The organism is Chromobacterium sp. ATCC 53434 (assembly GCF_002848345.1).
Classification (GTDB): Bacteria; Pseudomonadota; Gammaproteobacteria; order Burkholderiales; family Chromobacteriaceae; genus Chromobacterium.
The window spans coordinates 3,897,670-4,009,921 of sequence record NZ_CP025429.1; the positions used below are offsets into that span (position 1 = coordinate 3,897,670).

111 protein-coding genes, 6 tRNA genes and 1 riboswitch (2 of these 118 running past the window's edge) are annotated in these 112,252 nt (G+C 65.1%); of the genes, 39 read left to right on the plus strand and 78 right to left on the minus strand.

Going from position 1 to position 112,252, the window contains the following annotated elements:
- Both CXB49_RS17140 and CXB49_RS17145 read left to right on the plus strand, forming a co-directional pair.
- Nucleotides 1–224: the final stretch of a PAS domain-containing sensor histidine kinase gene (locus CXB49_RS17140; protein ID WP_101709511.1), read on the plus strand. Its footprint begins 973 nt before the window's first position; the window shows 224 of its 1,197 coding nt (coding positions 974–1,197); its start codon lies beyond the left edge, outside the window; the stop codon is at nt 222–224.
- A 122-nt stretch (nt 225–346) separates the two neighbouring features.
- Nucleotides 347–3,028 (plus strand): TonB-dependent siderophore receptor, encoded by a 2,682-nt coding sequence (locus tag CXB49_RS17145; protein WP_199406708.1) that lies wholly within the window; start codon nt 347–349, stop codon nt 3,026–3,028.
- Nucleotides 3,029–3,151: 123 nt separating this feature from the next.
- On the opposite strand, the gene CXB49_RS17150 is transcribed toward CXB49_RS17145, so the two are convergent.
- From CXB49_RS17150 to CXB49_RS17165, 4 genes are all read right to left on the minus strand, one after another.
- A tRNA-Glu gene (locus tag CXB49_RS17150) sits at nt 3,152–3,226 on the minus strand.
- A gap of 3 nt (nt 3,227–3,229) precedes the next feature.
- A tRNA-Arg gene (locus tag CXB49_RS17155) sits at nt 3,230–3,306 on the minus strand.
- Between the two features lie 6 nt (nt 3,307–3,312).
- Nucleotides 3,313–3,406 (minus strand) — tRNA-Ser (locus tag CXB49_RS17160).
- Between the two features lie 61 nt (nt 3,407–3,467).
- Nucleotides 3,468–4,694 (minus strand): aspartate kinase, encoded by a 1,227-nt coding sequence (locus tag CXB49_RS17165; RefSeq protein WP_101709512.1) that lies wholly within the window; start codon nt 4,692–4,694, stop codon nt 3,468–3,470.
- A 188-nt stretch (nt 4,695–4,882) separates the two neighbouring features.
- Here CXB49_RS17165 and CXB49_RS17170 point away from each other — a divergent pair, with 188 nt between their 5' ends.
- The 9 genes from CXB49_RS17170 (at nt 4,883) to CXB49_RS17210 (ending at nt 14,159) form a co-directional block, all read left to right on the plus strand.
- Nucleotides 4,883–5,764 carry a hypothetical protein gene (locus CXB49_RS17170; RefSeq protein WP_101709513.1) on the plus strand — a complete coding sequence of 294 codons (882 nt, stop codon included), beginning with the start codon at nt 4,883–4,885 and terminating at the stop codon, nt 5,762–5,764.
- 18 nt (nt 5,765–5,782) lie between these two features.
- On the plus strand, nt 5,783–6,151 hold the full coding sequence (locus CXB49_RS17175) for a response regulator (protein ID WP_101709514.1): 369 nt from the start codon (nt 5,783–5,785) through the stop codon (nt 6,149–6,151).
- 27 nt (nt 6,152–6,178) lie between these two features.
- On the plus strand, nt 6,179–6,478 hold the full coding sequence (locus CXB49_RS17180; RefSeq protein ID WP_101709515.1) for a lipid asymmetry maintenance protein MlaB: 300 nt from the start codon (nt 6,179–6,181) through the stop codon (nt 6,476–6,478).
- Nucleotides 6,468–8,597 (plus strand): chemotaxis protein CheA, encoded by a 2,130-nt coding sequence (locus tag CXB49_RS17185; RefSeq protein WP_101709516.1) that lies wholly within the window; start codon nt 6,468–6,470, stop codon nt 8,595–8,597. Before CXB49_RS17180 ends, CXB49_RS17185 begins: the two co-directional genes overlap by 11 nt.
- Nucleotides 8,594–10,159, plus strand: a complete 1,566-nt coding sequence (locus tag CXB49_RS17190) for a methyl-accepting chemotaxis protein (protein WP_101709517.1) — start codon at nt 8,594–8,596, stop codon at nt 10,157–10,159. The genes CXB49_RS17185 and CXB49_RS17190 overlap by 4 nt, the downstream gene beginning before the upstream one ends.
- Nucleotides 10,160–10,176: 17 nt before the next feature.
- Nucleotides 10,177–10,722, plus strand: coding sequence for a chemotaxis protein CheW (locus tag CXB49_RS17195; RefSeq protein WP_101709518.1), 546 nt, complete (start codon nt 10,177–10,179; stop codon nt 10,720–10,722).
- 55 nt (nt 10,723–10,777) lie between these two features.
- Nucleotides 10,778–12,385, plus strand: coding sequence for a methyl-accepting chemotaxis protein (locus CXB49_RS17200; protein ID WP_199406709.1), 1,608 nt, complete (start codon nt 10,778–10,780; stop codon nt 12,383–12,385).
- Between the two features lie 86 nt (nt 12,386–12,471).
- Nucleotides 12,472–13,065 carry a chemotaxis protein CheD gene (locus tag CXB49_RS17205; protein WP_101709519.1) on the plus strand — a complete coding sequence of 198 codons (594 nt, stop codon included), beginning with the start codon at nt 12,472–12,474 and terminating at the stop codon, nt 13,063–13,065.
- On the plus strand, nt 13,062–14,159 hold the full coding sequence (locus CXB49_RS17210) for a chemotaxis response regulator protein-glutamate methylesterase (RefSeq protein ID WP_101709520.1): 1,098 nt from the start codon (nt 13,062–13,064) through the stop codon (nt 14,157–14,159). Before CXB49_RS17205 ends, CXB49_RS17210 begins: the two co-directional genes overlap by 4 nt.
- A gap of 99 nt (nt 14,160–14,258) precedes the next feature.
- Here the strand turns inward: CXB49_RS17210 and CXB49_RS17215 are convergent, their stop codons facing one another.
- On the minus strand, nt 14,259–15,245 hold the full coding sequence (locus CXB49_RS17215; protein ID WP_101709521.1) for a serine/threonine protein kinase: 987 nt from the start codon (nt 15,243–15,245) through the stop codon (nt 14,259–14,261).
- Between the two features lie 191 nt (nt 15,246–15,436).
- On the opposite strand from CXB49_RS17215, the gene CXB49_RS17220 reads away from it, so the two are divergent.
- Complete coding sequence (locus tag CXB49_RS17220; RefSeq protein WP_101710755.1) at nt 15,437–16,372, plus strand: cation diffusion facilitator family transporter; 936 nt, start codon at nt 15,437–15,439, stop codon at nt 16,370–16,372.
- An 84-nt stretch (nt 16,373–16,456) separates the two neighbouring features.
- The gene (locus CXB49_RS17225; protein ID WP_158300929.1) at nt 16,457–16,720 is read left to right on the plus strand and encodes a hypothetical protein; all 264 of its coding nucleotides are present in this window, start codon (nt 16,457–16,459) and stop codon (nt 16,718–16,720) included.
- Nucleotides 16,721–16,786: 66 nt separating this feature from the next.
- Here the strand turns inward: CXB49_RS17225 and CXB49_RS17230 are convergent, their stop codons facing one another.
- The 7 genes from CXB49_RS17230 to CXB49_RS23715 form a co-directional block, all read right to left on the minus strand.
- A complete protein-coding gene (locus tag CXB49_RS17230) occupies nt 16,787–17,059 on the minus strand; it encodes a hypothetical protein (RefSeq protein ID WP_101709523.1) in 273 nt (90 codons plus the stop codon).
- Nucleotides 17,060–17,166: 107 nt separating this feature from the next.
- Nucleotides 17,167–18,543: a DEAD/DEAH box helicase gene (locus tag CXB49_RS17235; protein ID WP_101709524.1), complete on the minus strand. Its 1,377-nt coding sequence runs from the start codon at nt 18,541–18,543 to the stop codon at nt 17,167–17,169.
- A 113-nt stretch (nt 18,544–18,656) separates the two neighbouring features.
- The gene (locus CXB49_RS17240) at nt 18,657–19,577 is read right to left on the minus strand and encodes a CobD/CbiB family protein (protein ID WP_101709525.1); all 921 of its coding nucleotides are present in this window, start codon (nt 19,575–19,577) and stop codon (nt 18,657–18,659) included.
- A gap of 125 nt (nt 19,578–19,702) precedes the next feature.
- Nucleotides 19,703–20,167, minus strand: a complete 465-nt coding sequence (locus CXB49_RS17245) for a flagella synthesis protein FlgN (RefSeq protein ID WP_101709526.1) — start codon at nt 20,165–20,167, stop codon at nt 19,703–19,705.
- Between the two features lie 25 nt (nt 20,168–20,192).
- Nucleotides 20,193–20,492, minus strand: a complete 300-nt coding sequence (gene flgM / locus CXB49_RS17250; RefSeq protein WP_101709527.1) for a flagellar biosynthesis anti-sigma factor FlgM — start codon at nt 20,490–20,492, stop codon at nt 20,193–20,195.
- 89 nt (nt 20,493–20,581) lie between these two features.
- Nucleotides 20,582–20,977 (minus strand): flagellar basal body P-ring formation chaperone FlgA, encoded by a 396-nt coding sequence (gene flgA / locus CXB49_RS23710; RefSeq protein WP_158300930.1) that lies wholly within the window; start codon nt 20,975–20,977, stop codon nt 20,582–20,584.
- Nucleotides 20,974–21,264, minus strand: coding sequence for a hypothetical protein (locus CXB49_RS23715; protein WP_158300931.1), 291 nt, complete (start codon nt 21,262–21,264; stop codon nt 20,974–20,976). Before CXB49_RS23715 ends, flgA begins: the two co-directional genes overlap by 4 nt.
- A 142-nt stretch (nt 21,265–21,406) precedes the next feature.
- On the opposite strand from CXB49_RS23715, the gene CXB49_RS17260 reads away from it, so the two are divergent.
- A complete protein-coding gene (locus tag CXB49_RS17260; RefSeq protein ID WP_101709529.1) occupies nt 21,407–23,518 on the plus strand; it encodes an autotransporter outer membrane beta-barrel domain-containing protein in 2,112 nt (703 codons plus the stop codon).
- A 69-nt stretch (nt 23,519–23,587) separates the two neighbouring features.
- Here CXB49_RS17260 and thrC read toward each other — a convergent pair whose 3' ends face one another.
- The 4 genes from thrC to CXB49_RS17280 form a co-directional block, all read right to left on the minus strand.
- On the minus strand, nt 23,588–24,997 hold the full coding sequence (gene thrC / locus CXB49_RS17265; protein ID WP_101709530.1) for a threonine synthase: 1,410 nt from the start codon (nt 24,995–24,997) through the stop codon (nt 23,588–23,590).
- Entirely contained in the window at nt 24,997–25,329 is a 333-nt protein-coding gene (locus CXB49_RS17270) for a hypothetical protein (RefSeq protein ID WP_158300932.1), read from the minus strand. The genes thrC and CXB49_RS17270 overlap by 1 nt, the downstream gene beginning before the upstream one ends.
- Nucleotides 25,322–26,632: a homoserine dehydrogenase gene (locus tag CXB49_RS17275; protein ID WP_101709532.1), complete on the minus strand. Its 1,311-nt coding sequence runs from the start codon at nt 26,630–26,632 to the stop codon at nt 25,322–25,324. Before CXB49_RS17275 ends, CXB49_RS17270 begins: the two co-directional genes overlap by 8 nt.
- A 154-nt stretch (nt 26,633–26,786) precedes the next feature.
- Nucleotides 26,787–28,019, minus strand: a complete 1,233-nt coding sequence (locus tag CXB49_RS17280; protein ID WP_101709533.1) for a pyridoxal phosphate-dependent aminotransferase — start codon at nt 28,017–28,019, stop codon at nt 26,787–26,789.
- Nucleotides 28,020–28,258: 239 nt separating this feature from the next.
- On the opposite strand from CXB49_RS17280, the gene CXB49_RS17285 reads away from it, so the two are divergent.
- Entirely contained in the window at nt 28,259–28,627 is a 369-nt protein-coding gene (locus CXB49_RS17285) for an Mth938-like domain-containing protein (RefSeq protein ID WP_101709534.1), read from the plus strand.
- Here the strand turns inward: CXB49_RS17285 and CXB49_RS23970 are convergent.
- The 9 genes from CXB49_RS23970 to queA all read right to left on the minus strand — a co-directional run bounded on the left by CXB49_RS23970 (nt 28,624) and on the right by queA (nt 36,233).
- Nucleotides 28,624–29,460 carry an MFS transporter gene (locus tag CXB49_RS23970; RefSeq protein WP_199406710.1) on the minus strand — a complete coding sequence of 279 codons (837 nt, stop codon included), beginning with the start codon at nt 29,458–29,460 and terminating at the stop codon, nt 28,624–28,626. The genes CXB49_RS17285 and CXB49_RS23970 overlap by 4 nt on opposite strands.
- A complete protein-coding gene (locus CXB49_RS24305) occupies nt 29,442–29,939 on the minus strand; it encodes an MFS transporter (protein ID WP_199406711.1) in 498 nt (165 codons plus the stop codon). The genes CXB49_RS23970 and CXB49_RS24305 overlap by 19 nt, the downstream gene beginning before the upstream one ends.
- 193 nt (nt 29,940–30,132) lie before the next feature.
- Nucleotides 30,133–31,449 (minus strand): NAD(P)/FAD-dependent oxidoreductase, encoded by a 1,317-nt coding sequence (locus CXB49_RS17295; protein ID WP_101709535.1) that lies wholly within the window; start codon nt 31,447–31,449, stop codon nt 30,133–30,135.
- A gap of 214 nt (nt 31,450–31,663) precedes the next feature.
- Nucleotides 31,664–33,190, minus strand: a complete 1,527-nt coding sequence (ubiB, locus tag CXB49_RS17300) for a ubiquinone biosynthesis regulatory protein kinase UbiB (RefSeq protein ID WP_101709536.1) — start codon at nt 33,188–33,190, stop codon at nt 31,664–31,666.
- A gap of 7 nt (nt 33,191–33,197) precedes the next feature.
- Complete coding sequence (locus CXB49_RS17305) at nt 33,198–33,782, minus strand: SCP2 domain-containing protein (protein WP_101709537.1); 585 nt, start codon at nt 33,780–33,782, stop codon at nt 33,198–33,200.
- 19 nt (nt 33,783–33,801) lie between these two features.
- A complete protein-coding gene (ubiE, locus tag CXB49_RS17310; protein WP_101709538.1) occupies nt 33,802–34,536 on the minus strand; it encodes a bifunctional demethylmenaquinone methyltransferase/2-methoxy-6-polyprenyl-1,4-benzoquinol methylase UbiE in 735 nt (244 codons plus the stop codon).
- A gap of 2 nt (nt 34,537–34,538) precedes the next feature.
- Nucleotides 34,539–34,910 carry a gamma-butyrobetaine hydroxylase-like domain-containing protein gene (locus CXB49_RS17315; protein ID WP_101709539.1) on the minus strand — a complete coding sequence of 124 codons (372 nt, stop codon included), beginning with the start codon at nt 34,908–34,910 and terminating at the stop codon, nt 34,539–34,541.
- Nucleotides 34,911–34,968: 58 nt separating this feature from the next.
- On the minus strand, nt 34,969–35,205 hold the full coding sequence (locus CXB49_RS23720; protein ID WP_158300933.1) for a hypothetical protein: 237 nt from the start codon (nt 35,203–35,205) through the stop codon (nt 34,969–34,971).
- A gap of 5 nt (nt 35,206–35,210) precedes the next feature.
- On the minus strand, nt 35,211–36,233 hold the full coding sequence (queA, locus tag CXB49_RS17320; protein ID WP_101709540.1) for a tRNA preQ1(34) S-adenosylmethionine ribosyltransferase-isomerase QueA: 1,023 nt from the start codon (nt 36,231–36,233) through the stop codon (nt 35,211–35,213).
- Nucleotides 36,234–36,505: 272 nt separating this feature from the next.
- Between queA and aroQ the strand changes: the two genes are divergently transcribed.
- The 5 genes from aroQ (at nt 36,506) to CXB49_RS17345 (ending at nt 40,911) form a co-directional block, all read left to right on the plus strand.
- Entirely contained in the window at nt 36,506–36,976 is a 471-nt protein-coding gene (aroQ, locus tag CXB49_RS17325) for a type II 3-dehydroquinate dehydratase (RefSeq protein ID WP_199406712.1), read from the plus strand.
- A 40-nt stretch (nt 36,977–37,016) separates the two neighbouring features.
- Nucleotides 37,017–37,472, plus strand: coding sequence for an acetyl-CoA carboxylase biotin carboxyl carrier protein (gene accB / locus CXB49_RS17330; RefSeq protein ID WP_101709542.1), 456 nt, complete (start codon nt 37,017–37,019; stop codon nt 37,470–37,472).
- A gap of 129 nt (nt 37,473–37,601) precedes the next feature.
- On the plus strand, nt 37,602–38,957 hold the full coding sequence (gene accC, locus CXB49_RS17335) for an acetyl-CoA carboxylase biotin carboxylase subunit (RefSeq protein WP_101709543.1): 1,356 nt from the start codon (nt 37,602–37,604) through the stop codon (nt 38,955–38,957).
- Nucleotides 38,957–39,853: a 50S ribosomal protein L11 methyltransferase gene (gene prmA / locus CXB49_RS17340; protein WP_101709544.1), complete on the plus strand. Its 897-nt coding sequence runs from the start codon at nt 38,957–38,959 to the stop codon at nt 39,851–39,853. The genes accC and prmA overlap by 1 nt, the downstream gene beginning before the upstream one ends.
- Nucleotides 39,850–40,911, plus strand: coding sequence for a DUF3426 domain-containing protein (locus CXB49_RS17345; protein WP_101709545.1), 1,062 nt, complete (start codon nt 39,850–39,852; stop codon nt 40,909–40,911). The genes prmA and CXB49_RS17345 overlap by 4 nt, the downstream gene beginning before the upstream one ends.
- A 49-nt stretch (nt 40,912–40,960) precedes the next feature.
- On the opposite strand, the gene CXB49_RS17350 is transcribed toward CXB49_RS17345, so the two are convergent.
- Together CXB49_RS17350 and CXB49_RS17355 are read right to left on the minus strand one after the other, a co-directional pair.
- Nucleotides 40,961–41,293, minus strand: a complete 333-nt coding sequence (locus CXB49_RS17350) for a hypothetical protein (RefSeq protein ID WP_101709546.1) — start codon at nt 41,291–41,293, stop codon at nt 40,961–40,963.
- Nucleotides 41,294–41,328: 35 nt separating this feature from the next.
- Nucleotides 41,329–42,216, minus strand: a complete 888-nt coding sequence (locus CXB49_RS17355) for a LysR family transcriptional regulator (protein WP_101709547.1) — start codon at nt 42,214–42,216, stop codon at nt 41,329–41,331.
- Between the two features lie 101 nt (nt 42,217–42,317).
- On the opposite strand from CXB49_RS17355, the gene CXB49_RS24155 reads away from it, so the two are divergent.
- From CXB49_RS24155 to ptsG, 3 genes are all read left to right on the plus strand, one after another.
- Nucleotides 42,318–42,914 carry a DoxX family protein gene (locus tag CXB49_RS24155; RefSeq protein WP_233492847.1) on the plus strand — a complete coding sequence of 199 codons (597 nt, stop codon included), beginning with the start codon at nt 42,318–42,320 and terminating at the stop codon, nt 42,912–42,914.
- Nucleotides 42,915–43,169: 255 nt separating this feature from the next.
- Nucleotides 43,170–45,683 (plus strand): phosphoenolpyruvate--protein phosphotransferase, encoded by a 2,514-nt coding sequence (gene ptsP, locus CXB49_RS17365; protein ID WP_101709548.1) that lies wholly within the window; start codon nt 43,170–43,172, stop codon nt 45,681–45,683.
- 103 nt (nt 45,684–45,786) lie between these two features.
- Entirely contained in the window at nt 45,787–47,520 is a 1,734-nt protein-coding gene (ptsG, locus tag CXB49_RS17370) for a PTS glucose transporter subunit IIBC (RefSeq protein ID WP_101709549.1), read from the plus strand.
- A gap of 129 nt (nt 47,521–47,649) precedes the next feature.
- Here the strand turns inward: ptsG and CXB49_RS17375 are convergent, their stop codons facing one another.
- Nucleotides 47,650–48,450 (minus strand): Cof-type HAD-IIB family hydrolase, encoded by an 801-nt coding sequence (locus tag CXB49_RS17375; protein WP_101709550.1) that lies wholly within the window; start codon nt 48,448–48,450, stop codon nt 47,650–47,652.
- 196 nt (nt 48,451–48,646) lie between these two features.
- On the opposite strand from CXB49_RS17375, the gene CXB49_RS17380 reads away from it, so the two are divergent.
- The 3 genes from CXB49_RS17380 to CXB49_RS17390 all read left to right on the plus strand — a co-directional run bounded on the left by CXB49_RS17380 (nt 48,647) and on the right by CXB49_RS17390 (nt 51,868).
- A complete protein-coding gene (locus tag CXB49_RS17380; RefSeq protein WP_101709551.1) occupies nt 48,647–49,042 on the plus strand; it encodes a CesT family type III secretion system chaperone in 396 nt (131 codons plus the stop codon).
- A 75-nt stretch (nt 49,043–49,117) separates the two neighbouring features.
- Nucleotides 49,118–50,479 (plus strand): protein-tyrosine phosphatase family protein, encoded by a 1,362-nt coding sequence (locus CXB49_RS17385; RefSeq protein ID WP_158300934.1) that lies wholly within the window; start codon nt 49,118–49,120, stop codon nt 50,477–50,479.
- Between the two features lie 165 nt (nt 50,480–50,644).
- Nucleotides 50,645–51,868: an MFS transporter gene (locus CXB49_RS17390; protein ID WP_101709553.1), complete on the plus strand. Its 1,224-nt coding sequence runs from the start codon at nt 50,645–50,647 to the stop codon at nt 51,866–51,868.
- 55 nt (nt 51,869–51,923) lie between these two features.
- Here CXB49_RS17390 and CXB49_RS17395 read toward each other — a convergent pair.
- From CXB49_RS17395 to hppD, 6 genes are all read right to left on the minus strand, one after another.
- Nucleotides 51,924–51,999 (minus strand) — tRNA-Phe (locus CXB49_RS17395).
- 6 nt (nt 52,000–52,005) lie between these two features.
- A tRNA-Phe gene (locus CXB49_RS17400) sits at nt 52,006–52,081 on the minus strand.
- A gap of 156 nt (nt 52,082–52,237) precedes the next feature.
- Nucleotides 52,238–52,882, minus strand: coding sequence for a maleylacetoacetate isomerase (gene maiA / locus CXB49_RS17405; protein WP_101709554.1), 645 nt, complete (start codon nt 52,880–52,882; stop codon nt 52,238–52,240).
- Complete coding sequence (locus CXB49_RS17410; protein WP_101709555.1) at nt 52,875–53,852, minus strand: fumarylacetoacetate hydrolase family protein; 978 nt, start codon at nt 53,850–53,852, stop codon at nt 52,875–52,877. Before CXB49_RS17410 ends, maiA begins: the two co-directional genes overlap by 8 nt.
- Before the next feature lie 177 nt (nt 53,853–54,029).
- Nucleotides 54,030–55,163: a homogentisate 1,2-dioxygenase gene (locus tag CXB49_RS17415; RefSeq protein ID WP_101709556.1), complete on the minus strand. Its 1,134-nt coding sequence runs from the start codon at nt 55,161–55,163 to the stop codon at nt 54,030–54,032.
- Nucleotides 55,164–55,283: 120 nt separating this feature from the next.
- The gene (hppD, locus tag CXB49_RS17420) at nt 55,284–56,360 is read right to left on the minus strand and encodes a 4-hydroxyphenylpyruvate dioxygenase (RefSeq protein ID WP_101709557.1); all 1,077 of its coding nucleotides are present in this window, start codon (nt 56,358–56,360) and stop codon (nt 55,284–55,286) included.
- A gap of 425 nt (nt 56,361–56,785) precedes the next feature.
- On the opposite strand from hppD, the gene CXB49_RS17425 reads away from it, so the two are divergent.
- Nucleotides 56,786–57,271: an Lrp/AsnC family transcriptional regulator gene (locus CXB49_RS17425; protein ID WP_101709558.1), complete on the plus strand. Its 486-nt coding sequence runs from the start codon at nt 56,786–56,788 to the stop codon at nt 57,269–57,271.
- 70 nt (nt 57,272–57,341) lie between these two features.
- On the opposite strand, the gene CXB49_RS17430 is transcribed toward CXB49_RS17425, so the two are convergent.
- From CXB49_RS17430 to metK, 5 genes are all read right to left on the minus strand, one after another.
- A complete protein-coding gene (locus CXB49_RS17430; protein WP_101709559.1) occupies nt 57,342–57,899 on the minus strand; it encodes a TIGR00645 family protein in 558 nt (185 codons plus the stop codon).
- A 51-nt stretch (nt 57,900–57,950) separates the two neighbouring features.
- Nucleotides 57,951–58,787, minus strand: coding sequence for a methylenetetrahydrofolate reductase [NAD(P)H] (metF, locus tag CXB49_RS17435; RefSeq protein ID WP_101709560.1), 837 nt, complete (start codon nt 58,785–58,787; stop codon nt 57,951–57,953).
- Nucleotides 58,784–59,035, minus strand: coding sequence for a hypothetical protein (locus CXB49_RS17440; protein ID WP_101709561.1), 252 nt, complete (start codon nt 59,033–59,035; stop codon nt 58,784–58,786). Before CXB49_RS17440 ends, metF begins: the two co-directional genes overlap by 4 nt.
- Nucleotides 59,036–59,104: 69 nt before the next feature.
- Nucleotides 59,105–60,505, minus strand: coding sequence for an adenosylhomocysteinase (ahcY, locus tag CXB49_RS17445; protein ID WP_101709562.1), 1,401 nt, complete (start codon nt 60,503–60,505; stop codon nt 59,105–59,107).
- A 75-nt stretch (nt 60,506–60,580) separates the two neighbouring features.
- Nucleotides 60,581–60,680, minus strand: a riboswitch (S-adenosyl-L-homocysteine riboswitch).
- 122 nt (nt 60,681–60,802) lie between these two features.
- A complete protein-coding gene (gene metK, locus CXB49_RS17450; RefSeq protein ID WP_101709563.1) occupies nt 60,803–61,972 on the minus strand; it encodes a methionine adenosyltransferase in 1,170 nt (389 codons plus the stop codon).
- A gap of 79 nt (nt 61,973–62,051) precedes the next feature.
- Between metK and CXB49_RS17455 the strand changes: the two genes are divergently transcribed.
- From CXB49_RS17455 to CXB49_RS17475, 5 genes are all read left to right on the plus strand, one after another.
- Nucleotides 62,052–62,945, plus strand: coding sequence for a lysophospholipid acyltransferase family protein (locus CXB49_RS17455; RefSeq protein WP_101709564.1), 894 nt, complete (start codon nt 62,052–62,054; stop codon nt 62,943–62,945).
- Nucleotides 62,942–63,808 (plus strand): lipid A biosynthesis lauroyl acyltransferase, encoded by an 867-nt coding sequence (locus CXB49_RS17460; protein ID WP_101709565.1) that lies wholly within the window; start codon nt 62,942–62,944, stop codon nt 63,806–63,808. Before CXB49_RS17455 ends, CXB49_RS17460 begins: the two co-directional genes overlap by 4 nt.
- A 153-nt stretch (nt 63,809–63,961) precedes the next feature.
- Entirely contained in the window at nt 63,962–64,639 is a 678-nt protein-coding gene (locus CXB49_RS17465) for a CsgG/HfaB family protein (protein ID WP_101709566.1), read from the plus strand.
- Nucleotides 64,640–64,666: 27 nt separating this feature from the next.
- Complete coding sequence (locus CXB49_RS17470) at nt 64,667–65,044, plus strand: DUF4810 domain-containing protein (protein WP_101709567.1); 378 nt, start codon at nt 64,667–64,669, stop codon at nt 65,042–65,044.
- Nucleotide 65,045: 1 nt separating this feature from the next.
- Entirely contained in the window at nt 65,046–65,705 is a 660-nt protein-coding gene (locus tag CXB49_RS17475) for a DUF799 domain-containing protein (protein ID WP_101709568.1), read from the plus strand.
- A gap of 61 nt (nt 65,706–65,766) precedes the next feature.
- Here the strand turns inward: CXB49_RS17475 and CXB49_RS17480 are convergent, their stop codons facing one another.
- The 19 genes from CXB49_RS17480 to tpiA all read right to left on the minus strand — a co-directional run bounded on the left by CXB49_RS17480 (nt 65,767) and on the right by tpiA (nt 82,704).
- Nucleotides 65,767–66,495: a ribonuclease I gene (locus CXB49_RS17480; protein ID WP_158300935.1), complete on the minus strand. Its 729-nt coding sequence runs from the start codon at nt 66,493–66,495 to the stop codon at nt 65,767–65,769.
- A gap of 149 nt (nt 66,496–66,644) precedes the next feature.
- On the minus strand, nt 66,645–66,941 hold the full coding sequence (locus tag CXB49_RS17485) for a DUF2818 family protein (protein ID WP_101710756.1): 297 nt from the start codon (nt 66,939–66,941) through the stop codon (nt 66,645–66,647).
- Nucleotides 66,942–66,951: 10 nt separating this feature from the next.
- A complete protein-coding gene (nuoN, locus tag CXB49_RS17490; RefSeq protein ID WP_101709570.1) occupies nt 66,952–68,406 on the minus strand; it encodes an NADH-quinone oxidoreductase subunit NuoN in 1,455 nt (484 codons plus the stop codon).
- Nucleotides 68,407–68,427: 21 nt separating this feature from the next.
- A complete protein-coding gene (locus CXB49_RS17495) occupies nt 68,428–69,921 on the minus strand; it encodes an NADH-quinone oxidoreductase subunit M (RefSeq protein WP_101709571.1) in 1,494 nt (497 codons plus the stop codon).
- Between the two features lie 40 nt (nt 69,922–69,961).
- A complete protein-coding gene (gene nuoL, locus CXB49_RS17500; RefSeq protein WP_101709572.1) occupies nt 69,962–71,998 on the minus strand; it encodes an NADH-quinone oxidoreductase subunit L in 2,037 nt (678 codons plus the stop codon).
- A 33-nt stretch (nt 71,999–72,031) separates the two neighbouring features.
- Nucleotides 72,032–72,337, minus strand: coding sequence for an NADH-quinone oxidoreductase subunit NuoK (gene nuoK, locus CXB49_RS17505; RefSeq protein ID WP_011134506.1), 306 nt, complete (start codon nt 72,335–72,337; stop codon nt 72,032–72,034).
- A gap of 28 nt (nt 72,338–72,365) precedes the next feature.
- Entirely contained in the window at nt 72,366–73,010 is a 645-nt protein-coding gene (locus CXB49_RS17510; protein WP_101709573.1) for an NADH-quinone oxidoreductase subunit J, read from the minus strand.
- A gap of 9 nt (nt 73,011–73,019) precedes the next feature.
- A complete protein-coding gene (gene nuoI / locus CXB49_RS17515) occupies nt 73,020–73,508 on the minus strand; it encodes an NADH-quinone oxidoreductase subunit NuoI (protein ID WP_101709574.1) in 489 nt (162 codons plus the stop codon).
- A 20-nt stretch (nt 73,509–73,528) separates the two neighbouring features.
- Nucleotides 73,529–74,575, minus strand: a complete 1,047-nt coding sequence (nuoH, locus tag CXB49_RS17520) for an NADH-quinone oxidoreductase subunit NuoH (protein ID WP_101709575.1) — start codon at nt 74,573–74,575, stop codon at nt 73,529–73,531.
- Nucleotides 74,576–74,578: 3 nt separating this feature from the next.
- The gene (gene nuoG, locus CXB49_RS17525) at nt 74,579–76,936 is read right to left on the minus strand and encodes an NADH-quinone oxidoreductase subunit NuoG (protein ID WP_101709576.1); all 2,358 of its coding nucleotides are present in this window, start codon (nt 76,934–76,936) and stop codon (nt 74,579–74,581) included.
- 3 nt (nt 76,937–76,939) lie between these two features.
- Entirely contained in the window at nt 76,940–78,232 is a 1,293-nt protein-coding gene (gene nuoF / locus CXB49_RS17530) for an NADH-quinone oxidoreductase subunit NuoF (protein WP_101709577.1), read from the minus strand.
- The gene (nuoE, locus tag CXB49_RS17535; protein WP_101709578.1) at nt 78,232–78,732 is read right to left on the minus strand and encodes an NADH-quinone oxidoreductase subunit NuoE; all 501 of its coding nucleotides are present in this window, start codon (nt 78,730–78,732) and stop codon (nt 78,232–78,234) included. The genes nuoF and nuoE overlap by 1 nt, the downstream gene beginning before the upstream one ends.
- A complete protein-coding gene (locus CXB49_RS17540) occupies nt 78,732–79,985 on the minus strand; it encodes an NADH-quinone oxidoreductase subunit D (RefSeq protein ID WP_101709579.1) in 1,254 nt (417 codons plus the stop codon). Before CXB49_RS17540 ends, nuoE begins: the two co-directional genes overlap by 1 nt.
- Nucleotides 79,978–80,574: an NADH-quinone oxidoreductase subunit C gene (locus CXB49_RS17545; protein ID WP_101709580.1), complete on the minus strand. Its 597-nt coding sequence runs from the start codon at nt 80,572–80,574 to the stop codon at nt 79,978–79,980. Before CXB49_RS17545 ends, CXB49_RS17540 begins: the two co-directional genes overlap by 8 nt.
- An 11-nt stretch (nt 80,575–80,585) precedes the next feature.
- On the minus strand, nt 80,586–81,062 hold the full coding sequence (locus CXB49_RS17550) for an NADH-quinone oxidoreductase subunit B family protein (RefSeq protein ID WP_019103471.1): 477 nt from the start codon (nt 81,060–81,062) through the stop codon (nt 80,586–80,588).
- A complete protein-coding gene (locus CXB49_RS17555) occupies nt 81,053–81,409 on the minus strand; it encodes an NADH-quinone oxidoreductase subunit A (RefSeq protein ID WP_011134496.1) in 357 nt (118 codons plus the stop codon). The genes CXB49_RS17550 and CXB49_RS17555 overlap by 10 nt, the downstream gene beginning before the upstream one ends.
- 91 nt (nt 81,410–81,500) lie before the next feature.
- Nucleotides 81,501–81,585: transfer RNA gene (locus CXB49_RS17560), tRNA-Leu, on the minus strand.
- 20 nt (nt 81,586–81,605) lie between these two features.
- Nucleotides 81,606–81,956, minus strand: coding sequence for a preprotein translocase subunit SecG (gene secG, locus CXB49_RS17565; RefSeq protein WP_101709581.1), 351 nt, complete (start codon nt 81,954–81,956; stop codon nt 81,606–81,608).
- 1 nt (nt 81,957) lies between these two features.
- Nucleotides 81,958–82,704, minus strand: coding sequence for a triose-phosphate isomerase (tpiA, locus tag CXB49_RS17570; protein ID WP_101709582.1), 747 nt, complete (start codon nt 82,702–82,704; stop codon nt 81,958–81,960).
- 176 nt (nt 82,705–82,880) lie between these two features.
- On the opposite strand from tpiA, the gene pstS reads away from it, so the two are divergent.
- From pstS to CXB49_RS17595, 5 genes are all read left to right on the plus strand, one after another.
- Complete coding sequence (gene pstS / locus CXB49_RS17575) at nt 82,881–83,918, plus strand: phosphate ABC transporter substrate-binding protein PstS (protein ID WP_101709583.1); 1,038 nt, start codon at nt 82,881–82,883, stop codon at nt 83,916–83,918.
- Nucleotides 83,919–83,998: 80 nt separating this feature from the next.
- Complete coding sequence (pstC, locus tag CXB49_RS17580) at nt 83,999–84,961, plus strand: phosphate ABC transporter permease subunit PstC (protein WP_101709584.1); 963 nt, start codon at nt 83,999–84,001, stop codon at nt 84,959–84,961.
- A gap of 34 nt (nt 84,962–84,995) precedes the next feature.
- The gene (pstA, locus tag CXB49_RS17585; protein WP_199406896.1) at nt 84,996–85,886 is read left to right on the plus strand and encodes a phosphate ABC transporter permease PstA; all 891 of its coding nucleotides are present in this window, start codon (nt 84,996–84,998) and stop codon (nt 85,884–85,886) included.
- Between the two features lie 3 nt (nt 85,887–85,889).
- Nucleotides 85,890–86,663: a phosphate ABC transporter ATP-binding protein PstB gene (gene pstB / locus CXB49_RS17590; protein ID WP_199406713.1), complete on the plus strand. Its 774-nt coding sequence runs from the start codon at nt 85,890–85,892 to the stop codon at nt 86,661–86,663.
- A 226-nt stretch (nt 86,664–86,889) separates the two neighbouring features.
- Nucleotides 86,890–88,344, plus strand: a complete 1,455-nt coding sequence (locus tag CXB49_RS17595) for an inorganic phosphate transporter (RefSeq protein WP_101709585.1) — start codon at nt 86,890–86,892, stop codon at nt 88,342–88,344.
- Between the two features lie 196 nt (nt 88,345–88,540).
- Here CXB49_RS17595 and recG read toward each other — a convergent pair whose 3' ends face one another.
- The 10 genes from recG to CXB49_RS17645 all read right to left on the minus strand — a co-directional run bounded on the left by recG (nt 88,541) and on the right by CXB49_RS17645 (nt 97,815).
- Nucleotides 88,541–90,589 carry an ATP-dependent DNA helicase RecG gene (gene recG / locus CXB49_RS17600; RefSeq protein ID WP_101709586.1) on the minus strand — a complete coding sequence of 683 codons (2,049 nt, stop codon included), beginning with the start codon at nt 90,587–90,589 and terminating at the stop codon, nt 88,541–88,543.
- An 89-nt stretch (nt 90,590–90,678) separates the two neighbouring features.
- Nucleotides 90,679–91,110: a DUF2147 domain-containing protein gene (locus CXB49_RS17605; protein ID WP_101709587.1), complete on the minus strand. Its 432-nt coding sequence runs from the start codon at nt 91,108–91,110 to the stop codon at nt 90,679–90,681.
- A gap of 111 nt (nt 91,111–91,221) precedes the next feature.
- Nucleotides 91,222–92,058 carry a PhzF family phenazine biosynthesis protein gene (locus tag CXB49_RS17610; RefSeq protein ID WP_101709588.1) on the minus strand — a complete coding sequence of 279 codons (837 nt, stop codon included), beginning with the start codon at nt 92,056–92,058 and terminating at the stop codon, nt 91,222–91,224.
- A complete protein-coding gene (locus CXB49_RS17615; RefSeq protein WP_158300936.1) occupies nt 92,058–92,519 on the minus strand; it encodes a DUF4124 domain-containing protein in 462 nt (153 codons plus the stop codon). The genes CXB49_RS17610 and CXB49_RS17615 overlap by 1 nt, the downstream gene beginning before the upstream one ends.
- 129 nt (nt 92,520–92,648) lie before the next feature.
- A complete protein-coding gene (locus CXB49_RS17620; RefSeq protein WP_101709590.1) occupies nt 92,649–93,029 on the minus strand; it encodes a RidA family protein in 381 nt (126 codons plus the stop codon).
- A complete protein-coding gene (hemW, locus tag CXB49_RS17625) occupies nt 93,029–94,219 on the minus strand; it encodes a radical SAM family heme chaperone HemW (protein WP_101709591.1) in 1,191 nt (396 codons plus the stop codon). Before hemW ends, CXB49_RS17620 begins: the two co-directional genes overlap by 1 nt.
- Nucleotides 94,216–94,809 carry an RdgB/HAM1 family non-canonical purine NTP pyrophosphatase gene (rdgB, locus tag CXB49_RS17630; RefSeq protein WP_101709592.1) on the minus strand — a complete coding sequence of 198 codons (594 nt, stop codon included), beginning with the start codon at nt 94,807–94,809 and terminating at the stop codon, nt 94,216–94,218. The genes hemW and rdgB overlap by 4 nt, the downstream gene beginning before the upstream one ends.
- Before the next feature lie 68 nt (nt 94,810–94,877).
- Nucleotides 94,878–95,951 carry a PotD/PotF family extracellular solute-binding protein gene (locus tag CXB49_RS17635; RefSeq protein ID WP_101709593.1) on the minus strand — a complete coding sequence of 358 codons (1,074 nt, stop codon included), beginning with the start codon at nt 95,949–95,951 and terminating at the stop codon, nt 94,878–94,880.
- Between the two features lie 103 nt (nt 95,952–96,054).
- Nucleotides 96,055–97,053 (minus strand): tRNA dihydrouridine(20/20a) synthase DusA, encoded by a 999-nt coding sequence (dusA, locus tag CXB49_RS17640; RefSeq protein ID WP_101709594.1) that lies wholly within the window; start codon nt 97,051–97,053, stop codon nt 96,055–96,057.
- Nucleotides 97,054–97,203: 150 nt separating this feature from the next.
- Nucleotides 97,204–97,815 carry a M15 family metallopeptidase gene (locus CXB49_RS17645; RefSeq protein ID WP_101709595.1) on the minus strand — a complete coding sequence of 204 codons (612 nt, stop codon included), beginning with the start codon at nt 97,813–97,815 and terminating at the stop codon, nt 97,204–97,206.
- A 142-nt stretch (nt 97,816–97,957) separates the two neighbouring features.
- On the opposite strand from CXB49_RS17645, the gene CXB49_RS17650 reads away from it, so the two are divergent.
- Nucleotides 97,958–99,544: an ABC transporter substrate-binding protein gene (locus CXB49_RS17650; RefSeq protein ID WP_101709596.1), complete on the plus strand. Its 1,587-nt coding sequence runs from the start codon at nt 97,958–97,960 to the stop codon at nt 99,542–99,544.
- Nucleotides 99,532–100,515 carry a succinylglutamate desuccinylase/aspartoacylase family protein gene (locus tag CXB49_RS17655; RefSeq protein WP_233492848.1) on the plus strand — a complete coding sequence of 328 codons (984 nt, stop codon included), beginning with the start codon at nt 99,532–99,534 and terminating at the stop codon, nt 100,513–100,515. Before CXB49_RS17650 ends, CXB49_RS17655 begins: the two co-directional genes overlap by 13 nt.
- Before the next feature lie 71 nt (nt 100,516–100,586).
- On the opposite strand, the gene tssA is transcribed toward CXB49_RS17655, so the two are convergent.
- The 10 genes from tssA to CXB49_RS17700 all read right to left on the minus strand — a co-directional run.
- A complete protein-coding gene (gene tssA, locus CXB49_RS17660; protein ID WP_101709598.1) occupies nt 100,587–101,672 on the minus strand; it encodes a type VI secretion system protein TssA in 1,086 nt (361 codons plus the stop codon).
- A 9-nt stretch (nt 101,673–101,681) separates the two neighbouring features.
- Nucleotides 101,682–101,945, minus strand: coding sequence for a PAAR domain-containing protein (locus CXB49_RS17665; protein WP_101709599.1), 264 nt, complete (start codon nt 101,943–101,945; stop codon nt 101,682–101,684).
- Nucleotides 101,942–103,375 (minus strand): hypothetical protein, encoded by a 1,434-nt coding sequence (locus CXB49_RS17670; protein ID WP_101710759.1) that lies wholly within the window; start codon nt 103,373–103,375, stop codon nt 101,942–101,944. Before CXB49_RS17670 ends, CXB49_RS17665 begins: the two co-directional genes overlap by 4 nt.
- A gap of 10 nt (nt 103,376–103,385) precedes the next feature.
- A complete protein-coding gene (gene tssH, locus CXB49_RS17675) occupies nt 103,386–106,022 on the minus strand; it encodes a type VI secretion system ATPase TssH (RefSeq protein ID WP_101709600.1) in 2,637 nt (878 codons plus the stop codon).
- A gap of 32 nt (nt 106,023–106,054) precedes the next feature.
- Nucleotides 106,055–106,762 (minus strand): hypothetical protein, encoded by a 708-nt coding sequence (locus CXB49_RS17680; RefSeq protein ID WP_199406714.1) that lies wholly within the window; start codon nt 106,760–106,762, stop codon nt 106,055–106,057.
- Nucleotides 106,763–106,774: 12 nt separating this feature from the next.
- Nucleotides 106,775–107,851 carry a type VI secretion system baseplate subunit TssG gene (gene tssG, locus CXB49_RS17685; RefSeq protein WP_101710760.1) on the minus strand — a complete coding sequence of 359 codons (1,077 nt, stop codon included), beginning with the start codon at nt 107,849–107,851 and terminating at the stop codon, nt 106,775–106,777.
- Nucleotides 107,848–109,707, minus strand: a complete 1,860-nt coding sequence (gene tssF / locus CXB49_RS17690; protein ID WP_101709601.1) for a type VI secretion system baseplate subunit TssF — start codon at nt 109,705–109,707, stop codon at nt 107,848–107,850. The genes tssG and tssF overlap by 4 nt, the downstream gene beginning before the upstream one ends.
- A gap of 144 nt (nt 109,708–109,851) precedes the next feature.
- Nucleotides 109,852–110,274, minus strand: coding sequence for a hypothetical protein (locus CXB49_RS23725; RefSeq protein ID WP_158300937.1), 423 nt, complete (start codon nt 110,272–110,274; stop codon nt 109,852–109,854).
- Nucleotides 110,275–110,305: 31 nt separating this feature from the next.
- Nucleotides 110,306–111,577 carry a hypothetical protein gene (locus CXB49_RS17695; RefSeq protein ID WP_158300938.1) on the minus strand — a complete coding sequence of 424 codons (1,272 nt, stop codon included), beginning with the start codon at nt 111,575–111,577 and terminating at the stop codon, nt 110,306–110,308.
- Nucleotides 111,578–111,621: 44 nt separating this feature from the next.
- On the minus strand, nt 111,622–112,252 hold the final stretch of the coding sequence (locus CXB49_RS17700; protein ID WP_101709603.1) for a type VI secretion system Vgr family protein. It continues 2,156 nt past the right edge of the window; only the last 631 of its 2,787 coding nucleotides appear in the window; its start codon lies beyond the right edge, outside the window; it ends in the stop codon at nt 111,622–111,624.

Below are 112,252 nucleotides of genomic sequence, written 5' to 3' on the forward strand. Positions count from 1 at the left end.
CCAGTCCCGGCCGCGGCGGCCGCTTGCGGCTGGAAGTGTGCGACAACGGCCCCGGCGTGGCCGAAGACCGCATCGAGCAGATCTTCACCCCGTTCTACTCCACCAAGGCCAAGGGGCGCGGCATCGGCCTGGCGCTGGTGCGACAGCTGGTCAACGGCAACGGCGGCACCGTGCGCTACGCTCGCAATCTGGGCGGCGGCGCGCGGCTGATCCTGACATTCTGAACTAACGCATATATTCCTAAGGCATTAGTTTTGCAAAAAATAATTGCAACCGAAAAATGACATGATGATAAATTTTATTTTCCGAAATTGCCCGAGGACCAGCTTTGGCCTGGTTACATTCCGTGAAAATAAAATCAACATTTCATCTGACTGTCATTGCGGCCGCCCTGCTGGCGGCCGGCCAGGCTCGCGCCGATGACGCCGCGCCGACCGACTCGCTGGAGCGCGTCACCGTCACCGGCTCGCGCATCGCGCGCTCGGCCAAGGAAGGTCCGACCAGCGTCACCGTGATCAGCGGCAGCGACATCGAGAAACAGGGTTACACCAATGTCTTCGACGCGCTGAACAATCTGACGCAGAACACCGGCTTCACCCAGGGAGCGGACTACGGCAACACCTTCACGCCGGCCGCCAACGCCATCAGTCTGCGGGGCCTGGGCCCCAACCACACGCTGACGCTGATCAACGGCCGCCGCGTCGCCGACTACCCGACCGCCTACGAGGGCGAAGTCAACTTCGTCAACCTGGCCAACATCCCGGCGGCGCTGATAGACCGAATCGAAATCCTCAACGGCGGCGCCTCGGCCATCTACGGTTCCGACGCCATCGCCGGCGTGGTCAACATCATCCTGAAAAAGAAGACCGACGCCGTCAACGTCAACCTGAAGGTAGGCGGCGCCCAGCACCACGGCGGCGAAAACGCCCGCCTGCAATTGAGCGGCGGCAAGAGCTGGGACCAGCTCAGCCTGGTGTACGGCCTGGAGCTGAGCCAGCGCAACGCGATCTGGGCCGGCCAGCGCGATTTCATGTCGACCTCCACCGCGCAGGGCGAGGCGCCGTCGCTGATACTGGGCCGCCGCGTCGCCGGCGGCAACTATCTGGACTCCGGCAGCGCCTGCGGCAATCTCGCCGGCCTGTTCGCCGGCAACGTCGGCACCGTAGGCAACGGCCAGTCCGGCTATTGCGCCAGCAACCGGCTGAAGCCGACCTACTGGACGCTGCAGACCGCCAACCAAAGCCAGAGCGGCTTCCTCAGCCTCAGCTACCTGATCAACTCGCATGCCGAACTGTTCAGCGACGCGATGCTGGCCTTCAACCACACCGAGAACAATACCCGCGGTCCCAGCTGGACCTCGGCCGCCGGCCAGGGCGGCTACTTCCTGAACCAGAACAGCGGCAACTACGAAATCTGGAGCAAACGCTTCGCGCCGGAGGAGCTCGGCGGCGCCGACAACTACAACCGCAAATGGGACGACGTGGCCGCCAACCTGACGCTGGGCGTGCGCGGCGACCTCTCCGGCAGCTGGAACTACGAACTGGCCTACAACGCCTCGGTCTACACCAGCCAGAGCACCAGCCCGATGCTGCTCGCCGGCGTCGACAGCTATTTCCTTGGCCCGCAGCTGGGCACCGACAGCAAGGGCGTGCCGATCTACGCGCCCGGCACCGGCCGCTTCTACCAGCCGCTGACCGCCGCGCAATCGGCCAGCCTGATCGGCAACAGCGTCGGCCAGAACAAATCCTGGCTGCAGGCGCTGAGCCTCAGCGCCAGCGGCGAGCTGTTCCAACTGCCGGCCGGACCGGCCAAATTGGCCGGCGTCGCCGAATGGGGCAGCCAGGGCTTCAGCAACGAGCCCGACGCCAGACTGAACCAGGGCGTGTTCTTCAACGCCTCGCCGGCGGTCAAGGCCGCCGGCACCCGCGCGCGCTCGGCGCTCGGCGGCGAGCTGCTGCTGCCGCTGGCCAAGCCGCTGAACCTGACGCTGTCCGGCCGCTACGACCGCTACCAGACCGACGACAGCAGCGAGGGCAAGTTCACCTACGGCGCCGGCCTGGAATACCGCCCCATCGGCAGCCTGCTGCTGCGCGGCAACTACGCGACCAGCTTCCGGGCGCCGGACATGAGCTATCTGTTCCAGACCCAGACCCGCGGCTATTACGCCTCCAGCACCGACTACTGGCGCTGCGCCCAGGCCGGCCAGCCGCTGGCCAGCTGCCAGTACGCCGGCGTGTCGCCCGGTTCCAACTACATCAGCAACGGCAACCCGGACCTGAAGCCGGAAAACGGCAAGTCCTACGGCCTGGGCTTCGTCTGGTCGCCGAGCCGCGACGCCGACATCTCGCTGGACTACTGGAACATCACGATAGACAACCTGGTCACCACCCTCAGCGCCGACCAACTGCTGCGCAACGAGGCGCTGTGCCGCGGCGGCCTGCTGGACATCCATTCCTCGCAGTGCCAGGACGCGCTGAACCGCATCGTGCGCAATCCGGCCAACGCGCTGGTCGATCCGGGCGCGATCAACACCATCATCGTCAACCCGATCAACGCCGCCAGCGAGCGCACCAGCGGCATAGACCTCAGCGGCAAATACAATCTGCGCACCGCGAACTACGGCGACTTCCTGTTCAAGGCCACCTACACCAAGGTGCTGACGCATAGCTATCAGCAGTTCGCCAGCGATCCGGCGCAGAACGAGCTGACCGATATGTCGAACACCGACTGGCCGGACAAGCTGGATTTCAGCACCACCTGGAATATCGGCAACTGGACGTCGACGTTGCTGCTGACCCGCTACGGCAAGATCCCCAACGGCGCCGGCAACGGCTATCTGACGCCCAGCGTGCTGGCCAATCTGAGCGTGGGCTACCAGTTCGACAAGAAGACCTCGGTCAGCCTGATCATCAACAATCTGCAGGACTTCGTGAAACGGGACGACAGCGGCGGCTGGCCGTATTATCCGGTCGGCAATTACTCGCCTTACGGCCGCCAGGGCTGGGTGGAAATCAACCATCGCTTCTGACGGGCAAGACGACGGGACGCCGCGGCGTCCCGTTTTTTTACGCCGCCGGCGGCAAATGGAAAATACCGGAACGATGAACGCGAAAAAGCCCAGCATTTTCATGCTGGGCTTTTTCTTGAATCCTGGCGTCCCCACGGGGAATCGAACCCCGGCTACCGCCGTGAAAGGGCGGTGTTCTAACCGCTAAACTATAGGGACAGCTGGCGCACCCGGAGCGATTCGAACGCCCGACCCTCTGGTTCGTAGCCAGATACTCTATCCAACTGAGCTACGGGTGCGTTATCTGGCGGAGAAAGAGGGATTCGAACCCTCGATACAGGTTTAAGCCCGTATGCTTCCTTAGCAGGGAAGTGCCTTCGACCACTCGGCCATTTCTCCGTTCAGAGAGCGCCATATTAATTAGCGGCACCCCCTGTGTCAAGGGTAAATCCCAAATTATTTACGCGGCCTGGTCCAATCCGAAAACCTTATGCAATACGCGAACCGCCAGTTCCAGGTATTTCTCGTCCAGCAACACCGACACCTTGATTTCCGAGGTGGAGATCATCTGGATATTGATGCCCTCTTCCGCCAGCGTGCGGAACATCGTCGAGGCGATGCCGCAATGCGAGCGCATGCCGACGCCGACGATGGAAATCTTCGCCACCTTGTCGTCGGCGTCGATCTTGGCGGCGCCGATATGGGTCTGCACTTCGCGCAAGATGGACAGCGCGCGCTGGAACTCGCCGCGCGGCACGGTGAACGAGAAGTCGGTCGCGCCGTTCTCGCCGACATTCTGGATGATCATGTCCACTTCGATGTTGGCATCGGCGATCGGACCCAGAATCTGGTAGGCGATGCCCGGCTTGTCCGGCACGCCCTTCACATTGATGCGGGCCTCGTTGCGATCGAACGCGATGCCTGCCACTACCGCCTTTTCCATGCTTTCATCTTCCTCAAACGTAATCAGGGTGCCCTCGCCTTCGTCCTCGAAGCTGGAGAGCACGCGCAAGCGCACCTTGTACTTGCCGGCGAACTCCACCGAGCGGATCTGCAATACCTTGGAACCGAGCGACGCCATCTCGATCATCTCTTCGAAGGTGACCGTCTTCAGCCGGCGCGCCTCCGGCACCACGCGCGGATCGGTGGTGTAGACGCCGTCGACGTCGGTGTAGATCTGGCATTCGTCGGCCTTCAGCGCGGCGGCCAGCGCCACCGCCGATGTATCCGAACCGCCGCGGCCCAGCGTGGTGATGCTGCCGTCCTCGTCGACGCCCTGGAAGCCGGCGACGATGACGACGCGGCCTTCCTTCAGGTCGCCCCGCATCACCTGTTCGTCTATCGACTGGATGCGCGCCTTGGTGTGGGCATGGTCGGTCACCACCTTGACCTGCCAGCCGCAATAGCTCTTGGCCGGCACGCCGATTTCCTTCAAGGCCATCGCCAACAGGCCGATGGTGACTTGCTCGCCGGTGGACACCACCACGTCCAGCTCGCGCGGGTCCGGGTAATCCTGGATGTCCTTGGCCAGGGCGATCAGGCGGTTGGTCTCGCCGCTCATCGCGGATACCACCACCACCACATCGTGTCCCTGAGCCTTCCACTTGGCAACGCGACGGGCCACATTCTTGATGCGCTCGGTTGTCCCGACCGAGGTGCCGCCGTACTTCTGTACGATGAGTGCCATACGTGCTTCTTAATTGAAAAAAGGTTGAAATGTCGAACTTCGATTCTGACCACAGAATGTCGAGAATTGCAAGACGGAATTGAGCCGCCGGCGAGCCGCCAAAGCGCGATACGACAAGTGACAGGCTGTTTGCATCCCCTCAGCGCAACGGCTACAAACAGTAGGAAGACTAGCCTCGGAACCCGTGCATGACCGCCCCTGTTCAACCCTGGCGCTGGATACGGCTGGAAATCGGCCTGATCGTCAACGGGGGAATCCAATATGCCCTGTTCATCGATCATCCACTGTTCTGGCCGGCGCTCGGCCTGACCACGCTGCTGATCCTGTTGCTGCTGCTGTGGCCGTCGGTCCGTCCCGCCTCGCCCGCTCCGCCGCCTCGGGAAAACGACAACCCGTCCGGCTATTGGCGCGAGGTGTCCGGCCACGTCTACGCGCTGCTGCCGCTGTGGGCCGGCCACATCTCGCTGGGACGGGAACAGATAGACGACGCCGCCGCCCAGCTCACCACGCGCTTCGACGGCATGCTGCGCCAGTTGAACCAGCTGGCGGCGACAGCCTCCCCGTCCGCGCCGCAGGACGCCCCGCCCGACGACGGGCCGCTTGACTTGCTGCAGCGGCTGCCGCAGCTGGTCGAGGCCGGGCGACAACTCGAGACGCTGGCGCAATCGTCCGCCGCCGCCCAGGCGCAGGACGGCCCTATCGCCGAGCAGGCCGGCAGCCTGAGGCGGCAACTGGAGGCGCTGGAACTCGACGTCCGGGCCGCGACGCCGCTGCGCCTGGACGCCTCCGCCAGCGCCAAGCTGCAGGCCGCCATCGAGGACATCCTGACCCAGCTGCAATTCCAGGACCGGGTCAGCCAGATACTGTCGCATGTCCAGAACGATATCTGGCAACTGGAAACCACACTGCACGAGGCCTTGCACAGCGATGGAGAACTGCCGGCGCCGCCGGACACCGAGGTCTGGCTCGCCGCGCTGAAAAGCAGCTACACCACCCATGAACAGCGCGCGCTCCACAACCGGGAACATAACGACAAGACGCCCGGATCGAGCGACATCACCTTTTTCTGAAATACGGGGACGCGCCAGATGGCCAAGACCATATTGATAGTCGACGACTCCACCACCTTGCGACAGGTGGTGAAGATGACGCTGGCCGGCGCCGGCTACGATGTGCTGGAGGCCGGCAATGGCAAGGAAGCGCTGGACATCCTGGACGGCCGCAAGATCCATCTGATCATCTCCGACGTCAACATGCCCCAGCTGGACGGCATCGGCCTGCTGAAAAGCATCAAGCAGCTGCCGCACTACAAATTCACCCCGGTCATCATGCTGACCACCGAATCGGCCGAGGACAAGAAGCAGGAAGGCAAGGAGGCCGGCGCCAAGGCCTGGGTGATCAAGCCCTTCCAGCCTCCGGTGCTGCTGACCGCCGTGTCCAAGCTGATTCTGCCCTGAGCGGCGCGACCGACGAAGGAGCCGATCATGCCGCTTGCCATTGCCTCCGGATGCGAACAAACCATCTATCAGGCGGCGCAATGGCGCGCCGAACTGGAACAGGCGCTGCGCGCCGACGGTGACGGCGACATCGAACTCGACCTGTCGACCGTGGAAGAGTTCGACTGCGCCGGCGCCCAGGTGCTGCTGTGGCTGCTGCGCGAGGGCGAACGCCGCGGACAGAAGGTGACGCTGTGCGCGCCCAGCCGATGCGTCCGCGACTTCGTCCGCCTGATGGGCCTGAACGAGCTGGCGCCGCCGGCCGAGGGTGACGGCGATGGATCTTGAACAGGCCAGGCAGACCTTTCTGGAGGAGGCCCGCGAACTGCTGGCCGAAATGGAGGGCATCCTGCTCGACATCGAGCCGGCTCAAGCCAGCGGCGAGCAGCTGAACGCGCTGTTCCGCACCATGCACACCATCAAGGGTTCGGCCGGTCTGTTCGGGCTGGACCCCATCGTCGGTTTCACCCATCAGGTGGAAAACCTGCTGGACCAGTTGCGCGACGGCCAGCTGGCGCTGGACGACGAGCTGGTCGGCCTGCTGTTGCGCTGCCACGACCAGGTCAAGCTGATGATGCAGGCGCTGGCCGCCAAGGAGCCGCTGGAAACGCTGCTCGACGAAGCGCTGCTGGCGGCGCTGCTGGGCTATCTGGCGCTGCCGCAGGCGATGCAGCCGGCCGCCGAACCCGCGACGGAGCCGTCAGAGGAAGGCGAGGCGCGGCACTGGCTGCTGTCGCTGCGCTTCAGCCCGGACGCGCTGCGCAACGGCCTGGACCCGTCGTCCTTCATCCGCTATCTGGCCACGCTGGGCACGGTGGAACGGATTGAGGCCATCTGCTGCCGGCTGCCGGCCGGCGACGCCTTCGATCCCGAGAGCAACTACCTGCGGTTCGAGGCGCTGTACTACGGCGACACCAGCGAGCGGGCCTTGCACGAGGTGTTCGAGTTCGCCCGCGAAGACAGCATGATAGGCATCTGGCCGCTGGCCGCCGCCGCCCCTCATCTGGGCGAGGCCTGCATCGACACCGAGCCGGACGAGGCCGAGGCGGTGCGGCAGGCCTGGGCGCGCTTCGGCGCTTTCGCCCCCGCCCCCGCGCCGGCCGAAGAGACGGAGCCGGAGACGGAAGCGCCTCTGGCGTCCGCGGACGCCAGGGCGCCGACAACAGCCCCGGCGGCGGAAAGCCGCGGCGGCAAGACGGCCGAAAGCAAATTCCTGAAAGTCGAGGCCGGCAAGCTGGACAGCCTGATAGACCTGATAGGCGAATTGGTGATCGCCGGCGCCGCCGCCAATCTGGTCGCGCGCCGCTCGCAGCAGACGCCGCTGGTCGAGGCGACGCTGACCATCGCCAACTTGATCGAGCAGATACGCGCCGGCACGCTGTCGATGCGCATGGTGCAGATAGGCGAGATCTTCCAGCGCTTCCCCCGCGTGGTGCGCGACGTATCGCGCGAATTGGGCAAGGACATCCAGCTGCACATCGTCGGCGCCGAGACCGAGTTGGACAAATCGATGGTGGAGAAGCTGGGCGATCCGCTGATGCACATCGTGCGCAACGCCATCGACCACGGCATCGAGACGCCGCCGGTCCGCCAGCAAAGCGGCAAGCCGGCGTCGGGCAATCTGTGGCTGAACGCCTATCACGAATCCGGCAGCGTGGTGATCGAGGTCGCCGACGACGGCGGCGGCCTGAAGCGAGAACGCATCCTGGCCAAGGCGCGCGAGCGCGGCCTGATCGGCCCCGACGACGAGCCGCCGGACAATGTGGTGTACCAGCAGATCTTCGAAGCCGGCTTTTCCACCGCAGAGCAGGTGACCAATCTGTCCGGACGCGGCGTAGGCATGGATGTGGTCAAGCGCAGCATAGAACAGCTGCACGGCATGATAGACATAGACAGCGAGGCTGGCCGCGGCACCAGCTTCCGCATCCGCCTGCCGCTGACGCTGGCCATCATCGACGGCTTCCTGGTCGAGGTCGGCTGCTCCACCTTCGTGCTGCCGCTGGAGGCCGTGGTGGAATGCATAGAGCTGCCGACCGGCCTGCCGGAGAACGGCGTGCACGACTGCATCAACCTGCGCGGCGAACTGCTGCCGCTGCTGCACCTGTCGCGCTTCTTCGAGCAGGAACCGGCCGCCGTGGCGCGACGCAATGTGGTGGTGGCGCAGTACGGCGAACGCAAGGCCGGCCTGGTCGTCGACGCGCTGGGCGGCGAATTCCAGACCGTGATCAAACCCTTGGGCGCGCTGTTCAACACACTGAAGGCGATCAGCGGCTCCACCATACTCGGCACCGGCGAAGTGGCGCTGATCCTGGACGTGCCGTCGCTGATCCGTCACGCCTGCCGCAAGGAGGCCGAACGCTTCGTTCTGCCGCCCCCCGCCCCGCAAACACAAGGAAGCGCACCATGACCGCCATATCGGGCATGCGCCTCGCCACCCGGCAGGCCCTGGGCTACGGCGCCATCGTCCTCCTGCTGCTCTTGTCCATCGCGGTGGCGATGCTGGGCTTCGGCGAAGTCAACGCGGCCATCCACGACATCACCCGCGTCAACAACGTCGAGGCGCGGCTGGCGCACCAGATGATGGAACAGAACCAGCAGATCCGCGTCGACATCCGCAACGGCCTGTTGGCGCAAACACAGGACGAGATCGCGCGCGCCGGGCAGGCGCTGCAAGACTCGCTGCGCCGCTACGCCGCCACCGAACAGCAACTGGCGCAGATGTTCCAGCGCGAGCCGTCCACCACCGCGCGCGAGCGCGAGCTGATCGCCGCCATTCAGACCGCCAGCCGGGAAGTCCACCAGGAATACCAGCAGGCGCTGGAGCTGGCGATGCGGCAACAGGGGCCGCAGGCCCGCGCCCAGTTCACCATCGGCAAGGGCGCCCGCCTGAACGACACCATAGGCGTGCTGACCGACGTCGAAGACAAGCTGAACGACGACCTGGCCCTCAGAAGCGAGGCCATCTACGCCGCCAGCGTGCAGCGGATGCTGATCCTGGCGGCCGTCGCCGTCGCCGCCAGCCTGCTGATCGCCGCCGCGATCCAGCGCAATCTGCTGCGCACGCTGGGCGGCGAGCCGCAGCAGGTGGCCGACATGATGCGCGAGGTTTCGCGCGGCAACCTGCAATGCGCCATTCCGCTGCGGCAGGACGACCAGCACAGCCTGGCGGCGTCCATCGTGCAGACGATACAGACCCTTGGCGCCATCATCGGCGAGGTGAAGACCGGCTCGGAAAGCCTGTCCGTCGCCGCCCAGCACATCCACTCCACCTCGCAGTTGCTGGCGCAATCGTCCAGCGAGCAGGCCGCGGGACTGGAGCAGACCTCGGCCTCGGTGGAACAGATGTCGACATCGATCAACCAGACCAACGACAACGCCCGGATCACCGAGGGCATCGCCGAGAAAGCCTCCAGCGAGGCCGCCGCCGGCGGCGAGGCGGTGCAACAGACGATACGGGCGATGCGCCAGATCGCCGACAAGATAGGCATCATCGACGACATCGCCTACCAGACCAATCTCCTGGCGCTGAACGCGGCGATAGAAGCGGCCCGCGCCGGCGAGCACGGCAAGGGCTTCGCCGTGGTCGCCGCCGAGGTGCGCAAACTGGCCGAGCGCAGCCAGGTGGCCGCGCAGGAGATCAGCGGCCTGGCGCGCGGCAGCGTGGCGCTGGTCGACGGCGCCGGCAGCCTGCTGGAGGAGATCGTCCGCTCCAGCAGCCGCACCTCGGACCTGGTGCAGGAAATCGCCGCCGCCGCCAGCGAGCAATCGGCCGGCGTCGGCCAGATCAGCCTGGCGGTGCAGCAGCTGAACCACAGCACCCAGCAGAACGCCAGCGCCAGCGAGGAGCTGGCCGCCACCGCGGAACAGATGAACCGCCAGGCGGAGAATCTGCACGACCTGATCAGCTTTTTCCACCTGGGCGCGCTGCATGCCGGCGGCGCCGCGGCCCGCGGCGGCATGCCGCACTGAAGCGGGAAAGGAATCACATGGCCGCACTGAACATCCTGCGCCGCAGCGACAGCTACTCCGCCCAGCAGGAGAGCGCCGAAATCCGGCAATTCCTGACCTTCCAGCTGGCCGGCGAGACGTTCGCCATCGGCATTCTGCGGATACGCGAAATCCTGGAATACGTCCGGCCCACCGTGGTGCCGCTGATGCCGGACTTCATCCGCGGCGTGATGAACCTGCGCGGCGCGGTGGTGCCGGTGATAGACCTGTCGCTGCGCTTCGCCCGCGAGCCTACCGCCCTCAACCGCCGCACCTGCATCGTCATCATCGAGATGGAGCACGAGGAACAGTGCCAGCTGATCGGCGTGCTGGTGGACGCGGTGCACGAGGTGCTGGCGATTCCGGACGACGAGATCGAGCCGCCGCCGCAGTTCGGCAGCCGGATCCGCGTCGACTTCATCCAGGGCATGGCCAAGGTCGACAGCCGCTTCGTGGTGCTGCTGGACGTGGACAAGGTGCTGTCGCTGAGCGAAATGTCGCTGCTGTCCGAACTGAGCCGCCAAGAAGAGGCCGAGGAGGAATGATGGCGCGTCCGCAGCCCCTCCGGCGCTCGCCCGCCGCCCGCCATGGGGGAAACGCATGAGAAAACTGACCGTGCGCCAGCAATTCAAGCTGCTGGCCGCCTGCGCCATCGTCAGCCTGTCGCTGCTGGCCGTCACCGCCTGGCAGGGCTTGCGCACCGTGATGATCAACGGCGATCTCTACCACCAGGTGGTGATAGGCAAGGACTTCATCAACGACCTCGATCCGCCGACCCAGGCGCTGGAGGCGGCCTTCCTGCTGGTCAACCAGTTGCGCAACACGCCGGATCCGTCGATACGCCAGCGCCAGCTCGATCAACTGCAGGCGCTGCGCGCCGAGTTCTACAACGGCCAGAAGAAATGGACCGACAGCGCACTGCCGGCCGAAATCCGCACGGTGCTGACCCAGCAGGTGAGGTCGACCGCGGACGCCTTCTTCCAGGAGGTCGACAGCCATTTCCTGCCGGCGCTGGACGCCCACGACCAGCTGGCGATCAATCTGTCCTTCGACCGGCTGGCCACGCAGTACGAACAGAACCGCCAGGCCATCCAGCCGCTGATCGCCCGCACCGGAGAGTTGCAGCGGCAGACGGAGGCCGCCGCCGACCGCAGCACCCGCCGCACCTTCGCCACCCTCGCCGGCGTCAGCGCGGCGGCGCTGCTGCTGCTGGTGGCCTCGCTGATCCTGATCTACCGCCAGCTGATCCGCCGCCTGGGCGGCGAACCGCACCAAGTGGTGCGCGCCACCCGCGAAGTGGCCGCCGGCAAGCTGGACATCGAGTTGCCGCCGGCGCCGGACGGCAGCCTCAGCGAATCGATGCGGCAGATGTGCCAGCAGTTGCGCGCCATCATCGCCGAAGTGAAGAACAGCTCCGACGGCGTCGCCAGCGCCGCGCTGCAGATCAGCTCCACCGCGATGGCGCTGTCGCAGAGCGCCAGCGCCTCCGCCGCCGGACTGCAGCAAAGCTCGGCCTCGATCGAGCAGGTGTCGGCCTCGCTGAATCAGACCTGCGACAATTCCCGCGCCACCGAGGCGATCGCCGAAAAAGCCTCCGGCGAGGCCACCGAGGGCGGACAGGCGGTGCAGCAGACGGTGCAGGCGATGCGCCAGATCGCCGACAAGATCGGCATCATCGACGATATCGCCTATCAGACCAATCTCTTGGCGCTGAACGCCGCGATCGAGGCCGCCCGCGCCGGCAAGCACGGCGCCGGCTTCGCCGTGGTCGCCGCCGAGGTGCGCAAGCTGGCCGAGCGCAGCCAGGTCGCGGCGCAGGAAATCGGCGAGCTGGCCGGCCGCAGCGTCAGCGTCGCCGAGCAGGCCGGCCGGCTGCTGAAGGAAATCGTGCGCTCCAGCGGCCGCACCGCCGACCTGGTGCAGGAGATCGCCGCCGCCACCCGCGAACAGGCCGGCGGCATCGGCCAGATCAACCACGCCATCCAGCACCTGAACCACGCGACCCAGCAGAACGCGGCGGCCAGCGAACAACTGGCATCCACCGCCGAGGAGATGACGCTGCAATCGGAACGGCTGCAACAGGCGATGGGCTTCTTCCAACTGGGCGGCACCGCGCCGACGCCGGCCGTCGAACCGTTGCCGCCGCGACCGCAGGAAGCGCCACCGACGCCGGAACAGGACGCCTATCAGGACCTGTTCCGCTTCTGAAACCGCCGCGGACAGGCCGTTGTACTAGATTGAAACCATGGACGCCGCGGCAGACCGCCCGGCGCCGCACAAGAAAGCGAAACATCATGGCCCCGAATCCGCCGGCCTCGCCGGCGGCCCCCTCGACGCCCGACAAGCGGATCGGCAATCCCGCGCCGGCCGAGCCGAACGGCGAAGCGGTCTTCCTCCACCCCGGAGACTGGCACTTCGGCGGCGGCGACACCCGCATCCGCACGCTGCTCGGCTCCTGCGTGTCCATCATCCTGTGGCACCCGCAGGAGCGTGTCGGCGGCATGTGCCACTACCTGCTGGCGCAACGCACCGGCCGCCGCGGCGAAACCCTGTCCGGCCGATACGGCGACGAAGCGATGCTGCTGCTGCTGCGCGAAATCCTGGCCTGCGGCCTGCCACTGCAGGAATTCCACACCCGGCTGATCGGCGGCGCCTCGATGCTGCTCAGCCGGGAGCGCAAGCTCAGCCACGATGTGCCGTCGCGCAACATCAGCATGGCGCGCGCGATGGTCAAGCAGCTCGGGCTGCGACTGCAGGCCGAGGACCTGGGCGGCAACTGTCCGCGGCTGGTGCTGTTCGACGTCGCCAGCGGCCACGTCTGGATCAAACAATCACAAGAGGCCGAACTGGAAATGACGCCTCCACCTAACGCAAGGATCCGCAAATGAGCATCAAGGTCATGATCGTCGACGATTCCGCGGTGGTGCGCCAAGTATTGACCGCCGTCTTCAACGAGGCCAACGGCATCGAGGTGCTGGACGTCGCCAACGACCCGTATATGGCGATGGACAAGATGAAACTGAGGTGGCCGGACGTGCTGGTGCTGGACGTCGAAATGCCGAAGATGGATGGCATCACCTTTCTGAAGCAGCTGATGGCCACCCGGCCGACGCCGGTGGTGATCTGCTCGTCGCTGACGCAGAAGGGCACCGACATCAGCATGCAGGCGATGGCGGCCGGCGCGGTCGAGGTGATCGCCAAGCCGGTGGCCGGGGTCAAGGGCTTTCTCGAGGACAGCGCCAACCATCTGGTGATGGCGGTGCGCAGCGCCGCCGCCGCGCGGATGAGCCGGGTGCGGGTGATGCCGTCCGCCTCGGCCTCGCCGGCCGGCCACACGCCCGGCGCCAACCCGCTGGAGACCCGGCCCAAGCTGTCGGCTGACGCCATCCTGTCGGCGCCGACCGGCGGCAATGTGTTCGCCACTACCGAGCGCATCATCGCCATCGGCACCTCGACCGGCGGCACCCAGGCGCTGGAGGCGGTGCTGACCGAGCTGCCGCGCACCTGCCCCGGCCTGGCCATCGTCCAGCACATGCCGGAGAAATTCACCCGCTCGTTCGCCGAGCGCCTGAACAGCCTGTCGCAGATCGAGGTGAAGGAGGCCAGCAACGGCGACCGCATCCTGCCCGGCCGCGCGCTGATCGCTCCCGGCGGCAAGCACATGATGGTCAAGCGCAGCGGCGCCTACTATCAAGTGGAAGTGGTGGACGGCCCGCTGGTCAGCCGGCACAAGCCGTCGGTGGACGTGCTGTTCCGCTCGGCCGCCAAATTCGCCGGCAAGAACGCGCTGGGCATCATCATGACCGGCATGGGCGACGACGGCGCCAAGGGACTGAAGGAAATGCACGACTGCGGCGCGCGCACCATCGCCCAGGACGAGGAAAGCTGCGTGGTGTTCGGCATGCCCAAGGAAGCGATCAAGCTCGGCGCCGCCGACGAGGTGATGGCGCTGGAGATGATCGCCAAGGCGATCTGCCGCTGAACGCGCCGGGCCGGCCCAGACCGGCTCGCGGCGCCTCAGAGCCTGTCTACGCTGTCTTCGCGGCCGCGAGACGCTCGCCGCAAGATTGCAAACCCGCGCTCAGCACGACCACAGCGGCGCTTCGTCCATCAGCGCGATCTGCTCGCGCAGCGACAGGATCTGCTCCTCCCAGTAGCGCTGCCCGCCGAACCACGGGAAGGCCGCCGGAAAGGCCGGATCGTGCCAGCGCCGGGCCAGCCAGGCGCTGTAATGCAGCAGGCGCAGCGTACGCAACGCCTCCAGCAGATTCAGCTCGCGCTGATCGAATTCGCAGAAATCCTCGTAGCCGGCCAGCACCTCGGCCAGCTGGCGCGACTGATCGGCCCGATCGCCGGACAGCAGCATCCACAAGTCCTGCACCGCCGGTCCGGTCCGGCTGTCGTCGAAGTCGACGAAATGCGGGCCGGCGTCGGTCCACAGCAGATTGCCGACGTGGCAGTCGCCGTGCAGCCGCAGCGTGCCCACCGCCCCGGCCCGCTCGAAGCAGCGCGCCACGCCGGTCAGCGCCTGCTCGGCCACGCCGCGGTACACCGCGACGAGCTCCGGCGGAAGCCGGTTCCCGGCCAAGATGAAATCCACCGGCTCGCGGCCGAAGCTGTCGATGTCCAGCGACGGGCGGTGGCGGTAGGACTCGGTGCGGCCCAGCGCGTGGATGCGGCCCAGGAAGCGGCCCACCCATTGCAGCGTCTCGTCGCGGTCCAATTCCGGCACCCGGCCGCCGCGGCGTTCGAACAGCGCGAAGCGGAAACCGGCGTGGCCGTGCAGCGTGCGCCCTTCGAAGACCTGCGGCGGCACCGCTGGAATTTCGCGCTCGGCCAGCTGCAAGGAAAACGCGTGCTCCTCGAGAATGGCCTCGTCGCTCCAGCGCTCAGGGCGATAGAACTTGGCCACCAGCGGCGCGCCGTCGTCCATGCCTATCTGGTAGACGCGGTTTTCGTAGCTGTTCAGCGCCAGCAGGCTGCCGCTGGCGCGCAGGCCCAGGCTTTCGACGGCGTCGAGTATGGTGTCCGGCGTCAGGCCGGCGAACGGGGGCGATGTGTTGTCCATCGTCGGATTATACCGGCAAGCGGCGCCATCCCGCGCGCGAAGCCGAGGCCCGTTTGCCGGCGGCGCCTGCGAGCAACGCCCCAGTGCGGCTCATTATCGTTTTCATTATCATTTAAAATTGCAATCGATTTTAAATGACCAATAAAAAAAACAATGCAATAATTAGGCTACCCACCAGCAGGATGCCGACCATGAATCACCCTTTTTCCGCCCGCGACGGCCTGGACAGCGCCGAGCGCCGCCAAGCCGCGCGCAGCAGCACCCTGGTCAGCGTCGCCGTCAACCTGCTGCTGTCGACGCTGCAGATCATAGCCGGCGCCTGGTCCCATTCGTCGGCGCTGATCGCCGACGGCGTCCATTCGCTGTCCGATCTGGTCGCCGACTTCGTCGTCTTGCTGGCCGGCCGCCATAGCGGCAAGGGGCCGGACAGCGACCATCAATACGGCCATCAGCGCTACGAGAACGGCGCCTCGCTGGCGCTGGGCCTGCTGCTGCTGGCGGTCGGCGCCGGCATGCTGTATTCGGCCGCGGCCAAGTTCCTGCACCCGGAACAGATCCCGGCCGTCCACTCGCTGGCGCTGTGGATCGCCGCGCTGGCGCTGCTCGCCAAGGAAACGCTGTTTCGCTACATGCTGGCGGTGGCGCGACGGGTGCGCTCCAGCCTGCTGGTGGCCAACGCCTGGCACGCCCGCTCCGACGCGGCCTCGTCGCTGGTGGTCGCCGCCGGCGTGGCGGGCAATCTGCTCGGCTATCCGATACTGGACCCGGTGGCGGCTCTGGTCGTGGGCTTGCTGGTCGGCAAGATGGGCTTGCGCTTCGCCTGGGACGCGCTGCACGATCTGATGGACCGCGCCGCCGACGAGAACGACGTCGCCGCGATCCGCGACACCCTGCTGTCGACGCCCGGCATCGCCGGCATCCATGATCTGCGCACCCGCAAGATGGGCGATCAGATCCTGGTCGACGTGCACCTGGAGGTGGACGGCCGCATCAATGTCTACCAGGCGCACGCGATCACCGAGGACGCGCAGCGGCGCGTGCTGCAGCGCCATCCAGTGCTGGACGTGATGACCCATATCGACCCGGCCGGCCTGCCCCACCATGGCGGCATGCCTGCCGCGCACTGAGTTTTTTGTAAAACGCAACTTTTGCGTGCAACTTTTCACGCACCGTCGTAGTCTATACATACTATGACGATACCATTTCGATCCGTGCCGCGCTGGTTGCGGCACGCGCTGTTGCTGCTACCGCTGCTCTGGCAATTTGAAACCTACGCCGTCAGCCGTGCGCCCGCCGCGCCCAATCCGGAACCGACCACCATCAGCACCTGGACCGAGCATCTGCCGGACGATACGCCGTTCCTGCTGGTGCAAGAGGTGCGCGACCGTTTCCGCCACGCCGACGCCAAACGCGACGCCGGCACGCCGGTGCGCGACATCGCCGCGATGCCGCTGCGCCCCGACAGCGCGACCTGACTCCGGGCTTGATCAAGAAAAACGCCGGCCGCGAAATGCGTCCGGCGTTTTTTTATTCCATGCAAATTACAACGGCGCCGGTGGACGATTGCCCGGATTGCAGAACGGGCAGCCTGGATTGCCGCAATGAATGGCGCTGCCATGCACCAGCGCGCGCAACTGGGCCAGCCGCTCGGCCTCGCCTACGCCGCTCTGCGGATTCCGCCCCAGCTCGGCGCTGCCGTGGGCGTACAACATCGCGCGTCCCGCCGAATCCGGCAGCGGCGCCGCCTGGCAGCCCGCAGCCAACAGCGCGCCGCCTGCGCCGCACGCATAAATCCATTTCCGGTATTTCGCCATCGCGTCTCCTCTATCGCCCACCGGCGTCTTCCCGTCAGCATACCGCCTCCCGGCCGCCGACACCGGCAAAACAAAACCCCGCCGAGGCGGGGTTTTGTTAACAAGCTTTAACGGATGATCTCGACCTTGTAGCGCGGCGGCAACAGCAGCGCCGGCACCTCGCGCTTCTCCTTGCGGTTGCGCCGCCCCGGCCGAGCCTGCTTCAGGCCTTCGCCCTTGCCGGCGCTCAACACCGGCGCCTGCGCCTGCTGCGCGGGCTGCCGCTGGAATTCGCGCTGAGGCTGAGGTTCGCGCTGGGGCTGAGGCTCGCGCTGCGACTGCGACTTCGGCCGCGGCAGCCAGGACGGCCAGAAGCCGTCGACGCTCTGCGGCGTCAGCGTCTGCTTGGTCAGCTTCTCGATCGCCTCGTGCTGGCGGGTTTCCTCCGGGCTCATCAGAGAAATCGCCACGCCCTTGGCGCCGGCGCGGCCGGTGCGGCCGATCCGGTGGACATAGTCCTCCGGCGCGTTGGGCATCTCGAAATTCACGACATACGGCAGCTCGGAAATGTCCAGGCCACGCGCGGCGACATCGGTGGCCACCAAGACGCGCAGCTGGCCTTCCTTGAACGCCGCCAGCGTCTCCAGCCGGGTGCCCTGGGTCTTGTCGCCGTGGATGGCCTCGGCGTCCAGACCGTCGCGCTTCAAATCGCGCGCCAGCTGGTCGGCGCTGATCTTGGTCTTGCAGAACACGATGACCTGGCTCATTTCCCGCGAGCGGATCAGATGCGCCAGCAACTGGCGCTTCTTGAACGCGTCGACCTGGAACACCAGCTGTTCCACCTGCTCGTTGGTGGCATTCTGACGCGCCACCTCGACGGTCTGCGGCGTACGCATGAAGTCCGACGCCAGGCGCTTGATCTCCGGCGCGAAGGTCGCGGAGAACAGCAGCGTCTGGCGTTCCTTCGGCAGCATGCTCATGATCTTGCGGATATCCTGGATGAAGCCCATGTCCAGCATGCGGTCGGCTTCGTCCAGCACCAGCACTTCCACCTTGTTGAATTGCACGGCCTTCTGCTGGATATGATCCAGCAGTCGGCCCGGCGTCGCGATCAGGATCTCGACGCCGCGGCGCAGTTCCTGGGTCTGCGGATCCATATTGACGCCGCCGTAGACGGTGGTGGCGCGCAGCGGCAGATACTTGGTGTAGCTTTGCACGTTGACGCCGATCTGGTCGGCCAGCTCGCGCGTCGGCGACAAGACCAGCGCGCGGACAGGGTGCATCGCCGGCGATACGCTGGTATTGGCGAATTTCTTCAGTCGCTCCAGAATCGGCAGCATGAAGGCGGCGGTCTTGCCGGTGCCGGTTTGCGCGGCGGCCAGCAGGTCGCGGCCCGACAACACCAACGGAATCGCCTTCTCCTGGATCGGCGTCGGCTGGCTGTAGCCCTGCTCTTCGATGGCGCGCAGGATCTCCGGCGACAAGCCGAGTTCGGAAAACAACATGTAACACTCCTGCAATACGTAAGGGCACGTTGCAGTGTGCAACGCGCCCCGATGTTCATTGATAAACCGGCGGCGGATAAAGCAAATGCCGCCCGAAAGGCGGCAACACACCGTCAGCCCATATGGCTGGCCACGCTGATCAGCAACGTCACCGCCAGCCACAACAGGGCGGAACGCCAGACCAATCCGACCGCGCTTTTCAGAAAGCTGGGATCGGCCTCGTCGCCCAGCCCCAGCTCCGGCCGGTATTTCACCGAATAGTCCTGTCTGAGCGGATCGCCCAGTTTCACGCCCAGCGCGCCGGCGGCCGAGGCGAGCAGGATGCCGTTGGCGTAATTGCCCCAGGTCCTGGCCTGGGAACGCCAACAATAGATCGCATCCTCGAAATCGCCCATGATCGCGAAGGCGGCGGCGGTCAGCCTCACCGGAATCCAGTCCAGCCAGGCCGCGGCCCGCGCCGCGAAGCGCCCGAACGGATCCTCGTCCACGTCGCGGCTGCCCCATTTCTGATTCAGCATAGAACACAAGCGGTACAGCAGCGCGCCGGACGGCCCCGGCAACACCACGAACCAGAACATGGTGCCGAACACGTGGCGATAGCTGTCCAGGATGCCCTGTTCTATCGCCAGCCGGGAAATTTCCTCCACCGACAATTCCGCGGTCGCCTGTCCGGTCCAGTTGGCCAGCGCCACCCGCGCATCCAGCTCCCGCCCCTCGGCCAGCGCCTGCGAGATATCTGAGAATGCGCCGGAAAAATGGCGGAAGCCCATGGTCAGGTACAGCATCAGCACATTGAAGGCCAGCGCCAGCAGCGGACTCACCGCTTTCAGCGAATAGAACAGCAGCAGGCTCAAGGCCACCGCCGGCAGGATGGCAACCAGCCAGGCCAAAACGCCATGGCGTTCGGCGCCGGCGTTCAGATTACGCTCGAGATGGTTGGCATAACGGGTAAACAACAACCACACCCGGTTGCGATTGCCGAGCGGTCTCAGCTGCTCCAGGGCCAGGGCGAGAATCAGGGAGATCAGAGTCATGGGTTCTGGATGTGATTTTCACGGGACCGCTGGGGAAGATACCATAAAGGCCAGCGTACGCCCACCCGCAGGCGGCGCAAATGCGAAGGGCGCCGTTCAGGCGCCCCGTTTCGATCACCGCGGACTCAGGCCGAACCAAGCAGACGGCGCCCGGTGACCGCTTCGCGCTGATTGCCGCCGCGGTCGTAGCCCAGCGTGGCGGCGGCGGCGGCGCGCAACACGCCCAGCGACTCCTCGACCTTGGCCAGCTTGTCGTTGACAAAGCTACCGTTCAGCTGATTGATGCTCTGCGCGCGGTTGACCGCGTCTTCCAGATCGGTCCAGGCCTCGCAGGCCGACGGCTTGTCGGCCAGCCAGATGTACAGCGTGTCGCGATCCAGCACGCCCAGCGACGCCATCAGGTTGCCGCGCGCCGCCGACTGCCGCGCCAGTTCGTCCAGCACCTGGCTCTTGCTGTCGGACAGCGACTCCAGCTTGCGTTCCTCGCCGTTGATCAACAGCTTCTGTTCTTCTTCCAGAAACGCAACCAGCCGGGACACGAGTTCGGCCTCGTCCCGGCAGAAATTCACAAACTCATCGATGACTGACATGTTCCCGCTTCTTCCATGCCGCCCGTCAGCCGTTCAACAGCTCCTGGGCCGAAGAGATCAGGCCGTCGGCGATCTTGTCGGCGTTGATGCTGAAGCTGCCGTTGGCGATCGCGGACTTGATCGACTCCACCTTGGCGGCGTCGAACGACGGTTGCTGCGTGCTGGGATCGTTGCCGATCGCGCTCAGACGGCTGGCGACCGAATTGATCTGCACATTGTCGCTGCTGCTGCCGGCGCTGCTGGCGGAACTTGACGGCGCACGAGCGGCAGTCTTGCCCTGCGTGCCGTAGGTGCCGGACAGCTTGCCCGAATTGTCGATTTTCATGGCCAGGCCTTCCCGTAGCTAAACTCAACTGATCCTATTATCGACCGAAAAAACAATCTCTTGAACTCTTTTTTCACAGCCGCCGCGCGCTAGAAAACCACGGCCACGCTGCCGTCGGCCTGCACCATGCCTCGCACTACCCTGCCGGTGCTCAGCCGCACGCTGATCTGGTCGCCCTGGGCGGCGTTGCCCAGCGCCGTGCCTTCGGCCTCGGCGCTGAAGCCGTCGCCCTGCGCCATCACCTTGACCTGCTGGTTGCTGCGCACCAGATAAGGCGCGCGCACCATGAAGTTGCGCAGCCAGGCCCCGGTCGGCGCGCCGGTCCGCATCACCTGGCCGATCGCCTGGCTGGCGTCGGTCAACACATTGCCGGCCAGCGCCGGATTGCTGATGTCGACCAGCCTGACGTCGTCGGCGGTGATCTGCTCTCCGGGCGCCATCGCCCGGTTCAGCGCCACGCCGACGCGCTTTTCGTTGATCTTCACCGGACCGGAATCCGCAACGCCCAGCCCAGGTCGGGGCAGGACACGGCCACCGCGGTGGCGCCGGTGGTCACGCCGGGCGTCGCCCAGTCGGCCTTCGGCTTGTCGCAGGCAGGCACTACCAGCCGCCGATCCAGCTGTCCCAGCGTCCAGGTCGCGGCGCGCAGGGCCAATTCGTGTTTCAGGAACTGATCCGCCAGCTTCTCCAGCAGGCCCAGGTTCTGATTGCCGGCCGCCCAGGCCGGCGCCGCCAGCATCAGGCAACAACAGCACAACAGTATTCTTCGCATGCCGTATTTTAGCCGAAGCCGCGGCGATGGCGCGATGCCGATTGACAACACTCCCCGACCTCTCGAATAATCGTTTGAATAGAGCTTAGACTCTTGACACTAAATACAACATCAACATACTCGTTTGTCGAGGAGGAACTCGATGCGCAGCCGCCTGACCGTTATCGCCCTGGCCACCGCACTAACCATGCCCGCCGTAGCCAACGCTTACAGCAATTTCTATTTCTTCGGGGACAGCCTGTCCGACATCGGCGCCTTTGGGGGCCAAGGCGGCCTGCCTGTCGGCGCTCACTGGACTTATCAGAACAAGCCCAACTGGACATCCGTCCTGACGGGACACTACGGCCAGAGCTCCGTCGCCAACAATCCGAGCAATCCGCAGAACACCAGCAGCACGGGCAACAACTATGCCCAGGGCGGCGCCGTTGCGCAGAGCTATCAATCGATTACCCAGTTCCCGGGCACAACCGGCGCGAGCGGCTCCGTCGAGCAGTTCGGCCCGGACGGTCAGACCGCCATTCTGGAACTGCCGACCCAGGTGCAGAACTACCTCGCCTCCACCGGAGGCAAGGCCAATCCCAATGCCGTGTATTCGGTATGGATAGGCGGCAACGACTTGTCGGCAGCGGCAGGCACGCTGAGTTCGGACACGACGGGCACGACCGCGACCAAGCTGTTGGCCACCTCCGCGGCCACGGCCAGCCAATTGATCGGCGCCTTGCAAGGCGCCGGCGCGAAAACCATCATCGTCCCGAACGTCCCCAATCTCGCGTCGGCCCCTGCCGCGCTGTACCAGACCGTGCAAGGCGTGGCCACCGCGGTCGGCCAGGGCGCGGGCCTCAGCGGCGCGAACCTGGCAGCCTATGTCAACAATGCGGTAGGCGCCGCCTGGACGGCTGTCAGCAGCGGCAACGCAACGCAGGCCAACCAGGCAACCGTCATTGCCCAAGCATTGGCGGCCGCCAACACCGCGATGGGCGCGCCGGACTCCGTCACGACCCTGACCGCGCGCTACAACACCACGCTGGCCGCCTTGCAGCAACTGACCAGCGGCTATAACAGCCTGGTCGACCTCAGCCTGCAGACCAGCGGACAACAGCATGGCGTTGTGCGCGCGAACATTGCCCAGCTGATGACGGAAATCAGCGCCAATCCGGGCAAGTACGGTTTCACCAACACGATTGGCTCGATCTGCGCTGCCGACGCCATCACCTGCTCGCAGTCGGCCTACAACCAGAACTACGTATTCACCGACGGCCTGCACCCGACGCCCGCCGCGCATCAGATCATAGGCGACTACATCTATGGCCTGCTGCAGGCGCCGTACTTCGCCGGCGCCATCCCGGAAGCGTCGTTGAGCAACGCCCGCCAGCTGGGCGGCGCGCTCGACGCCCGCTATCAGGCGATACGCTCGCAGCAACGCGCGGTCGGCACCGTCAGCGCCTTCGTCGACGGCGCCTTCAGCAGCGACAAGGTCGGCTACGACAACGGCCTGAGCGCCAAGCCCAAGGGCCAGCTGTACACGCTGGGCATAGACTACCAGGCCACCCCCGCGCTGAGCGTCGGCATCGCGATGTCGCGCCAGCAGGGCAAGACCGATATCGACAGCGGCGGCTCGGCCGGCAGCATCAACGACCGCAGCACGCTGATGAGCGGCCTGGTCAGCTACAACCAGGACAAGTTCTGGGTGGACGGCGACCTGCATATCGGCTCCGGCGATCTGGACCTGAGCCGCAATGTGACGCTGGGTTCGGCCTCGATCACCGAAAGCGGCAAGACCCACGCCACCCAGTACGGCGTGCGCGTCGGCGGCGGCTACCGCCTGCAGTACCGCGGCCTCACCACCGGTCCGGTGGCCGGCCTGGAATACAACTACGCCAACATCAACGGCTACAACGAGCAGAACGGCGACAGCAGCAGCATGTGGTACAACGGCCAGCACATCAGCTCGCTGATCGGCCGCGTCGGCTGGCAGCTGGACGCCACCATCGGCAAGTTCAGCCCGTACGCCAAGGTCAGCCTCGCCCACGAGTTCAAGCAGGACGACCGCAGCGTGACTTCCGGCCTGACGTCCAGCATAGGCGACTGGACCACCAATCTCGGCAAGCCGGGCAGCAACTGGATGGAATGGACCGCCGGCGTCAGCGCCAACTTCAGCAAGAGCGTCACCGCCTTCGGCCAGCTGACCGCCACCAGCGGCAGAAACGGCGGCAACCAGGCCGGCGGCAATATCGGCGTCGCGGTCTCGTTCTGAGTCCCGCCCGCCGCAAAAGAAACAGGCTCCGCATGGAGCCTGTTTTTTTATTGCCGTCGCCGGTCGGGATCAGCCCAGGGCCTGCTCGATCAGCGCCTTCACCGCGCCGGCGTCGGCCGGCAGCGTCACCACCCGCTGCGGCAGCGACTCCAGATGCTCGAAACCGGCCGGGCGCGGCGGATCGCGGTCCAGCGCCTCGCGTATGGTCTCGGCGAACTTGGCCGGCAGCGCCGTTTCCAGGCAGACGACGTTCTCGCCGTCGCGGCGCAACTGGCGCGCCACCTTGATGCCGTCGGCGGTATGGGTATCGACGATTACGCCGTCCTCGGCGTCCACCCGCCGTATCGTCGCGATGCGGTCGGCGTGGTCGCTGCTGCCGGAGACGAAGCCGAAGGCCTCGCGCACCCGACCCATCGTTTCCGCATCCAGCTGGAAGCCGCCGCCGGCGTCCACCTCGGTCCACAAGCGCTTGACCTCGGCGCCGTCGCGGCCGACCAGATCGAACACGAAGCGCTCGAAGTTGGACGCCTTGGAGATGTCCATCGACGGGCTGGACGTGACATAGGTGCGATCGCTGCCGCGCGGCGCGTAGCGGCCGGTGCGGAAGAACTCGTCCAGCACGTCGTTCTCGTTGGTGGCGACGATCAGGCGGTCCACCGGCAGGCCCATGCTGCGCGCCACGTGGCCGGCGCAGACATTGCCGAAGTTGCCGGACGGCACGCAGAAGCTGACCTTCTCGTCGTTGCTCTCGGTCGCGCGGAAATAGCCGTTGAAGTAGTACACCACCTGGGCGACGACGCGTGCCCAGTTGATCGAGTTGACGGTGCCTATCTTGTGGCGCGCCTTGAAGGCGTGGTCGTTCTGCACCGCCTTGACGATGTCCTGGCAGTCGTCGAACATGCCGTCGATGGCGATATTGTGGATGTTCTCGTCCTGCAGACTGTACATCTGCGCGCGCTGGAAGGCGCTCATCTTGCCGTCCGGGCTCAGCATGAACACATTGATGCCGCGCTTGCCGCGCATCGCGTACTCGGCGGCGGAGCCGGTGTCGCCGGAAGTGGCGCCGACGATGTTCAGCGTCTCGCCGCGCGTGTCCAGCACATGCTCGAACAACTGGCCGAGGAACTGCATCGCCATGTCCTTGAACGCCAGCGTCGGGCCGTTGGACAGCTCCAGCACGGCCAGGCCGTCATGCAGGCGCTTGACCGGCGTGATGGCCTCGCTGCCGAAGGTTTCCGGACGGTAGGCCCGCTCGACGATGCCCTTCAAGTCGTCCGCCGGGATGTCGTCGGCGAACAGGCGGATGATCTCGAAGGCCAGCTCGGCGTAGCCCAGCTGCCGCCAGGCGTCCAGCGTGGCGCGGTCGATCCGGGGATAGCGCTCCGGCAGCAGCAGGCCGCCGTCCGGCGCCAGGCCCATCAGCACGGTGTCGCAGAACGGCAGCGGCGCCATGCCGCCGCGGGTACTGATGTATCGCATCAACGTTGTTCCAGGTATTGGCCGCAGGCGGCGGAGGCTTCCTTCAGCCTCTGCTTGCCGCGCGGATCGTCTTTCTTGATCTGGCCGGTGACCACGCCCATCACCTCTTCCTCGGTGAAGGTGCCGGCCAGCTTTTCGCTGGCGCACTGGCAGTAGCGTTGCACCTGCTCGTTGCCGGGCTGGCCGACGCCGTCGGACGCCGGCGTGCGCTTCAGGCAGCCTCGCATCAGAAAGCCTTGCAGCAGCTGATGCTGCCCGGGGCTGAGCGGCGTGGCGGCGGCGACGCCGGCCAATAAGGCGGCGCACAGGCCGGCTTGCCAAAGTCTAGTCATTCAGTTCTTCCATCCTCAGGCGCACCACCTTGCCGGCCACGCTGTCCAGCGCTTCGATGCCGGCTATGGCGCGGTTGATCGCTTTTTCCTGCACCCGGTGGGTCAGGATCACCACTTCGGCGGTGCCGTCGGACACCGAGCCCTTCTGGATCAGCGCCTCGATCGAGATGCCGTTCTCGGCCAGCAGGAGGGTGATGCTGGCCAGCACGCCGGCGCGGTCTATCGCCCCGATGCGCAAGTAATAGGAACTGGTCACCTCCGCTATCGGCAGGATGGGCAGATTCTGCAGCTGATCCGGCTGGAAGGCGAGGTGCGGCACCCGATGTTCCGGGTCCGAGGTCAAGAGACGGGTGACGTCGACGATGTCGGCCACCACCGCCGACGCGGTCGGCAAGGCGCCGGCGCCGGCGCCGTAGTACAGCGTCGGTCCCAGCGCGTCGCCCTTGACCAGCACCGCGTTCATCACGCCGTTGACGTTGGCGATCAGCCGGCCCTCCGGGATCAGCGTCGGGTGCACGCGCAGCTCGACGCCGGTCTCGGTGCGGCGGGTCAGACCCAGCAGCTTGACGCGGTAACCGAGCTCCTCGGCGTAGCGGATGTCGCGGCCGTCGAGCTGGCTGATGCCTTCCAGATAGCACTGGTCGAACTGCATCGGGATGCCGAAGGCCAGCGCCGCCATGATGGTCAGCTTGTGGCCGGCGTCGTGGCCCTCGATGTCGAAGGTCGGATCGGCCTCGGCGTAACCGAGCTTCTGCGCCTCGGCCAACACGTCGGCGAAGCTGGCGCCCTTGTCGCGCATCTCGGTCAGGATGAAGTTGGAGGTGCCGTTGATGATGCCGGCTATCCACTCGATGCGATTGGCGGCCAGGCCCTCGCGCAGGGTCTTGATGATGGGGATGCCGCCAGCCACCGCCGCCTCGAACGCCACCATCACGCCCTTTTCCTGGGCGCGGGCGAAGATTTCGGTGCCGTGCAGCGCCAGCAGCTTCTTGTTGGCGGTGACCACGTGCTTGCCGTTGGCGATCGCCTTCAGCACCAGATCCTTGGCGACGGCGTCGCCGCCGATCAGCTCGACGACGATGTCGACGTCCGGATTGTCGACGACCTGCAGCGCATCGTCGACCAGCGACACGTCCGGCCCCAGCGCGGCGCGCGCCTTGGCCATGTCGCGGCTGGCCGCCTGCAACAGGCGGATCTCGCGGCCGGCGCGGCGGGTGATCTCACCGGCGTTCCGTTCCAGCACGGTGGCGGTGCCGCCGCCTACGGTTCCGACGCCCAGCAGGCCGATATTGATCGGTTTCATGCACATCTCCATTCAGTCCCTGTTTTTGTCTCGGCCGAAGGCCGTCTGGACAGGCTTGTCCTGTCCGGGTGGTCCTCAGCGTCTTTTGCGAGCATCTCAGCCCGGTCAGCGCCAAAAGGCGGCGGGAATCGAACCCGCCGCCGCGTTCAAACGCTTACTCGGCGGCGCCGTGACGCTTGCGGTAACTTTCCAGGAAGCGCGCGATCCGGCCGATGGCCTCGATCAGATCGTCCGAGTTGGGAAGGAATACCACGCGGAAGTGATCCGGCGCAATCCAGTTGAAACCGCTGCCCTGCACCAGCAACACCTTTTCCTGCTGCAGCAATTCCAGGATGAATTGCTGGTCGTCGGCGATAGGATAGACCTTGGGATCCAGTCGCGGGAACAGATACAGCGCGCCCTGCGGCTTGACGCAGCTGACGCCCGGAATCTCGGTCAACAGCTTGTGCGCGAGGTCGCGCTGGCGCGCCAGCCGCCCGCCCGGCGCCACCAGGTCGTTTATGCTCTGGTAGCCGCCCAGCGCCGTCTGGATCGCGTACTGCGACGGCACGTTGGCGCACAAGCGCATCGAGGCCAGCATGTTCAGGCCCTCGATATAGTCCCTGGCGTGCTTCTTCTCGCCGGACAGTATCATCCAGCCGGCGCGGTAGCCGCAGGCGCGGTAGTTCTTCGACAGGCCGTTGAAGGTCACCACGAACAGGTCCGGCGCCAAGGACGCGATCGAGGTGTGCTCGACCTCGTCGTACAGCACCTTGTCGTAGATCTCGTCGGCGTAGACGATCAGCTGGTGCTGGCGGGCCACGTCGACGATGCGCTGCAGCAGTTCCGGCGGATACACGGCGCCGGTCGGATTGTTCGGATTGATGATGACGATGGCGCGGGTGGACGGCGTGATCTTGGCCTGGATGTCCTCGATGCTGGGGAACCAGCCGTTCTCCTCCTCGCAGCGGTAGTGCACCGCCTTGCCCCCGGCCAGGCTGACCGCCGCGGTCCACAGCGGATAGTCCGGCGCCGGCACCAGCACCTCGTCGCCGTTGTCCAGCAAGGCCTGCATCGCCATCACGATCAGTTCGGACACGCCGTTGCCGACGATGATGTCGTCCATCGCCACATTGGGCAGATGCTTCTGCTGCGCGTAGTGCATGATGGCCTTGCGCGCGGCGAACAGGCCCTTGGAATCGGAATAGCCCGACGCCGCCGGCAGGTTGGCGATCACGTCCTCGATCAGCTCGTCCGGCGCGAAGAAGCCGAACGGCGCCGGATTGCCGATGTTCAGCTTGATGATGCGGTGACCCTCGTCCTCCATCCGCTTGGCGTGCTCGAGCACCGGACCGCGGATGTCGTAACAGACATTGGCGAGTTTCTGCGATTTATGGACTGGCTGCATGGCGGCGGCGGCTTCCGTATCTGGCCGCCCGCCGGACGGAACGGCGTTGCGTTGGCGGTGTGCTTGTTTCATGGGATCTCTGTAATCGTCGGCGCCCGGCGCTGGAAACCATCTTCAGGGCGTGGTCGCGCCATGGCCGGGTCTGGGTATAATCCTATCCCAATCTTTGGTGCGCTGCACAGCGCCGCCGCGCGGCCCACCCGCCGCGCGCCAAACTCACGCCAACGGAGCCAATTCCGATGAAAATGCATCAGTCGCTGGGACAGGGCAGGAATCTGTTCACCGGCTATGGCGACGGCCATGTGCTGATCAACGCCGAACGCCATGACGGCAATCTGATCGTCAGCGGCGACGAAATCGCCGCCTGGGCCGCGCCGGACTTCGCCGGCCTCGCCGCCGAACATTTCGACGCGCTGCTGGCCTACCGGCCGGAAGTGGTGCTGTTCGGCTCCGGCCGCAGCCAGCGCTTCGTCCATCCGCGGCTGTACGCGGCGCTGACCGGCGCCGGCATCGGCGTCGAGTGCATGGACACCCAGGCCGTCTGCCGCACCTTCAACATCCTGCTGGCCGAAGACCGCCGCGTCGTCGCCGCGCTGCTGGCGATCTAAAGCCCCTCTTCCTTTCGCGGCCCGCCGCCGTCGCGGTGGTAAATCCACACCACGGCGGCCGAGGCCAGCGACACCAGCGCCAGCAAGGCGAACAGCGCCGCCTGGCTCCAGGCCAGGCCGATCAGCACGCCGCCCAGCCACGGCCCCAGCACCGAACCGACGCGGCCGATGCCCAGGCTCCAGCCGACGCCGGTGGCCCTAAGGCCGGTCGGATAGGCGCTGGCCGCCAGCGCGTTGACCGCCGGCTGGCCGCCTATGATCAGGAAACCGACGCCGAACAGCGCCGCGTACAATCCCAGCACCTGCCCCTCCACCCGGCCCAGCAGCCACAGGCCCAGCGCCGCCAGCAAAAAGCAGGCCGGCAGGACACGCCGGAAACCCTGGCGGTCTATGCACCAGCCCAGCAACAAGGTGCCGGCCACGCCGCCCAGCTGCAGCATGCTGCCGGCCAGGAGCGCGTCGCGCATCGTCAGCCCCTGCGCCCGCAGCAACGACGGCATCCAGTTGGACAGGAAATACAGCACGATCAAGTTGAGAAAGCTGAGCAGCCACAGCAACAGCGTGCGCCGGGCCAGGCCGTCGCCGAACAACGCGGCCACCGGGCTTTGCGACGGCAAGCTCTCCGCCAGCCACGGCCGGCAGTCCGCCGGCAGCGCCGGCTCCATCCGCCGCAGCCAGAACAAGGCCTGCGCCGACTTGCCGCGCAGCAGCAGAAAGCGCGCCGATTCCGGCAAGCCACGCAGCATCGGCAGCCACAGCAGCAAGGGCGCGACGCCGCCGACGACAAAGACCGCGCGCCAGCCATGCGCCGGAATCAGCCACGCCGCCAGCAAGCCGCCAAGCAGCGCGCCGGCGGTGAAAAACCACAGGAAATCACCATCATCAGGCTGGCGCGCCTACGCGCCGGACTGTACTCGCCGGCCAGCGCCATCGCGTTCGGCATGATGCCGCCCAGGCCCAGGCCGGTCAGAAAACGCAGCGCGATCAGCTGCGGCAGCGTCTGCGCGGCCGCCGTCGCCAGCATGCCGGCCGAAAACATCAGCGTGCAAACCAGCAGCACCGGCCGGCGGCCGATCCGGTCGGCCAGCGCGCCGAACAGCAAGGCCCCCAGCAACAGGCCGAACAGGCCGGCGCTGAACACCGGCCCCAGCGCCGACTTGGCGATGCCCCAGTCTTCCAGCAAGGCCGGCGCGACATAGCCCATCGCCTGCACGTCGAAGCCGTCCAGAATCATGCACAGCCCGCACAAGACCAACAGCCGGTACTGAAACCCGCCCAACGGCCGCCCGTCCAGCCACTTGCCCAACTCCATGCCCGCTCCTTCGATATGCGAATGTCAAAGCAGCATCGAAGAAAGGCAGGAACGGGTCAAGCTGCGGCGCAGCACTCAAGACCGGCCAGCCAGACACAAACGGCGCCGCCAAACAAAATGCCGCCCACTCCCCGCAAGTGGACGGCATTCGCCAAAACCTCCTCAAAGCGGGCTTGAACGGCCCGCCCGGCCATCAATGCAACTTCAAGGCCGGCCGCGCCGCCCGTCTCAGCTTGTCGCCGATGAACAGCAGTATCGCCAGCACCCAGCCGTGAACCGCGGCCTGATGCATCCGGTACAAGGACGCGTAGATCAGCTTCGCGCCGCGGCCCTCGACGTGATAGTCGCGCTTGGGACCGACCAGCGCCGCCAGACTGCCGACCGCGGTATGCTTGCCCAGCGACACCATCATGCCCTGCGGCTTGAACGCGAACGGCCTCGCCGGCAGATCGTCCAGCCGCCGCGCCAGCTCGTCGGCCAGATAGCGCGCCTGCTGGTGCGCCACCTGGGCGGTCGCGGACAGCATGCGGCCGCTGTCGCCGTCCGGCGCGGCGGCGCAATCGCCCATCGCGTAGACGCAGTCGCCGCCGGCGCAGTGCAGACGGGTGTCGACCACCAGTTGGTTGACGCGGTTGGTCTCCAACCCGTCCAGGCCGGCCAGCCAGCCCGGCGCCTTGACGCCGGCCGCCCACACCGTGATGTCGGCCTCCACCTTGCCGCCATCAAGCAGCGCGACGCCGTCGGCCTCCACCGCCGCCACCCGGCTGCCGGTCAGCACCCGGATGTTCTTGCCGGCCAGCTGTTCCTCGGCATAGGCCGACAAGGACGGCGGCGCGGCGGCCAGGATGCGGTCGGCGCCTTCGATCACGCTGATCCTGACCCGCTCCGGCTGCAGGCGCGCGCCGTAATGATGCAGCTCGCACATGGTGTGGTTCAGCTCGGCCGCCAGCTCGACGCCGGTGGCGCCGCCGCCGACGATGGCGATGGACAGCGCGCGCGCCGGCGCCAGGCCGCCGCTGGCGCGGAAGGCCTGTTCCAGCACGCGGTGGCGCAGCTTTTCCGCGTCGGCCGGCGTGTTGAGGAACATCGCGTGTTCGGCCACGCCGGGCGTGCCGAAATCGTTGGCCTCGGCGCCGACCGCGATCACCAGCCAGTCGTAGGGCACGTCGCGCTCCGGACTCAGCTCGCTGCCGTCGTGGCCCGCTATGGCCGCCAGCCGGATCGCGCGCCGGCCCTGGTCCAGCCCGGTCATGTAGCCGAATTCGAAATCGTAGCCGTTGCGATAACCGTGGGCGAAGTAATTGACCTCGTCCTCGCCTGTGTTCAGCGCGCCGGTGGCCACCTCGTGCAGCAGCGGCTTCCAGATATGGGTCGGAGAACCGTCCACCAGCACGATCTGCGCGCGGTGGCGCGCCCCCAGCGTGCGCCCCAGACGGGTGGCCAGCTCCAGCCCCCCGGCTCCTCCGCCGACGATGACGATGCGCGGCAAGGCCGCGTTGCGGCTCAGCATAAGCAACTCCTTATTAGTGGTATTTTTTCGCCAAGATTACCGTATTTCCGCGCCAGCGGGAGGTCTCGGCCGACAATTAGCACCATGCCATGCCCTGAAGATGCCAATTGCTTGATTCTTCTAAGCTTCCGCGTCGATCCCGCGGCCGTCCGCCCAGAAAAAATGCCGCTCATCCCGAGAGGATGAACGGCATTTCGGACGACGCGGCCTGCGGCTACCAAAGCTGTCTCGCCAGCAGCGCGGCCAGCAGGATGGCGATCAGCAGCAACAGGAAATTCTGTCGTTTCTGCTCGCGCATCAACTGGATATAACCTTCCACCAGGAGGTCGGTCTTGGCCGACGACAGCGTCTCGTGCAGCTTGCGCGGCAGCGTCGGCAGCGTGGTCGCCCATTGCGGCGCCTCGTTCTTCAGCGTGCGCAGCAGGCCGCGCCAGCCTACCTGCTCGTTCATCCACTTGGTCAGGAACGGCTTGGCGGTGTCCCACAGATCGAGATCCGGGTCCAGTTGCCGGCCCAGGCCCTCGATGTTCAGCAATGTCTTCTGCAGCAGCACCAGCTGCGGCTGGATCTCGACATTGAAGCGGCGGCTGGTCTCGAACAGCCTCAGCAAGACCATGCCGAACGAAATCTGGCGCAACGGCTTCTCGAATATCGGCTCGCACACCGTGCGCACCGCAGCCTCCAGCTCCTCGGCGCGGGTATCCTTCGGCACCCAGCCCGATTCGATGTGGGCGGTGGCGACGCGGTGGTAGTCGCGGTTGAAGAAAGCCAGGAAATTGACGGCCAGGTAATGCTTGTCGTTGTCGGTCAGGCTGCCGACGATGCCGAAGTCGAGCGCGATGTAACGGCCGTCCGGCGCGACGAAGATATTGCCCGGATGCATGTCGGCGTGGAAGAAGCCGTGGCGGAACACCTGGGTGAAGAAGATCTCGACGCCGTAGCGGCTGAGCTTCTTCAAATCGATGCCGGCTTCACGCAATCTGTCGATCTGTCCGACCGGGATGCCATGCATCCACTCCAGCGTCAGCACTTCGCGGCTGGACTGGTCGTAGAACACCTCGGGCACGATCAGCAGCTCGGAGCCCTTGAAATTGCGCCGCAGCTGCGAGGCGTTGGCCGCCTCGTGCATCATGTCCAGCTCGTCGTGCAGGTATTTGTCGAACTCGGCCACCACCTCGCGCGGCTTCAGCCGCTTGCCGTCGGCGAACAGGCGCTCCACCCAGCCGGCCAGCGCCCGCATCAGCGCCAGGTCCTGTTCGATCACCGACAGGATGCCGGGGCGCAACACCTTGACCGCCACCTCGCGACCCCGCCCGCCATCCGGCTGCCTGAGCCAGGCCTTGTGCACCTGGGCGACCGAGGCGCTGGCCACCGGCCGCGGATCGAAATCGACGTAGACCTCCTCCACCCGGCGGCCCAGGCTGCTTTCCACGACTTGGCGGGCGATGGCGCCGTCGAACGGCGGCACCCGGTCCTGCAGCAGCGCCAGCTCCTCGGCGTATTCCGCCGGCAGCAGGTCGCGTCGGGTGGACAGCACCTGGCCGAACTTGACGAAGATCGGCCCCAGGCTTTCCAGCGCCAGCCGCACCCGGCGCGGCAACGGCGCCGAGGTGTCGCGGCGGATCGGACACAGGCCGAACAACTTGTGCAGCAAGGCGAGTTTGGAGTGCCCCTCGAGGAAATCGTCCAGACCGTAGCGGTACAGGGTGGCAATAATCTTCAGCGAACGCGATATCGGCATAAATCCGTCAGGTCTGGGAATTCTGTTTATTGAGTTCGGCTTCCAGCCGCGCCAGCCGCTTGTCCAGCCGGCCGGCGTCGTCCCGCAGGCGGTCCACGTCGGCGACGAAGCGCTGCACCAGATGGCGGCTGGCCAACAGCGCCGCCTCTTCGCGCAGATGCTCGATCCAGCCGTCGGCCAGGCGGAAGGCCAGCTGGCCCTTGAAACCGAACAGGCCGCGCGCCAGGTTCTCCATCCGCTCGGCGGCGACATCGCCGAACACGCGCGACAAGTCCTCGCCGGCATGCCAGCGCAGCTGGCCGACGATGCGGCCGACCGCCGTCGCCAGCTCGACGTCGCCGTCCAGCGAAATGTCGGACAGCCGCGGCGCCTGGCCGGACAGCTGCGACAGCATCGCGCCGTGGCGCAGCTTCAGCCTGGCCTCCGGCTCGCCGTCGCAAGACGCCAGCCAGCCTTCCGCCGTGATCACGCCGGACACCTCCAGCGGCGGCAAGGCGATCGCCACGCGGCGACCGGCATGGGCGGCCAGTTCGGCGCGCCGCGCCGGATGCTGGTTCAGCAAATGATTGAAAGCCGCGATCTGGATGGCCATGGCTCGCTCTCCCGCGAGATCAGAATTTGACGCCCTTGTGCAGCGCAACAACGCCGCCGGTCAGATTATGGTAGTCCACCTTGCCGAAACCGGCGTCCAGTATGATCTGCTTCAGCGTCTCCTGGTCCGGATGCATCCTTATCGATTCGGCCAGGTACTGGTAGCTTTCGGCATCGTTCGCCACCAGCTTGCCCATGATGGGCAGCGCCTTGAACGAATAGAAATCGTAGATCGGCGACAGCGGCTTCCACACCTTGGAGAATTCCAGCACGAACAGCTTGCCGCCCGGCTTCAGCACGCGGCACATCTCCTTCAGCGCAGCGTCTTTATGCGTCATATTGCGCAGGCCGAAGGCGACCGACACCGCGTCGAAATAGTTGTCCGGAAACGGCAGCTTCTCGGCGTCGGCCAGCGACACCGGCAGGATCAGGCCCTCGTCCAGCAGGCGGTCGCGACCGACAGTCAGCATCGAGCTGTTGATGTCGGTCAGCCACACTTCGCCGCTCTTGCCGACGCGCTTGGCCCAGCCGCGCGACAGGTCGCCGGTGCCGCCGGCAATGTCCAGCACCTTGTCGCCGGCGCGCACGCCCGAGGTCGTCAGCGTGAAATGCTTCCACACCCGGTGCAGGCCGCCGGACATCAGGTCGTTCATCACATCGTATTTGCCGGCCACCGAGTGGAAGACTTCGGCCACCTTGCCGGCCTTGTCGCTTTCCGCCACGGTCTTGTAACCGAAATGCGTGGTCTTATCCATATTCACTCCCTGCTCGCGCCGGCGGCGGCGAGCTTGTCCAGATATTGCTGCCAATACTGGTCGCGCTTGGCGCCCAGTTCATATAGGTAAGTCCAGCTGAAGAGCCCGCTGTCGTGGCCGTCGTCGAACACGATCTTCAAGGCGTAATGGCCGACCGGCTCCAGCGCCGTGATGCCCACATGCATCTTGCCGGTCTGCAGCTTCTCCTGGCCGACGCCGTGGCCGCGAACCTCGGCCGACGGCGAATGGACGCGCAGGTATTCGCACGGCAGCTCGAAACGGGCGCCGTCGTCGAAGGCGATCTCCAATATCTTGGACAGCTGGTGCAGTTGGATTTCCACCGGCTGGGCAGCCTCTGGCGCAAGTCCGGACATGGGCACTCCTCAATCAAATATTTTTCTTTGATCGCAAAGTTAAGTGATCAAAACCGATTCAGCCGTAAATCACAGCAGGGAACTGGAAAAGCGTTCCAACGACGATCAAAGCGATTGCGACTCTCTGCTGAATTGCCATTTTTTTATTTTGGGCATCCACAGGTTGTTGAGGAACATAAGTATATCCTCCGCCAGCATACCCGCTTGGACTCCCACGCCATAAAAGCACAGTCCCAACTCCTACCAAACACATGCCCAAAATCGTCATCAGCTTAAGCAGAATTTGGCAGGCCATGGGCGTTAGTCCTTGCGCTCCAGCAACATGGCATCCCCGTAGCTGAAGAAGCGGTATTCCTTCTCCACCGCGTGGCGGTAGGCGGCGCGGATCTCGTCGTAGCCGGCGAAGGCCGACACCAGCATCAGCAGCGTCGACTTCGGCAGGTGGAAATTGGTCAGCAGGCGGTCCACCACGCGGAAACGGTAGCCTGGCGTGATGAAAATGTCGGTCTCGCCGCGACCCGCCGTCAACTCGCCGCCGCGGGCGGCCGACTCCAGCGCGCGCACGCTGGTGGTGCCGACGGCCAGCACGCGGCCGCCGCGGGCGCGGGCGGTCGCGACGGCGTCCACCGTGGACTGCGAAATCTCGTAGATCTCGCTGTGCATCTTGTGCTCGGCGACATTGTCCACCTTCACCGGCTGGAAGGTGCCGGCGCCGACGTGCAGCGTGACGAAGGCGGTTTCCACGCCCTGGGCCTTCAGGCCCGCCAGCATCTCGTCGGTGAAATGCAGGCCGGCGGTCGGCGCCGCCACCGCGCCCTGCTCGCGGGCGTAGACGGTCTGGTAGCGCTCGTCGTCGTCGTTGCCGGCGCTGCGCTCGATATACGGCGGCAGCGGCAGCTTGCCGGACGCCTCTAGGATGTCGAACACATTGTCGTCGGCCAGGAAGCGCAGCTTGAACAGCGAATCATGCCGCTCCACCATCTCCGCCTCCCAGCGGCCGGCGAAGATCAGCCGGCTGCCCGGCTTAGGCGCCTTGGACGCGCGGACGTGGGCCAGCGCGGTGTGGTCGTCCAGCACGCGCTCGATCAGGGCCTCCACCTTGCCGCCGCTGGCTTTTTCGCCGAACAGCCGGGCGCGGATGACGCGGGTATCATTGAACACCAGCAAGTCGCCGGCTTGCAGGCAGGAGGGGAAATCGGCGAAAGCCAGATCGGACAGCGACGCGCCGTCCACGCGCAGCAGGCGGCTGGCGCCGCGCACGGCCGGCGGATGCTGGGCGATCAAGGCCTCGGGCAAATGGTAATCAAAGTCGGAAAGCTGCATGGCGGGAACTGTCATTCAGAATCGGCAAATTATACCCGCCCGCTTCCGCCCGGCACAGTGCCGTGCAACAAGACCGTCATTTGCCGGGTCGGTCGCCATGCTGATATTCTATTGGCATATCGCAAATTCACCACAATGCCAAAGCACTGCAAAACCTAGCGTTTTCACTCTAAAAACCAGGACAAACCGCATGGCGACAAGCTCAAACACTCGTTTCAAATTCCTCAAATACTGGACATCTTGCGGCGAAGTGCGGCAAACTCGCGGCCAAGATGAAAAACAGGAGTCAGGCCTTGAGCCGATCCATCCTTGTGCTGCACGGCCCTAACCTCAACTTGCTAGGGGTGAGGGAACCTCAACACTACGGCCAGGACACCCTTGACGCCATCAACCAGCGGCTGGCCGCGCAGGCCAAGGCCGCCGGTTTCGCCCTGTCGGCGCTGCAAAGCAATGCCGAACATGTACTGATAGAACGCATACACCAATGTCTGGATGACGGCACCGCCTTCATTCTGATCAATCCGGCCGCGTTCACCCACACCAGCGTCGCATTGCGCGACGCGCTGGCGGCGGTGAAGCTGCCGTTCATTGAAGTACATCTATCCAACGTCCACGCCCGCGAGCCGTTCCGCCAGCATTCGTATTTTTCCGATCTGGCGCTCGGCGTGATCTGCGGACTGGGCGCCCATGGTTACGAGCTGGCCCTTGCGCACGCCTTGCGGCATCTGTCCGCGCAAGCCTGACCGCCGTTACTGACAGAACATCCCATTCGAAGGATTGACAATGGACCTGCGTAAACTGAAGAAACTGATCGATCTGGTCGAAGAGTCCGGCATCGCCGAACTGGAAGTGACCGAGGGTGAGGAGAAAGTCCGCATTACCCGCGTGTCGGCCAACCAGCAACAGGCTTATGTCCAGCCGATGGCGCAGATGTACGCGCCGGCCCCGGTTTCCGCTCCGGCCGCCGCCGCCGAAGCCGCTCCAGCCGCCGCCCCGGCCAACGACAAGAACGCGATGAAGTCGCCGATGGTCGGCACCTTCTACCGTTCGCCCAGCCCGGGCTCCAAGTCCTTCATCGAAGTGGGCCAAAGCGTCAGCGCCGGCGACACGCTGTGCATCATCGAGGCGATGAAGCTGATGAACGAGATCGAAGCCGACCGTTCCGGCGTGATCAAGGCCATCCTGGTGGAAGACGGCCAGCCGGTGGAATACGGCGAACCGCTGTTCGTCATCGAATAAGGCGTTCGAACGACATCGCTAGATTCAGGGCACGGCCAAGGTCTGTGCCCTTGTCGTTTGACGTGACAGCAACGGCCCCCGGCCGAACGGGCGAAACGCCCCGCCGAGGCCTGTCCGCGGAGAAATTCCATGTTCGAAAAGATTCTGATCGCCAATCGTGGTGAAATTGCGCTGCGCATCCAGCGCGCCTGCCGTGAAATGGGCATCAAGACCGTGGTCGTGCATTCCGAGGCCGACCGCGAAGCCAAATACGTGAAGCTGGCCGACGAGTCGGTCTGCATCGGCCCGGCGCCGTCGACCAAGAGCTACCTGAACGTGCCGGCGCTGATCGCCGCCGCCGAGGTGACCGACGCCCAGGCCATCCACCCCGGTTACGGCTTCCTGTCGGAAAACGCCGACTTCGCCGAGCGCGTCGAGCAGTCCGGCTTCGTCTTCATCGGCCCGCGCCCCGACACCATCCGCACGATGGGCGACAAGGTGTCGGCCAAGCACGCGATGATTGAGGCCGGCGTGCCCTGCGTGCCCGGCTCCGACGGCGCGCTGCCGGACGATCCGGCCGAAATCGTCAAGATCGCCAAGAAGATCGGCTATCCGGTCATCATCAAGGCCTCCGGCGGCGGCGGCGGTCGCGGCATGCGCGTGGTCCACTCCGAGGGCGCGCTGATCAATTCGGTGCAGATGACCCGCACCGAAGCCGGCGCCGCCTTCGGCAATCCGACCGTCTACATGGAAAAATTCCTGGAGCTGCCGCGCCACATCGAAATCCAGATCCTGGCCGACGAGTACGGCAACGCCATCTATCTGGGCGAGCGCGACTGCTCGATGCAGCGCCGCCACCAGAAGATCATCGAGGAGGCGCCGGCGCCGGGCATCACCGACAAGCAGCGCCAGAAGATAGGCGAGGCCTGCGCCGAAGCCTGCCGCCGCATCGGCTACCGCGGCGCCGGCACCTTCGAGTTTCTGTACGAGAACGGCGAGTTCTACTTCATCGAGATGAACACCCGCGTGCAGGTCGAACATCCGGTGACCGAAATGATCACCGGCGTGGACATCGTGCAGGAGCAGATCCGCATCGCCGCCGGCGAGAAACTGCGCTATAAGCAAAAAGACATCGTGCTTTCCGGCCATGCGATGGAATGCCGCATCAATGCCGAGGACCCGTTCACCTTCGTGCCGTCCCCGGGCAAGATCGAGAGCTACCACCCGGCCGGCGGCCCCGGCATCCGCATCGACTCGCACATCTACCAGGGCTACACCGTGCCGTCGCACTACGACTCGATGGTCGGCAAGCTGATCGCCTACGGCGACACCCGCGAGCAGGCGATGGCGCGGATGCGCGTGGCATTGTCGGAAATGGCGATTTCCGGCATCAAGACCAATATCCCGCTGCACCAGGAACTGTTCCTGGATGCGGCCTTCCAGCGCGGCGGCACCAGCATCCATTATCTGGAACACCGCCTGCAGCAGAAAAAAGGGGAAGCCTGATGGCCTGGTTGCAAGCCACCATTGACTCCGATTCCGCGGTCGCCGAACGGCTGGCCGACGCCCTGATGGACGCGGGCGCCTTGTCCACCGCCATCGAGGACGCCTGGGCCGGCACCGACCGCGAACAGCCGATCTTCGGCGAGCCGGGCGAGCCGGTGGAGCAGATGTGGAGCCAGAGCCGCATCATCACCCTGTTCGACGAGAGCGCCGAGCCGGCGCTGCTGATCGCCGCCGCCGCCAACGCCTGCCGGCTGGCGGTGCCCAGCTACAAGCTGGAGCGCGTCGAGGAGCAGGACTGGGTGCGACTGACCCAATCGCAGTTCGAGCCCATCCGCATTTCCGACCGGCTGTGGATCACGCCGACCTGGCACGAGGCGCCGGCGCCAAACGCCGTCAACCTGCAGCTGGATCCGGGCCTGGCCTTCGGCACCGGCAGCCATCCGACCACCCGGCTGTGCCTGCAGTGGCTGGACAAGCAGCTCGCCGGCAACGAAAGCGTGCTCGACTACGGCTGCGGCTCCGGCATTCTGGCCATCGCCGCGCTGAAGCTGGGCGCCGCCTCCGCCGTCGGCATCGACATCGATCCGCAGGCGGTGCGCGCCAGCCGCGACAATGCCGAACAAAACGGCGTCGAGGCCGAGTTCCTGCTGCCCGACGCCACGCCGACCGCCCAATACGACGTGGTACTGGCCAATATCCTGGCCAATCCGCTGCGCATGCTGGGCGAGCTGCTGGCTAGCCATGTCAAAACCGGTGGTAGAATCGTGCTTTCCGGCATCCTCGCCGAACAGGCCGACGAGCTGTCGGCCATCTACGGCCAATGGTTCGAAATGGACGCGCCGGTGTTCGACGAAGGATGGACCCGCTTGACAGGAACCCGACGCGCCCAGGTATGACGTATACGACTCAGTGCCCAAACTGCCAGACCCGCTTCAAGGTCAACGACACCCAACTGGCGGCCGCCAACGGACTGGTACGCTGCGGGCGCTGTTCGCATGTATTCCGGGCACCTGAGCATTTCGTCGCCGCCCAGCCGGCCCCGGCGGTGACCGCCGCCGCGCCGGCGTCGGCCGAGCGCGATCCCATCGACGACTTCGAGCTGGAAGTGCCGGATTTCGATCCGCAGGCGCAGCAGGCAGACGAGACCGTCGCCGAAGCGGCAACGCCGGCCCAGCCGGATTCGCTGGACGCGCCGCCGCAGCAGGAACTGGAAGCGTTCCAGCGCGCGCTGGCCGAAGCGATGCAGAATCGCCACGCCACCGCGCCGATCGGCAATCCGTTCGACGAGCCCGAGGCGGAAGCCGCGACGGAGCCGGAAGTCTTCGGCAGCCGCCGCCGCGCCGAAACGACGCCGGAACCGGTCGCCGAGCCGCCGCGTCCCGTCGTCCGACCGTTGCCGGAACCCGAGCCGCCGCTGTTCACCGACGCCGACGCCGAGCAGGAAGACCAGGCGCGCCGCCAGCGGCGCAGCGCGCCTTGGCTGAATGGCGTGCTGGCGGCGCTGGGCACGCTGGGTCTGATGTTCCTGGCCGCGCAGCTGGTCTATATCAACCGCACCCGCATCTCGGCCGAAGTGCCGGAATCGCGGCCGGCGCTGGAGCGGCTATGCGACTCGCTGGGCTGCGAAGTGCCGTGGCCGACCGATATCGCGCGCATCCGCACCGAGTGGTCGGAGCTGGCCTTCGTCCCCGACTACCCGAACCTGATCCAGCTGTCGGCGACGCTGAAGAACCACGCGCAATACGCGCAGGCCTACCCGATGCTGGAAGTGACGCTGAAGGACAGCGACGACCAGGTGCTGATACGCAAGGTGTTCACGCCGAAGGAATACCTGAAGCCGGACGACTTCAAGCTGGGCCGCTTCAATCCGAACAGCGAGTCCAGGATCACCATGCGGCTGGACGCCGGCAAGGTGCATGCCATGGGTTACAGCCTGTATTGGTTCTATCCCTGAGCCAAAGCGCTGGCGGCCTTGCCTCCACCGTCCGCCAAGGCCACCCCCTTCAGTCCGCCGTCTCTAACTTGAAGCGAAACGACAAGCTCAAATTGGAATTGGGAAGACATTGATACTGCGCCAATGCGACGACAATGGCGGAGTGGAAAGCACCCCATTGCTCTTCAGGTAAAGGCCTATCAAAAACAATCGACAATAGCCCCTGGTAACGTCCCGCCGCATCCGTTCGGAACACGACTCTGACCTCACTCTCCACCCCAGCCTGCCGTGCCGGTTCCGGATATGCTGCGTTGACAATGTGAGTACACGTAACACGCTCCGCAAAAACTGGGCCGCTCAGGCCACTCAACACGCCCGCAAGCAGCAAAAACTTCCTCGGCATATTTAATTTCTCCGCTCCGCCAAAATATCACAACATTATTTCTTGAAAAACTCCTCCAGATACTCGACGAACACCCTGACCTTGCCCGGCACATGCCGGCGCACCGGATAGACCACCGACAGATCGAGGCAGTGCCAGTCGTAATCGGCCAGAATGGGCTGCAGGCGGCCGTCGGCCAGCGCCTGCTCGACCAGGAAGCGCGGCTGCAGCACCACGCCCATGCCGTTGACGGCGGCGTCGGTCAGCACGTCGCCGTTATTGGCCCGCAGCGGCCCCCTCACCTTGACCTTGCCCTGGACGCCGTCCGGCGCGCGGTAATCCCAGATATTGGGCTGGGCGGTCAGCGCGTACAGCAGGCACTGGTGCTCGGCCAATTCGGACGGATGGCGCGGCGTGCCGTGGCGGGCCAGATAGTCCGGCGAGGCGACCACCAGATCTCGGATCTGCGCCAGCCGGCGGGCCACCAGCGTCGAATCGGCCAGATTGGACACCCGGAGCGCCAGATCGAAGCCCTCCTCCACCAGATCGACGCGGCGGTCGTTCAGGTTCAGCTCCACCTCGATGCGCGGATGGCGCTGATGGAAGCCGCCTATGATGCGGCCGAGATAGCGCATGCCGAACGATACCGGCGCCGACACCCTGAGCCGCCCGGCCGGCTCGCTGGCGCCGTGAGACAACCTGGCGTCCAGCTCGTCCAGCTCCGCCAGCAGCCCGCCGGCCTGCGACAAATAGGTCTCCCCCGCCTCGGTCAACGACAGCTTGCGGGTGGTTCGATGCATCAGTCGCGCACCCAGCCGGTTTTCCAGCGCCGCCACCAGCTTGGTCACCATCGCCCGCGACAGCTCCAGCCGTTCGGCCGCGGCGACGAAACTGCCGAGCTCGGCCACGGCGACGAAGGCGCGTATTTCGGAGAAGCGGTCCATATTGTTTCTTTAAGTTAAATAATGATTTTCAAATAGACATATTTATTGAATATATAGTCGGTGGTCAAATAGCGCCATCTAATACGACTGGAACCCCCGCCATGAACCGTCTGCAAAATCCTTACCTGGCCGCCCTGCTGCTGCGTCTGTCGCTGGGCCTGATGTACCTGGCGCACGGCGCGCTGAAGCTGTTCGTGTTCACGCCGGCCGGCACCGCCGAATACTTCGCCAGCCTGGGCCTGCCCGGCTTCTTCGGCTATATCGCCATCGCGGTCGAGATCGGCGGCGGACTGCTGCTGCTGGCCGGCATCCAGGCGCGCTGGGTCGCCCTGCTGCTGGTTCCGCAGTTGCTCGGCGCCATCGCGCTGGTGCACGCCGCCAACGGCTGGATGTTCACCAATGCTGGCGGCGGCTGGGAATATCCGGCCTTCCTGATCGCCGCCTCCCTGGCGCTGTTCCTGCTTGGGCCAGCCGCCCCGCCGAGGCGCCGCGGCCTAAGCGAAGCGCCGACGCCGAAACCTCTATTCCGGCCCGCCAGCGCGGGCCGGTTTCGCATGCCAGCGTTTTTAGAGTCGCATTACAAAAATGCAACAACCCCTCCCCGCCGCGCTCGCGCGCCAAGTCCCTGCCAGATAAGCTCGATCCGCCGCCAAACCGCGCCAATGCTGCGTCGCAGCAAGAAACTAAGACAATTCTGACTTGCACATTTTCTTGATTGCCATCAAGCTGCTGCGTAATTCAAATGTAGTTTAACTACAAAATTGGCAATATACGCGGCAAGCCGCCGCAGGCGCCGACAGACCCCTCGTCTGTATATAATTGCCGAAAACCATGCAGGACAAGCCAAGTCGATGCCCTTGCCCCACCGGTCCGGATGGCGCGATAAAAAAAAACGGCTTGCTTGACGCTCGTAATAAAACGACTGGAATTATCCACGTATTGAGGAGTTTCACATGGGCACCACCGCACCAAGATTAGACATCCTCGCCCCTCTCTCCGGATGGCTGGTCCCGCTGGACAGCGTTCCGGACCCGGTATTCGCCGGCAAGATGGTAGGCGACGGCGTCTCTCTCGATCCGACCTCCGGCAGCCTGCTGGCGCCGGTCGGCGGCGTGATCAGTAATCTGCACTCCGCCCATCACGCGCTGACCATCACCACAGCCGAGGGCGTCGAGGTGATGGTGCACGTCGGAATCGATACCGTGATGCTGAAGGGACAGGGTTTCTACCCGCTGGTGCAGCAGGGGCAGCAGGTGTCCGCCGGCCAGCCTGTCATCGATTTCGACATCGACCAGGTGGGCCGCCACGCCGCTAGCCTGCTGACGCAGATCGTGGTGACCAATGGAGAAACCGTGACGCGGATGCAGGCGGCGCAAGGCCTGGTGACCGCCGGCCGCGACGTGGTGCTGACGCTGGAGCTCGCCAACGGCCGGGACGCGTCGCCGCTCGCCGGCGGCGAACCGTCGCTGTCGGCCGAAATCGCCATCGGCAACCCGGCCGGCCTGCACGCGCGGCCGGCGGCGGTGTTCGCTGCCAAGGCCAAGACTTTCGCCTCCGACATCCGCCTGCTGCTGGGCGACAAGGAGGCCAACGCCAAATCAGTGGTCTCGGTTATGGGGCTGGCGACCCAGCTGGGCGACCGGGTGCGAATCCGCGCCCAGGGCCCGGACGCCGAGGCCGCCCTGACGGAGCTGGCCCGGCTGCTCGACGAACGCTGCGGCGAAAAGGCCGACGAAGCGCCGGTCGCCCCCGCCGCCGAGCCGGCGAGCGCGCCGCAGCAGGACAGCGATACCCGGCTGGCCGGCGTCGGCTCCTCGCCCGGCATCGCCATCGGCCGCATCGTCCACCACCGGCTGCAGGAATTCGACGTGCCCGAACAGGGCCAGGCCGCCAGCCTCGAGCAGCAGGCCTTCTCCCGCGCCACCAAGGAGGCGGCGACTCAGCTCGACCTGGTCAAGGCGCAACTGAGCGATCCGGCCAAACAGGCCATCCTGTCCATGCACCAGGAACTGCTGCAAGACCCGGAGTTGCTGGCGCAAACCTATTCCGGCCTGGCCGACGGCAAGTCCGCCGCCTGGTCCTGGCGCGCCGCCTTCAGCGCCTACTCCGCCCGGCTGGAAGCGCAGGACAATCCGCTGTTGCGCGAGCGCGCCAACGACATCCGCGATGTCGGCCGCCGCGTGCTGGCGCTGCTGGCCGGCGTCAAGCCGGCCACGCTGGACCTGCCGGCCGGCTCCATCCTGATCGCCGAAGATCTGGCGCCGTCCGACACCGCCGCGCTGGATCCGGCCAAGGTGATGGGCTTCTGTACCCGCACCGGCGGCGCCACCAGCCATGTCGCCATCCTGGCTCGCTCGCTGGGCATCCCGGCGATCTGCGGCATCTCCCAGGCCGCGCTGAGGCTGCCCGAAGGCCGCCAGGTTATCCTGGACGGCGGCGAAGGCACGCTGACGATAGCGCCGACGGCCGACGAGATCGCCGCCGCCGAAGGCGAAATCGCCCGGCTGGCCGAGCGCCGCGCCGCCGAGGCCAAGAGCTCGATGCTGCCGGCCGCGACCCGCGACGGCGTGCGCATCGACGTGGTGGCCAATATCCGCAACGCCGCCGACGCGCGCGAAGCGGTGGCCAAAGGCGCCGAAGGCGTGGGCCTCTTGCGCTCGGAATTCCTGTTCGACAACCGCGACACCGCGCCGACCGAGGAAGAGCAGGCCGCCGAATACTGCGCGGTGGCCGAGGCGCTGGGCAAGGACAGGCCGCTGGTAGTCCGCACGCTGGATGTCGGCGGTGACAAGCCGCTGTCCTACCTGCCGCTGCCGAAGGAGGACAACCCCTTCCTCGGCCTGCGCGGCATCCGCGTCAGCCTGGAGCGCCCCGACCTGTTGCGCACCCAGTTGCGCGCCATCCTCAGGGCCGCGCCTCTGACCCGGCTGCACATCATGTTCCCGATGGTGGCCTCGCTGGAGGAATTGCGCGCCGCCAAGGCCGTGCTGGCGGAAGAACAGCAGGCCTGCGGCCAGCATGAGGTCAAGGTCGGCATCATGGTGGAAGTGCCGTCGGCCGCCGTGCTGGCCGCGCGCTTCGCGCCGGAGGTGGACTTCTTCTCGATAGGCACCAACGACCTGACCCAGTACGTGCTGGCGATGGACCGCGGCCATCCGCAGCTGGCCAAGCAGGCCGACGCGCTGCATCCGGCGGTGCTGGCGATGATCGCGCAGACCTGCGACGGCGCCCGCGCCCACGGCAAGTGGGTCGGCGTCTGCGGCGGCCTGGCCTCGGACGAGCGCGCGGCGCCGCTCTTGGTCGGCATCGGCGTGACCGAGCTGTCGGTCAGCACGCCGTCCGTCGCCTCGGTCAAGGCCACGCTGGCGCGCTGGAGCCTGGACGACTGCCGGCAACTGGCCGAAGACGTGCTGTCGCTATCGACGGCCGTCGAGGTGCGCCACCGCCTGAATCAGAGCGCTCGCTAAAGGAATGGGCGCCGGCGCGGACCGCATCCGCGCCGACGCCCGTATAGAGGGGACGGCGTCATCGCCGCACATTCAATAAGCATGTCAAAGCAGGATAATAATCATGTTTAGTCAATCATTCGCTTTTCTGCAGAAGATAGGCAAGGCGCTGATGCTGCCGGTGGCGGTACTGCCGGTGGCCGGCCTGCTGCTCGGCATCGGCGCCACCGACTTCCACACCCAGAACACCATCGCACTGGCCATTCTGTCGCTGATGAAGAACTCCGGCGACGTGATCTTCGGCAACCTGCCGCTGATCTTCGCCGTCGGCGTCGCGCTCGGCTTCACCGAGAACGACGGCGTCGCCGCCATCGCCGCGGTGATCGGCCATCTGGTCACCACCGTCACGCTGGGCGTGATGGCCGGCCTGATGGGCGTCAAGCCCGACACCATCATGGGCCTGCCTTCGATCCAGACCGGCGTGTTCGGCGGCATTCTCGCCGGCGGCCTCGCGGCGTATATGTTCAACCGCTTCTACCGGATCAGACTGCCCGAATACCTGGGTTTCTTCGCCGGCAAGCGCTTCGTCCCCATCATCACCGCCGTCAGCGCCATCGGCCTGGGCGTGGTGCTGTCCTTCGTCTGGCCCCCGATAGGCAACGGCATCAAGGCCTTCTCGCAGTGGGCGGCCGTCAGCGACCCGCGCACCGCCGCCACCGTCTACGGCTTCGTCGAGCGGATGCTGATTCCGTTCGGCCTGCACCACATCTGGAACGTGCCGTTCTTCTTTGAAATCGGCGCCTTCCCCGACCCGGTCAGCGGCAAGATCATCCACGGCGACATCAACCGCTTCTTCGCAGGCGATCCGACCGCCGGCATCCTGTCCGGGGCCTTCCTGTTCAAGATGTTCGGCCTGCCGGCCGCGGCCATCGCCATCTGGCACTCGGCCAAGCCGGAGAACCGCGTCAAGGTCGGCGGCATCATGATCTCGGCCGCGCTGACCTCGTTCCTGACCGGCATCACCGAGCCGATCGAGTTCTCCTTCCTCTTCGTCGCCCCGGTGCTCTACCTGATCCACGCCGTTCTGGCCGCCTCCGCGCAATTCGTGGCCAACACGCTGGACATGCACATGGGCTTCACCTTCTCCCAGGGCGGCATCGACTTCCTGATGTTCAACCTGATAGGCGACAAGGCCAAGCACGCCGGCTATGTGTTCATCCTGGGCCCGCTCTACGCGGTGATCTACTACTCGGTGTTCCGCTTCGTCATCGCCAAGTTCAATCTGAAGACGCCTGGCCGCGAAGATGAAAGCGTGGAAAGCGCCGGCGCCGTCAGCGAAGACGAGCGCGCCCGCGAACTGGTGCTGGCCTTCGGCGGCCGCTCCAATATCCGCAGCCTGGACGCTTGCATCACCCGGCTGCGCATCGCGGTGCAGGACACCGCCAAGGTCAACCAGACCAGGCTGAAAGCGATGGGCGCCTCCGGCGTCGTGGTCGTCGGCAGCGGCGTCCAGGCCATCTTCGGCCCGCTGTCGGAGAACCTGAAAACCGATATGGAGATTTATCTGCGCAGCGCCGGCAGCGATGCCGAAGTGAGCGCGTCCCCGGCGCCGGTCCAGACCGCTCCGGCGCCGCAAACCGCCGCGCTGGAGAAGGCGCTGGGCGGACGCGCCAACCTGGCCAAGGTGGAAGCGATCGCCCACACCCGGCTGCGGGTGGAGTTGAAGGACGCCGGCCGCTTTGACGCCGCCGCGGCCGGCGCCGCCGGCGTGACGGCGTCGATGCAGGTGGCCCCGGGTACGCTGCACCTGATCGTCGGCGACCAGGCCGCCGCGCTCGCCGCCGCGCTGCAAGGCTGACGCCCGCCCCTCCGCAAAAAAACGCCGGCGCGATGCGCCGGCGTTTTTGCGTTCCCCCGTCCTTGCTCGTCAAACACCGGTCGGCACGACGCGAAGGACGCCGACTCGCTGCCGATGGCGGCGGCCGGCCTATCCCAGTTGGAACAATTCGCGCAGATGCCGCGCGACGCCGGATTCGGCGTTGCTGCCGATGCGGTGCGCGTCCGGCATTTCGCCGCTGAGCCGCGGATGGGCATTGCCCATCAGGCGCGGATGGCCGGCGGCGCGCAACAACTCCAGATCGTTCTGGCCATCGCCGAAGGCCAGGCACGCGTCGGCCGGGATCCCCAGGCTGTCCAGCACCAGCGCCAGCGCATGTCCCTTGGACACGCCCGCCGCCATCACCTCCAGGCAATGCTCCAGCGAGAAGGTGATGTACAGGCTGTCGCCGAAACGCTCCAGCAGACGCCGCTCCAGCGCCAGCAGATGCTGATGCTCGCCGATGTACAACACCTTGCCGACGCCGACGCCGTCGTGGCCGGCCAGGTCGCATACCCGGTAGGCCATGCCGGAATCCTTGTGCATGTCCAGCAGATCCTGGCAGGGCTCGCTGATCAGCCACTCGTCGTCGAGATAGAAATTGGCGATGGTGCCGGCGGCGTACTCCGGCTGCGCCAGCGCGCGCGCCAGCGGCGACGGAATGTCCTGGCGGTGGATCAGCGCGCCGTCCGGATCGTGGATGCGGGCGCCGTTGGAGGTGATCAGGTGCGCGCGCACGCCCAACGCCTCGCGGATGCCGCTCACATCAAGGTGGTGGCGGCCGGTGGCGAGGGCGAACTGGATGCCGCGCGACTGCAGCGTCTGCAACGTGGCGGCGGTCAGCGCGTTGACGGCGTGATGCTGGTCCAACAACGTGCCGTCGAGATCTGAGGCGATGAAACGGTAAGACATGAAGGCTCCGGGTGCGTCGGAAGTGTCTGATTATACGCTGATAGCGCTAACAGCGCGGACTGTTGCCACGCGTTCTAGTTGTCGGCGCGCCGCGGCCGACGCCTGATGAGCGAATTCTGGTAGCGGTCCTGCGTCCAGAATATAAGAATTCACTCATCAACGAAACCGGACGCCGCCAGCCGGCGTGAAGCCAGCAATGCCAGACTTATCCGCCTTCCATCGCAACGCAGCCGAACTGCTGCGCCACTTGGGCTTCTCCACCCCTCCGACCGACGACCGGGACCTGATCAGCCTGACGGTGGAGCAACGCTTCCAAGTTCATCTGGGCGGCATAGACCACGACAGCTGGTTCATGCTGGCCGAGCTGGACGGCCCGCCCGCGTCGCCGGAAGCGGCGCTGCGGGCGCTGGCCGGAAACCAGCTGGCGGGCGCCCCCTGCTTGCCGGTGGCCGCGCTGGACGACAACGGCCGGCTGTGCTGCTGGCTGCGCCTGCCCGGCAGCGGCTGCGATCTGCCGCAACTGGCCGCAGCCTTCGACGCGCTGATCGCCCGCGCCGAGGCGCTGCTGGACGATACCCCGGCCGCGCTCTGACTCCGACGCGCCGGCGCACCGCGCCGGCCGCCGCCATAAGCCCCGATGGGCAACCCGCTAAGAAAGAGGCAAGACATGAGCACCATCCACACCGGCATCTCCATCGCCCGGCCCGACCTGGCCAGCCTGAACCGGCTGAACGACGGCAAGATCGATGCCGACACCGCCCGCATCGGCATCCGCAAGGACGGCGCCCTGGTGGTTTACACCGGCCGCTCCTATCTGCTGCATCCGGACCAGACCCGTCGCGCGCAGCAGTTCCTCCGCAACGCCGGCCTGCTGGAGACCCAGGAGCGTCCGCGCGACATCCGCCTGGTAGACCTGATCACCCGGCTGAATACCCACGCCAATACCGACACCCGCCCCAGGACGGAAGATCGGGCCGCCCCGCCGCGCAGCCAGCGCCCCAATCTGCGCTGGGCCGACACCCAGGCGCAGGCCCGTCAAGCGGAAACCGCCACGCTGAGCCAGCGCCGCGGGCTGTCGCTGAACCTGACACCCGCCGCCGGCTCGCTGGACGACCGCAAGGCCTCGCTGGCCCAGACGCTGGGCAGCAGCGACAAGCGTGTCGGCCTGTTCGCCGAGCTTCAACGCCAGGTCGGACCGGCCGCCAGCGGCGCGCCCTTCGTCAACGACCTGGCCGGCGCCCGCTTCCACGATGTGCCCACCGCCGCCGCCACCGTGGTGCGCGCGCCGGACGGCACGCCGCTGCCGGCCAACCGGGTACGCGTCGGCGGCGCCAATGTCGCCATCGCCAGCCAGTATCCGACCGCAGGCCAGCTGGAAAGCTATTTCGGCATGCTGGTCGCCAACCGCACCCCGGTGCTGGTGGTGCTGGCCTCTGACGCCGACCTCGCCAAACCCGGCATGCCGCGCTACTTCGCCGAAAACGGCCGCTACGGCCAGACCGAGGTCAGCGCCAAAGCCGGCAAGAGCATGACGCTGGAAGGCGGTCTCGAGGTGCGCAGCCACCAGCTGACGGTGCAGAACGGTAGCGGAAAAATATCGATCCCGGTGCTGCACGTGCCCAACTGGGCCGACTTCGGCGCCCAGGGCGCCGGCGCGCTGAAGGCGCTGGCCGAGCATGTCGACGCCGTCGCCGACCAGAAGATCGCCTTCTACCGCAACAACAAAAGCCGCGCGCTGGGCGATCCGAACAAGCTGTTGCCGGTCATCCACTGCCGCGCCGGCGTCGGCCGCACCGGCCAGCTGATCGCCGCGCGCGAACTGCTGAAGCCGGGCGCGGCCAGCCTGGAGTCCATCGTGTCCGACATGCGCGTCAGCCGCAACCACCTGATGGTGCAGACGGCGGGCCAACTCTCCACGCTGGCCGATCTGGCCGATCAGCAAGGCCGGGCCATCCTCAAGACGGAGTCGACCGCCGAACCGGTCTACGCCAACGACGCGCCGCCGCTGCCGCCGCGCCGCCACAGCTGAGCGCCCGCTCCGATGAAAAAAGCACGCCCAGGCGTGCTTTTTTCTTTTGTGTCCGGCCGATTCATGCCGACCATCGTCAAATTGACAAAGACATAAGGCGCAGCTAGCTTGACCGATTGCGCGAAACCTCCCGCCGCCGCGCGAACCACCGCAAGGAGAAGCCCCATGAGCAGTCGATACGGCCAGTTGTTCCGCACGCCGGGCGTCCCGGCGCTTGCGCTGGCCGGCTGGGTGGCCCGCCTGCCCAGCACCATGGTGATCGTCGGCGTCATCACCATGCTGTCGCTGACCCGGAACAGCTACAGCCTGGCCGGATCGGTCGCCGCCACCCTGACGCTGGCCACCGCCCTGCTGTCGCCGCAGGTATCGCGGCTGGCCGACCGCCATGGCCAGAGCCGGGTCCTGCCGCCGGCCACCGGCATCGGCGCCCTCGCCCTGCTGGCGCTGGTGCTGTGCAACCGTCTGAACGCGCCGGATTGGACGTTATACCTCTGCGCGGCGCCTGCGGGCTGCCTGCCCAGCATCCCGGCGATGACCCGCGCGCGCTGGGCTCGGCTGCTGGAGGGCCAGACGCTGCTGCCGACGGCGTTCGCGCTGGACAGCGTACTGAGCGAGATCGCCTTCGTCATGGGGCCGCCGCTGGCCATAGGACTGTGCATGGCCTGGTTTCCCGAGGCCGGCCCGCTGCTGGCCGCCCTGCTTGTCCTCTTCAGCGTTTCCGCGCTGCTGCGGCAGAAATCCACCGAGCCGCCGGCCCACCCCGACACGCCGGACAGCCGCCGCCCGGCGCTGTTCCTGCGACCGGTGCCGACCCTCGCCCTGCTGATGGGCACGCTGGGCGCCATCGCCGGCACCATCGATGTCGCATCGGTGGCTTTCGCCAAGGCGCAGGGCTCGCCGTCCGCCGCCGGCTGGGTGCTGGCGCTGTACGCGCTGGGCTCCGGCATCGGCGGGCTGGCCTTCGGCGCGCTGAAGCCGGCCATGCCGCTGGGCAAGCTGCTGCTGTACTGCTGCGCGGCCACGGCGGCCAGCTCGGCCTTCATCGCGCTGGCCCCCAGCGTGTTCTGGCTGGCCGCGGTGATGCTGCTGTCCGGACTGTCGTTCGCGCCGACGCTGATCGTCGCGATGGAAATGGTGGAGAAGGCGGTGCCGCGCGCGCGGCTGACCGAGAGCCTGACCTGGCTGGTCACTGGCATCCAGCTGGGCGTGGCCGGCGGCGCCTCGCTGTGCGGCCTGGCGACCGACGCCTACGGCGCCCGGGCCGGGCTGAACCTGACGCTGGCGGCCGGCGTCTGCGCGCTGCTGATCGCCGCCGCCCTGGCGCGCGCGCCGTCCGGCAAGCGCGCCATCGAGGACGCCCCTCACAAGAGCCATGAAATGGAGCCATGAAATGGAGCGGCGCAATGCAAAAAGCCGAACCCTTGCGGATTCGGCTTTTTCAATCTGGTGGCCAGTCGCGGAATCGAACCACGGACACGCGGATTTTCAATCCGCTGCTCTACCAACTGAGCTAACTGGCCTTGCTGTGGTGGCCAGTCGCGGAATCGAACCACGGACACGCGGATTTTCAATCCGCTGCTCTACCAACTGAGCTAACTGGCCACTTTTCTGCCTAGCGCTGTCGCGCCGTCAGAGCCACGCATTTAATCAGAGCAGCCCAAACGAGTCAAGGAATAATTGCAAAAAAACCGCTCCGCCGCTGGCTGAAAAAGCAGGCGGCCCGCCCGCGCGCGGCAGGCGGGCCGCCGGATCAAGCACTTACACCGCGTCCGGCTGCCTGGACGGATGCGCGTCGGCGAAGGCCGGCAAACGCTCCAGCGCCTCCGCGATCCGGACTATCGTCGGATACGCCGCCAGTTCCACCTCGAAACGACGCGCGCTGAACACTTGCGGCAACAGGCAGATGTCGGCCAGCGTCGGCTCGTCGCCGACCGCGTAGCGGCCGGAAGTCCCCGCCAGCTGCGCCTCCAGCGCGGCGAAGCCAGTGCGTATCCAGTGACGGATCCACTCGGTCTTGCCGTCGTCGCCAACGCCTAATTCGGCTTGCAGGTATTTGCCGACGCGCGGATTCTGCAGCGGATGGATGTCGGCGGCGATGGACAGCGCGATGGAACGCGCCTTGGCCCGCGCCGCCGGATCGGCCGGCAGCAGCCTCGCCGTGTCCGGATAGGCTTCGTCCAGGTACTCGCAGATCGCCAGCGACTGCGCGATCCTGATTCCGCCGTCGTCCAGCAGCGGCACCAGACCGTGCGGATTGATCGCCAGGTACTCGGCGCTCTTCTGCTCGCCCTTCAGCAGATTGACCGGCGCCAGCCGGCAATCCAGCCCTTTCAGATTCAGCGCGATGCGCACCCGATAGGCGGCGCTGGAACGGAAATAGCCGTAGAGGACGCGCTCAGCCATGGGCGACCACGGTCTGCGCTATCGCGCCGAAGATGCTGTCGCCGGCGGCGTTCCGCATCTCGATGCGCACCGTGTCGCCGACCTTCATGAACGGGGTTTTGGGCGCGCCCTGCTCGATGGTTTCTATCATCCGCTGCTCGGCCAGGCAGCAAGAGCCTACGCTGCGGTCCTGGTTGGAGATGGTGCCGGAGCCGACGATGGAGCCAGCGACCAGCTCGCGGGTCTTGGACACGTGGGCGACCAGTTGCGGGAAGTTGAACTGCATCTCGACGCCGCAGTCGGGCTTGCCATAGAAGGCGCCGTTGTAGTCGACCAACAGCGGCAGATGCACCTTGCCGCCGTTCCAGGCGTCGCCCAGCTCGTCCGGCGTGACGGCGACCGGCGAGAAGGCGGTGGCCGGCTTGCTCTGGAAGAAACCGAAGCCCTTGGCCAGCTCGGCCGGGATCAGGCCGCGCAGCGTCACGTCGTTGACCAGCATCAGCAGGCGGATGTGCCTGGCGTCGGCCGGCGCGCCCAGCGGCACGTCGCCGGTGACTACCGCCACCTCGCCCTCGAAGTCCAGGCCCCAGGCCTCGTCGCGCAACGGGATGTCGGCCGTCGGCGCCAGGAAGGCGTCGGAGCCGCCCTGGTACATCAGCGGGTCGGTGTAGAAGCTTTCCGGCACCTCGGCGCCGCGCGCCTTGCGCACCAGCTCGACATGGTTCAGGTAGGCGCTGCCGTCGGCCCACTGGTAGGCGCGCGGCAGCGGGCTCAGGCAACGCTTGGCGTCGAAGGCGACCTCGTCCGGCACCTTGCCCTGGTTCAAGGCGGCGTAGACTTCCTTCAGCCGCGGCTCGGCCTGCGCCCAGCTGTCCAGCGCGCCCTGCAGCGTGGCGGCGATGGCCGGCACCGCCACGGCGCGGGTCAGATCGCGGCTGACGACCATCAGCTGGCCGTCGCGGGTGTGGTTGTGATAAGTGGCTAATTTCATCTTGATGTTCTTTCTGCTTCGGCCGCTTCGGGCCGTTCCTCTATATCAATCAATGTTCGACCTGGCCTGAACGCGATTGCGTCGCGAGCGGTCCGAGGTCGGCGCGAGAAGCACAGCGGTACAAATCGTACCGCGAGCATCGCAGCGTCGAGATCGGACCGCGCAGCAGCAATGGCGTCAGGCCTGCTTGGGTTTCCAGCTGTCGACGTAGCCCTGCCACTCCACGCTGGCCAGGCCCGGCCCCTGCTCCAGCGCGTCGCGGGCGTCTATCATCACCGCCACTTCGTCGGTGAACTTCTTCGGCTCGGTCATGGCCTTGGCGAAGGCCTTCGGGTGCGGGCCGTGGGTGAAGCCGGCCGGGTGGAAGGTCAGCATGCCCGGCTTGATGTTGTCGCGGCTGAAGAAGTCGCCTGCGTGGTAGAAGATCACTTCGTCGTAATCGTCGTTGTTGTGATAGAACGGCACCTTCAGCGCGCCCGGATCGGACTCGATCGGCCGCGGCACGAAGGTGCAGATCACGAAGCCGTCGGCGACGAAGGTGGTGTGCGCCGACGGCGGCAGGTGGTAGCGGTGGCTCATCAGCGGCCGGATGTCGCGCCAGTTGACGCGCGCCACCGACAGATTGCCGTGCCAGCCGATGGCGTCCAGCGGGTTGTACGGATAGGTGACGGTGGACAGCGCGCCGCGGCGCTTGATCACCACCTGCCACTCGTCCTCGGTCTGCTGCGCGCGGAAGGCGTCGTCTATCGCCGGGACTTCCAGCACCGCCTCGTCGAAGATCGCGTGCGGGCCGACCAGGCCCTTTTCCGGCAGCTGGTAGGCGCCGTTGCTGGTTTCCACCAGCAGCATCGTCGTCGGGCTGGCCGGTTCGATGCGCCAACTGGTCGAACGCGGCACCAGGAGGTAGTCGCCGTCGCGGTAGCTCAGATGGCCGTAGTCGCAGAACAGCTCGCCGCTGCCGGCGTGGATGAACAACAGGTCGTCGCCGTCGGCGTTGCGGAACAGCTGGGTCATCGCCTGGTCGCAACGCCAGATGCGCAGCTTGCACTGGGCGTTGTGCAACACCAGCGGCGCGTCCCACGGCGCCGGCGTGCCGTGCGGCAGCTCGTTCAGGTCGAAGGCGCGCGGGCGCAGCGGGCCTTCCCAGGCGCTCCAGCCGGTCGGCGGATGTTTGTGGTGCAAGTGGGTGGCCGGGCCGAAGAAGCCGCTGCGGCCCACTTCGCGCTCATAGATGGCCTCGGCCGGAAAGTCGGCGTGGGCCTGCCGCGAGATGGTGCCCTCGCGGTGCGGGTAACTGATCCATTTACGCATATCGAATATCCTGTCGGCGCGGCGGCGACGCGCGGCCGCGCCATTGCATGGTGTACGCACGGCAAAACGCCGCGGCGCCCGTCCGGAAAGTCCGGGTCGGGCCGCCGCGGCGGGAATGGATCAATCAGCCTTCAGCACGCCGCGGCGGATCTGGTCTTCCTCGATGGACTCGAACAGGGCCTTGAAGTTGCCCTCGCCGAAGCCCTCGTTGCCCTTGCGCTGGATGATCTCGAAGAAGATCGGGCCGATCACGGTCTCGGTGAAGATCTGCAGCAGGATGCCCTCGACCGGTGCGCCGTCGATCAGGATGCTGTTCTTCTTCAGGCGGGCGACGTCCTCGCCGTGGTCCGGCACGCGGGTGTCCACCTTTTCGTAATAGGTGTCCGGGGTGTCGAGGAAGCGGGTGCCGCGCGCCTTCAGCGTTTCCACCGTGGCGTAGATGTCGGCGGTGGTCAGCGCGATGTGCTGGATGCCCTCGCCGTTATACTGGCGCAGGAATTCCTCGATCTGGCTCTTGTCGTCGGACGACTCGTTGATCGGGATGCGGATCTTGCCGCAGGGGCTGGTCATCGCCTTGGACACCAGGCCGGTCAGCTTGCCTTCGATGTCGAAGTAGCGGATCTCGCGGAAGTTGGCGATGCCGGTGTAGAAATCGGCCCAGGTGGCCATATTGCCGCGCGCGACGTTATGGGTCAGGTGGTCGATCTCGGTCAGGCCGACGCCGTACGGATGCTGGTCGACGCCGTCCAGCGGCACGAAGTCGATCTCGTAGATGTCCTTGCCCTTGCCGTAACGGTCGACGAAATACAACGCCGAGCCGCCGATGCCTTCGACGGCCGGGATGTTCAATTCCATCGCGCCAACCGGACGCTGGTACGGCTTGGCGCCGTGCGACAGCGCGTACTCATAGGCCTTGGCGGCATCCTTGACGCGCCAAGCCATCGCACAAGCGGACGGGCCGTGTGCCTTGGCGAACTCGCTGGCCGGTTGGCTGCGCTCGGCGTTCAGGATGAAGTTGATGTCGCCCTGGCGGAACAGGCTGACGTCCTTGCTGCGATGGCGGGCCACTTCGGTAAAGCCCAGCGACAGGAACAGCTGACGCAGTTTTTCAACGCCTTCGGCGTTGGGCGCGGTGTATTCGACGAACTCGAAACCGTCCGTAGCGAGCGGGTTTTGCAGCATGGCTTCCATTTTCATCTGTTTCTCCTCTGTTTATAGATCGCCGCCGGATTATCCGGTGAACGATAATCGACTCGGTCTGAGCGCAACTTGTAAACGTCTGCTGGCGATCCGCGTTATGTAAGCAGGCCGCCGCCGTCCCGCAAGGCGGGACAATGGCAGTTCGACGGAACGGGAAGAAGCAGAACAAGGAAAACCGGAATGCGCGCCGGGACACTGGCGCCGCCCTCGGCCGCCGCTGGCGGCCCGGCCTGGTTCTCCTCCGAACGAATCGTTATCTGCTGTCACGCACCATCGACATGCACCGGCAGTCTGGCGCTGCCGTTTGCTGATTTAGGCTTTTTATTCTATGGAAAGCGCCCAGCAATTATCTTGCTAAATAGCTTGGATTGGGCAATACATAGGAATAAAATGTCTCAACAAACCGATAATCAGGAGAAAATATGCCAAGTCTCACATTGGATAAGACAGACTTGCGTATTCTGGCCGAATTGCAGCATGACGGCCGGTTGACCAACGTCGAACTGGCCGAGCGCGTCGCCCTGTCGCCATCGCCCTGTCTGCGCCGGCTCAAGCAGCTGGAAGAGTCCGGCGTGATCCGCCAGTACGTCGCCCTGCTCGATCCTGCCCATATCGGTCTGGGCCTGCAGGCCTGGGTGCGGGTAACGCTGGAGAAACGCGGCAATATGCACTTGCAAAGCTTCATCGAAGCGGTGCAGAACTGGCCGGAAGTGATCAATTGCTTCGCGATGACCGGTGAAATGGACTATCTGCTGCAGGTGTACTTCGAAGACATGGAGCACTTTTCGCGCTTCGTGATGGACGAGTTGCTGCAGCATCCGGGGGTCGAGGACGTCAAGTCGAGCTTCGTGCTGAAGGAGATCAAGCGCACCACCGCGCTGCCTCTGGGCCAGATGCGCGGCATCTGAGCCGCGCGCGCAGGCGACGAATCAAGCAAAACGGCCCCGACGGGGCCGTTTTTGCATACCGGCTGGCTGTTCAATGCCCCTGGTGCTGGGCGGTGCTGCCGGCCAGCAGCTTGTCGGTGTAGGCGATGGCCGCCGCCGACAGCAGGAAGGCCAGGTGCAGGAACAGCTGCCACTTGATCGTGTGCTCGTCGATGCGGCTGGCGTTGATGAAGGTCTGCAGCAGGTGTATCGACGAGATGCTGATGATGGCCATCGACAGCTTGACCTTCAGCACCGAGGCGTTGACGTGGTCCAGCCATTCCGGCTGATCCGGGTGGCTGTCTATGCGCAGCCGCGACACGAAGGTCTCGTAGCCGCCCACCGTCACCATCACCAGCAGGTTGGCGATCATCACCACGTCGATCAGGCCCAGCACCGCCAGCATGATGTCGGTCTCCGTCAGGTGGTTCAGCCCTTCCAAGAGCTCCCACAGCTGCGCGAGAAACTTCCACGCGTATACGCCCTGCACGACGATCAGGCCGAGATAGATGGGCAGTTGCAGCCAGCGGCTGCTGAAGATCACCTGGCCGAGCAGCGATTTCCTCGGTTCGGATTGGATTTGTCTTTGGACGTGTTGCTGGTCTTGCATGGGCTTCCCGTTGTTCGCGGCCGCGGGCGGCTCAAAGCCGCCCGCTCGCCGTCACAGGCCCAGCCTCTGCCAGATGGTGGAGACCAGGCCCGCCTGGTTCAATGTGTAAAAATGCAAGCCGGGCGCGCCGCCCTGCAACAGGCGGTCGCACAGCTCGGTCACCACGTCCAGGCCCAAGGCGCGGATGGACGCGGTATCGTCGTAATAGGCCTGCATGCGCAGGCGCAGCCAGCGCGGCACTTCCGCTCCGCACATGTCGGAGAAGCGGCACAGCTGGCCGAAATTCGAGATCGGCATGATACCCGGCACAATGGGAATGTCCACCCCGCGCGCGCGCGCCTCGTCGACGAAGCGGAAGTAGCTGTCGGCGTTGAAGAAGTACTGGGTCATCGCGGAATCGGCCCCGGCCCTGACCTTGCGCACGAAATTGGCGAGGTCGTCCTCGGCCGAGCGCGCCTGCGGATGGAATTCCGGGTAGGCGGCCACCTCGATGTGGAAATGATCGCCGTGCTCGGCGCGGATGAATTCCACCAGCTCGTTGGCGTAGCGGAATTCGCCGGCGGCCACCATGCCGGACGGAATGTCGCCGCGCAGCGCCACCAGGTGGCGGATGCCGTTGCCGCGGTACTCGTTCAGTATCGCGGCGATGTTCTCGCGGGTTGAGCCGATGCAGGACAGGTGCGGCGCCGCCGCCTGCCCCTCGCTGCGAATCTCCAACACGGTGGACAAGGTGCCGTCGCGGGTAGTTCCGCCGGCGCCGAAAGTCACCGAGAAGAACTGCGGCTTGAACTGGGCCAGCTGCTGGCGCGTCGTCCGCAGCTTGGCGACGCCTTCCGGCGTCTTCGGCGGGAAGAATTCGAAACTGAAGGTGCGTGGAGATGGATTCATATTTTTCCGCCTTTGCCGGAGCTGCCTTTAGGCGGCAGTTTTTCGCTCAGGCGATCGTAATCGGCCGCGCGCTCCAGATCGTGGAGCTTGTCCGACAAACCCGAACCGTCGCCGCGCTCGTTCGAATCGATGCCGCGCCGTTGTTTCCACTCCCGGTCCAGAACCTGGGTATCCGGGTAGCTCATGCCCTCGCCGGCCAGCGCCTCGCGCTGCCGCGCAATCCACTCAAACCATTCCTGCGGACTCATCGTCCCTCCTGCAAAAAAAACGGACAGCTCCATTCTATGGGGGCCGTCCGCGTCGCCTTGGTTCAATAATCAATAACGATAGTGATCCGGCTTATAAGGTCCCTGCTTGGGCACGCTGATGTAGGCGGCCTGCTGATCGGACAGCTCGGTCAGCCGAGCGCCGATGCGGGCCAGGTGCAAGCGGGCGACCTTCTCGTCCAGATGCTTGGGCAACACGTATACCTGCTTGCCGTACTGCCGGCCGTTGGCGAACAGCTCGATCTGCGCCAACACCTGGTTGGTGAAGCTGTTCGACATCACGAAACTCGGGTGGCCGGTGGCGCAGCCCAGGTTCACCAGCCGGCCCTCGGCCAGCAGGATCACCCGCTTGCCGTCCGGGAAGATGATGTGATCGACCTGCGGCTTGATGTTTTCCCACTGGTACTGGCGCAAGCTGGCGACCTCGATCTCGCTGTCGAAGTGGCCGATATTGCAGATGATGGCGTTGTTGCGCATCTTCTTCATGTGCTCGTGGGTGATCACGCCGACATTGCCGGTGGACGTGACGAAGATGTCGGCCTGGTCGGCCACCTCGTCCATCCTCACGACGCGATAGCCCTCCATCGCCGCCTGCAGCGCGCAGATCGGGTCGATCTCGGTCACCCAAACAGTGGCGCCGAGGCCGCGCAGGCTCTGCGCGCAGCCCTTGCCGACGTCGCCGTAGCCCAGCACCACCGCCACCTTGCCGGCGATCATCACGTCGGTGGCGCGCTTAATGCCGTCGACCAGCGATTCGCGGCAGCCGTACAGATTGTCGAACTTGGACTTGGTCACCGAGTCGTTGACGTTGATCGCCGGGAACGGCAGCTGGCCGTCCTTCTCCAGCTGATACAGGCGGTGCACGCCGGTGGTGGTCTCCTCGGTGACCCCCTGGATATGCTTCAGGCGCTTAGAGTACCAGTGCGGATCGATGGCCAGGTGGCGCTTGATCGACGCGAACAGCGCGATCTCTTCCTCGTTGGTCGGGTGGGCGATCGCGCCGATGTCCTGCTCCGCCTTGCTGCCCAGCATCAGCAGCAAGGTGGCGTCGCCGCCGTCGTCGAGGATCATGTTGGCCGGCTGGCCCTCCGGCCATTCGAAGATCTTGTGGCTGAATTCCCAGTACTCGTCCAGGCTCTCGCCCTTGAAGGCGAACACCGGAATCTCGGCGGCGGCGATCGCGGCCGCGGCGTGGTCCTGGGTGGAGAAGATATTGCACGAGGCCCAGCGCACTTCGGCGCCGAGCGCGGTCAGCGTCTCGATCAGCACCGCGGTCTGCACCGTCATGTGCAGGCTGCCGGCGATGCGGGCGCCGCGCAAAGGCTGGCTGGCGCGGTATTCGTCGCGGGTCGCCATCAGACCGGGCATCTCGGTCTCGGCGATGTTCAATTCCTTGCGGCCCCAATCGGCAAGCTTGATGTCAGCTACGTGAAAATCGGAAAAATCAGCCATCGCGAACGGTCCTTGTTTCACGCGGCCAGGCAGGATGCGGCTCACCCGTCATCCCGTGCCGGCCACGGTCAATGAGTCAGGCGAGCGCCGTTGTCGCGCGGCTGAGGGCCGCGGCTCCCGAGCCTGGGGAGCCGGCTTTCGCATAGAAGCCGTCCTCGCAGCGCCCCTCGGGATGCCAAGCAAGTATACCGGCTCCAAGCAAAAAAGGTAGGTCTGCCGCGATGCCGATTCCGCGGCCTCGGGACGCAAAAAAACCGCCGGCTCGCGCGGGCGGTTTTCATGGCATGGCCGTTCGGCTTACAGGCCGGCGTCGGCGCGCAGCGCCTCGACCTTGTCGGTGCGCTCCCAGCTGAACTCCGGCTCCTCGCGGCCGAAGTGGCCGTAGGCGGCGGTCTTGCCGTAGATCGGACGCAGCAGGTCCAGCATCTGGATGATGCCTTTCGGACGCAGGTCGAAGTGCTTCTTCACCAGCTCGACGATCTTCTCGTTCGGGATGCGGTTGGTGCCGAAGGTGTCGACGGCGATAGAGGTCGGCTCGGCCACGCCGATCGCGTACGACACCTGGATCTGGCACTGGCGCGCCAGGCCGGCCGCGACGATGTTCTTCGCCACGTAGCGGCCGGCGTAGGCCGCCGAACGGTCCACCTTGGACGGATCCTTGCCGGAGAAGGCGCCGCCGCCGTGCGGCGCCGCGCCGCCATAGGTGTCGACGATGATCTTGCGGCCGGTCAGGCCGCAGTCGCCCATCGGGCCGCCGATGACGAAACGGCCGGTCGGGTTGATCAGGAACTTGGTTTCCGGGGTGATCATCTCCGGCGGCAGCACCGGCTTGACGATATCCTCGATCACCGCGTCGGTCAGCGTCTTGTGATCGATGTCCGGTGAGTGCTGGGTCGACAGCACCACGGTGTCGATGCGTTTCGGCAGGCCGGTGGCGGCATCGTAGACGCAGGTGATCTGGCTCTTGGCGTCCGGGCGCAGCCACGGCAGGCGGCCGTCCTTGCGCAGTTCGGCCTGACGCTGCACCAGACGGTGCGCGTAGTAAATCGGGAACGGCATCAGCGTCGGGGTTTCGTCGCAGGCGTAGCCGAACATCAGGCCCTGGTCGCCGGCGCCCTGGTTCAGGTCCAGGCCTTCGCCCTCGTTGACGCCCTGGGCGATGTCCGGCGATTGCTTGTCGTAGCAGGCCATCACCGCGCAGCCGCGGAAATCGAAACCCAGCTCGGAATCATCGTAGCCGATGCGCTTGATGGTCTCGCGCGCGATCTTGATATAGTCGATATTAGCGGTAGTGGTAATTTCGCCGGCCAGCACGACCAGGCCGGTGTTGACCAGCGTCTCGGCCGCGACGCGGGCGTGCTTGTCCTCGCGCAGGATGGCGTCGAGAATGGCGTCGGAAATCTGGTCCGCCACCTTGTCCGGATGACCTTCGGACACCGATTCCGAAGTAAACAGGTATTCGCTCATTTATTCTGCGTTCCCAAAAAATACAAAACCCTGTGATGGTAAAATAGGCCGCTTTCAGACCAAGACTGCAGCACTGCTCATGTCCAAGCTAGCTAGATTACTACTGTCTTTCCTGGCGCACCTCCCCCTATCCTGGCTACAAGGTTTGGGTGCCGCTCTCGGGCGACTGACTTACCTCAGCTCCCCCGGCTACGCCGGGCGGCTGCGAGAGAACGTCAGCTCTAGTAAAATCTTCGAAAGCTATCAGCATTTGCCGCAGCAAGTCAAACGCTGCTGCGCCGAAACCGGCAAGGGCGCGCTGGAGCTGGCCATCGCCTGGTGCCGCAGCCCGGAAGACATCGCCGCCATGGTCAAGGCCTGTCACGGCTGGGAGCACGTGGAGGCGGCGCTGGCTCGCGGCGACGGTATTATATTCGTAACTCCGCATTTAGGCAGCTACGATATCGCCGGTCGTTATATTAGTTCGCGACTGCCCTTTCCGCTGACCGCGATGTACCGACCGCCGAAACTGCAATGGCTCGAGCCGGTGATGCAGGCCGGCCGCGCCCGCGGCAAGGGCAAGACCGCCCCGGCCACCGCCGCCGGCGTCCGCGCGCTGATGAAGGCGCTGAAATCCGGCGAAGCCACCATCATCCTGCCGGACCAGGTGCCCGGCAACGGCGAGGGGGTCTGGGCGCCGTTCTTCGGCCGGCTCGCCTACACGATGACGCTGGTCCCCCGGCTGGCGCAGATGAGCGGCGTGACCACGCTGTTCTTCGTCGGCGAGCGCCTGCCGCGCGGACGGGGCTTCGCCGTCCATGTCGAGCCGCTGACCGCGCCGTTCTCCGGCGACAAGGAAGCCGACTGCGCCCAGATGAACGCGCAGGTGGAAGGCCTGATCCGCCGCTTCCCCGAGCAGTATCTGTGGAGCTACAACCGTTATAAATGTCCGGCCGGCGTCAGCCGCCCGGAAGCAGAACAAGGACACGCATGAAATTCGCTTTCGCCCTGTTGTGGCTGATTCGCCTGCTGCCGATGCGGGCCATCGGCCTGATCGCCGCCGGCCTGGGCAATATCGCCTACCTGCTGGCGCGCGGCCGCCGCCGCGTCGGCCTGATCAATTTGCGGCTGTGCTTTCCCGACATGCCGCTGGCCGAACGCCGTCGCCTGGTCCGCAAAAACTGCCAGCACATGATACGGATGGTGCTGGAATACGGCGTGTGCTGGTGGAGTTCGGCCAAGCGCATCGACGATCTGGTCGACATCAAGAACCTGCACTACGTCACCGACTTGCGCGACAACGGCGAGGACGTGATTCTGTTCTATCCGCACTTCGTCGGCTTCGAGATGTGCGTGTACGCGCTGAACCAGTACATCCCGCTGGTCAGCGTGTATTCGCATCAGAAGAACCAGGCGCTGGACCGCCAGATCTACGCCGGTCGCCAGCGCTACGACAACGCCTACATCGTGTCGCGCCAGGAAGGACTGCGCCCCATCATCAAGGCGATGCGCAAGGACCACGCGCCTTTCCTTTATCTGCCCGACCAGGACTTCGGCGTCCGCGACTCGCTATTCGTCGACTTCTTCGGCGTCAAGGCCGCCACCATCACCGGCATGTCGCGCATCGCCAAGCTGGCCCGCGCCAAAGTGGTGCCGGCCATCGCCCGCCGCGTCGGCGACCGCTTCGAACTGGAGTTCTATCCGGCCTGGGACGGCTATCCCAGCGAGGATATCGAGGCCGATACCCGCCGGATGAACGCCTTCCTCGAAGAACGCGTGCGCGAGATCCCGGACCAGTACTTCTGGCTGCACAAGCGCTTCAAGAACCGCCCACAAGGCGAAGCGCGCCTGTACTGAGCGTTCCCTGCCAGCCGCCGCCAAACACGGCGGCTTTTTCGCGTCCGCGCATGCCGCGCCGCGGCAACAACGCAACGTTATTGCCGTCGACTTGCGTTATATTGTTAAGTTTTCTTAACGATCCATCGACAACTTTATAGTCAGAGACTTTCAATGAAAAAGAAATATCTACTGCCTCTGCTGGCAGGCGCCGCCATCGTATCCGCCATGTCCGGCTGCGCCACCGAGAGCTCGCAAGCGCTGGCCGTCGCCCAGGTGCCCAGCGCCAACAAGCCCTATAGCGGCCCGCGCTCCCCTATCTCGGTCGGCAAATTCGACAACCGCTCCAGCTATATGCGCGGCATCTTCTCCGATGGCGTCGATCATCTCGGCAGTCAAACCAAGACCATCCTGATCACGCATCTGCAACAGAGCAACCGCTTCAATGTGCTCGATCGCGACAATATGAACGAGATCAAGCAGGAAGCCGGTCTGAAGCAGCAGGCGCAACAGCTGAAAGGCGCCGACTACGTGATCACCGGCGACATCACCGAGTTCGGCCGCAAGGAAGTCGGCGACCAGCAGCTGTTCGGCATTCTCGGCCGCGGCAAGCAACAGATCGCCTACGCCAAGGTCAGCCTGAACGTCGTCAACACCCGCACCTCCGAAGTGGTGTACTCGGTACAGGGCGCCGGCCAGTACGCGCTGTCCAACCGCGAGATCGTCGGCTTCGGCGGCACCGCCAGCTACGACTCCACCCTCAACGGCAAGGTGCTCGACCTGGCCGTGCGCGAAGCGGTGAACAATCTGGTCGGCGGCATCGATTCCGGCGCCTGGCAGCCCGGCAAATAACACCACAACCATAACGATAACAAGACAATGAAAACGAAAGCTATCGCGCGCCCCTTGCGCGTCGCGGCGCTGCTGGCAGGCTGCGCCCTGCTCGCGGCCTGCGCCGCCGGGCCGAAATCGCTGTACCAGTGGGAATCGTACCAAGCACAGGTTTACAGCTATCTGAAGAACGACGGCGGCGATCCGCAGAAACAGATCGCCGCGCTGGAAGAAGGCCTGGAAAAAATCCGCGCCAAGGGCAATCAGGCCCCGCCGGGCTACCACGCCCAGCTGGGCATGCTGTACGCCGCCACCGGCCACACCGATCAGATGGTCAAGGAATTCCAGACCGAGAAACAGCTGTTTCCCGAATCGGCGTCCTATATGGACTTCCTGATGGCCAAGCAAAAGAAGCAGGGGGCATGACATGCTGAAATCTCTCGCCCAGGCGGCCATCGCCGCCGCGCTGGCCGTCCTGGCCACCGGCTGCGCCGCCCCGGTCGCCAACCGCGACTACACCGCCTACAAGCAGAGCCGGCCGCGCTCCATCGTGATCCTGCCGCCGCTGAACGAGTCCCCCGACGTCAACGCCGGCAGCGGCGTGCTGTCTCAGATGAGCTATCCGCTGGCCGAGGCCGGCTACTACGTGCTCCCGGTGGCGCTGGTCAGCGAAACGTTCAAGCAGAACGGCCTCAGCGAGGCCCACGACATCCAGGCGGTGCCGCCGGCCAAGCTGCGCGAAATCTTCGGCGCCGACGCCGCGCTCTACCCCAGCGTCAAGCGCTACGGCGTCCACTACAGCGTATTGGACAGCGTGGCCGAGGTGGAAGCCAGCGCCAAACTGGTCGACCTGAAGAGCGGAAAGACGCTATGGGAAGGCCATGCCTACGGCAACAACGCCAACAGCAATAATTCCGGCGGCGGCCTGATCGGCATGCTGGTCAACGCGGCGATCAAGCAGATCGTCAACAGCGCCACCGACGCCGCCTACCCGGTGGCAGGAATGACCAGCAATCAGCTGCTGTCGGCCGGACGCGCCAACAGCGTGCTCTACGGTCCGCGCTCGCCGATGTACGGCACCGACTGAGTCTTCGCCGCGCCGGCATCAGCCGCCCCGCCAATCGGCCGGGCGGCTTTTTCATGCCCCGCTACCACTTGGGCAACAGGAACGGTTCCGAGCAATTGTCCTCGTACTCGCCGGCCGGCGTATCGACCAGGCTGCCCGCCGACGGGAAGCTGTCCAGCTTGTCCGCCCGTATCGTAAACCAGAACTGCGTCAATACATTGCGCTGTCTGGCGTCCTTGCCGCATTGCAGTTGCAGCGCGCGGCGCTGATCGGTGCCGAAGGCCTTGGCGAAAGCATCGACCAGCTCCTCGCGCGTGCGCACGGTGCCGGCCTCGGCCAGCAGGTAGCGGCCAAAGTCGCTGTCGACCACGTCCTCGCGCATCTGCAGCGCGGTGGTGAAGAAGTCCTCGGACTTGTAGCCGAAGCACTGCACATGCTTGACATACTCGTGCGTCAGCAGATCATCCTTCAACTGCGGCATGGTCTCCTTCAAGCGCTGCAGCAACTCGGCCGGCAGCACCGGAATCGCGTTGACGTGCGGGAAGAAGCCGCAACCCTTGGCCCACCACTGCTGCACCGGCACTTTCTGATCGATCAGGCTTTGCGGCAGCGACGGCCACAAGCCGTGCAAGCCGATCAATTCCGCTTTCGGCTGATCGGGCAGGCAGCCGTCTCCGCTGGCGCAAAAGCCGGGTTGCCAGGTCAGCGCATAGGTGTAGTGGACGAAATCGCCGTGTCGGGCCGGTTCCAGCGACTGGGCGGAGGCGGCGCCGGCGAACAGCAGCGCGCAAAGACTCAGAAATTTAAGCATGATGTCGGGCAATGGTGATGGCCCCGCACGCGTGCGGGTGGCGCGGACAGTACATGCTAATGTCAACTTATTTCAGCGCGCTGGCAAGCCATCGCCGTAAAAAACAAAAAAGCACCGCGATGCGGTGCTTTTTTGCCATGGCGAGCCGTCTACAACGCCGGTTTTCGCCAGAAATAGCGATAGACGAAGCCTGGAAAGGCCGCGACCAGGAACAAGGCCAGCGTGGTGACATAGAACTGCCAATGCTGCTCGTGAACCGGCATCTGGCGCGATTCCAGCAAACGGGCCAGCCCGCCAAGCAGCGCGAACAGCACCGCCAGCTCCAGCGCCTGCCAGCCAAAATGCTTGCGCGCCACCTTGAACACGCCGGCCACTCGTGTAGTGGCGAACGGCAAGTTGGCTGCCACGATGGCCAGCAACAACAGGATTACGATGCTGCTCTGCATGGCCATCGCCTCAGATCATGCCCAGCGACTGACGCATCGCCTGCGCGCACAGCTCGAGCAGCGACTGCGGCAGCACGCCGACCACCAGCAGCGCCAGCGCGTTCAGCGACAGCACCAGCTTCATGTCGCCGCGCACGACGATAGGCGCGGTGTCCTGAGCGTCGTCGAAGTAGATCGCCTTGACCACCCGCAGGTAGTAGAACGCGCCTATCACCGACATCAGCACCGAGAACACGGCCAGCTTGATCATGCCGATGTCGACGATGGCCTTGATCACCACGAACTTGGCGTAGAAACCCAGCAGCGGCGGAATGCCGGCCATCGAGAACATCGCCAGCAGCATCAGGATGGCGTACCAGCTGTTGCGGCTGTTCAGGCCCTTCAAGTCGTCGATCTTCTCGCACTCGAAACCCTGGCGCGACAGCGCCAGCACGATGCCGAAGCCGACCATGGACATCGCCACATAGACCACGGCGTAGAACAGCGCGGCCGAGTAGCCCTGCTGGGTGCCGGACAGCAGGCCCAGCAGCAGGAAGCCCATGTGCGAGATCGTCGAGTAGGCCAGCATCCGCTTGATATTGGTCTGCACGATGGCGGTGATGTTGCCGAGGGCCATCGACAGCACGGCGACGATGACCAGCATCGCCTGCCACTCGCCGACCAGCACGTCCAGGCCCTGGGCCAGAATGCGCAGCACGAACACGAAGGCGGCCAGCTTGGGCGCGGCGCCGACCATCAGCGTCACCGAAGTCGGCGAACCCTGGTACACGTCCGGCACCCACATGTGGAACGGCACGGCGCCGAGTTTGAACGACAGGCCGGCCACGATGAACACCAGGCCGAACACCAGCAGCATGCCGTTGGCGGAATGCGACTTGATGGACTTGGCGACGGCGGCCAGCTCCAGCGAGCCGGTGGCGCCGTAGATCATCGAGATGCCGTACAGCAGCAGGCCGGAGGCCAGCGCGCCCAGCACGAAGTACTTCATCGCCGACTCGGTGGCGGCCACCGAGTCGCGCTGCAGCGCGATCAGCGAGTACAGCGCCAGCGACAGCAGTTCCAGGCCCATGTACAGGGTCAGGAAGTGCGAGGCCGACACCATCAGGTTCATGCCCAACAGCGCGAACAAGGACAGCGAGAAGTACTCGCCCTTGAACAGGCCGCGGTCGGCGGTGTACTGGCGGCTATACACCAGCACCACCGCGGTGGTCGCGTACATCGCCAGCTTGACCAGCGACGCCAGCGGATCGGCGACGTACATGCCGGAGAAGGTCGTCACCGGGTACGGTACGAAGGTCCACAGCTGGACCGCCGCGGTGCCGGCCAGCGTCAGCAGCGTCAGGCCGTAGGTGATGCAGCGCTTTTCATCGGGGATGAAAAGATCCAGCATCAGCACCACCAGCAGCGCGCCGATCAGGAACAGCTCCGGCATCGCGGGTATCAGGTTGAGATCAGCCCAATTCATTTGTATGTATTCCTTCCGCGCTTACAGCTTGCTCTGCGCAACATGCGTGATCAGGTCGTTGACGGCGAAGTGCATCTTCTCGACGAAGGGCAGCGGGTACAGACCCATGCCCAGCACCGCGATCGCCAGGATGGCCAGCACCAGGAACTCGCGCTTGTTGACGTCGGTCAGCTCGGCCACATGCTCGTTGGCGACTTCGCCGAAGATCACGCGCTTGTACATCCACAGCGTGTAAGCGGCGCCGAAGATCAGCGTCGTGGCGGCCAGCGCGGCGTACCAGAAGTTCACCTGCACCGAACCCAGGATCACCATGAACTCGCCGACGAAGCCGGAAGTGGCCGGCAGGCCGGAGTTGGCCATCGCGAACAGCATCATGAAGGCCGCGAAGATCGGCATTTTGTTGGCCACGCCGCCGTAGTCGGCGATGTTGCGGCTGTGCACGCGGTCGTACATCACGCCGATGCAGAAGAACATCGCGGCGGAGACGAAGCCGTGCGACACCATCTGCACCAAGGCGCCCTTGACGGCCCAGGCGTTCATTTCATTGCCGGCGAACAGGAACATGCCCAGCGTCACGAAGCCCATGTGGGAAATCGACGAATACGCCACCAGCTTCTTCATGTCGGACTGCACCAGCGCCACCAGGCCGATGTAGACCACGGCGATCAGCGACAGCACGACGATGATGGGCGCCAGCTCGCGCGAGGCGTCCGGCAGGATAGGCAGCGCGAACCGCAGGAAGCCGTAAGCGCCGATCTTCAGCGTGATCGCCGCCAGCACCATCGAGCCGCCGGTCGGCGCCTCGACGTGGGCGTCCGGCAGCCAGGTGTGCACCGGCCACATCGGCACCTTCACCGCGAACGACAGGAAGAAGGCGACGAACAGCAGGATCTGCACCGTCAGCGGAATCTTGGCCAGATTCTGGAAGGCGTGGATGTCGAAGGTCTTGCCGGCCTGGAAGTACAGGTAGATGAAGGCCACCAGCATCAGCAGCGAGCCCAGCAGCGTGTACAGGAAGAACTTGACCGACGCGTAGACGCGACGCGGACCGCCCCAGATGCCGATGATCAGATACATCGGGATCAGCATGCCTTCGAAGAAGACATAGAACAGGATCGCGTCGAGCGCGGCGAAGGCGCCGTTGATCAGGCCGGACATGATCAGGAAGGCCGCCATGTACTGCGACACGCGCTTCTGGATCACTTCCCAGCCGGCCACCACCACCAATAGCGTGGTGAAGCTGTTCAGCACCACGAACAGCATCGAGATGCCGTCCACGCCGAGGTGGTAGTTGATGTTGAGCGCGGAAATCCACGGCTTCAGCTCTTCATACTGCATGCCGCCGTTGAAATTGTTGAACTCGGTGAACAGCGGCACCGACAGCAGGAAGCCCGCCAGGGCTCCCGCCAGGGCCAGCCAGCGCGCCAGCGGCGCGCGCTGGTCGCCGGCGGCCAGCACCACCAGGCCGGCCACGATCGGCGTCCAGATCACCAGACTGAGCAGATTTGTGAACATAATCAAACCTATATTGTTATTTCAATCCCGAAGCCCGGACTCAACGCAGAATCAGCGGCACGATCCACCAGCTCATCAGGCCCAGCACACCGATGATCATCGCGGTGGCGTAGCTGTAGATGAAACCGGTCTGCAGGCGGCGAATCACGCTGGAGAAACTGCCCACCAGCTTGGCGGTGCCGTTGACCATCAGGCCGTCGATCAGCAGCATGTCGCCGACCTTCCAGAACAAGGTGCCCAGCGCGCGCGAGCCCTTGGCGAACACGGCGAAATAGATCTCGTCCAGGTAGTACTTGTTTTCCAGCAGCTTGTGGATAGGCGCGCACTTTTCCTTGATGGCGGCCGGGATATGCGGCGCCTTCATGTAGAAGTACCAGGCGACCACAACGCCGGCGATGGCCAGCCACAGCGGCAAGGTGGTGAACGAGTGCAGCGTCATGGCGAAGGCGCCGTGGAACTCGTGCGCCAGCTCTTCCATGCCCGGGTGCGCTTCGTTGTTGACCGCGATCACGCCCTTGAAGAAGTCGCCGTACACCAGCTTGTCGATGGCGAAGTAACCGACCAGCACCGACGGGATGGCCAGCAGCACCAACGGCAGCGTCACCACCCACGGCGACTCGTGCGGCTTGTCGTTCGGGCCCAGGCCGTGATGGTGGTCGTGATCGTCGTCATGGCCGTGGCCGTGATGATCGTCCTTCTTCTCCATCCAGCGTTCCTTGCCGTGGAAGACCAGGAAGTACATGCGGAACGAGTAGAAGGCGGTGACGAACACGCCGGCCACGACGGCGAAGTAGGCGAAGCCGGCCGCCGGCAGATGCGAAGCGGCCACCGCCTCGATGATCGAGTCCTTCGAGTAGAAGCCTGCGAAGAACGGCGTGCCGATCAGCGCCAGCGAACCCAGCAGCGAAGTGATCCAGGTGATCGGCATGTACTTGCGCAGACCGCCCATATTGCGCATGTCCTGATCATGGTGCATGCCGATGATCACCGAGCCGGCGGCCAGGAACAGCAGCGCCTTGAAGAAGGCGTGCGTCATCACGTGGAACATCGCCACCGAGTACGCCGAGGCGCCCAGCGCGACGGTCATATAGCCCAGCTGCGACAGCGTGGAGTAGGCCACCACGCGCTTGATGTCGTTCTGCACGATGCCGAGGAAGCCCATGAACAGCGCGGTGATCGAACCGGCCACCAGGATCACGTTCAGCGCGGTGTCGGACAGCTCGAACAGCGGGCTCATCCGCGACACCATGAAGATGCCGGCCGTCACCATCGTGGCGGCGTGGATCAGCGCGGAGATCGGGGTCGGACCTTCCATCGAGTCCGGCAGCCACACGTGCAGCGGGAACTGGGCCGATTTACCCATCGCGCCGATGAACAGCAGGATGCAGGTGACGGTCATCAGCGACCATTGCTGGCCCGGGATGAGCTCCACGGTCTTGCTGGCCAGCGCCGGGGCGGCGGCGAACACGTCGCTGTAGTTCAGCGAGCCGCCGAAGTAGGCCAGCACCATGCCGATGCCCAAGAGGAAGCCGAAGTCGCCGACGCGGTTGACCAGGAAGGCCTTCAGGTTGGCGAACACCGCGGTCGGGCGCTTGAACCAGAAGCCGATCAGCAGGTAGGACACCAGGCCCACCGCCTCCCACCCGAAGAACAGCTGGATGAAGTTGTTGCTCATCACCAGCATCAGCATCGAGAAGGTAAACAGCGAGATATAGCTGAAGAAGCGCTGGTAGCCCGGGTCTTCCTGCATGTAGCCGATGGTATAGATGTGCACCATCAGCGACACGCTGGTAACCACCACCAGCATCATCGCGGTCAGCGAGTCCACCAGGAAGCCGACCGCGTAGTCGTGGCCGTCCATGGTCAACCAGGTGTAGACCGGTCCGTTGAACACTTCCGCGCTTCCGTTGAGGAAACCCAGGAGCACCTTGAGCGACAACGCGGCGGACACCGCCACGCCGGCTATCGTGACGACGTGCGAGGCGCGCCGTCCGATCGCCCATCCAAACAGGCCTGCAATGATGGAACCCGCCAGCGGAGCGAGTGCAATCAGCAGGTATAAGCTCTTCATATCCATGCTTTTGTGCTTTAGTTGTGGTTCCGGTTTGCCTTAGCCCTTGAGGCTGCCCAAGTCTTCAACGTTGATGCTCTGCAGATTGCGGAACAACACCACCAGGATCGCCAGACCAATGGCGGACTCGGCGGCGGCAACCGTCAGGATGAAGAATACGAAGATCTGGCCTGCCGAATCCGACAGGTAATGCGAGAACGCGATGAAGTTGAAATTCACCGCCAGCAGCATCAGCTCGATGGCCATCAGCAGGATGATCAGGTTTTTCCGGTTCAGGAAAATCCCCAGCACGCTGATGGCGAACAGGATGGCGGCCAGCACCAGAAAGTGAGTCAGTGTCAGCACGTTTCCTCCCTTATTGGTTGATTGGCCGTCAGGCCTGTTGCTCACCGGAATCAGCCTGCCCGGCCTCTTCCACTTGTTTCACGGCGTCCATCTTGACGATGCGGACGCGGTCCTCGCGGCGTACCTTCACCTGGCTCGCCGGATCCACTACCTTGCTGTCCTTGCGCGCGCGCATGGTCAGGCCGATGGCGGCCACCATGGCCAGCAGCAGCACGATGGCGGCGATCTCGAACGGCAGCAGATAGGTGGTGTACAGCTGATGACCCAGCACCTTGACGTTGCTGAAGTCGGCGGCCAGCGGCGCGCCTGCCTTGTAGGTGTCGAGGCCGGTCTTCGGGCTCATCAGGATCAGCGCCATTTCGGCGACCATGATCAGGCCGACGGTGGCGGCGACCGGCAGATTGCGCCAGAAGCCTTCACGCAGCTTCTCGATGTTGATGTCCAACATCATCACCACGAACAGGAACAGCACCATCACCGCGCCGACATAAACCAGCACCAGGGTGATCGCCAGGAACTCCGACTCCATCAGCAGCCAGTGGCCGGCGCTGGTGAAGAAGGCCAGCACCAGGTACAGCGCGGCGTGCACCGGGTTCTTGGCCGTCACCACGCGCAGACCGGCGAAGATCAGGATGGCGGACAGAACGTAGAAAATTACCGTTGTAAGGTTCATGGCCTCCCCTTAGCGATACTTGGCGTCGGCCGCCTTGTTGGCGGCGATTTCGGCCTCGTACTTGTCGCCAATCGCCAGCAGCATCGGCTTGGTGTAGTAGAGGTCGCCACGTTTTTCACCGTGGTATTCGAAGATGTGGGTTTCCACGATCGCGTCCACCGGACAGGCTTCCTCGCAGAAGCCGCAGAAGATGCACTTGGTCAGATCGATGTCGTAGCGGCTGGTACGGCGGGTGCCGTCGTCGCGCTCCTCCGACTCGATGCTGATCGCCAGCGCCGGGCACACCGCCTCGCACAGCTTGCACGCGATGCAGCGTTCTTCGCCGTTGGCGTAGCGGCGCTGCGCGTGCAGGCCGCGGAAGCGCGGCGAGATCGGCGTCTTCTCTTCCGGGAACTGAACCGTGATCTTGCGGGCGAAGAAGTAGCGGCCGGTGACCATCAGGCCCTTGACCAGCTCCACCAGCAGGAAGGTCTTGAAAAAGTTGCGGATCGAATTCATTTTTTCACCTATCCCCTGTCTCAGTGCCAAATCGACAGCGGGGTAAACATCCACACGCCCACCACCAGAATCCACACCAGGGTCACCGGGATGAACACTTTCCAGCCCAGGCGCATGATCTGGTCATAGCGATAGCGCGGGAAGGTGGCGCGGAACCACAGGAAGCAGAACAGCACCAGCGCGACCTTGACCGCCAGCCAGAAGAAGCCGCCGGCGCCCAGCAGGCCCCACGAAGCCGGGAACGGAGACAGCCAGCCGCCCAGGAACAGCAGCGCGGTCAGCGTCGCGACCAGGATCATGTTGGCGTATTCGGCCAGGAAGAACACCGCGAACGCCATGCCCGAGTATTCCACGTGGAAACCGGCGACGATTTCCGACTCGCCCTCGGCGACGTCGAACGGCGCGCGGTTGGTCTCGGCCACGCCGGAGATCAGGTAGACGATGAACAGCGGGAACAGCGGGATCCAGTTCCACGACAGGATGGAGCCCGCGCCCATGCCGAAAGACTGCTGCTTGACGATGTCGACCAAGTTCAGGCTGCCGGACACCATCAGCACGCCGACCAGGGCGAAGCCCATCGCCAGCTCGTACGAGACGATCTGGGCGGCGGAACGCATCGCGCCGAGGAAGGAGTACTTCGAGTTGCCCGCCCAGCCGGCGATGATCACGCCGTACACGCCCATCGACGTCAGCGCCAGGATGTACAGCAGCGAGGCGTTGACGTTGGCCAGCACCAGGCCGTCGGTGAACGGAATCACCGCCCAGGCGGCCAGCGCCGGACCGATGGCCAGCACCGGCGCCAGCAGGAACAATCCCTTGCTGGAGCTGGTCGGTAGGATGATTTCCTTCATCAGCAGCTTCAGGCCGTCGGCCAGCGGCTGCAGCAGGCCGAAATAACCGACCCGGTTGGGGCCGATCCGGATCTGCATGTAGCCGATCACCTTGCGCTCGGCCAGCGTCAGATACGCGACCGCGCCCAGCATCGGCAGCACGATGGCGATGATCTTCAGCAGGGTCCATACCAGGAGCCCCGCGTCAGTGCCAAGAATACCTTGCAAGAACTCCATGGTTTACCCCTGCTTGATCTCGATAGCGTCGAACATGCCGCCCAGCGCCAGCGTCGAGGCGTGCGCAACGGCGACCCGCACCACGTCGGCCGGCAGGCTGTCGTCGGCCTCGACCGCAACGCGCGCCTCGCCGGCGCCCTGCTTCAGCACCACTTCGGCGCCGGAAGCGATGCCGAGCTTGGCCAGCACGCTGCCGTGAACGCGCGCGACGGCGGCGCCGCGGGCTTCGCTGGTCTGCTGCAGCGACGGCGCGCGGCGGCAGACGGCATCGGCCTGGTACATCGGCACTTCGCCGACGCGGACAAAACCAGAAACGGCTGCGGCTGCGGTGGCGGAAACGGAAGCCAGCGCGTTGTTCAGCACGGCGGCGAGGTCGCCGGCGGCGAACTCGGCGCGCACTTCCTCGGCGCTGTTGTAAGCGAAGCCGCCCAGGCTCAGCATATTGCCCAGCACGCGCAGCACCTTCCAGGCCGGACGGGCTTCTCCCAGCGGCTTGACGACGCCGTTGAAGACCTGCAGCTTGCCTTCCATGTTGACGAAGGAACCGGCGGTTTCGGAGAACGGCGCGATCGGCAGCAGCACGTCGGCGTAGTCGAGCAGGCCCTGGCCCTTGTAGGCGGTCAGCGCGATCACGGTGGCGGCCTGCTTCATCGCGGCCACGGCGGCCTGGCCGTCGTAGCTGTCGAACTCCACTTCGGTGTTCAGCAGGAAGTAGGCCTTCTTCGGCTTGGCGATCATCGCGGCGGCGTTGTCGCCGGCGTTGACGGCCGAGCCCAGCGCGCCGCGGATCGGCAGCGCGCCGACCAGTTCGGCGCCGACGCTGTTCGCGGCTTCGGCCAGCACGCCGAAGCGGCCGCCGGTCAGACCCGCGATCTCCTGCGCCAGCGACAGCAGCTGGCCATAGGCCGGGTGATGCTGGGCGACGTTGCCGAGCACGATGGACGCGGTTTCCGCGCCGCAGAGGCTCTCGGCGATGCGGCGGGCCTCGGCCGAGACTTCGACGCCGGCCAGATCGATCTGGCTGGCGCCGGACTTGATCTCGGCCACGGCCTTCAGCACTTGCGACAACGCGTTAACCAGCGCCAGCGGCGACACGATCAGCTTGCCGTTGATCTTGGTCAGCAGATTGTCGTCGGCGACGTGGATAATGTTCAGTTCGGTGCCCTGCTTGACCGAGGCGCGCAGGCGCGAGGCCAGCAGCGGCTGCTCCTTGCGCAGCGTCGAGCCGATCGCCAGCACCGACTTGGCCGCGGCCAGTTCGGCGATGGTCGAGCCCAGCCACTCGGCGCCCTGCTTCGCCGCGTCGGCGGAGAAGTCGCTGCGGCGCAGGCGGTAGTCGATGCTGTTGACGCCGAAGGCGCGCGCCAGCTTCTGCGCCAGGAACAACTCTTCGGTCGTCGAATGCGAGCTGGTCAGGAAGCCGATGGCGTCCTTGCCGTGATCGGCGGACACGCCGTTCAGGCCCTTGACCACGTATTCGAGCGCGGTTTCCCAGTCGGTCTCGTGCCACTTGCCGTCGAACTTGATCATCGGCTTGGCGAGGCGCTCGGCGCTGTTCAGACCCTCATAGGAGAAGCGGTCGCGGTCGGCGATCCAGCACTCGTTGATGGCCTCGTTCTCCAACGGCAGCACGCGCATCACCTCGTTGCTCTTCACCTGGACCACCAGATTGGAGCCGAGACCGTCGTGCGGGCTGACCGACTTGCGGCGCGACAGCTCCCAGGCGCGGGTGCTGTAGCGGAACGGCTTGGAGGTCAGCGCGCCCACCGGGCACAGGTCGATGACGTTGCCGGAGATTTCCGAGTCCACAGTCTTGCCCAGGAAGGGCAGAATCTCGGAGAACTCGCTGCGGTTGGCCATGCCGATTTCCTGGAAGCCGCCGACTTCCTCGGTGAAGCGGACGCAGCGCGTGCAGTGGATGCAGCGCGACATTTCCTCGGCCGATACCAGCGGGCCCATGTCCTTGCCGACCACCACGCGCTTCTCTTCCTCGTAGCGCGAGGTCGAGTTGCCGTAGCCAACCGCCAGATCCTGCAGCTGGCATTCGCCGCCCTGGTCGCAGATCGGGCAATCCAGCGGGTGGTTGATCAGCAGGAATTCCATCACGCCCTGCTGAGCCTTCTTGGCCAGCGGAGACGCGGTGTGGACCTTCATGCCGTCGGTGACCGGGGTGGCACAGGCCGGCAGCGGCTTCGGCGCCTTTTCCACTTCCACCAGGCACATCCGGCAGTTGGCCGCGATGGACAGCTTCTTGTGGTAGCAGAAGTGCGGAATATAGGTGCCCGCCGAATGGGCAGCCTCGATGACGGTGCTGCCCTGCGGCACCGTCAGTTTCTTACCGTCGATTTCGATTTCAAGCATCGCTCAACACCATTTGTGATCCACCAAGGTCTTTCCGTGTTCGATCGCGTGCTCGAACTCCTCGCGGAAATGCTTGGTGAAACTGCGAACCGGGAACACCGCGGCGTCGGCCAGCGCGCAGATGGTGCGGCCGGCCATATTGTTGCCCACGGAATCCAGAAGCTCCAGATCGCCCGGACGGCCCTGGCCGTTGGCGATGCGGTGGATCACCTTGTACAGCCAGCCGGTGCCTTCGCGGCACGGCGTGCACTGGCCGCAGGATTCCTCGTGGTAGAAATAGGCCAGACGCTCCAGCGCCTTGACCATGCACACGCCGTCGTTCATCACGATCACCGCGCCGGAACCCAGCATCGAACCCGCCTTGGCGATGCTGTCGTAGTCCATCGTGCACTGCATCATGATGTCGGCCGGCAGCACAGGCGCGGACGAACCGCCCGGAATCACCGCCTTCAGCTTGCCGCCCTTCATGCCGCCGGCCAGTTCCAACAGCTCGGAGAATGGGGTGCCGAGCGGCACTTCGTAGTTGCCGGGACGGTTGACGTGGCCGGAGACCGAGAACAGCTTGGTGCCGCCGTTGTTCGGCTTGCCCTTCTCGAGGAAGGTCTGCGCGCCGTCGCGGATGATGAACGGCACCGAGGCGAACGATTCGGTGTTGTTGATCGTCGTCGGCTTGCCGTACAGGCCGAAGCTGGCCGGGAACGGCGGCTTGAAGCGCGGTTGGCCCTTCTTGCCTTCCAGCGATTCCAGCAGCGCGGTTTCTTCGCCGCAGATGTAGGCGCCGTAGCCGTGGTGGGCGTAGAGCTCGAAGTTGAAGCCGGCGCCGAGGATGTTCTGGCCCAGGAAGCCGGCCTTGCGGGCCTCTTCCAGCGCTTCCTCGAAACGTTCGTAGTCTTCGAAGATCTCGCCGTGGATGTAGTTGTAACCCGCCTTGGTGCCCATCGCGTAACCGGCGATGATCATGCCCTCGATCAGCGAGTGCGGGTTGTAGCGGATGATGTCGCGGTCCTTGAAGGTGCCCGGCTCGCCCTCGTCCGTATTGCAGACGACGTATTTGTCGCCCGGGAACGAGCGCGGCATGAAGCTCCACTTCAGGCCGGTCGGGAAACCGGCGCCGCCGCGACCGCGCAGGCCGGAGTTCTTCACTTCCGCGATCACATCCTCTTGCGCCATCTTGGCGTCGAGGATGCGGCGCAGCGCCTGGTAGCCGCCGCGGGCCACGTAGGCGTCCAGACGCCAGCAGTCGGGCTGCGCGGTGTCGACGCCGTCGAAAATCACGCCATTAGCGAAGACTGCCATTATTTCAACTCCGCCAGTTTTTTGTCGATTGCTTCGGGCGTCATGAAGCTGCACATCTTGTGGTTGTTCACCAGCAAGACCGGCGCGTCGCCGCAGGCGCCCATGCACTCGCCTTCCAGCAGGGTGTACATGCCGTCGGCGCTGGTTTCGCCGATGGCGATGCCCAGTTTCTGCGAGATGTACTGGGCGGCGTTGACGCCGCCGGACAAGGCACAGGGCAGATTGGTGCAGACGGTGATCTTGAATTTACCCACCGGCTTCATGTCGTACATGTTGTAGAAGGTGGCGACTTCGTAGGCGGCCACCGGGGCGATGCCCAGGTAGTCGGCGACGAACTCGATCAGCTCCTGGTTCAGGCAGCGCGTTTCCGGGGTTTCACCGGTAGCGCGCCGCTCATCCAGCGCGATGCGCAAAGCGCCCATCACTGCGGAGCGCTTCTGGTCGGCCGGATATTTGGCGACCTCGCGGTCGATCAAGGCTAGCGATTGTGCGGACAGCATCAGCGGTCAATCTCCCCAAACACGATATCCTGCGTACCGATGATCGCGACGACGTCGGCGATCATGTGGCCGGTGGCCATCTCGTCCAGCGCGGCCAAGTGGGCGTAGCCCGGCGCGCGGATTTTCAGGCGGTACGGTTTGTTGGCGCCGTCGGACACCAGATAGATGCCGAATTCGCCCTTCGGGTGCTCCACCGCCGCGTAAGCCTCGCCCTCCGGCACGTGCATGCCTTCGGTGAACAGCTTGAAGTGGTGGATCAGGTCTTCCATATTGGACTTCATGCCTTCGCGCGAAGGCGGCGCCACCTTATGGTTGTCGGTGATCACCGGACCCGGATTGTCGCGCAGCCAGGCCACGCACTGCTGGATGATGCGGTTGGACTGGCGCATTTCCTCGACGCGCACCAGATAGCGGTCGTAGCAATCGCCGCCGACGCCCACCGGCACATCGAAGTCCATCCTGTCGTACACATCGTACGGCTGGGTCTTGCGCAGGTCCCAGGCGATGCCGGAGCCGCGCAGCATCGGGCCGGTCATGCCCAGGTTCAGCGCGCGTTCGGCCGTCACCACGCCGATGTCCACGGTCCGCTGCTTCCAGATCCGGTTGTCGGTCAGCAGAGTCTCGTACTCGTCGACATAGGTCGGGAAACGCTTGGTGAAGTCGTCGATGAAGTCCAGCATCGAGCCCTTGCGGCCTTCGTTCAGCCGCGCCAGCTCCTTGGCGTTCTTGATCTTGGACACGGTGTACTGCGGCATCGAATCCGGCAGGTCGCGGTAGACGCCGCCCGGACGGAAGTAGGCCGCGTGCATGCGCGCGCCCGACACCGCCTCGTAGCAGTCCATCAGGTCCTCGCGCTCGCGGAAGGCGTACAGGAACATCGTCATCGCGCCGATGTCCAGCGCGTGGGCGCCGATCCACAGCAGGTGGTTCAGCACGCGGGTGATCTCGGCGAACATCACGCGGATGTACTGCGCGCGTTCCGGCACCTCGATGCCCATCATCTTCTCGATGGCCAGGCAGTAGGCGTGCTCGTTGCACATCATCGACACGTAGTCGAGACGGTCCATATACGGCAGCGACTGGATGAAGGTCTTGCTCTCGGCCAGCTTCTCGGTGCCGCGGTGCAACAGACCGATGTGCGGGTCGGCGCGCTGGACGACTTCGCCGTCCAGCTCCAGCACCAGGCGCAGCACGCCGTGCGCGGCCGGGTGCTGCGGACCGAAGTTCAGAGTGTAGTTACGGATCTCAGCCACCGTAGTTCTCCTCGCGGATGATGCGCGGAGTGATTTCGCGCGGTTCGATGGTAACGGGCTGATAGATCACGCGCCGCTGGTTCGGGTCGTAGCGCATTTCCACGTGGCCCGACAGCGGGAAGTCCTTGCGGAACGGGTGGCCGACGAAACCGTAGTCGGTCAGCAGACGGCGCAGGTCGGGGTGGCCTTCGAACACGATGCCGAACAGGTCGAACGCTTCGCGCTCGAACCAGTTGACGGCGTTCCAGACGCCATTGACCGACGGGATCACCGGGAAGTCGTCGTCTTCGGCGAAGACGCGCAGGCGGACGCGGTGGTTCAGCTTGACGGACAGCAGATGGTATACGGCGGCGAAGCGCGGGCCGTCCCACGGCTCGTCGCGGTAGGCGCTGTAGTCCATGCCGCAGACGTCGATGCATTGCTCGAAGGCGAGCTCTGCGTGGTCGCGCAGCGTCTGCGCGACGGACAGCAGATCGGACGCCTTGCACACGATGGTCAGCTCATCCAGGGCCAGCGTGCTGCGCACGAGCTTGTCGCCCAGCGCCGCGGCAACGACCGAACCCAACGCTTCCATTTTCTTGGAGGCCATAAGTTTCTACCTTAGCGGGCGATGGTGTTGGTACGTTTGATCTTGTTCTGCAGCTGGATGATGCCGTACAGCAGCGCCTCGGCGGTCGGAGGACAGCCCGGGACGTAGACATCGACCGGCACGATGCGGTCGCAGCCGCGTACCACAGAATAGGAGTAATGGTAGTAACCGCCGCCGTTGGCACAGGACCCCATCGAGATCACCCAGCGCGGCTCGGCCATCTGGTCGTACACCTTGCGCAGCGCCGGCGCCATCTTGTTGCACAAGGTGCCGGCGACGATCATCAGGTCGGACTGGCGCGGACTGGGGCGGAACACGATGCCGAAGCGGTCAAGGTCGTAACGCGCCGCGCCCGCGTGCATCATTTCCACCGCGCAACAGGCCAGACCGAAGGTCATCGGCCACAGCGAGCCGGTGCGGGTATAGTTGATAAGCTTGTCGGCCGTCGTCGTGACGAAGCCTTTCTCCAGAATCCCTTCTACTCCCATTCCAGAGCTCCCTTCTTCCACATGTAGACGAAGCCGAGCGTCAGCACGGCCAGAAACTCGACCATCACGCCCAAACCATAGACGCCCAAATCCTTCAGCACCACGGCCCAAGGAAACAGGAAGGCGATTTCCAGGTCGAACAGGATGAAGAGGATGGCGATCAGGTAATAGCGGACGTCAAACTTCATGCGGGCATCTTCGAAGGCCTCGAAGCCGCATTCGTATGGAGAAAGTTTCTCAGCGTCAGGACGATTGGGTGCCAGCAGTTTGCCCAGAACGATAGGGCCCACGCCGACCAGAAGTCCGACGATGACAAACATCAGAATGGGAAAGTAGTTTTGCAGCATTTCCCGTACACCCCCAAAAAAAGAGGGGTCGCCCCCTCTTGGCTCCAAATAAAACAGGCCACCGGAGTCCCGGTGGCCTGTTTTTGAATGGTGGTGCCGACAGTGAGACTCGAACTCACACAGCTTTCGCCACTACCCCCTCAAGATAGCGTGTCTACCAATTTCACCATGTCGGCACAGCAAAGCTTTTAAATTGTCACTCCGGAATCTTGGATGCTGTTCCGGAAGCGTTTTTATTAGGCGCGCCTGCCGGGATTTGCGGCGCCACCTGTTCAATCTTTCCGCCCATCACGCCCAGGTCATTCTTTCCACCCCCGGAAAGATAGACCAAGCTGAGGGAAGTCGCGAAGAATACTGCCGCTGCAATGGCAGTCGTCCTACTCAAGAAATTCGCAGAACCAGACGCCCCAAACAGACTGCCGGAGGAACCGCCGCCAAAGGCCGCGCCCATATCCGCACCCTTGCCGTGCTGCATCAAAACAAGGACGATGATGGTCACTGCGGACAGGAGGTTTACAATCCAAATAAGCGTCTTAAGAAGTTCCATACTATATCATATTTCCTGCGGCTTGGCAAATCACTCTGAATGAATCGGCGTCCAGAGAGGCCCCTCCGACCAATGCTCCGTCGACGTTTTCCGTCGCCAGAATGGCCTCGGCATTCTCTGCTTTGACACTGCCGCCGTAGAGGACGCGAATCTTATCCGAGCCGTCCGTGTTTTGCAAGCACCAGTTTTTGATGAATGCATGAATTTCGGCGATCTGTTCCAGCGTCGCCACCTTGCCCGTTCCTATCGCCCAAACCGGCTCGTAGGCGATCACATATCGGTCGCCGGCGATCTCGGTCAGAATGGCCAGCTGCTCCGCGATCACCGCCAAATGGCGGCCCGCCTCGCGCTCCGCCAGCGTTTCGCCGACGCACAGCACCGGCGACACGCCGGCGGCGGCGGCATTGCGCATCTTGGCCAGCAGCGCCGCATTGTCCTCGCCGAAATACTGGCGCCGCTCGGAATGGCCGACCAGCGCATAACGGCAGCCGACATCGGCCAGCATCGAAGCGCTCACCTCTCCGGTAAACGCGCCGTCGGCGGCGAAACGGCTGACATCCTGCGCCGCCAGCGCCAGACGGCCCCCGGCCAGCTGCCGGGCCAGATCGGAAAGATACACCGCCGGCGCGGCAATGCCGACGCCATCCCGGTTGGTCGCCGCGTCGGCCAACAGCGCCGCCGCCAGTTCGCGCGCGCCATCGCCGCGCGTATTCATCTTCCAATTGCCGATCACCAGCTTGCCGGACATGCGTCTCTCCACATCATATATCGGATTACGGGTCGCCGCCGATTATAGCGCGATGCGCCGCCGGCTCCAACGGCGGCGGCGACCGTACGTTTACGACTTGTAATATTAATGAAAGATTTGCCCGATACGATGGCGGCCATCACAACAGCAATCCCAACCTTGCTCGGGAGTTAAGCATGAAACAGTCTGTACGTCTGGCAGCCGTTCTCGGTTCCGTGCTGATCGCAGGTTCGGCCTACGCCGCGGACATCACCGGCGCCGGCGCGACGTTCCCCTACCCGCTGTACGCCAAGTGGGCGGCCAACTACAAGGGCAGCACCGGCAACAACATGAACTACCAGTCCATCGGTTCCGGCGGTGGCATCAAGCAGATCCAGTCGAAGACCGTGGATTTCGGCGCATCCGACATGCCGCTGAAGCCGGAAGAGCTGGACAAGTCCGGCCTGACCCAGTTCCCGACCGTGATGGGCGGCGTGGTGCCGGTGTACAACATCCCGGGCATCGCCGCCGGCCAGATCAAGTTCACCGGCCCGCTGTTGGCCGACATCTACATGGGCAAGGTCGGCAAGTGGAACGACGCGGCCATCGCCAAGCTGAATCCGGGCGTCAAGCTGCCTGACCAGCGCATCTCGGTAGTGCGCCGCTCCGACGGCTCCGGCACCACCTTCATCTTCACCAACTACCTGTCCAAGGTATCGCCGGAATGGGCGAAGGACGTCGGCTCCAATACCGCCGTCAGCTGGAAGGGCAGCTCGGTGGGCGGCAAGGGCAACGAAGGCGTGGCCAACTACGTGTCGCGCATCAAGGGCGCGATCGGCTATGTCGAGTACGCCTACGCCAAGCAGAACAAGCTGTCCTACGGCCTGCTGCAGAACCAGGCCGGCGTGTTCGTGAAGCCGGACGAGTCCTCGTTCAAGGCCGCCGCCGCCAACGCCGACTGGCACAAGGCCCCGGGCTTCTACCTGCTGCTGACCAACCAGCCGGGCAAGCAGAGCTGGCCGATCGCCGGCGCCACCTTTATCCTGATGCACAAGAAGCAGGACAAGCCGGCGCAGGCCTCCGAAGTGCTGAAGTACTTCGACTGGGCGTACAAGAACGGCGACAAGACCGCCCAGGAACTGGACTACATCCCGATGCCGGATAATGTGAAGACCATCATCCGCACCAGCTGGAAGCAGATCACCGACGGCAGCGGCAAGACCGTCTGGAACTGATCCGCGAGCAGTCCGACGCAACCAGGCCGGAGGGAGCCCGCTCTCTCCGGCCTTGTGTCTGAACCATCAAGAATCGACACATGCAAAAACTGAGCAATGACCGGCAGCTGGGCCTTCAGCAGCAGCTGGACCAGATTTTCCGCGTGACCACCCGCTGTTTCGCCTTCCTCGTGCTGGCGCTGCTGGTGGGCATACTCATTTCGCTGCTGGTCGGCGCGATGCCGAGCATCAAGGGCTTCGGCTGGGGCTTTCTGGCCAGCACGGACTGGGATCCGGTACAGCAGAAGTTCGGCGCCATCGTGCCCATCTTCGGCACGCTGGCCACCTCCATCATCGCGCTGTTGATCGGCGTGCCGGTCAGCTTCGGCATCGCGCTGTTCCTGACCGAGCTGTGCCCGACCTGGCTGAAGCGGCCGCTGGGCATCGCCATCGAACTGCTGGCCGGCATCCCGTCCATCATCTACGGCATGTGGGGCCTGTTCGTGTTCGCGCCGTTCTTCGCCGACCACGTCCAGCCGTGGATCATCGACAATCTGGGCGAGTTCCCGCTGATCGGCTTCCTGTTCCAGGGCGCGCCGATGGGCATAGGCCTGTTCACCGCCGGCCTGATCCTGGCCATCATGGTGATTCCGTTCATCGCCTCGGTGATGCGCGACGTGTTCGAGGTGGTGCCGGTGATGCTGAAGGAATCGGCCTACGGCCTCGGCTCCACCACCTGGGAGGTGGTGCGCTACGTGGTGCTGCCCTATACCAAGACCGGCGTCGTCGGCGGCATCATGCTGGGCCTCGGCCGCGCGCTGGGCGAGACGATGGCGGTCACCTTCGTCATCGGCAACTCCACCCGCTTCACCACCAGCCTGTTCGAACCGGGCAACTCGATCGCCTCGTCGCTGGCCAACGAATTCGCCGAGGCCAACGGCGATCTGTACATGGGTTCGCTGATCGAGCTGGGCCTGATCCTGTTCTTCATCACCTTTGTGGTGCTCGCCTGCTCCAAGCTGCTGCTGTTGCGCCTGAAGAAGCAGGAAGGCAAGCCTTCCTGACATGAAAGACGCCACCACGATGAGCCAAGCGACCATGAACGACGCCTTGCCGACCTCCTCCGCCGTCAGCCTGAAACAGGACAGCGCCACCTATCGCCGGCGCCGGCTGATCAACCGCCTGACGATGACCGCGTCGATGCTGACGATGGCCTTCGGCCTGTTCTGGCTGTTCTGGATCCTGATCACCCTGCTGCAACACGGCCTGTCCGGCATCAACTGGCAGGTGTTCACCGAGAGCACCCCGCCGCCGGGCTCCACCGGCGGCCTGGCCAACGCCATCTACGGCAGCCTGGTGATGACCGGCTTCGGCACGCTGTTCGGCACGCCGGTCGGCATCCTGGCCGGCATCTACCTGGCCGAGTTCGGCCAGCGCGGCTGGCTGGCGCCGGTGACCCGCTTCATCAACGACATCCTGCTGTCGGCGCCGTCCATCGTCATCGGCCTGTTCGTCTACGAGGTGTACGTGGTGTCGGTCGGCCACTTTTCCGGCTGGGCCGGCTCGTTCGCGCTGGCGATCCTGGTGATCCCGGTCGTCGTGCGCACCACCGAGAACATGCTGCGCCTGGTGCCGAACAGCCTGCGCGAGGCCGCCGCCGCGCTTGGCGCGCCGCAATGGAAGGTGACGCTGTACGTGACGCTGCGCTCGGCCCAGGCCGGCGTGCTGACCGGCATCCTGCTGGCGGTGGCGCGGATTTCCGGCGAAACCGCTCCGCTATTGTTCACCGCGCTGAACAACCAGTTCTTCAACAGCAATATGAACCAGCCCATGGCCAACCTGCCCATCGTGATCTTCCAGTTCGCGATGAGCCCGTACGAGGACTGGCACACGCTGGCCTGGGCCGGCTCGCTGTTGATCACCTTCAGCGTCCTCACCCTGAATATCGTCGCCCGCTGGATGGGCGGCCGCAAGAATCAATCGAATTAAGGCATGACGACCATGACCAGCACCGCCTCCAAGCTCGAGGTCCGCAATCTCAACTTCTACTACGGCAACTTCCACGCGCTGAAGAACATCCAGCTGGAAATCGCGCCGCGCAAGGTCACCGCCTTCATCGGCCCGTCCGGCTGCGGCAAGTCGACGCTGCTGCGCACCTTCAACCGGATGTACGAGCTGTATCCCGGCCTGCGCGCCGACGGCGACATCCTGCTGGACGGCCAGAACATCCTCGGCCGCGACATCGACGTCAACCTGCTGCGCGCCAAGGTCGGCATGGTGTTCCAGAAGCCGACGCCGTTCCCGATGTCCATCCACGACAACATCACCTTCGGCGTGAAGCTGTACGAAAAGCTGTCCAAGGGCGAGATGGAGGACCGCGTCGAATGGGCGCTGCGCAAGGCGGCGCTGTGGGACGAGGTGAAGGACAAGCTCAAGCAGTCCGGCAACTCGCTGTCCGGCGGCCAACAGCAGCGGCTGTGCATCGCCCGCGCGGTGGCTTCGAAGCCGGAAGTGCTGCTGCTGGACGAGCCGACGTCGGCGCTGGACCCGATCTCCACCGCCCACATCGAGGAGCTGATACACGAGCTGAAGGAGGACTACACCATCGCCATCGTCACGCACAATATGCAGCAGGCGGCGCGGGTGTCCGACTACACCGCCTATATGTATCTGGGCGAGATGGTCGAGTTCGGCAACACCGACACCATCTTCACCACGCCGCAGAAGAAGGCGACCGAGGACTACATCACCGGCAAGTTCGGCTGACGCCCGCGGCGGCCGGCGTCATGCTGGCCGCTGCCGTTCCCCCGGCCAGCCCATGCCATCGCCATTCGGCAAATCATGGGCTTAGCCGTTTTTCAACCCGCTGCTGTCAAGCGGATTTTGCCGTTTTCGCAGGCAAAACCACAGGCTTTGCATTTTTTTTATAAAGACTTGACGGCACTGGCGGGGGACACAACAATCCCGCCTTTACGATAATCTCAGACACGCCATGCTGGACCTGTTTTCCGGGCTCGACCCCCATGTAGCCATCACCCTGCTACTTTCGCTGGGCTTCGTGCTCGCCTTTGAGTTCATCAACGGTTTCCACGACACCGCCAACGCGGTCGCCACCGTCATCTACACCCAGTCGATGAAGCCTCGGCTCGCCGTGTTCTATTCCGGCGTCTGCAACTTCCTCGGCGTGATGAGCGGCGGCCTCGCCGTGGCCTACGCCATCGTCCACCTGCTGCCGGTGGATCTGCTGATCTCGGTGAACACCACCCGCGGCATGGCGATGGTGTTCGCGCTGCTGGCAGCCGCCATCCTGTGGAACCTCGGCACCTGGTATCTGGGCCTGCCGGCATCCAGCAGCCACACGCTGATCGGCGCCATTCTCGGCGTCGGCGTCGCCAACAGCCTGATCAACCACACCTCGCTGTCTCACGGCATCAATTGGGGCAAGGCGATCGACGTCGGCGCCTCGCTATTGGTCTCGCCGGTCGTCGGCGCGGTGATGGCAGGCCTGATCGTGATCCTGTTGCGGCGCTACCGCCCGCACAGCAACGTCCACAAGACGCCGTACCAGCGCCAGCAGGTCGAGGGCCGCAAGCATCCGCCGTTCTGGACCCGCTTCATGCTGATCGTGTCGGCGATGGGCGTCAGCTTCGCCCACGGCGCCAACGACGGCCAGAAGGGCGTCGGCCTGATCATGCTGGTGCTGATCGGCATCGTGCCGGCCAAGTTCGTGCTGAACCTGGACAGCACCCCGTACCAGCTGGAACGCACCCGCGACGCGGCGCAACACCTGCAGCAGTTCTACCAGCGCCACGAAGCCGACCTGTCGAAGATCATCGTCAAGTCGACCAGCACCAGCCAGTACGAGTGCCATCCGCAGCAGACGGTGGCCACCGCCGGCCAGCTGCTGACGCTGATGGGCGACGGCAACGACTACCACAAGCTCAGCGCCGCCCAGCGCTGGGAAGTGCGCACCCAGCTGCTGTGCCTGGACGACGCCGCCAAGAAGGCGTCCGCGCTGCCCAAGCTGTCGTCCGACGACAAGCAGTTGCTGGACAATCTGCGCAAGGACCTGACCACCACCACCGAATACGCGCCGACCTGGGTGATCATCGCCGTCGCGCTGTCGCTGGGCATCGGCACCATGGTGGGCTGGAAGCGCGTGGTGAAGACCGTCGGCGAAGGCATAGGCAAGAAGGACATGACCTACGCCCAGGGCGTGGCCGCGCAGACCACCGCCGCCGTTTCCATCGGTCTGGCCAGCTGGTTCGGCTTCCCGGTGTCCACCACCCACGTGCTGTCCAGCGGCGTGGCCGGCACGATGATCGCCGACAAGGCCGGTCTGCAGCTGTCCACCGTGCGTTCGATCGCGCTGGCCTGGCTGTTCACGATGCCGGCGTCGATGGCGCTGGCCGGCGGCCTGTATTACCTGTCGGCCCAGTGGTTCTGACGCCGGCGCCCGCCAAACGAAAGCCACCGCGTGCGGTGGCTTTTTTTATCGCTTGACCCAAGTCAACGAAACGACGGACTGCGCTTGAACATAAAATTCATCAATTGCTAATATGAAACCGCTTCATCAATGGTTTCTTTATGTTTGCAGCAACCCCTCCCTCGCCGCCGCGTTTTCCCCCGAACCCGGCGGTTTTTTACGCCTTCAAGAACTGCTCCCGCCCAGCCAGCCATCGTTCCAGATGGGCATCCGCCGCCTGCGACCAACGTTCCAGCAACATCGGCGCCAGATCGCGCGCCGCCTCCAGCAGCGCCTGGTCCTGTTCCAGATCGGCGAAACGCAGCATCGGCAGGCCGCTCTGCCGCGCGCCGAGAAACTCGCCCGGACCGCGGATCCGCAGATCCTGCCGCGCGATCTCGAAGCCGTCGACGTTCTCGTAGATCACTTTCAGCCTGGCCTTGGCCAGATCGGACAGCGGATTCTCGAACAACAGCACGCAGACGCTCCTGGCGCTGCCCCGTCCGACCCGGCCGCGCAACTGGTGCAGCTGGGCCAGGCCCATCCGCTCGGCGTGCTCTATCACCATCAGGCTGGCATTGGGCACGTCGACGCCGACCTCGATCACCGTCGTCGCCACCAGCACGTCCAGCTGGCCGGCGGCGAAGGCGGCCATCGCCTCGGCCTTTTCCGCCGCCTTCAGCCGACCGTGCACCAGGCCGATGCGGCGGCCGGGCAGATCCCGTTGCAATTGCTGGTGGCAGTCCACCGCCGTCTGCAGTTGCAGCGCCTCGGACTCCTCGATCAGCGGGCACACCCAGTAGGCCTGATTGCCCTCCAGGCAGGTCTTCTCGACGAACTGCACCACTTCGGCGCGGCGCGGGCTGCCTATCAGCTTGGTGACGATGGGCGTGCGGCCCGGCGGCAACTCGTCTATCGCCGACACGTCGAGGTCGGCGTAGAAGCTCATCGCCAGCGTGCGCGGGATAGGCGTCGCCGACATCATCAACTGGTGCGGCTCTCCCCCCTTGTCCTGCAGCGCCAGCCGCTGACCGACGCCGAAGCGGTGCTGCTCGTCGACGATGGAAAGGCCCAGCTTCTGGAAGGCCACATCGTCCTGGAACAGCGCGTGGGTGCCGACCGCCAGCCGACACTGGCCGGAGGCGATTTCGTCCAGCGCTTGCTGCTTGGCCTTCTTGCGCAAGCTGCCGGACAGCCAGGACACGCCCAGCCCCAGCGGCGCGAGCCAGCCGGACAGCTTCAGGTAGTGTTGCTCGGCCAGGATTTCGGTCGGCGCCATCAACGCCACCTGGTAGCCCGCCTCTATCGCCGCCAGCGCCGCCAGCGCGGCGACGATGGTCTTGCCGCTGCCGACATCGCCCTGCAGCAGCCTGTGCATCGGGTGCGCCTGCCGCATGTCGGCGCGAATCTCGTCCAGCACCCGGCGCTGCGCGCCGGTCAGCCGGAACGGCAGGCTGGCCAATAATTTCTCCGTCAGGCTGCCGTCGCCGGCGATGCGCGGCGCATGGCCCAGTCGTCGCGCGCGGTAGGCCAGCCGCATCGACAGCTGTTGCGCCAGCAATTCGTCGAATTTCAGCCGCTGCCAGGCCGGCAGCCGCGGATCGGCCAGTTGCTGCGCCGACCATTCCGGCGGCGGCTGATGCAACAGGCGGATCGCGTCGGCGAACGGCAGCAGCGCCAGCGGCGCCATCAAGGCTTCCGGCAGCAATTCGTCCAGCCGCTGCGCCTGCAGCTCGACGTGGACCAGCTTGCGCAACACCGGCTGGGTCAGGCCGTTGACCGTTGGATAGACCGGGGTCAGGCTGGCGGCCAGCGGCGCGCCCTCGCTCACCTCGCGGGTCTTCGGATGAACCATCTCGTCGCCGGCGAAGCCGCGGCGTATCTCGCCGAGCGCGCGGACGCGGCTGCCTTCGGCGAACTGTTTCAACTGGCTGGGGTAGAAGTGGATGAAGCGCAGCAGCAGCGTACCGCTGCCGTCCTCTATCTGCACCCTGAGCTGCTTGCGCGGCTTGAAGCTGACCTCGTGCGCCACCACCGTGCCCTCGACCAGCGCAGGCTGGCCGTAAGGCGCGTCGGCGATCGGATAGATGTGGGTCTCGTCCTCGTAGCGCAGCGGCAGGTGCAGCACCAGGTCGAAGCGGCGGCGTATGCCCAGCTTCTCCAGCTTCTTCGCCAGCGCGGCCGGCACGGCCGGCGGCTGGTTGGCAAGATCGGTCGGCGGATTCATGAGGACAGATTGTACCCAACAATGCAAAAGGCGGAAGCGGCTTGCGCCGGCTTCCGCCTTTTGGACTGATGGACCTGGCGTCCGTCGGTTTACTGCTGGCGTTCCCAGACCTGGGAGCGGAAGAAGGGGCCGATATAGCCGCGCACGCGCAGCTTCTTGCCGTCTTCCACCAGCTTGGCGCCGGAGGTGTAGATCTTGCCGGACTTCGGATCGAGGATCTGGCCGTCGGACCATTCCTCGCCGCTCTTCTTCAGACCCCACAGGATCTGCATGCCGTTGACCGGCTTGCCCTTGTTGGCGCCGTCGCACTTGTCGCACACCGCGTCCGGATGCAGGTAGAGCTTGACGATCTTGCCGGTCAGCTCGCCGTTCGGCGCTTCGTTGATCTGCACCAGCGCCTTGGCCTGGTGGGTTTCGTCGTCTATGGTCTTCCACAGACCGGCGGCGCTGCCGGCCAGCGCCAGTTGGCTGGCCAGACCCAGGGCAGCGGCGAGGCCGGCGGCTTTGGCGATTCGAATCATGATGTTTTCCTCGTCTTGCTTATTATGGAATAGCAGTTTATGAAACAGCAGTTTGGAGTAGCGGCTCTAGGATGCCAACAGCCGACCGCAACGTCAAGCCGGGTGACCGGCTCAACAGCGGAACTCGCCGCCGCCCATGAACTGGGTCCGCCCGCCGACGCTGACGGCGCCGTCGGCGTCGACGTCCAGATAGAGCACATTCGGCCGGTCTATCGCCTCGCCCTGCTCCAAGCGCCACGACAACGGCGACAGGCCGTTCCGCGCGCACCAGCCGCCCAGATTGGCGCAGGCGCTGCCGGTGCCCGGATCCTCCAGCACCGCGCCGTCCTGTTCGAAGAACAGCCGCACGGTGGCGACGCCCTCGCGCTGGTGCCAGACATAGGCGACGCTGCGCCCCGGCCGCAACGTCGCGTGCCGGATGAACAGCGCCGGATCGGGCCGGGCCCGCAGCACCGCCTCGCGACTGGAGAGCGCTATCAGCAGTTGCTCGCTGCCGGTGTCGACCCATTGCGGCGCGTGCGCGACGTCGGCCTCGTCCAGGCCCAGCATCGCCGCCGCCTCGCCGGCGCCGCAGCCGGGCCGCGCCTGCGCCGGCAGCGCCCGCAGCCGGAACACGCCGTCGTCGTGCGAGATAGCGATCAGACCGGAGCGGGTGCGCAAGGCGAAGGCGTCGCCGTGCTCGCCGGCGGCGTGCAAAACAGCCGCCGCCCCCAGCGTCGGATGGCCGGCGAACGGCAATTCATGGCCGGGCGTGAAAATGCGCAGGCTGGCGGCGCAATCGGCGTCGCCGGGAAACAGGAACACGCTCTCGGACAGGTTGAACTGCCGGGCGATCTGCTGCATGTCGTCGTCGGACAGGCCGGCGGCGTCGGTGAACACCGCCAACGGGTTGCCGCCGAAGCGCTGCTCGGCGAACACATTGACGATCTGGAACGGGTAGGCGTCCATCAGTCCTCCTGATATAGATGGCAGGCCCGATCCTGCATCTGATCCTCAACCTTGGCAAGGCGCTGCCGCCCGCGCGCGGCCTCCCGCAGCGGCAGGCTGCGGCGCAACTCGGCGGCCAGGGCGCCGCGCCTGGCGTCCAGCTTGCGACAGCGCTCCCGTTCGGCCAGCCACTTCCGATGCCGCGCGGTCTGTTCGCGCCGCTCGGCGCGGGCATCGGCCTGCCGGCGCTTCTCGCGTCCGTCCGACCATTGCTCCAATTGCTCGCGGTAATGCCCCGCCTCTCGTCCGCCATCGTCGCGCTCGATCACGCTGAAGGCGTCGGAGGCCGGCTCCAGCGCCCGGCTGCCGGGCGGGCAAGGCTGCTGGCCGTAATGGATGCCGCCATCGCGGTCCCGGCATTTGAACACCTCGGCCTGGCAAGCCATCGCGGCCAGCAACAAGCCATATAGCGCGTATCGCATCTCGCTCTCCGACGCGGGGACTCGCCCAAGATGCCAAAAAACTGGCCGTTTGGCCACTGGCTGGTCGGCCATGCCCGGACGGCAAAAAGCCCCGGCTCGCCGGGGCTTTTTATAGCGGGCGCGATGCGTTTACAGCACCAGCACCGCTTCGGCTTCGACCAGCACGCCCTTCGGCAGGCTGGCGACGCCGACGGCGGCGCGAGCCGGGAACGGCTGGCTGAAATACTGGCCCATGATTTCGTTGAAGGTGGCGAAATTGGACAGGTCGGTCAGATAGGCGTTGAGCTTGACGATCTGATCCAGGCTGCCGCCGGCGGCTTCGCACACCGCCTTCATGTTCTTGAACACTTGGTGGGTTTCGGCGGCGAAGCCGCCTTCCACCACGGTCATCGTCGCCGGATCCAGCGGAATCTGGCCGGACAGGTAGACGGTGTTGCCGGCCTTGACCGCTTGCGAGTAGGCGCCGATGGCGGCCGGAGCCTGGTCGGTATGGATGATTTCCTTGGCCATTATTGATCTCCTTCTTTGAGGAACAGGGTGAGCAAATCGTTGAGGAAGCGCTGGCCTTTCAGCGTCGGGCGCAAGGTGGCGCCGTCGCCGTCCAGCAGGCCTTGCGTCCGGGCCTCGTCCAGCTGGCGGCGGATCAGCGCCAGCGGCAGGCCGGTGCGCTCCTGGAACAGGCGGCTCTCGAAGCCGCCGGTCAGGCGCAGCAGATTCATCATGAATTCGAACGGCAGGTCGGCGCGGGCGACTTTCTGGCTGCTGAACAGCGGATTGCCGTCGGCCACCGCCTTCAGATAGGCGGCCGGCTGCTTGTGCCGCATCTGGCGGACGATGCCGGCGTGGCTGCTGATCTTGCCGTGCGCGCCGGCGCCGATGCCGACGTAGTCGCCGAACTGCCAGTAATTGAGGTTGTGCCGGCTGTGGCGGCCGGGCTTGGCGAAGGCCGAGGTCTCGTAATGGTCGAAACCGGCGGCCTCCAGACAGGACTCGATCGCCTCCTGCATGTCGGCCGACACCTCGTCGTCCGGCAGGTTCTTCGGCGTGTCGACCGCGAACATCGTGTTCGGCTCTATCGTCAGATGGTAGGCCGACAGATGGGTGACGCCGTAGGACAGCGCGGTGTTCAGATCGGACAGCGCCTCGTCCAGCGTCTGGCCCGGCAGCGCGTACATCAGGTCCAGATTGACGTTGTCGAAGTGGGTCAGCGCGATCTCGACCGCGCGCTTGGCCTCGTCGCCGTCGTGGACGCGGCCCAGCGCCTTCAAGTGCCTGGGATCGAAGCTCTGGATGCCGATGGACAGCCGGTTGATGCCGGCCTCGCGGTAGCCGCGGAAACGCTCGATCTCGAAGGTGCCGGGATTGGCCTCCATCGTGATCTCGGCGTCCGGATGCAGCTTCAGCCGCGCGCGCACGCCGGCCAGCAGCACGTCCATCGCCTGCGGGCTGAACAGGCTGGGCGTGCCGCCGCCCATGAAGATGCTGGCCAGCGAGCGGCCCCACACCTCGGGCAGCGAGTATTCCAGATCGCGCAGCAACGCGTCGACATAGGCCATCTCGTCGAAACCGTTCTTCGGCTCGTGCGAGTTGAAGTCGCAATACGGACACTTGCGGATGCACCACGGGAAGTGGATGTACAGCGCCAACGGCGGTAGCTCGCGCAGGCCTCCTGTCAGCGCCGAGACGTCGACCACGCTCATGCCAGCGCCTTCAGCTTGGCCATCAGCGCGGCCAAGGCCTGGCCGCGGTGGCTGACGCGGTTCTTCTCGGTGGCGCCCAGCTCGGCCGCCGTCACGCCGTGGCTCGGCAGGAAGAAGTATGGGTCGTAGCCGAAGCCGCCTTCGCCGGCCGCCTCGTCGCGCACCTCGCCCAGCCAGATGCCGTCGGCCACCAGCGGCTGCGGATCGTCGGCGTGGCGCACCAACACCAGCACGCAGTAGTACCAGGCGCGGCGGTTGGCCTCGCCTTGCAGCTTTTCCACCAGCAGCGCGTTGTTGCGCGCGTCGGACTTCGGCTCGCCGGCGAAGCGGGCGGAGTACACGCCCGGCGCGCCGCCGAGCGCCTCGACGCAGATGCCGGAATCGTCGGCCAGCGCCGGCAGGCCGGTCAGCCGGCTGGCGTGGCGCGCCTTCTCCAGCGCGTTCTCCAGAAAGGTATGGTGCGGCTCCGGGCATTCCGGCACGTCGAAGTCGCGCTGCGGGCGCACGGTGACGCCAAGCTCGGCGAACAGCGCGCCGAATTCCTTCAGCTTGCCGGCGTTGTTGCTGGCGAGAACCAGTTGATCGAACATCTTTTCGCTCTTTCTAATCTTGTCGGTGCGGCCGAACCGGCGCGATGGCGTCCGGCCAGGCCGCCAGCTTAGCGGCTGACCTTCACTTCCGTCCACATCCGCGCCAGCGCGCGGCGCTCGACCGGCGTCAGCTCGCGCAATACCGTCCACTTGCCGGCCTGCTCGGCGCTCGGATTGATCACCGGGCTGGCCTTCAGGTCGGCGCGGAAATAGGGGCTGGCGGTGGACACCGGATTGGTCGCGCCGTTGAGGTTGGTCAGCTGGGCGGCGTTCTGACCGTCCAGCATGAAATTGATGAACTGGTAGGCGAGGTCGGGCCGTCTGGCGCTGGCGGTGATCGCCATCGTGTCCACGCCCAGCTCGTTGCCCTCGCGCTGCGGCACATTGCCGATATGGAACGGCCGCCTGGTCAAGCGGGCGTCCTCGCTGGCCTGGAAGAATTCGGTGGAATAGCCGAGCGCGACCCAGATATTGCCGATGGCCAGCTGCTTCAGATAGCTGGCGTTGGAGAAGGCGGCCCAATACGGTTTGGCGCGCTTGATCGCGTCGCGCGCGGCGCGCATGTCGGCGTCGGAGGCCTGGTTCGGGTCCTTGCCCAGGTAGAACAGCGCGGCGGCGAACACCTCGCGCGAGCTGTCCAGCACCGTCACCTTGCCCTTGATCTTCCGCAGCACCGCCGGATCGAAGATCACCGACCAACTGCCGGGATCGACGCCCAGCTGCTTCAGCTTCTCGACGTTATAGCCGACCGAGGTCAGCGACAGCACCGTCGGCACGGTGTAGCGGTTGCCCGGATCGTAGCCCTGCGACAGATAGGCCGGCGCCACGTTTTTCAGATTCGGGATCCGGCCGTGATCCAATGGCTGCAACAGCTTCTGCTTGCTCATCGCCTGCACGACGAAACTGGACGGGAACACCATGTCGTAGCCCTTGGCGCCGGCGGCCAGCTTGGCCAGCATTTCCTCGTTGTCGCCGTAATAGTCCTGCACCACCTTGCAGCCGCAGCGCTGCTCGAACTGTTTGACGATGCTGTCGGACAGCGAGCCGCTCCAGTTATAAATGTGCAGCACGTCGTTGGGACCGGCCCACGCGAAACCGGAAGACAGCGACAGGATCAGGGTCAGCTTCTGCAACGTTTTCAATTGGGATTCACCTCCAGACGGTCATGCAGGGCATGACAACCATGACAAAAGGCGGCCGCAGCCGCCTGGCGAAGACAACCGCCCGTCGGCGGCCATCGGATAATCAGGCGCGGCGGCTCGCCAGCGTCGCTTCGTAAGCCTCTCGCAGCAGGCCGGCGTCGGCGCCGTCCAAGAGCTTGGCGTCGGACAGCATCCGGCGCCAGTTGCGCGCGCCGGGCAGGCCCTGGAACAGGCCCAGGATATGGCGGGCGATGTGGCGCACATTGCTGCCGTCGCCCAGACGCGCCGTCACATAGGGCATCATCGCGTCGACCACCGCCGCGCGCTCCGGACCGGCGGCCGCCTCGCCGTAGAACAGCGCGTCCCACTCGGCCATCAGCCACGGGTTGTGGTAGGCCTCGCGGCCGACCATCACGCCGTCGACATGCTGCAAATGCTCGGCGATCTCGGCGTTGGTCTTGACCCCGCCGTTGATCAGTATCTCCAGATCCGGCCGCTCCCGCTTCAGCCGATAGACGTAGTCGTACTTCAACGGCGGGATCTCACGGTTCTCCTTCGGGCTCAGGCCTTTCAGGATGGCGTTGCGCGCGTGGACGATGAAGGTGCGGCAGCCGGCCTCGGCCACGGTGTCGACGAACTCGCGCAGGTAATCGTAATGCTCGATCTGGTCGATGCCGATGCGGTGCTTGACGGTGACGTCGATGTCGACGACGTCGCGCATCGCCTTGACGCAGTCGGACACCAGCTTGGGCTCGGCCATCAGGCAGGCGCCGAACGCGCCCTTCTGCACCCGCTCGGACGGGCAGCCGACATTGAGGTTGACCTCGTCGTAGCCCCACTGCTGCGCCAGACGCGCGCATTGCGCCAGTTCGGCCGGCTCGGAGCCGCCCAGTTGCAGCGCCAGCGGGTGCTCGGCCTCGTCGAAGCGCAGATGGCGCGCGACGTCGCCGTTCAACAGCGCGCCGGTGGTCACCATCTCGGTGTACAACCAGGTGCGCCGCGTGATCTGTCGGGCGAAGTAGCGGTAGTGGCGGTCGGTCCAGTCCAGCATCGGCGCGACGGACAGGCGGCGCGGCGGCAACGAGCGAAGTGCTTGATTCATGCGGCGAAATCGGGCTTGCCGCGACGGCTTCGGTCCGAGGCCGGGGCTTCCCGGCGTCCGACATTCAGACGACTGCGACTAAGCGTTTGTAATCAAACGAGGAATTATCCTACCGACGGCCTGCCAGGGTCAAGGATCAATACTTGCGGGCTACTCCACCCACCGCATATGGGCGCGCACCCAGTCGCGTTCGGCCGCCTCGAAATGCCACCACTCGGTGGCGATGCCGTGAAAGCCCACCCGCTCCATGCAGCCGCGCAGCAGCAGGCGGTTGGCCAGCTGCGGGCCGGTCAGCAGCCCGTCCGCCTGCATCTGCCGCTCGCGCCGCGGCTGGGCCAGTTCGGTGAAGTCGTCGAAGCCGGTGCCCATGTCCAGCTCCTGCCCGCGCTCGTCCTCCAGCGTCAGGTCCACCGCCATGCCGAAGCTGTGTATCGAGCCGCGCGCCGGGTCGGCGACATAGATGCGCTGCGGCGTGTCCTTGACGATGTCCCACAGCACCCGCTGCACCCGCCCCGGACGCAGCGCGTCGAAAATCCTCAAGCGATAACCCGGCCACAGCCGGCCCAGCTCGCGCGCGGCCAGCCTGAGCCGGTCCGCCGCCCGCCGGTGCAGCAACGCCGGCACCGCGCCGCCGTACAGATCGCGGCCGACGAAGTTGTCGGCGCAGGCGTAGCGCAGGTCCAGCCTGACGCCGTCCATGTCCGCGATCGAGACATATTCCGGATCGCCCGCCAGGTCCTCCAAACTGATCGTCGTCGCCATCGTTCCGCCTCCAGACGCCGCCACATCCGAAATAGCCGCGCGCTCCGCGCGGCCCCGGCCGCGGAGTGTGCGATACTCTGCCGGCACCTCACACCCAGGCGCCGCCGACTGCCACCGCGCGCCAGCCTCCAGGAAAACGGCCATGATCCTATCCCGTTCCCTTTACGCCTTGCTGCTGAGCGCCACCCTGGGCGCGGCGCTCCCCGCCCTCGCCGCCAGACCGCTGGTCTTCTGCGCCGAAGCGTCGCCGGAAGGCTTCGATCCGGCGCTATGGGACAGCGCCACCACCTACAACATCACCAAGCCGGTGTTCCAGGGCCTGGTGGAATTCCAGCGCGGCGGGGTCGCGCTGCGTCCCGGCCTGGCCGAGAGCTGGACCGTGTCCGACGACGGCCTGCTCTATACATTCAGACTGCGGCGCGGCGTCAAGTTCCATCGCACCGGCTATTTCACGCCCAGCCGCGACTTCGGCGCCGACGACGTGGTATTCACCGTCAAGCGCTGGGTACGCCCCGAGCTGCCATTCAACCAGGCGTTCAAGACCCCGCTGACCGGTCCCGACGGCTATGGCCTGTCCAAGCTGATCGCGTCGGTCGACAAGGTGGACGAGCACACCGTCCAGATCCGGCTGACCGAGCGCAACGCCCCCTTCCTGACCTTTTTCGCGATGGGCTTCGCCGGCATGCAGTCGGCGGAGTACGCCGGGCAGCTGATGAAGGCGGGCCGCCCGCAGCAGATCAATCTGCTGCCGATCGGCACCGGTCCCTACCGCTTCAAGAGCTACGCCAAGGACTCCATCATCCGCTACGAGGCCAATCCGCAGTACTGGGGCAAGCCGCAGAAAACCCGCAGCCTGGTCTTCGCCATCGTCGCCGATCCGCAGGTGCGCATCCAGAAGCTGAAGGCCGGCGAATGCCAGGTGGCCGCCGCGGTGCGCGAGTCCGACCTCGACGCGCTAGCCGCCGACAAGAACATCAGGATCGCGTCCACCGGCGCCAGCAACATCTCCTACCTGGCCTACAATCTGAAACGGCCGCAGTTCGCCAAGCGCGACGTGCGGGTGGCGCTGGACATCGCCATCAACCGCGACGCGCTGTTCAAGGCCATGTTTCCCAAAGGCGGCGCCACCCAGGCGGTCAATCCCTTCCCGCCGTCCACCTGGGGCTGGAATCCGAACACCCGCAACGAGTACGATCCGGCCAGGGCCAGGGCGCTGCTGGCGCGGGCCGGCTATCCCAACGGCTTCACCGTCAATCTGTGGGCGCTGCCGGTGCAGCGTCCGACCAATCCCAACGGCAAGCTGATGGCGCAGATGATCCAGCAGGACTGGGCCAGGATAGGCGTCAAGGCCAATATCCAGTCCTACGAATGGGGCGAATACCTGAAGCGCGCCGCCGCCGGCGAGCACGATGTCTATATGTCGGGCCTGACCAGCAATTCCGGCGACCCTGACGACTTCCTGTGGAACAGCCTGTCCTGCAGCGTCAGCAAGGGCGGGCAGCGCTTCTGCGACGCCGAATTCGACCGGCTGCTGCAACAAGCCCGCCAGACCACGGACCAGAAGCGGCGGACGCAGTACTATCTGAAGGCGCAGCAGATCTTCAAAGAGCAGCGGCCGTGGATCACCATCGCCCATTCGCGCATCTACATCCCGCTGCGCGCCGATGTGCGGGGCTTCGTGATCAATCCAAACGGCGCTTTCGATTTCGAGGACGTATGGCTCAAATGAACCCGGCCTGGCCGCAGGCCTTCGCCTGCCACCGCTACCAGGCGCTGGCCGACGGTCCCCGCCTGATCATCACCGGCGCCGTGCACGGCAACGAAGTCTGCGGCGCCATCGCCATCCGCCGCGTGATGGCGGAGCTGGAGCGGGGCGCGCTGGCGCTGCGCGCCGGCCGGCTGACCCTGGTGCCGGTGGCCAATCCGCTGGCCTACCGGCTGGGTCAGCGCGGCGGCGAGCGCAATCTGAACCGCAATCTCGCGCCTACCCAGCAGCCGCGGGACTACGAGGACCACGTCGCCAACTGGCTGTGCCCGCTGCTGGCCGAGCACGAGGTCCTGCTGGACCTGCACTCGTTCCGCTCGCCGGGGCGGCCCTTCGTCTTCGTCGGTCCACCCGACAACGACGGCGCGCTGGAACCGTTCTCCGACGCGGCCCGCGAGGAGGCGCTGGCCCGACGGCTGGGCGTGGCCCGCGCGGTGGACGGCTGGCTGGCCACCTACGCGCTGGGCGTCGAGAGGCGGCGGCTGAACCCGCAGGGCGACCCTCGACAACGCGAGTTGAACGGCGACGCCCGCTACGGCGTGGGCACCACCGAATACATGCGCAGCCGCGGCGGCTGGGCGCTGACGCTGGAATGCGGCCGCCATGACGATCCGGACGCGCCGGAGGTGGCCTACCGCGCCATCGTCAACACGCTGGCGCACCTGGGCATGATCTCGGCGCCGGCCCCGGCGCCGCGGGACATGGAACTGTTGAGCCTATACGAGGTGGTGGACAAGATCGACGACGCCGACCGCTTCGCCCGCGACTGGGCCAGCTTCGACGCCGTCGCCGCCGGCGAGACGATAGGCTGGCGCGCCGACGGCGAGCCGGTGCTGGCGCCTGAGGATGGCCACATCGTGTTCCCCAGTCCGGACGCGCCGGCCGGTCAGGAATGGTTCTATCTGGCCCGGCCGTCGGACCGGTTGCGCCACTGAACCGCCCCCGATGAAAAACGCGCGGCCGACACGCCGCGCGTTTTGTCTTTACCCATGTCGCCTGAACGGGCTCAATCGTCCTGGCGCACGTCCAGCAGTTCCTGCAACTGGCTCAGCGTGCCGCTGTCCTTGACCACATGCTGCAGCCATTCCTCCAGGCTCATCTCGGCCCAGCGCGCCGCGCGCTCGGCCAGCAGCGCCACCGGGCTGTGCGGCTCGTTGTGGCGGAAATAGCGCGCCACCTCGGTCAGGGCGGTCACCGCCTCCTGGCGGCTGCGGATCTGGCCGTTGAAGGCGCTGGCCGGAACGGCGGTATGGACCGGGCTGGACGGGATCTGGCTCACGGGCTTGCTCTCCTCTGCCGACTGGCGTTGCGGCGCGGCCGCCGGCTGATTGACGGCGAATTGCTGGCGATAACGCAGCACCAGGTCCTGGCAGGCGTAGACGGCGTTGCGGATGTCGGCCAGGCTGGGGCCGTCCTGGCCGAAACGCTGGTCGACCAGCGCGTCCAGTTCCTCATAGGCGGTCAGCAGCGCCACCAGTTCCTCGGCCTTGGCCTGGAACCAGCCGTGGCCCGACTGGGCGGCGGCCTTCTCGAAAGCGTCGCCGCTGAGCTTGCCCTCGGCGATGGCCGCCTCCCGCGCCTCGCCGTCCTTCAGGCCCAGGTTCTCCACCTCGCGCGATTGCTGCCATTGATGCCAGCTGTAAGCGCCGAACTCGGGCTTGGTCAGCGGCACATTGCGCAGCGCGTTGCCGAGCTGCTGGTTCATCCATTCCAGCTTGGCCACGCGCTCGTCCAGATCGTGCGGATCCAGCTCCGGGTAGCCGCTCTCCCAGTACGCCCGCAGCCAGCCGCAGACCAGCGCCAGGCCGCGCGCCAGGCCCGCGACGCCGTTGACCTGGGTCTGCGCCTCGGCGTACCAGGCCAACAGCTGCAGATCCTTGCTCTTGTTCTGCAGCGCGTCCTCGCACAGCCGTATCACCTGCGGCCACTCTGCTGTTTTCAAAGACTGCTCCCAGTCGCCCTGCGCCAGCGACGGATCGTCGCTGCGGCGCGCTTCCCGTATCTGATCGAAAATCAGCGAGTAGGCCAGGTCCTCCCCGGCTGGCGCGGCCGGGTTCACCGGCCGCATCAGGTGTTCAATGCTTTGATCCATATGCTTTCTCTATCCCTTGCCGACCTGCGGCAGCGTCGAAATCAATGTGGCGCCGCAGCTGACCTTGTGGCCTTCCAGCGCCACCGCCTTGCCGCCGACCAGCCAGCCGCCGTCGCCTTCGACGATGGTGCAGTTGACGTGGCCCTGCTTCGGGCAGGTGACGGAATCGCCGACGCAGGCCACTTGCTTGCCGAACAGCGTGGTGGACGCGGCCGCGCTGACCACCTTGCCGCCGTGGTCGGTCGGATCGCCCAAACGGATTGCCGCCTTCATGCCGTCGCCTCCTCTGCCGGCGGCCTGGCCAGGGCCAGCGACACCAGCTCGTTTTCAAAATGGGTGATCACCGCGGGCGCCTGCAACCGCGCGCAGTGGCTGACCGCCGCCGCGGTCAGCAGCAGCGGCGTCGCCGCGCCGGCGTCGCCCCACTCGCGCACGACATTGCTCGCCTCGTCTATCGGGTGCAGTTCCACCTGGTGCCGCGACAGCGCGGTGGCGATGGCGGCCAGCCGCACGCCGCCGACGTCGATCTGGCCGCTGTTGTGGCACAGCCAGGCCAGGCTGGACGCCTGGTTCTTCTCCGGCCTGGCCTCCTCCGGGCTGAACGGATAATCCAGCAGCGCGGCGTTGACCAGCGCGTTGTCCAACACCGGCTGCAGGCTGCGCGCCAGTTGCAGCGCCCTGCCCTGCGCCAGGCTGACCGAGCTCGATTGCGCCAGCACCGCCAGCGTCGGCAGGCCGGCGAGGCTGGCCTGCCGGCTGGACGGCACCGCGCCCCAGCCTGCGGCCGGGCCGGCGAAATCCTTCTCCCAGTATGGCTGGTAAGGATCGGCGCCCTCCTGCTGCCGCCATTCCAGCGGCAAGGGCAGGCCGTCGCGCAGGAACAGCATGGCCACCACGGCCAGGCCCGGCTCGCCGTGCCAGCGGCGATGCTCGCGCAGCGCCGGCTCCAGCTCGACCCAGTCGTCCTCCTCGTCTCGAGCCGCCAGCGGCGCGTCGGCCGCCAGCACCACCAGGCCCGGCAGCTCCGGGTCCTGCCGCAAGACCTGCAGCACGCGGTCGGCCAGTTGGCCGCTGCCGGGCAGGAAGCGGCAGTCGCCGGACGTCTGCGTATCGGCGCCCAGGCCAGCGGCCGCCGCCTGCTTCTTCAGCGCCTTGATCCGCGTCAGCTGCTCGACGCCGGCGACCTGCGCCATCGGCTCCAGATACAGCGGCAACCAGGCCGCGCCCGGCGCCTCGGCGTACAGGCCGGTCAACAATTCGGCCAGATACGGCGCCAGCGCGTCCAGCGCGTCGCCCGCCTCCACCTCGTCCTTGTCCAGCGCGATCCAGGTGGCGCCGTCCCCGGTCTGGGCCAGCCAGGCCGGCTCGTCCTTGGCCGGCGTCGCCGCCGCCCACAGCCAGCGGCAGGCGACCGCCCACTGGCGCTCCTGCAGCGCGGCCAGATGCTGGGCGCGCGCCGCCTCGCGCTGGCCGTCGCGCTCGGTCGCGGCCTGCTCTTCCTGCTGCCTGGCCTCGTCGGCCGCGCGCTTTTCCTTCAGATAGCCCCACAGCTTGATGGCCGCGCCCAGCAGCATCGGCGGCGCCAGGTGCAGCATCAGGATGGCCGACGGGCTGATGCGCTGCCAGCTCTGCGGCAGCGCCAGCCACAGCAGCGCCCACCAGCCTATGGTGATGCCGCCGAACAGGCCCAAGGTTCTCCACATCGCCAACACCTCAGCTCACCTTGACCTTGACCTGCTCGCCCTTCAACGCGACGGCGATCTTCTTCACCGGCTTGCCGGAGGCCATCCGCGCCAGCAGGTCGTTGGAGATCTGCGCCAGCAGCGTGCGGGTCAGAATGGCGTCGGCGTTGCGGGCGCCGCTGTCCACGTCCATGCAGCGCGCCGCCATCTGCTCGGTCAACTCTTCAGGGAATTCGACGTGCGCGCCGTGGTTGTCGGCGATGCGCTGCCGGATCTTGTCCAGCTTCAGGCCGACGATGGCGCGCAGCACCTCGTCGCCTATCGGGAAGTAGGGCACGATGGTCAGGCGGCCGAGGAAGGCCGGCTTGAACGTCTTCTGCAGCGTCGGGCGGAGGATTTCCACCAGGTCGTCGGCGCTTGGGTCGCGGGTCTCGCCGTCCACCGTCACGCCGTGCTCGCAGGCGCGCATCACCAGATCGGTGCCGGCGTTCGACGTCAGCAGGATGATGGTGTTCTTGAAATCCACCTCGCGGCCTTCGCTGTCTTCCAGCACGCCCTTGTCGAACACCTGGAAGAACAGCTCCATCACGTCCGGATGCGCCTTCTCCACTTCATCGAGCAGCACCACGGAATACGGCTTGCGGCGCACGGCCTCGGTCAGCACGCCGCCCTCGCCGTAACCGACATAGCCCGGCGGCGAGCCCTTCAGGCCCGACACGCTGTGCGCTTCCTGGTATTCGGACATATTGATGGTGATCAGATTGCGCTCGCCGCCGTACAGGGCCTCGGCCAGCGCCAGCGCGGTCTCGGTCTTGCCGACGCCGGACGGCCCCACCAGCAGGAACACGCCCTTGGGCTTGCCCGGGTCTTCCAGATTGGCCTTGGCGATCTGCACGCGCTCGGCGATCTGCTCCAGCGCGTGGTCCTGGCCGATCACGCGCTCGGCCAGCAGCTTGGCCAGCTTCTGCACCTGCTCCAGCTCGTTGCTGACCATGCGGCCCAGCGGAATGCCGGTCCAGCCGGAGATCACGTCGGCGATCACGCTCTCGTCCACGCATTCGAAGGCCAGCGGCTGGTGCTTCTGCAACTCGCGCAATTCCTTGCGCTTGGCCTGCAGCGGGCTGGTCTTCCTGCCTTTGGCCGGCTTGGCCTCGTCCTTACCCGCCTTCAATTCGTCGATTTCGGCGATCAGCTTCTGCTGCGCCTCCCAGGCCTGATGCAGCGCGGCCAGGTCCTGCTCCAGCTCGGCGCGTTGCGCCAGCAATTCGACGATGCGCTCGGCGTGGCCGTCCTCGCGCTCCAGCGCCGCGGTTTCGCGGTCGATATTGTCTATCAGCACCGTCACGTCCTCGATCGGACCCGGCTTGCCGGCGCGCGACAGCGCGACACGGGCGCAAGCGGTGTCGAGCACGCTGATCGCCTTGTCCGGCAGCTGGCGGCCGGCGATGTAGCGGCTGGACAGCTGGACCGCGGCGGCTACCGCCTCGTTGAGGATTTCCACCTTGTGGTGCCGGGCCATCGCGTCGGTCAGGCCGCGCACCATCTGCACGGCGATTTCCGGCGCCGGCTCTTCCACCTTCACCACCTGGAAGCGGCGCGCCAGCGCGGCGTCCTTCTCGAAGTACTTCTTGTACTCGGCCCAGGTGGTGGCGGCGATGGTGCGCAGCTCGCCGCGCGCCAGCGCCGGCTTCAGCAGGTTGGCCGCGTCGTTCTGGCCGGCCGCGCCGCCGGCGCCGATCAGCGTGTGCGCCTCGTCGATGAACAGAATGATGGGCACCGGGTTGGCCTTGACCTCGTCTATCACCTGGCGCAGGCGGTTTTCGAACTCGCCCTTGACGCTGGCGCCGGCCTGCAACAGGCCCAGGTCCAGCGTGCGCAGCGTAACCCCGGCCAGCACCGGCGGCACCTCGCCCAACACGATCTTGCGCGCCAGGCCCTCGACGACGGCGGTCTTGCCGACGCCCGGCTCGCCGGTCAGGATGGGGTTGTTCTGCCGGCGCCGCATCAGGATGTCTATCATCTGGCGGATTTCGACGTCGCGGCCCAATATCGGATCGATCTTGCCGGCCTTGGCCTGCGCGGTCAGGTCTATCGTGTATTTGTCCAGAGCCGGGCTGCCGCGCTTGCCCTGCGGCGCGGCCGGCTGCTCGCCGTCATCGCCGGCCACGGCCTCCGGCTGCGCGCCGTCGGCCGTCTCTCCGCCGTGCTGGCGCAAGGCCGCGTAGGCGCCGTCCAGCCGGCCGGCGTCCTGGCGCGCCAAGGCCGGCGCGCCGGACTGCAGCACGCCGCGCAAGGCCTCGTCCTGCCACAGCGCCAACAACAGATCCAGCGTGGAGACCTTGTCCTGGCCGCGCTCCGCGCTGGCCGACAGCCAGGCCTTTTCCAGCCACTTAGGCAACCACGACGACAGCACCGGATTGCGGGTGTTGCCGCTGCGGAAATTGTCCAGCGCGGCGTCCAGCTCGCGCTCGACGCGGGACAGATCGGCGCCCAGCGCGCGCAGGGCCGCCAGCGCGGCGTTGTCGTCCTGATCGAACATCGCCAGCAGCACGTGCTCGATCTCGATTTCGAAATGGGTGCGGGCCAGCGCGCGGCTGGCGGCCTGCTCGATGGCCTGGCGCGCGGTGGGCGTCAGCCGGTCTATCAACGATTTCAGCGCTACGGACATATGCTCGTTTTCTCTAAAGGTATCGATTCAAATCATTCGTCGTTGGCGGCGGCGACCGGCATCATCTCGTCCAGCCAGCCGTTGAGCGCCGCGCAACCGTCGTCATCCAGGTCGGCCAGCATCGCGCCGTACCAGCCCCGCACCTGCGCCGGCTTCAGGCACTGCTGCAGCAAGGGCCAGCTGCTCTCCAGGAAAACCGCGAGGAAGGGCACGCCGCGCCGCTGCAGAAACGCGTCGTCGGTGATCTTCAGCTGTCGGTACAGCTCGCGCAGCCAGGTCAGATAGGGCAAGGTTTCCGCCGCGTGGCCGGACTGGGCCAAGGCCGCGATGAAATTGGCGTAGCCGGCGGCGCAGGGAACGTCGCGACTGACGCGATTGAGCTCGTCGAACTTCATCAGCCAGGCCTTGCCCCGCCCGATCTCGCCGGCCATGACCGAAGCGGTGGCCAACTCCAGCGCGTTATGGGCGGACGGCTCCAGCTCGAACAGCGTCTGCCAACAGGACAAGGCCGTGCGCCATTGTTCCAGCCGGCTGGTGGACAGGGCGCACAGCCGGTAGGCGTCGGCGCGCAACTCGGCCGACTTCGCCTCCAGATGCGGCTGGGCCAGCCGCAGCGCCCGCGACCAGTCGTCCTGCCGCAACGCCGCCACCGCCGCTTGCAGCTCAGGCGAGGTGTCGCTGCGCGCCATGCCCAACGAGGGGGATTTCCGGCGAGCCAGCAAACGGTTGAGAATGCTCATGCCTTTCCAATCTCAGTTCAACAGCGTGTAACGCATATCGTCGGGATGGCCCTGCGGCCGTCCCAGCCAACTATCCCCGCCCAGGCTCAGCGCCGCCGAACCCAGCACCGCCGGCGCCACATCGCGCTCGTCCAGCACCAGGCACACCTCGGCGGCCAGGCTGTGGCCAAGGGCGAACTGCATCAAGGCCCGCAGCGCCTGCGCGCCGGCGGCGTGCGGCTGCAGCGCGTCGAACTCGGCGCGCCTGAGCGGCCCCAGCCTCAGCTTCAATTTGGTCTGGCGGTCCCAGATGCGCTCGCCGGCGAAAACCGACAGGCCGAGTTCGCAGCCGGCCATGCCCAGTTGGCTCTGCTCGCCGTCCGGCACCTGAAGCCATTGTCCGACGAACTGCTCAAGCGCGGCCCGCACGCCGAAGAAGCCCTCCACCAGCGTCAGCAGCGCCTGGCCGGACAAGGGCTTCTGGCTCAGCAAGCCGGCGTAGTAGACGAACATCCTCTCGTCCAGCTCGGCGCCCGGTCCCATCTGCTGCCGCAGCTGCGACAGGCCGACGCCGCCGAGGTCCAGCAGATTGCGGGTGAAGCCGTCATGCTCGCCCGCCTCGACATGAATCCAGCTGCGGTACTTGCACCAGGCCTCGAAAAACAGCGAGGCCGCCCGGTGGCTGAACAGGTCGAAGAAGGCGTGCATCGTGTCGTCGCGGTAACGCAGCCTGCGCTCCAGCAACAGCTCGGTGTAGGCGGTCGGCAGCGCGCCGCTCGGCCCGGTCAGGCCGAGGAAGCTGATCGTCATCTCGTCCGCCGCGCCGCTCTCGTCCGTCGCCGGCTTGTAGGCGGTCAGTTCGCTGGCCGGAAAGGACAAGGACGCCAGCGTCCGAAAACGCAGCCGCGCCGGCAGCCGGCCGGCGCGCGCGCCGCCTCGCTTGTGGCCAACCAAACCCAATATCCGCGCCGCCTGGAAGAAGCCGAACTGGCTGGCGTCGGCGGCCAGCTCGCCGCGCAGATCGCGCGGCTTGCGGCCCGGGAGCGGCGCCTTGCCGCCTCCGCTTTCGCCGGCGGCCGGCGCTGCCGCCACCTCGAGATCGGCGCTCATATCACCAGCGCCTCGCCGGCCCGCGCCGGCCATGCCGCCACTTCCTGGTTCTGCTGCGTCGTCTCCACCCGCAACCTCGTGAAGCTGTTCGGCGCGCAGTACAAGGCGAAGAAGCGCTCCAGCACCGAGGCGAACAGATAGACGCTGCCGCCGACATAATAATCGGCGTCCAGTTTCAGGCGGATGTCGCTGCCGCGGACGAAGCCGGCGAAATCGCGGCCGCTGACCCGCGTCACCGCCGCCTCGCTGTGAATGCCGACGATGCCCTGGATCTGACGCACATTGACCGGCGAGGCGGTCAGATTGTACAGCGCCAGCATCTCCTGCAAGGCGGCGACGCCGGAATCGACGATGGACATATAGTTCAGCGACAGGTGGGAGATCAGCCGCCACTGCACCGCGCGACCCAATGGGCTGCGCTGGCTGGCCGACGGCTTGCGCAGCAGCCGCACCCGCTTGACCACCGAATGGCCGGGCAGCGAAAAATCGGTGCGCTGCGCCGCCTGGCTGCCGCCGAACGGAATCTGCTCCGGCAAGTCGCGGTTGCTGCACAACAGGTCCAGGCTCAGCACCTCGGCCGCCGGCCGCACCGCGTTGAACTGCAGGTCGACCAGGTGCAGCTCCAGATCGGTGCCGCGGTCGCCCTGGCGCGGCGAGCCCTCGCGGCTCGTATGCCAGTAGAAGCGCGGCGTCTGGCGCTCGCCGCCGTGGCGGGTCGCGTAGAACGGCGGCACCTCCTCGCTGCTCTCGCCGTCGCCGGACTTCTCCACACGTACCACGCGGCGGATCTGGATCACCTCGTAGGCCTGCTGCTTGCGCCCGTCGGCCAGCACCGGATAGCCGGTCTTCTGGTGGCTGACGCGGATCGGATCGCCGGGCTGATTGAACAGATTGACGATGGGCGTGCAGCCGAGCTTCAGATGCTGCGCCTGCAGTTGCGCCAATAAACGGTGGTGGCGCTCGCTGTCCGGATAATCGGCCAGCGCCAGTTGCAGCACCAGCTTGCCGCCGTCCAGCCGCGCCGCGGCCTTGCCCAGCTCGGCGATGTCGACGAAGAGGAATTTGTCCGGATAACAGAAATACTCGGTCAGTAGCCGGTAACCGACGAAGGAGCGCTGATCGTACTCCAGCATGCCTTCGTCACGGCCGAAGCCGACCGGGCGGATGACGGAGGCCGGCAGCGTCGTCGTCGCGGCCGGATTGTCGGCACCGTCGCCGACGCGGACGCGCAACACCTGCGACAGCAAAAGCTCGTACAGCAGATGCATCAGCGCCGGCTCGCCGTCGAGGAAGAAGCGCAGCGACTCCAGGCCGATATCGGCCAGCGCCAGGCCGCCGTGGGTCTGGAATTCCAGCGTCAGCAGCGCCGCCGCGTCCGGCGCCTGCTGACGCAGATACGGCGAGCCGGCGGTCAACTCCAGCCGCGCGCTCTGTAGCGACAGCGGATACAGGTCCACCGGGTAGGCGCTGCGGAATTTGCACACCACGCCGCCTATCGCCGGCGCCTGCACCTGCTGACCGCGCTCCACCCGGTAGCGCTTGGCGATCTCCGGCCGCGCCGGATCGCACTCGAACTGGACGATGGTCGCCGACGGGATGGGCTGCAGATAATGCGGATACAGCACGTCGAGGAAGCTCTCCGCCACCTCCGGATAATCGTCGTCCAGCTTCTTGTGGATGCGCGAGGCCAGCAGCGCGAACGACTCGATCAGCCGCTCGGTGTGCGGATCGGCGCACTGGTCGCCCTCCATCTGCAGCCGGCCGGCGATCTTCGGATAACGGCGCGCGAACTCGCCCGACAACTCCCGCAGGTGGCCGAGTTCGCGTTCGTAATAAGGTAGTAAGGATTCAAGCATGCTTTACAAGGCACGGTCGCCCAAAAGCAGGCGATCTATTGTTAAGTTGTCATAATCACCAAACAATTACGATCCATTTAGTTTGGCTACCATCTTTTAAAGAATATCGATCTAAATACCAACCAGATCCACCCTATGCTACTTTTACTCCTTAATTATTTCCGCACACTCTCGACCAAAAGTAATTCCCTCTCCACCAAATACTGTCTTGCAACTATTGACCCTCCCTCCACCAAGCTGACACCCCAACGATACCCTTGTTTTTTCCAATTTTGAAATCTTAAACTGATACATATTTCCCAGTATCAATTTATAATCTGCATCAACAGGCAAATCCTCTACCCCATAATCAGAAAATTCCACGATTAGCGTTGGTGTCTTATTTTCCTTAGGCCACCAAATATCAGCCTGATAGGTATTCTTGCTTACCTGGACAGGGTTAATAAATTTCCCATCCGATTGATATCTATATAGCACGGCACTCTTCGGAACGTCTCCTTTCCAATGCTGAATGGAAAATTTATTAACCAGGCTCTCACACTCAGCAGCCACTGCATGATGAGACATCAGAATACTGCCACACAAAATCACCACAAACCTAGAAAGCTTCGATATAACCATAATAATTACTCTCAAAAGCACTGTTATCAATACCATGGGGAGGCTTGACCAAGCTCATTGCCGGCTCACTCAACTCCCCGTCCAAGTTATACTTCCGAATGGTTTGAGGGTTATAACCCCAAGTATACACTTGGAAACTTACCTGATTTTTACCATCTAAAAGACCGCCCTCATATACAACCCAATGAGACTCTTGAAGATCGCCAATACTATAGCCCGATTTATTTCTAATCATTTTAGCGTCTATCATTAGAAGAATCTGATGCCCTTTCTTTTTAAGATCATCAATACTCTTCAAATCCGCAAGTGCAGCCGACACATCCTCTCCGCTATAAGAAAAGGCCTTTTTCACAACAGTTCCAATTAGGCTAATACCAACAGCACTGGCATTACCATAGCCTGCAATCCTTTTAACAAGCCCCTCCATCATCCCCGGCCAGTTAATTGCAGTAAATTGATCCCAGCTTCCTGTTTCAATACCATGGTAGCCTAGATTGCTTTCCGAGCTTCTTGTACCCGCCAATACAATCCAGTCAGCCTCCCACATGCGCATGTGTTCGTAATCACTATCTTTCGGCTTGATCTCATACATCGAATCAGACGGCTTGATAGAAAAATCGTCAATCTTGCACAATCCGGTCCGATGTAGTTCATGCGCGATTTTTCTATAACGATCAGGACTCCGCTTAATCGTCACATAATACAGCGCGGCCATCCCGCACAAGCTGCTACTACCCTGATCGATACGCCATGGTTCCTGCATCCGTTCCTGGACCTGCGTCTGCACACGCTTCGCATCAAACCAGCGGAAACGATTATGCACAAACTGAACTAGCTCGCAACTCTGATCCGGATCGTCCAAATAGGCCTTGACGGTCAAGTCGCAACCACAAAAGTCCGGATCATCGATCTCTATCTTCGCCTTGCTGCCGAGATTCCCCAACTCCTTCCTGACCATCTGACCCTTTGATGTATCAGGACTCACATACTCGATAGCCCAGCAATACTGACTACCATTGGCAGGCTCATCGCCATTCATCAACGTTACGGCAAATTCATACTTATTGTCATAAATCATTGCCTTCTGGAGCTTCCCTCCAGACCCGTCGTTCTTTGAGCCGTCATGCAGCGGAGTCAACAAAGTTATTTTACGCGGCACTTTGATGATGGTTACATTAGGCTTGCCGGAGTTAGAAGATTTAAGAGAGTCTTCATACAAGCTCTGTCCTGCAGTATTAGCGGCGCCCATCACTTCATTCCTCTCATGGCTGGCTGATGCCAGGCATCTCGCTTTTAACTCTTCTTTTTTGACGTGACCAAGTGCAGTTGCAATTTTTCCGCCGCATCAGGATTCTTGATGACATGAGTAAAACCATTGCCATCCGTGATGCCCAGCTCCGTCTCTCCTGACTGACGAATTATCTTGTACTTCTGATTAATCAATGGCTGGCCCGTATGCTCATCAAGAATTTGGTACTTATTATCAAACTTGGCATCTGGCATAGAATTGAACATCTGCCCCAAGCTCGTCCCCCCGCTCCAGTCATGACTGGCTCCCTTGAAGCTGATGGAACCCGGCGCGTGCAGCTCTATCTTGCCGCCCTTGATCCTCACATAGGCGCCGCCGCTGGTCAGCAACACCTCCTGCTTGGCGTTGAACTGGATTTTCTGTTTGACCGAGGTGATGGTGACATCCTGGTCGGCCGTCAGCTCCATCGCGTCACTCTGCGCCTGCACCTGAATCTTGCCCTTCGCCGCGATCAGCTTCAGCGCCACCTTGTCCTTCACTCCCGCCACGAACAGGCTGATGTGCTGGCCGACGTTGTGAATCCAGCGCCGGCCCGTCACCTGGTTCGCGTCACGCTGCGCCACCAGGTTTAGGTTCTGCCCGGCGCTGAGGGTCTGGCTCTGCTCGCTTGTGCTG

Coding starts and splice junctions, on each gene's coding strand:
- CXB49_RS17165 (WP_101709512.1), bottom strand. CDS start 4,694: ATGGCACTCATCGTACAGAAGTACGGCGGCACCTCGGTCGGGACAACC.
- CXB49_RS17170 (WP_101709513.1), top strand. CDS start 4,883: ATGACCGCCCCTGTTCAACCCTGGCGCTGGATACGGCTGGAAATCGGC.
- CXB49_RS17175 (WP_101709514.1), top strand. CDS start 5,783: ATGGCCAAGACCATATTGATAGTCGACGACTCCACCACCTTGCGACAG.
- CXB49_RS17180 (WP_101709515.1), top strand. CDS start 6,179: ATGCCGCTTGCCATTGCCTCCGGATGCGAACAAACCATCTATCAGGCG.
- CXB49_RS17185 (WP_101709516.1), top strand. CDS start 6,468: ATGGATCTTGAACAGGCCAGGCAGACCTTTCTGGAGGAGGCCCGCGAA.
- CXB49_RS17190 (WP_101709517.1), top strand. CDS start 8,594: ATGACCGCCATATCGGGCATGCGCCTCGCCACCCGGCAGGCCCTGGGC.
- CXB49_RS17195 (WP_101709518.1), top strand. CDS start 10,177: ATGGCCGCACTGAACATCCTGCGCCGCAGCGACAGCTACTCCGCCCAG.
- CXB49_RS17200 (WP_199406709.1), top strand. CDS start 10,778: ATGAGAAAACTGACCGTGCGCCAGCAATTCAAGCTGCTGGCCGCCTGC.
- CXB49_RS17205 (WP_101709519.1), top strand. CDS start 12,472: ATGGCCCCGAATCCGCCGGCCTCGCCGGCGGCCCCCTCGACGCCCGAC.
- CXB49_RS17210 (WP_101709520.1), top strand. CDS start 13,062: ATGAGCATCAAGGTCATGATCGTCGACGATTCCGCGGTGGTGCGCCAA.
- CXB49_RS17215 (WP_101709521.1), bottom strand. CDS start 15,245: ATGGACAACACATCGCCCCCGTTCGCCGGCCTGACGCCGGACACCATA.
- CXB49_RS17220 (WP_101710755.1), top strand. CDS start 15,437: ATGAATCACCCTTTTTCCGCCCGCGACGGCCTGGACAGCGCCGAGCGC.
- CXB49_RS17230 (WP_101709523.1), bottom strand. CDS start 17,059: ATGGCGAAATACCGGAAATGGATTTATGCGTGCGGCGCAGGCGGCGCG.
- CXB49_RS17235 (WP_101709524.1), bottom strand. CDS start 18,543: ATGTTGTTTTCCGAACTCGGCTTGTCGCCGGAGATCCTGCGCGCCATC.
- CXB49_RS17240 (WP_101709525.1), bottom strand. CDS start 19,577: ATGACTCTGATCTCCCTGATTCTCGCCCTGGCCCTGGAGCAGCTGAGA.
- CXB49_RS17245 (WP_101709526.1), bottom strand. CDS start 20,167: ATGTCAGTCATCGATGAGTTTGTGAATTTCTGCCGGGACGAGGCCGAA.
- flgM (WP_101709527.1), bottom strand. CDS start 20,492: ATGAAAATCGACAATTCGGGCAAGCTGTCCGGCACCTACGGCACGCAG.
- CXB49_RS23715 (WP_158300931.1), bottom strand. CDS start 21,264: ATGCGAAGAATACTGTTGTGCTGTTGTTGCCTGATGCTGGCGGCGCCG.
- CXB49_RS17260 (WP_101709529.1), top strand. CDS start 21,407: ATGCGCAGCCGCCTGACCGTTATCGCCCTGGCCACCGCACTAACCATG.
- thrC (WP_101709530.1), bottom strand. CDS start 24,997: ATGCGATACATCAGTACCCGCGGCGGCATGGCGCCGCTGCCGTTCTGC.
- CXB49_RS17270 (WP_158300932.1), bottom strand. CDS start 25,329: ATGACTAGACTTTGGCAAGCCGGCCTGTGCGCCGCCTTATTGGCCGGC.
- CXB49_RS17275 (WP_101709532.1), bottom strand. CDS start 26,632: ATGAAACCGATCAATATCGGCCTGCTGGGCGTCGGAACCGTAGGCGGC.
- CXB49_RS17280 (WP_101709533.1), bottom strand. CDS start 28,019: ATGCAGCCAGTCCATAAATCGCAGAAACTCGCCAATGTCTGTTACGAC.
- CXB49_RS17285 (WP_101709534.1), top strand. CDS start 28,259: ATGAAAATGCATCAGTCGCTGGGACAGGGCAGGAATCTGTTCACCGGC.
- CXB49_RS24305 (WP_199406711.1), bottom strand. CDS start 29,939: ATGGAGTTGGGCAAGTGGCTGGACGGGCGGCCGTTGGGCGGGTTTCAG.
- CXB49_RS17295 (WP_101709535.1), bottom strand. CDS start 31,449: ATGCTGAGCCGCAACGCGGCCTTGCCGCGCATCGTCATCGTCGGCGGA.
- ubiB (WP_101709536.1), bottom strand. CDS start 33,190: ATGCCGATATCGCGTTCGCTGAAGATTATTGCCACCCTGTACCGCTAC.
- CXB49_RS17305 (WP_101709537.1), bottom strand. CDS start 33,782: ATGGCCATCCAGATCGCGGCTTTCAATCATTTGCTGAACCAGCATCCG.
- ubiE (WP_101709538.1), bottom strand. CDS start 34,536: ATGGATAAGACCACGCATTTCGGTTACAAGACCGTGGCGGAAAGCGAC.
- CXB49_RS17315 (WP_101709539.1), bottom strand. CDS start 34,910: ATGTCCGGACTTGCGCCAGAGGCTGCCCAGCCGGTGGAAATCCAACTG.
- CXB49_RS23720 (WP_158300933.1), bottom strand. CDS start 35,205: ATGGCCTGCCAAATTCTGCTTAAGCTGATGACGATTTTGGGCATGTGT.
- queA (WP_101709540.1), bottom strand. CDS start 36,233: ATGCAGCTTTCCGACTTTGATTACCATTTGCCCGAGGCCTTGATCGCC.
- aroQ (WP_199406712.1), top strand. CDS start 36,506: ATGAAAAACAGGAGTCAGGCCTTGAGCCGATCCATCCTTGTGCTGCAC.
- accB (WP_101709542.1), top strand. CDS start 37,017: ATGGACCTGCGTAAACTGAAGAAACTGATCGATCTGGTCGAAGAGTCC.
- accC (WP_101709543.1), top strand. CDS start 37,602: ATGTTCGAAAAGATTCTGATCGCCAATCGTGGTGAAATTGCGCTGCGC.
- prmA (WP_101709544.1), top strand. CDS start 38,957: ATGGCCTGGTTGCAAGCCACCATTGACTCCGATTCCGCGGTCGCCGAA.
- CXB49_RS17345 (WP_101709545.1), top strand. CDS start 39,850: ATGACGTATACGACTCAGTGCCCAAACTGCCAGACCCGCTTCAAGGTC.
- CXB49_RS17350 (WP_101709546.1), bottom strand. CDS start 41,293: ATGCCGAGGAAGTTTTTGCTGCTTGCGGGCGTGTTGAGTGGCCTGAGC.
- CXB49_RS17355 (WP_101709547.1), bottom strand. CDS start 42,216: ATGGACCGCTTCTCCGAAATACGCGCCTTCGTCGCCGTGGCCGAGCTC.
- CXB49_RS24155 (WP_233492847.1), top strand. CDS start 42,318: ATGAACCGTCTGCAAAATCCTTACCTGGCCGCCCTGCTGCTGCGTCTG.
- ptsP (WP_101709548.1), top strand. CDS start 43,170: ATGGGCACCACCGCACCAAGATTAGACATCCTCGCCCCTCTCTCCGGA.
- ptsG (WP_101709549.1), top strand. CDS start 45,787: ATGTTTAGTCAATCATTCGCTTTTCTGCAGAAGATAGGCAAGGCGCTG.
- CXB49_RS17375 (WP_101709550.1), bottom strand. CDS start 48,450: ATGTCTTACCGTTTCATCGCCTCAGATCTCGACGGCACGTTGTTGGAC.
- CXB49_RS17380 (WP_101709551.1), top strand. CDS start 48,647: ATGCCAGACTTATCCGCCTTCCATCGCAACGCAGCCGAACTGCTGCGC.
- CXB49_RS17385 (WP_158300934.1), top strand. CDS start 49,118: ATGAGCACCATCCACACCGGCATCTCCATCGCCCGGCCCGACCTGGCC.
- CXB49_RS17390 (WP_101709553.1), top strand. CDS start 50,645: ATGAGCAGTCGATACGGCCAGTTGTTCCGCACGCCGGGCGTCCCGGCG.
- maiA (WP_101709554.1), bottom strand. CDS start 52,882: ATGGCTGAGCGCGTCCTCTACGGCTATTTCCGTTCCAGCGCCGCCTAT.
- CXB49_RS17410 (WP_101709555.1), bottom strand. CDS start 53,852: ATGAAATTAGCCACTTATCACAACCACACCCGCGACGGCCAGCTGATG.
- CXB49_RS17415 (WP_101709556.1), bottom strand. CDS start 55,163: ATGCGTAAATGGATCAGTTACCCGCACCGCGAGGGCACCATCTCGCGG.
- hppD (WP_101709557.1), bottom strand. CDS start 56,360: ATGAAAATGGAAGCCATGCTGCAAAACCCGCTCGCTACGGACGGTTTC.
- CXB49_RS17425 (WP_101709558.1), top strand. CDS start 56,786: ATGCCAAGTCTCACATTGGATAAGACAGACTTGCGTATTCTGGCCGAA.
- CXB49_RS17430 (WP_101709559.1), bottom strand. CDS start 57,899: ATGCAAGACCAGCAACACGTCCAAAGACAAATCCAATCCGAACCGAGG.
- metF (WP_101709560.1), bottom strand. CDS start 58,787: ATGAATCCATCTCCACGCACCTTCAGTTTCGAATTCTTCCCGCCGAAG.
- CXB49_RS17440 (WP_101709561.1), bottom strand. CDS start 59,035: ATGAGTCCGCAGGAATGGTTTGAGTGGATTGCGCGGCAGCGCGAGGCG.
- ahcY (WP_101709562.1), bottom strand. CDS start 60,505: ATGGCTGATTTTTCCGATTTTCACGTAGCTGACATCAAGCTTGCCGAT.
- metK (WP_101709563.1), bottom strand. CDS start 61,972: ATGAGCGAATACCTGTTTACTTCGGAATCGGTGTCCGAAGGTCATCCG.
- CXB49_RS17455 (WP_101709564.1), top strand. CDS start 62,052: ATGTCCAAGCTAGCTAGATTACTACTGTCTTTCCTGGCGCACCTCCCC.
- CXB49_RS17460 (WP_101709565.1), top strand. CDS start 62,942: ATGAAATTCGCTTTCGCCCTGTTGTGGCTGATTCGCCTGCTGCCGATG.
- CXB49_RS17465 (WP_101709566.1), top strand. CDS start 63,962: ATGAAAAAGAAATATCTACTGCCTCTGCTGGCAGGCGCCGCCATCGTA.
- CXB49_RS17470 (WP_101709567.1), top strand. CDS start 64,667: ATGAAAACGAAAGCTATCGCGCGCCCCTTGCGCGTCGCGGCGCTGCTG.
- CXB49_RS17475 (WP_101709568.1), top strand. CDS start 65,046: ATGCTGAAATCTCTCGCCCAGGCGGCCATCGCCGCCGCGCTGGCCGTC.
- CXB49_RS17480 (WP_158300935.1), bottom strand. CDS start 66,495: ATGCTTAAATTTCTGAGTCTTTGCGCGCTGCTGTTCGCCGGCGCCGCC.
- CXB49_RS17485 (WP_101710756.1), bottom strand. CDS start 66,941: ATGCAGAGCAGCATCGTAATCCTGTTGTTGCTGGCCATCGTGGCAGCC.
- nuoN (WP_101709570.1), bottom strand. CDS start 68,406: ATGAATTGGGCTGATCTCAACCTGATACCCGCGATGCCGGAGCTGTTC.
- CXB49_RS17495 (WP_101709571.1), bottom strand. CDS start 69,921: ATGTTCACAAATCTGCTCAGTCTGGTGATCTGGACGCCGATCGTGGCC.
- nuoL (WP_101709572.1), bottom strand. CDS start 71,998: ATGGATATGAAGAGCTTATACCTGCTGATTGCACTCGCTCCGCTGGCG.
- CXB49_RS17510 (WP_101709573.1), bottom strand. CDS start 73,010: ATGAACCTTACAACGGTAATTTTCTACGTTCTGTCCGCCATCCTGATC.
- nuoI (WP_101709574.1), bottom strand. CDS start 73,508: ATGAATTCGATCCGCAACTTTTTCAAGACCTTCCTGCTGGTGGAGCTG.
- nuoH (WP_101709575.1), bottom strand. CDS start 74,575: ATGGAGTTCTTGCAAGGTATTCTTGGCACTGACGCGGGGCTCCTGGTA.
- nuoG (WP_101709576.1), bottom strand. CDS start 76,936: ATGCTTGAAATCGAAATCGACGGTAAGAAACTGACGGTGCCGCAGGGC.
- nuoF (WP_101709577.1), bottom strand. CDS start 78,232: ATGGCAGTCTTCGCTAATGGCGTGATTTTCGACGGCGTCGACACCGCG.
- nuoE (WP_101709578.1), bottom strand. CDS start 78,732: ATGCTGTCCGCACAATCGCTAGCCTTGATCGACCGCGAGGTCGCCAAA.
- CXB49_RS17545 (WP_101709580.1), bottom strand. CDS start 80,574: ATGGCCTCCAAGAAAATGGAAGCGTTGGGTTCGGTCGTTGCCGCGGCG.
- CXB49_RS17550 (WP_019103471.1), bottom strand. CDS start 81,062: ATGGGAGTAGAAGGGATTCTGGAGAAAGGCTTCGTCACGACGACGGCC.
- CXB49_RS17555 (WP_011134496.1), bottom strand. CDS start 81,409: ATGCTGCAAAACTACTTTCCCATTCTGATGTTTGTCATCGTCGGACTT.
- secG (WP_101709581.1), bottom strand. CDS start 81,956: ATGGAACTTCTTAAGACGCTTATTTGGATTGTAAACCTCCTGTCCGCA.
- tpiA (WP_101709582.1), bottom strand. CDS start 82,704: ATGTCCGGCAAGCTGGTGATCGGCAATTGGAAGATGAATACGCGCGGC.
- pstS (WP_101709583.1), top strand. CDS start 82,881: ATGAAACAGTCTGTACGTCTGGCAGCCGTTCTCGGTTCCGTGCTGATC.
- pstC (WP_101709584.1), top strand. CDS start 83,999: ATGCAAAAACTGAGCAATGACCGGCAGCTGGGCCTTCAGCAGCAGCTG.
- pstA (WP_199406896.1), top strand. CDS start 84,996: ATGAACGACGCCTTGCCGACCTCCTCCGCCGTCAGCCTGAAACAGGAC.
- pstB (WP_199406713.1), top strand. CDS start 85,890: ATGACGACCATGACCAGCACCGCCTCCAAGCTCGAGGTCCGCAATCTC.
- CXB49_RS17595 (WP_101709585.1), top strand. CDS start 86,890: ATGCTGGACCTGTTTTCCGGGCTCGACCCCCATGTAGCCATCACCCTG.
- recG (WP_101709586.1), bottom strand. CDS start 90,589: ATGAATCCGCCGACCGATCTTGCCAACCAGCCGCCGGCCGTGCCGGCC.
- CXB49_RS17605 (WP_101709587.1), bottom strand. CDS start 91,110: ATGATTCGAATCGCCAAAGCCGCCGGCCTCGCCGCTGCCCTGGGTCTG.
- CXB49_RS17610 (WP_101709588.1), bottom strand. CDS start 92,058: ATGGACGCCTACCCGTTCCAGATCGTCAATGTGTTCGCCGAGCAGCGC.
- CXB49_RS17615 (WP_158300936.1), bottom strand. CDS start 92,519: ATGCGATACGCGCTATATGGCTTGTTGCTGGCCGCGATGGCTTGCCAG.
- CXB49_RS17620 (WP_101709590.1), bottom strand. CDS start 93,029: ATGGCCAAGGAAATCATCCATACCGACCAGGCTCCGGCCGCCATCGGC.
- hemW (WP_101709591.1), bottom strand. CDS start 94,219: ATGAGCGTGGTCGACGTCTCGGCGCTGACAGGAGGCCTGCGCGAGCTA.
- rdgB (WP_101709592.1), bottom strand. CDS start 94,809: ATGTTCGATCAACTGGTTCTCGCCAGCAACAACGCCGGCAAGCTGAAG.
- dusA (WP_101709594.1), bottom strand. CDS start 97,053: ATGAATCAAGCACTTCGCTCGTTGCCGCCGCGCCGCCTGTCCGTCGCG.
- CXB49_RS17645 (WP_101709595.1), bottom strand. CDS start 97,815: ATGGCGACGACGATCAGTTTGGAGGACCTGGCGGGCGATCCGGAATAT.
- CXB49_RS17650 (WP_101709596.1), top strand. CDS start 97,958: ATGATCCTATCCCGTTCCCTTTACGCCTTGCTGCTGAGCGCCACCCTG.
- CXB49_RS17655 (WP_233492848.1), top strand. CDS start 99,532: ATGGCTCAAATGAACCCGGCCTGGCCGCAGGCCTTCGCCTGCCACCGC.
- tssA (WP_101709598.1), bottom strand. CDS start 101,672: ATGGATCAAAGCATTGAACACCTGATGCGGCCGGTGAACCCGGCCGCG.
- CXB49_RS17665 (WP_101709599.1), bottom strand. CDS start 101,945: ATGAAGGCGGCAATCCGTTTGGGCGATCCGACCGACCACGGCGGCAAG.
- CXB49_RS17670 (WP_101710759.1), bottom strand. CDS start 103,375: ATGTGGAGAACCTTGGGCCTGTTCGGCGGCATCACCATAGGCTGGTGG.
- tssH (WP_101709600.1), bottom strand. CDS start 106,022: ATGTCCGTAGCGCTGAAATCGTTGATAGACCGGCTGACGCCCACCGCG.
- CXB49_RS17680 (WP_199406714.1), bottom strand. CDS start 106,762: ATGAGCATTCTCAACCGTTTGCTGGCTCGCCGGAAATCCCCCTCGTTG.
- tssG (WP_101710760.1), bottom strand. CDS start 107,851: ATGAGCGCCGATCTCGAGGTGGCGGCAGCGCCGGCCGCCGGCGAAAGC.
- tssF (WP_101709601.1), bottom strand. CDS start 109,707: ATGCTTGAATCCTTACTACCTTATTACGAACGCGAACTCGGCCACCTG.
- CXB49_RS23725 (WP_158300937.1), bottom strand. CDS start 110,274: ATGTCTCATCATGCAGTGGCTGCTGAGTGTGAGAGCCTGGTTAATAAA.
- CXB49_RS17695 (WP_158300938.1), bottom strand. CDS start 111,577: ATGGGCGCCGCTAATACTGCAGGACAGAGCTTGTATGAAGACTCTCTT.